General features: G+C 70.7%; 94 protein-coding genes, 1 pseudogene and 1 riboswitch (2 of these 96 running past the window's edge). Of the genes and pseudogenes, 49 read left to right on the forward strand and 46 right to left on the reverse strand.

Annotated features, from left to right (window positions below; translation table 11 throughout):
* A protein-coding gene (locus ACTWLT_RS11530; RefSeq protein ID WP_445318345.1) for an SRPBCC family protein crosses the window boundary here: on the reverse strand, positions 1-328 show its 5' end (the start). The gene continues 653 nt to the left of window position 1, outside the view; only the first 328 of its 981 coding nucleotides appear in the window; the start codon lies at positions 326-328; its stop codon lies off the left edge, out of view.
* A gap of 260 nt (positions 329-588) precedes the next feature.
* On the opposite strand from ACTWLT_RS11530, the gene ACTWLT_RS11535 reads away from it, so the two are divergent.
* Positions 589-1,569: an ATP-binding cassette domain-containing protein gene (locus tag ACTWLT_RS11535; RefSeq protein ID WP_445318346.1), complete on the forward strand. Its 981-nt coding sequence runs from the start codon at positions 589-591 to the stop codon at positions 1,567-1,569.
* Entirely contained in the window at positions 1,566-2,393 is an 828-nt protein-coding gene (locus tag ACTWLT_RS11540; protein ID WP_445318347.1) for an ABC transporter permease, read from the forward strand. Before ACTWLT_RS11535 ends, ACTWLT_RS11540 begins: the two co-directional genes overlap by 4 nt.
* Before the next feature lie 2 nt (positions 2,394-2,395).
* Here the strand turns inward: ACTWLT_RS11540 and ACTWLT_RS11545 are convergent, their stop codons facing one another.
* Positions 2,396-5,575, reverse strand: coding sequence for an ATP-binding protein (locus ACTWLT_RS11545; RefSeq protein WP_445318348.1), 3,180 nt, complete (start codon positions 5,573-5,575; stop codon positions 2,396-2,398).
* Between the two features lie 195 nt (positions 5,576-5,770).
* Here ACTWLT_RS11545 and ACTWLT_RS11550 point away from each other — a divergent pair, with 195 nt between their 5' ends.
* Entirely contained in the window at positions 5,771-6,829 is a 1,059-nt protein-coding gene (locus tag ACTWLT_RS11550; protein ID WP_445318349.1) for a zinc-dependent alcohol dehydrogenase family protein, read from the forward strand.
* A gap of 28 nt (positions 6,830-6,857) precedes the next feature.
* Here ACTWLT_RS11550 and ACTWLT_RS11555 read toward each other — a convergent pair whose 3' ends face one another.
* On the reverse strand, positions 6,858-8,522 hold the full coding sequence (locus tag ACTWLT_RS11555; RefSeq protein ID WP_445318350.1) for a glycoside hydrolase family 10-like protein: 1,665 nt from the start codon (positions 8,520-8,522) through the stop codon (positions 6,858-6,860).
* A 130-nt stretch (positions 8,523-8,652) separates the two neighbouring features.
* A complete protein-coding gene (locus ACTWLT_RS11560) occupies positions 8,653-9,732 on the reverse strand; it encodes a glycoside hydrolase family 19 protein (RefSeq protein ID WP_445318351.1) in 1,080 nt (359 codons plus the stop codon).
* Positions 9,733-9,966: 234 nt separating this feature from the next.
* Between ACTWLT_RS11560 and ACTWLT_RS11565 the strand changes: the two genes are divergently transcribed.
* The 11 genes from ACTWLT_RS11565 (at position 9,967) to ACTWLT_RS11615 (ending at position 22,032) form a co-directional block, all read left to right on the forward strand.
* Positions 9,967-10,905, forward strand: a complete 939-nt coding sequence (locus ACTWLT_RS11565) for an SMP-30/gluconolactonase/LRE family protein (RefSeq protein WP_445318352.1) — start codon at positions 9,967-9,969, stop codon at positions 10,903-10,905.
* 359 nt (positions 10,906-11,264) lie between these two features.
* A complete protein-coding gene (locus tag ACTWLT_RS11570; RefSeq protein ID WP_445318353.1) occupies positions 11,265-12,707 on the forward strand; it encodes a cytochrome P450 in 1,443 nt (480 codons plus the stop codon).
* Between the two features lie 257 nt (positions 12,708-12,964).
* Entirely contained in the window at positions 12,965-13,444 is a 480-nt protein-coding gene (locus ACTWLT_RS11575; RefSeq protein WP_445318354.1) for a helix-turn-helix transcriptional regulator, read from the forward strand.
* A gap of 253 nt (positions 13,445-13,697) precedes the next feature.
* Positions 13,698-16,088 (forward strand): sensor histidine kinase, encoded by a 2,391-nt coding sequence (locus ACTWLT_RS11580; protein WP_445318355.1) that lies wholly within the window; start codon positions 13,698-13,700, stop codon positions 16,086-16,088.
* Positions 16,089-16,105: 17 nt separating this feature from the next.
* The gene (locus ACTWLT_RS11585; RefSeq protein WP_252417582.1) at positions 16,106-16,510 is read left to right on the forward strand and encodes a roadblock/LC7 domain-containing protein; all 405 of its coding nucleotides are present in this window, start codon (positions 16,106-16,108) and stop codon (positions 16,508-16,510) included.
* Between the two features lie 49 nt (positions 16,511-16,559).
* Positions 16,560-17,753 carry an ABC transporter substrate-binding protein gene (locus ACTWLT_RS11590; protein ID WP_252417583.1) on the forward strand — a complete coding sequence of 398 codons (1,194 nt, stop codon included), beginning with the start codon at positions 16,560-16,562 and terminating at the stop codon, positions 17,751-17,753.
* The gene (locus tag ACTWLT_RS11595) at positions 17,750-18,646 is read left to right on the forward strand and encodes a branched-chain amino acid ABC transporter permease (RefSeq protein WP_445318356.1); all 897 of its coding nucleotides are present in this window, start codon (positions 17,750-17,752) and stop codon (positions 18,644-18,646) included. Before ACTWLT_RS11590 ends, ACTWLT_RS11595 begins: the two co-directional genes overlap by 4 nt.
* Positions 18,643-19,671: a branched-chain amino acid ABC transporter permease gene (locus tag ACTWLT_RS11600; RefSeq protein WP_445318357.1), complete on the forward strand. Its 1,029-nt coding sequence runs from the start codon at positions 18,643-18,645 to the stop codon at positions 19,669-19,671. Before ACTWLT_RS11595 ends, ACTWLT_RS11600 begins: the two co-directional genes overlap by 4 nt.
* Positions 19,668-20,411 (forward strand): ABC transporter ATP-binding protein, encoded by a 744-nt coding sequence (locus tag ACTWLT_RS11605; protein WP_445318358.1) that lies wholly within the window; start codon positions 19,668-19,670, stop codon positions 20,409-20,411. Before ACTWLT_RS11600 ends, ACTWLT_RS11605 begins: the two co-directional genes overlap by 4 nt.
* Positions 20,411-21,184, forward strand: coding sequence for an ABC transporter ATP-binding protein (locus tag ACTWLT_RS11610; RefSeq protein WP_445318359.1), 774 nt, complete (start codon positions 20,411-20,413; stop codon positions 21,182-21,184). The genes ACTWLT_RS11605 and ACTWLT_RS11610 overlap by 1 nt, the downstream gene beginning before the upstream one ends.
* 32 nt (positions 21,185-21,216) lie before the next feature.
* Positions 21,217-22,032 (forward strand): class I SAM-dependent methyltransferase, encoded by an 816-nt coding sequence (locus ACTWLT_RS11615; RefSeq protein WP_445318360.1) that lies wholly within the window; start codon positions 21,217-21,219, stop codon positions 22,030-22,032.
* A 64-nt stretch (positions 22,033-22,096) separates the two neighbouring features.
* Here the strand turns inward: ACTWLT_RS11615 and ACTWLT_RS11620 are convergent, their stop codons facing one another.
* Positions 22,097-24,472 carry an acylase gene (locus ACTWLT_RS11620; protein WP_445318361.1) on the reverse strand — a complete coding sequence of 792 codons (2,376 nt, stop codon included), beginning with the start codon at positions 24,470-24,472 and terminating at the stop codon, positions 22,097-22,099.
* Between the two features lie 197 nt (positions 24,473-24,669).
* Between ACTWLT_RS11620 and ACTWLT_RS11625 the strand changes: the two genes are divergently transcribed.
* Complete coding sequence (locus ACTWLT_RS11625; RefSeq protein WP_445318362.1) at positions 24,670-25,197, forward strand: MarR family winged helix-turn-helix transcriptional regulator; 528 nt, start codon at positions 24,670-24,672, stop codon at positions 25,195-25,197.
* A 64-nt stretch (positions 25,198-25,261) separates the two neighbouring features.
* Here ACTWLT_RS11625 and ACTWLT_RS11630 read toward each other — a convergent pair whose 3' ends face one another.
* The gene (locus ACTWLT_RS11630) at positions 25,262-27,565 is read right to left on the reverse strand and encodes an LLM class flavin-dependent oxidoreductase (protein ID WP_445318363.1); all 2,304 of its coding nucleotides are present in this window, start codon (positions 27,563-27,565) and stop codon (positions 25,262-25,264) included.
* Between the two features lie 170 nt (positions 27,566-27,735).
* Between ACTWLT_RS11630 and ACTWLT_RS11635 the strand changes: the two genes are divergently transcribed.
* The 3 genes from ACTWLT_RS11635 to ACTWLT_RS11645 all read left to right on the forward strand — a co-directional run bounded on the left by ACTWLT_RS11635 (position 27,736) and on the right by ACTWLT_RS11645 (position 30,699).
* Complete coding sequence (locus tag ACTWLT_RS11635) at positions 27,736-28,662, forward strand: acetamidase/formamidase family protein (protein ID WP_445318364.1); 927 nt, start codon at positions 27,736-27,738, stop codon at positions 28,660-28,662.
* Positions 28,663-28,921: 259 nt separating this feature from the next.
* Positions 28,922-29,254 (forward strand): putative quinol monooxygenase, encoded by a 333-nt coding sequence (locus tag ACTWLT_RS11640; RefSeq protein WP_445318365.1) that lies wholly within the window; start codon positions 28,922-28,924, stop codon positions 29,252-29,254.
* A 263-nt stretch (positions 29,255-29,517) separates the two neighbouring features.
* Positions 29,518-30,699, forward strand: a complete 1,182-nt coding sequence (locus ACTWLT_RS11645; RefSeq protein ID WP_445318366.1) for a DUF418 domain-containing protein — start codon at positions 29,518-29,520, stop codon at positions 30,697-30,699.
* Between the two features lie 276 nt (positions 30,700-30,975).
* On the opposite strand, the gene pdxY is transcribed toward ACTWLT_RS11645, so the two are convergent.
* Positions 30,976-31,827 carry a pyridoxal kinase PdxY gene (gene pdxY / locus ACTWLT_RS11650; protein WP_445318367.1) on the reverse strand — a complete coding sequence of 284 codons (852 nt, stop codon included), beginning with the start codon at positions 31,825-31,827 and terminating at the stop codon, positions 30,976-30,978.
* Positions 31,828-31,990: 163 nt separating this feature from the next.
* On the opposite strand from pdxY, the gene ACTWLT_RS11655 reads away from it, so the two are divergent.
* The gene (locus ACTWLT_RS11655; protein ID WP_445318368.1) at positions 31,991-32,602 is read left to right on the forward strand and encodes a dihydrofolate reductase family protein; all 612 of its coding nucleotides are present in this window, start codon (positions 31,991-31,993) and stop codon (positions 32,600-32,602) included.
* A 48-nt stretch (positions 32,603-32,650) separates the two neighbouring features.
* On the opposite strand, the gene ACTWLT_RS11660 is transcribed toward ACTWLT_RS11655, so the two are convergent.
* The 4 genes from ACTWLT_RS11660 to ACTWLT_RS11675 all read right to left on the reverse strand — a co-directional run bounded on the left by ACTWLT_RS11660 (position 32,651) and on the right by ACTWLT_RS11675 (position 37,469).
* Positions 32,651-32,953, reverse strand: a complete 303-nt coding sequence (locus ACTWLT_RS11660) for a GNAT family N-acetyltransferase (protein ID WP_252417601.1) — start codon at positions 32,951-32,953, stop codon at positions 32,651-32,653.
* 90 nt (positions 32,954-33,043) lie between these two features.
* Positions 33,044-34,039, reverse strand: a complete 996-nt coding sequence (locus tag ACTWLT_RS11665; protein ID WP_445318440.1) for a ribonucleotide-diphosphate reductase subunit beta — start codon at positions 34,037-34,039, stop codon at positions 33,044-33,046.
* Between the two features lie 35 nt (positions 34,040-34,074).
* Entirely contained in the window at positions 34,075-36,393 is a 2,319-nt protein-coding gene (locus ACTWLT_RS11670) for a ribonucleoside-diphosphate reductase subunit alpha (RefSeq protein WP_445318441.1), read from the reverse strand.
* 200 nt (positions 36,394-36,593) lie between these two features.
* Positions 36,594-36,809: riboswitch (cobalamin riboswitch) on the reverse strand.
* Between the two features lie 192 nt (positions 36,810-37,001).
* The gene (locus ACTWLT_RS11675) at positions 37,002-37,469 is read right to left on the reverse strand and encodes a hypothetical protein (protein WP_445318369.1); all 468 of its coding nucleotides are present in this window, start codon (positions 37,467-37,469) and stop codon (positions 37,002-37,004) included.
* Between the two features lie 223 nt (positions 37,470-37,692).
* Here ACTWLT_RS11675 and ACTWLT_RS11680 point away from each other — a divergent pair, with 223 nt between their 5' ends.
* Positions 37,693-39,222, forward strand: coding sequence for an MFS transporter (locus ACTWLT_RS11680; RefSeq protein WP_445318370.1), 1,530 nt, complete (start codon positions 37,693-37,695; stop codon positions 39,220-39,222).
* 54 nt (positions 39,223-39,276) lie between these two features.
* Here the strand turns inward: ACTWLT_RS11680 and ACTWLT_RS11685 are convergent, their stop codons facing one another.
* Positions 39,277-40,689: an aminotransferase-like domain-containing protein gene (locus ACTWLT_RS11685; protein WP_445318371.1), complete on the reverse strand. Its 1,413-nt coding sequence runs from the start codon at positions 40,687-40,689 to the stop codon at positions 39,277-39,279.
* Here ACTWLT_RS11685 and ACTWLT_RS11690 point away from each other — a divergent pair.
* Positions 40,688-41,608: a DMT family transporter gene (locus ACTWLT_RS11690; protein ID WP_445318372.1), complete on the forward strand. Its 921-nt coding sequence runs from the start codon at positions 40,688-40,690 to the stop codon at positions 41,606-41,608. The two genes, ACTWLT_RS11685 and ACTWLT_RS11690, sit on opposite strands and share 2 nt — an antisense overlap.
* Positions 41,609-41,620: 12 nt before the next feature.
* Here the strand turns inward: ACTWLT_RS11690 and ACTWLT_RS11695 are convergent, their stop codons facing one another.
* Both ACTWLT_RS11695 and ACTWLT_RS11700 read right to left on the reverse strand, forming a co-directional pair.
* Positions 41,621-42,346, reverse strand: a complete 726-nt coding sequence (locus tag ACTWLT_RS11695) for an isocitrate lyase/PEP mutase family protein (protein ID WP_445318373.1) — start codon at positions 42,344-42,346, stop codon at positions 41,621-41,623.
* A gap of 57 nt (positions 42,347-42,403) precedes the next feature.
* The gene (locus ACTWLT_RS11700) at positions 42,404-43,168 is read right to left on the reverse strand and encodes a FadR/GntR family transcriptional regulator (RefSeq protein WP_445318374.1); all 765 of its coding nucleotides are present in this window, start codon (positions 43,166-43,168) and stop codon (positions 42,404-42,406) included.
* Between the two features lie 184 nt (positions 43,169-43,352).
* Here ACTWLT_RS11700 and ACTWLT_RS11705 point away from each other — a divergent pair, with 184 nt between their 5' ends.
* The 6 genes from ACTWLT_RS11705 to ACTWLT_RS11730 all read left to right on the forward strand — a co-directional run bounded on the left by ACTWLT_RS11705 (position 43,353) and on the right by ACTWLT_RS11730 (position 49,420).
* Positions 43,353-44,591 (forward strand): ABC transporter substrate-binding protein, encoded by a 1,239-nt coding sequence (locus ACTWLT_RS11705; RefSeq protein ID WP_252417608.1) that lies wholly within the window; start codon positions 43,353-43,355, stop codon positions 44,589-44,591.
* Positions 44,592-44,663: 72 nt separating this feature from the next.
* A complete protein-coding gene (locus ACTWLT_RS11710; RefSeq protein WP_445318375.1) occupies positions 44,664-45,611 on the forward strand; it encodes a carbohydrate ABC transporter permease in 948 nt (315 codons plus the stop codon).
* Positions 45,608-46,423: a carbohydrate ABC transporter permease gene (locus ACTWLT_RS11715; protein WP_445318376.1), complete on the forward strand. Its 816-nt coding sequence runs from the start codon at positions 45,608-45,610 to the stop codon at positions 46,421-46,423. The genes ACTWLT_RS11710 and ACTWLT_RS11715 overlap by 4 nt, the downstream gene beginning before the upstream one ends.
* Before the next feature lie 6 nt (positions 46,424-46,429).
* Complete coding sequence (dgoD, locus tag ACTWLT_RS11720) at positions 46,430-47,578, forward strand: galactonate dehydratase (RefSeq protein ID WP_445318377.1); 1,149 nt, start codon at positions 46,430-46,432, stop codon at positions 47,576-47,578.
* Between the two features lie 53 nt (positions 47,579-47,631).
* Positions 47,632-48,861, forward strand: a complete 1,230-nt coding sequence (gene manD / locus ACTWLT_RS11725) for a D-mannonate dehydratase ManD (protein WP_445318378.1) — start codon at positions 47,632-47,634, stop codon at positions 48,859-48,861.
* Positions 48,851-49,420 (forward strand): gluconokinase, encoded by a 570-nt coding sequence (locus ACTWLT_RS11730; RefSeq protein WP_445318379.1) that lies wholly within the window; start codon positions 48,851-48,853, stop codon positions 49,418-49,420. The genes manD and ACTWLT_RS11730 overlap by 11 nt, the downstream gene beginning before the upstream one ends.
* Before the next feature lie 5 nt (positions 49,421-49,425).
* On the opposite strand, the gene ACTWLT_RS11735 is transcribed toward ACTWLT_RS11730, so the two are convergent.
* Complete coding sequence (locus ACTWLT_RS11735; protein ID WP_074311439.1) at positions 49,426-49,548, reverse strand: ribosomal protein bL36; 123 nt, start codon at positions 49,546-49,548, stop codon at positions 49,426-49,428.
* A 225-nt stretch (positions 49,549-49,773) separates the two neighbouring features.
* On the opposite strand from ACTWLT_RS11735, the gene ACTWLT_RS11740 reads away from it, so the two are divergent.
* Positions 49,774-50,709 (forward strand): SDR family NAD(P)-dependent oxidoreductase, encoded by a 936-nt coding sequence (locus ACTWLT_RS11740; RefSeq protein ID WP_445318380.1) that lies wholly within the window; start codon positions 49,774-49,776, stop codon positions 50,707-50,709.
* Positions 50,710-50,774: 65 nt separating this feature from the next.
* Here ACTWLT_RS11740 and ACTWLT_RS11745 read toward each other — a convergent pair whose 3' ends face one another.
* Positions 50,775-53,645 (reverse strand): glycosyl hydrolase, encoded by a 2,871-nt coding sequence (locus ACTWLT_RS11745; protein WP_445318381.1) that lies wholly within the window; start codon positions 53,643-53,645, stop codon positions 50,775-50,777.
* A 287-nt stretch (positions 53,646-53,932) separates the two neighbouring features.
* Here ACTWLT_RS11745 and ACTWLT_RS11750 point away from each other — a divergent pair, with 287 nt between their 5' ends.
* The 3 genes from ACTWLT_RS11750 (at position 53,933) to fxsT (ending at position 59,915) form a co-directional block, all read left to right on the forward strand.
* Entirely contained in the window at positions 53,933-54,367 is a 435-nt protein-coding gene (locus ACTWLT_RS11750) for a hypothetical protein (protein WP_445318382.1), read from the forward strand.
* Between the two features lie 57 nt (positions 54,368-54,424).
* Positions 54,425-55,912 carry a VMAP-C domain-containing protein gene (locus ACTWLT_RS11755; protein ID WP_445318383.1) on the forward strand — a complete coding sequence of 496 codons (1,488 nt, stop codon included), beginning with the start codon at positions 54,425-54,427 and terminating at the stop codon, positions 55,910-55,912.
* 73 nt (positions 55,913-55,985) lie between these two features.
* On the forward strand, positions 55,986-59,915 hold the full coding sequence (gene fxsT / locus ACTWLT_RS11760) for an FxSxx-COOH system tetratricopeptide repeat protein (protein ID WP_445318384.1): 3,930 nt from the start codon (positions 55,986-55,988) through the stop codon (positions 59,913-59,915).
* Between the two features lie 24 nt (positions 59,916-59,939).
* Here fxsT and ACTWLT_RS11765 read toward each other — a convergent pair whose 3' ends face one another.
* The 3 genes from ACTWLT_RS11765 to ACTWLT_RS11775 all read right to left on the reverse strand — a co-directional run bounded on the left by ACTWLT_RS11765 (position 59,940) and on the right by ACTWLT_RS11775 (position 63,281).
* A complete protein-coding gene (locus ACTWLT_RS11765; protein ID WP_445318385.1) occupies positions 59,940-61,814 on the reverse strand; it encodes an HEXXH motif domain-containing protein in 1,875 nt (624 codons plus the stop codon).
* Complete coding sequence (locus ACTWLT_RS11770) at positions 61,804-62,022, reverse strand: hypothetical protein (RefSeq protein ID WP_252417620.1); 219 nt, start codon at positions 62,020-62,022, stop codon at positions 61,804-61,806. The genes ACTWLT_RS11765 and ACTWLT_RS11770 overlap by 11 nt, the downstream gene beginning before the upstream one ends.
* A 143-nt stretch (positions 62,023-62,165) precedes the next feature.
* Positions 62,166-63,281: an effector-associated domain 2-containing protein gene (locus ACTWLT_RS11775; protein WP_445318386.1), complete on the reverse strand. Its 1,116-nt coding sequence runs from the start codon at positions 63,279-63,281 to the stop codon at positions 62,166-62,168.
* A 160-nt stretch (positions 63,282-63,441) separates the two neighbouring features.
* On the opposite strand from ACTWLT_RS11775, the gene ACTWLT_RS11780 reads away from it, so the two are divergent.
* Positions 63,442-64,860, forward strand: a complete 1,419-nt coding sequence (locus tag ACTWLT_RS11780; protein WP_445318387.1) for a WGR domain-containing protein — start codon at positions 63,442-63,444, stop codon at positions 64,858-64,860.
* A 13-nt stretch (positions 64,861-64,873) separates the two neighbouring features.
* Here the strand turns inward: ACTWLT_RS11780 and ACTWLT_RS11785 are convergent, their stop codons facing one another.
* From ACTWLT_RS11785 to ACTWLT_RS11800, 4 genes are all read right to left on the reverse strand, one after another.
* Positions 64,874-66,304, reverse strand: coding sequence for an FAD-dependent oxidoreductase (locus tag ACTWLT_RS11785; protein WP_445318388.1), 1,431 nt, complete (start codon positions 66,302-66,304; stop codon positions 64,874-64,876).
* A 131-nt stretch (positions 66,305-66,435) separates the two neighbouring features.
* The gene (locus ACTWLT_RS11790; protein ID WP_445318389.1) at positions 66,436-67,230 is read right to left on the reverse strand and encodes a S1 family peptidase; all 795 of its coding nucleotides are present in this window, start codon (positions 67,228-67,230) and stop codon (positions 66,436-66,438) included.
* Positions 67,231-67,420: 190 nt separating this feature from the next.
* Entirely contained in the window at positions 67,421-68,161 is a 741-nt protein-coding gene (locus ACTWLT_RS11795) for an N-acetyltransferase (protein ID WP_445318390.1), read from the reverse strand.
* 85 nt (positions 68,162-68,246) lie between these two features.
* Positions 68,247-69,263, reverse strand: coding sequence for a LacI family DNA-binding transcriptional regulator (locus ACTWLT_RS11800; protein ID WP_445318391.1), 1,017 nt, complete (start codon positions 69,261-69,263; stop codon positions 68,247-68,249).
* A 247-nt stretch (positions 69,264-69,510) separates the two neighbouring features.
* On the opposite strand from ACTWLT_RS11800, the gene ACTWLT_RS11805 reads away from it, so the two are divergent.
* On the forward strand, positions 69,511-71,865 hold the full coding sequence (locus ACTWLT_RS11805) for an AbfB domain-containing protein (RefSeq protein ID WP_445318392.1): 2,355 nt from the start codon (positions 69,511-69,513) through the stop codon (positions 71,863-71,865).
* Between the two features lie 113 nt (positions 71,866-71,978).
* On the opposite strand, the gene rpsD is transcribed toward ACTWLT_RS11805, so the two are convergent.
* Positions 71,979-72,587 carry a 30S ribosomal protein S4 gene (gene rpsD / locus ACTWLT_RS11810; protein WP_252417628.1) on the reverse strand — a complete coding sequence of 203 codons (609 nt, stop codon included), beginning with the start codon at positions 72,585-72,587 and terminating at the stop codon, positions 71,979-71,981.
* A 113-nt stretch (positions 72,588-72,700) separates the two neighbouring features.
* Here rpsD and ACTWLT_RS11815 point away from each other — a divergent pair, with 113 nt between their 5' ends.
* From ACTWLT_RS11815 to ACTWLT_RS11825, 3 genes are all read left to right on the forward strand, one after another.
* Positions 72,701-73,366 carry a DUF2470 domain-containing protein gene (locus ACTWLT_RS11815; protein ID WP_445318442.1) on the forward strand — a complete coding sequence of 222 codons (666 nt, stop codon included), beginning with the start codon at positions 72,701-72,703 and terminating at the stop codon, positions 73,364-73,366.
* A gap of 189 nt (positions 73,367-73,555) precedes the next feature.
* Positions 73,556-75,016 (forward strand): SDR family NAD(P)-dependent oxidoreductase, encoded by a 1,461-nt coding sequence (locus ACTWLT_RS11820; RefSeq protein ID WP_445318393.1) that lies wholly within the window; start codon positions 73,556-73,558, stop codon positions 75,014-75,016.
* Between the two features lie 108 nt (positions 75,017-75,124).
* Positions 75,125-75,601: a heme-degrading domain-containing protein gene (locus ACTWLT_RS11825; RefSeq protein ID WP_445318394.1), complete on the forward strand. Its 477-nt coding sequence runs from the start codon at positions 75,125-75,127 to the stop codon at positions 75,599-75,601.
* Between the two features lie 51 nt (positions 75,602-75,652).
* On the opposite strand, the gene ACTWLT_RS11830 is transcribed toward ACTWLT_RS11825, so the two are convergent.
* Positions 75,653-77,029, reverse strand: a complete 1,377-nt coding sequence (locus ACTWLT_RS11830; protein WP_445318395.1) for an FAD-dependent oxidoreductase — start codon at positions 77,027-77,029, stop codon at positions 75,653-75,655.
* A 257-nt stretch (positions 77,030-77,286) separates the two neighbouring features.
* On the opposite strand from ACTWLT_RS11830, the gene ACTWLT_RS11835 reads away from it, so the two are divergent.
* Complete coding sequence (locus tag ACTWLT_RS11835; protein WP_445318396.1) at positions 77,287-78,615, forward strand: alpha/beta hydrolase; 1,329 nt, start codon at positions 77,287-77,289, stop codon at positions 78,613-78,615.
* Between the two features lie 69 nt (positions 78,616-78,684).
* On the opposite strand, the gene ACTWLT_RS11840 is transcribed toward ACTWLT_RS11835, so the two are convergent.
* The gene (locus ACTWLT_RS11840) at positions 78,685-79,161 is read right to left on the reverse strand and encodes an SRPBCC family protein (protein WP_445318397.1); all 477 of its coding nucleotides are present in this window, start codon (positions 79,159-79,161) and stop codon (positions 78,685-78,687) included.
* Between the two features lie 84 nt (positions 79,162-79,245).
* Complete coding sequence (locus tag ACTWLT_RS11845; RefSeq protein ID WP_445318398.1) at positions 79,246-79,626, reverse strand: MerR family transcriptional regulator; 381 nt, start codon at positions 79,624-79,626, stop codon at positions 79,246-79,248.
* Positions 79,627-79,736: 110 nt separating this feature from the next.
* Between ACTWLT_RS11845 and ACTWLT_RS11850 the strand changes: the two genes are divergently transcribed.
* Together ACTWLT_RS11850 and ACTWLT_RS11855 are read left to right on the forward strand one after the other, a co-directional pair.
* Complete coding sequence (locus ACTWLT_RS11850; RefSeq protein WP_252417637.1) at positions 79,737-80,441, forward strand: SDR family oxidoreductase; 705 nt, start codon at positions 79,737-79,739, stop codon at positions 80,439-80,441.
* Positions 80,442-80,649: 208 nt separating this feature from the next.
* Positions 80,650-81,075: a hypothetical protein gene (locus ACTWLT_RS11855; protein ID WP_445318399.1), complete on the forward strand. Its 426-nt coding sequence runs from the start codon at positions 80,650-80,652 to the stop codon at positions 81,073-81,075.
* Between the two features lie 80 nt (positions 81,076-81,155).
* On the opposite strand, the gene ACTWLT_RS11860 is transcribed toward ACTWLT_RS11855, so the two are convergent.
* From ACTWLT_RS11860 to ACTWLT_RS11890, 7 genes are all read right to left on the reverse strand, one after another.
* Positions 81,156-82,136: a hypothetical protein gene (locus tag ACTWLT_RS11860; RefSeq protein WP_445318400.1), complete on the reverse strand. Its 981-nt coding sequence runs from the start codon at positions 82,134-82,136 to the stop codon at positions 81,156-81,158.
* 32 nt (positions 82,137-82,168) lie between these two features.
* Entirely contained in the window at positions 82,169-83,695 is a 1,527-nt protein-coding gene (locus ACTWLT_RS11865) for an OmpL47-type beta-barrel domain-containing protein (protein WP_445318401.1), read from the reverse strand.
* Between the two features lie 8 nt (positions 83,696-83,703).
* Positions 83,704-87,639 (reverse strand): ThuA domain-containing protein, encoded by a 3,936-nt coding sequence (locus ACTWLT_RS11870; protein ID WP_445318402.1) that lies wholly within the window; start codon positions 87,637-87,639, stop codon positions 83,704-83,706.
* A gap of 24 nt (positions 87,640-87,663) precedes the next feature.
* Positions 87,664-88,668, reverse strand: a complete 1,005-nt coding sequence (locus ACTWLT_RS11875) for a multicopper oxidase domain-containing protein (protein ID WP_252417643.1) — start codon at positions 88,666-88,668, stop codon at positions 87,664-87,666.
* Positions 88,669-89,072: 404 nt separating this feature from the next.
* Positions 89,073-89,912: an amino acid ABC transporter ATP-binding protein gene (locus ACTWLT_RS11880; protein WP_445318403.1), complete on the reverse strand. Its 840-nt coding sequence runs from the start codon at positions 89,910-89,912 to the stop codon at positions 89,073-89,075.
* A gap of 5 nt (positions 89,913-89,917) precedes the next feature.
* Complete coding sequence (locus tag ACTWLT_RS11885) at positions 89,918-90,712, reverse strand: amino acid ABC transporter permease (protein ID WP_445318404.1); 795 nt, start codon at positions 90,710-90,712, stop codon at positions 89,918-89,920.
* 79 nt (positions 90,713-90,791) lie between these two features.
* On the reverse strand, positions 90,792-91,610 hold the full coding sequence (locus tag ACTWLT_RS11890; protein WP_445318405.1) for a basic amino acid ABC transporter substrate-binding protein: 819 nt from the start codon (positions 91,608-91,610) through the stop codon (positions 90,792-90,794).
* A 403-nt stretch (positions 91,611-92,013) separates the two neighbouring features.
* Between ACTWLT_RS11890 and ACTWLT_RS11895 the strand changes: the two are divergent.
* Positions 92,014-92,415: pseudogene (locus tag ACTWLT_RS11895) on the forward strand (helix-turn-helix domain-containing protein); the annotation flags it as partial.
* 316 nt (positions 92,416-92,731) lie between these two features.
* Positions 92,732-92,932, forward strand: coding sequence for a hypothetical protein (locus ACTWLT_RS11900; RefSeq protein WP_445318406.1), 201 nt, complete (start codon positions 92,732-92,734; stop codon positions 92,930-92,932).
* A 62-nt stretch (positions 92,933-92,994) separates the two neighbouring features.
* Here the strand turns inward: ACTWLT_RS11900 and ACTWLT_RS11905 are convergent, their stop codons facing one another.
* From ACTWLT_RS11905 to ACTWLT_RS11915, 3 genes are all read right to left on the reverse strand, one after another.
* Positions 92,995-94,200 carry a MalY/PatB family protein gene (locus tag ACTWLT_RS11905; RefSeq protein ID WP_445318407.1) on the reverse strand — a complete coding sequence of 402 codons (1,206 nt, stop codon included), beginning with the start codon at positions 94,198-94,200 and terminating at the stop codon, positions 92,995-92,997.
* Between the two features lie 148 nt (positions 94,201-94,348).
* Positions 94,349-95,065 carry an alpha/beta fold hydrolase gene (locus ACTWLT_RS11910; protein ID WP_445318408.1) on the reverse strand — a complete coding sequence of 239 codons (717 nt, stop codon included), beginning with the start codon at positions 95,063-95,065 and terminating at the stop codon, positions 94,349-94,351.
* A 156-nt stretch (positions 95,066-95,221) separates the two neighbouring features.
* Entirely contained in the window at positions 95,222-95,641 is a 420-nt protein-coding gene (locus ACTWLT_RS11915; RefSeq protein WP_445318409.1) for a DNA polymerase ligase N-terminal domain-containing protein, read from the reverse strand.
* Between ACTWLT_RS11915 and ACTWLT_RS11920 the strand changes: the two genes are divergently transcribed.
* Entirely contained in the window at positions 95,628-96,125 is a 498-nt protein-coding gene (locus ACTWLT_RS11920) for a DUF1877 family protein (RefSeq protein WP_445318410.1), read from the forward strand. The two genes, ACTWLT_RS11915 and ACTWLT_RS11920, sit on opposite strands and share 14 nt — an antisense overlap.
* Position 96,126: 1 nt before the next feature.
* On the opposite strand, the gene ACTWLT_RS11925 is transcribed toward ACTWLT_RS11920, so the two are convergent.
* From ACTWLT_RS11925 to ACTWLT_RS11935, 3 genes are all read right to left on the reverse strand, one after another.
* Complete coding sequence (locus tag ACTWLT_RS11925; protein ID WP_445318411.1) at positions 96,127-97,143, reverse strand: acetamidase/formamidase family protein; 1,017 nt, start codon at positions 97,141-97,143, stop codon at positions 96,127-96,129.
* Entirely contained in the window at positions 97,140-98,579 is a 1,440-nt protein-coding gene (locus ACTWLT_RS11930) for an APC family permease (protein ID WP_445318412.1), read from the reverse strand. Before ACTWLT_RS11930 ends, ACTWLT_RS11925 begins: the two co-directional genes overlap by 4 nt.
* A gap of 165 nt (positions 98,580-98,744) precedes the next feature.
* A complete protein-coding gene (locus ACTWLT_RS11935) occupies positions 98,745-99,179 on the reverse strand; it encodes a glutaredoxin domain-containing protein (RefSeq protein WP_252417655.1) in 435 nt (144 codons plus the stop codon).
* 169 nt (positions 99,180-99,348) lie between these two features.
* Here ACTWLT_RS11935 and ACTWLT_RS11940 point away from each other — a divergent pair, with 169 nt between their 5' ends.
* Both ACTWLT_RS11940 and ACTWLT_RS11945 read left to right on the forward strand, forming a co-directional pair.
* Entirely contained in the window at positions 99,349-101,196 is a 1,848-nt protein-coding gene (locus tag ACTWLT_RS11940) for a glycoside hydrolase family 15 protein (RefSeq protein WP_445318413.1), read from the forward strand.
* Positions 101,197-101,410: 214 nt separating this feature from the next.
* Positions 101,411-102,640 (forward strand): trypsin-like serine peptidase, encoded by a 1,230-nt coding sequence (locus ACTWLT_RS11945; RefSeq protein WP_445318414.1) that lies wholly within the window; start codon positions 101,411-101,413, stop codon positions 102,638-102,640.
* Positions 102,641-102,810: 170 nt separating this feature from the next.
* Here ACTWLT_RS11945 and ACTWLT_RS11950 read toward each other — a convergent pair whose 3' ends face one another.
* Positions 102,811-103,287 carry a hypothetical protein gene (locus ACTWLT_RS11950; protein ID WP_445318415.1) on the reverse strand — a complete coding sequence of 159 codons (477 nt, stop codon included), beginning with the start codon at positions 103,285-103,287 and terminating at the stop codon, positions 102,811-102,813.
* 632 nt (positions 103,288-103,919) lie between these two features.
* Between ACTWLT_RS11950 and ACTWLT_RS11955 the strand changes: the two genes are divergently transcribed.
* From ACTWLT_RS11955 to ACTWLT_RS11965, 3 genes are all read left to right on the forward strand, one after another.
* On the forward strand, positions 103,920-104,129 hold the full coding sequence (locus ACTWLT_RS11955; RefSeq protein WP_445318416.1) for a hypothetical protein: 210 nt from the start codon (positions 103,920-103,922) through the stop codon (positions 104,127-104,129).
* A gap of 87 nt (positions 104,130-104,216) precedes the next feature.
* Positions 104,217-104,858 carry a GNAT family N-acetyltransferase gene (locus ACTWLT_RS11960; protein ID WP_445318417.1) on the forward strand — a complete coding sequence of 214 codons (642 nt, stop codon included), beginning with the start codon at positions 104,217-104,219 and terminating at the stop codon, positions 104,856-104,858.
* A gap of 92 nt (positions 104,859-104,950) precedes the next feature.
* Positions 104,951-106,141 carry an amidohydrolase family protein gene (locus tag ACTWLT_RS11965; protein WP_445318418.1) on the forward strand — a complete coding sequence of 397 codons (1,191 nt, stop codon included), beginning with the start codon at positions 104,951-104,953 and terminating at the stop codon, positions 106,139-106,141.
* 98 nt (positions 106,142-106,239) lie between these two features.
* Here the strand turns inward: ACTWLT_RS11965 and ACTWLT_RS11970 are convergent, their stop codons facing one another.
* Positions 106,240-107,034, reverse strand: a complete 795-nt coding sequence (locus ACTWLT_RS11970; protein ID WP_445318419.1) for an MBL fold metallo-hydrolase — start codon at positions 107,032-107,034, stop codon at positions 106,240-106,242.
* 290 nt (positions 107,035-107,324) lie between these two features.
* On the opposite strand from ACTWLT_RS11970, the gene ACTWLT_RS11975 reads away from it, so the two are divergent.
* Complete coding sequence (locus tag ACTWLT_RS11975) at positions 107,325-108,347, forward strand: hypothetical protein (RefSeq protein ID WP_445318420.1); 1,023 nt, start codon at positions 107,325-107,327, stop codon at positions 108,345-108,347.
* On the opposite strand, the gene ACTWLT_RS11980 is transcribed toward ACTWLT_RS11975, so the two are convergent.
* Positions 108,325-109,023 carry an alpha/beta hydrolase gene (locus ACTWLT_RS11980; RefSeq protein WP_445318421.1) on the reverse strand — a complete coding sequence of 233 codons (699 nt, stop codon included), beginning with the start codon at positions 109,021-109,023 and terminating at the stop codon, positions 108,325-108,327. The two genes, ACTWLT_RS11975 and ACTWLT_RS11980, sit on opposite strands and share 23 nt — an antisense overlap.
* Positions 109,024-109,441: 418 nt before the next feature.
* Here ACTWLT_RS11980 and ACTWLT_RS11985 point away from each other — a divergent pair, with 418 nt between their 5' ends.
* Positions 109,442-109,951 carry a DM13 domain-containing protein gene (locus ACTWLT_RS11985; RefSeq protein WP_445318422.1) on the forward strand — a complete coding sequence of 170 codons (510 nt, stop codon included), beginning with the start codon at positions 109,442-109,444 and terminating at the stop codon, positions 109,949-109,951.
* 40 nt (positions 109,952-109,991) lie between these two features.
* Here the strand turns inward: ACTWLT_RS11985 and ACTWLT_RS11990 are convergent, their stop codons facing one another.
* From ACTWLT_RS11990 to ACTWLT_RS12000, 3 genes are all read right to left on the reverse strand, one after another.
* Entirely contained in the window at positions 109,992-110,432 is a 441-nt protein-coding gene (locus tag ACTWLT_RS11990) for a hypothetical protein (protein WP_445318423.1), read from the reverse strand.
* A gap of 119 nt (positions 110,433-110,551) precedes the next feature.
* Positions 110,552-113,080 (reverse strand): PKD domain-containing protein, encoded by a 2,529-nt coding sequence (locus ACTWLT_RS11995; protein ID WP_445318424.1) that lies wholly within the window; start codon positions 113,078-113,080, stop codon positions 110,552-110,554.
* Positions 113,081-113,321: 241 nt separating this feature from the next.
* On the reverse strand, positions 113,322-115,343 hold the 3' portion of the coding sequence (locus ACTWLT_RS12000) for an AfsR/SARP family transcriptional regulator (protein WP_445318425.1). 732 nt of this gene lie beyond the right edge of the window; only the last 2,022 of its 2,754 coding nucleotides appear in the window; the start codon falls outside the window, past its right edge; the stop codon is at positions 113,322-113,324.

Genomic DNA, 115,343 nt, shown 5'->3' on the forward strand with positions numbered 1-115,343 from the left:
TCATCGCCTGACCGGCGGCGGCGAGGTCGAGCACGTCGCCCGCGACCCTGGTCCACGCTCCCCAGCCCGCCCGCCGGGGAATCAGCAGCGCGGCGGCGTGGCCCAGCTCCCGTACCCCGGCCACCGCGAGGACCTGCCGCGCGGTGGGCGAGTCGTCGACCCCGCAGAGCCGGCTGACCTGCTCCCGGCGGGCGAGGGTGGCCACTCCCAGCCCGAGGCTGACCCAGCCCAGGAACCGGGCGAGTCCCTCCGATCCACGGTCCCGACCGGCCCGCTCGATGCCCAGGCTGTCCGTCACCGAGCGGACGCCCATCGTGGTTCTTGCCATGATCACCCCTTCTGCCGTGACGGTCGCGCCGTGTCCGGGGGCCGTCGCCTGACGTCGAGCCGCTGAGGGGGTACCGGCCCGCACCTCACCAGCAGATCAGCCGGACGCCGTCCCCGCCGGCCGACTGGGAAGATGACCCCCGGGCGATCGACACTCCGCCGCGGCGGTCTCCACCGCCCGCCGGCGTGTCGTGCCCGTGTCGGTGCCGGTGTCGGTGGCGTGTCAGGGCGGTGTCAGGCGGCCCGCGCACGCTGTACGGCATGACAGCTGACCTGGTGATCGAGGCCGAGGGCCTCGTGAAGAACTTCGGGAAGACGAGGGCGCTTCAGGGCGTGGACCTCGCCGTGCCCCGGGGGACGGTGCTCGGGGTGCTCGGCCCCAACGGCGCCGGCAAGACCACCGCCGTACGCATCCTCTCCACGCTCCTGAGCCCGGACGCCGGCACGGCCCGGATCGGCGGCTTCGACGTCGTCCGCGACGCCGAGCGGGTCCGGCGGAGCATCGGCCTCACCGGCCAGTACGCCTCGGTCGACGAGGATCTGACCGGGCGGCAGAACCTGGAGCTGTTCGGCACCCTGCTGGAGCTGGGGCGCACCGGCTCCCGACGGCGGGCCGCCGAGCTGCTCGACTGGTTCGACCTGACCGCCGCCGCCGACCGGCAGGCCAAGACCTACTCCGGCGGTATGCGGCGGCGGCTGGACCTGGCCGCCAGCCTCGTGGGCTCACCGGACGTGATCTTCCTGGACGAGCCGACGACCGGGCTCGACCCGGCCAAGCGCGAGGACATGTGGGACGTCGTCCGGTCGCTGGTCACGAACGGCTCGACGGTCCTGCTCACGACCCAGTACCTGGAGGAGGCCGACGCGCTGGCGGACGCGATCACGGTGATCGACCACGGCCGGGTCATCGCGTACGACACGCCGGAGGGCCTCAAGCGGGTGGTCGGGGGCCAGACGCTGGAGGTCCGGCCGTCCGACCCGGCGCACCTGTCCCGGATCGCGGCGATCCTGTCCGAGGTCGGCTCCGGCGCGCAGGCCGACGAGATCCGCAAGGGCGTGCTCGCGGTGCCGGTCAGTGACGACGCGGCCCTGACCGAGAGCGTCGCGCGGTTCGCCGCCGCCGGCATCTCGGTCACCGAACTCTCCCTGCACCTGCCGAGCCTCGACGAGGTGTTCTTCACCCTCACCGGGCGTACGGCATCCGACGACGACACCACCAGCCTCACGGAGGTCGCGGCATGAGCACCCTGGTCGGCACCCCACCCCGGACGAGCCCCGTGCTCTCCACGGCCGTCCCCAATCCGCGACCGTTCCGGCTGGTCCGGCACTCGCTGGCGCTGGCCAGGCGCAGCCTCATCAAGACCTGGCGTACGCCCGAGGCGCTCATCGACGTCACGCTGCAGCCGGTGCTGTTCCTCATCATCTTCGTGTACATCTTCGGTGGCGCCGTCGCCGGTTCCACCCATGACTACCTGCAGTTCCTGCTGCCCGGAATCCTGGCGCAGACCATCGCCAGCGGCGCCATCGCCATCGGTGTCAACCTCAACACCGACATCGCCAAGGGGATCTTCGACCGGTTCCGGTCGCTGCCCGTCCCCCGCTCGGCGCCACTGGTCGGCGCGGTCCTGGGCGACGTCGTCCGGTACGTGATCGTCACGGTCTCGACCCTCGCGATCGGCTACCTGCTCGGTTTCCGGATCGAGTCCGACCCGCTCCGGGCGATCGCCGGCTGCCTGCTCGCGGTGCTGTTCGCGCTCTGCCTGAGCTGGCTGCCGGTCTTCGTCTCGATGAAGGTGCGGACCCCGGGTGCCGTGCAGGGCCTGATGTTCGCGCTGATCATGCCGCTGAGCTTCGCGTCGAACGTGTTCGTCAGCGCCGACACCCTGCCGGGCTGGATGCAGGCGTTCGTGGACGTCAACCCGATGACCCACCTGGTGGCAGCGGTACGCGGGCTGTTCCTCGGCACACCGGTCGGCTCGCACGTGTGGTGGACGCTCGCCTGGTGTGCCGGCTTCGTGGTGGTGTTCATGCCGCTGGCGCTGCGCGCGTACCGCCGGAAGATCTGACCCTAGGCGAGCAGGTCGTCCATCAGCTCGCGGATCCGGGCGACGGTGGCGGCGACCGGCCGCTCGCGCCACACGGCCAGCAACGGCTCACGCTGCTCCTCCTCCCCGAGGGCGGCGTCGAGCCGTTCGCCGGCCCCGGGCGGGAAGAGGGCCCCGACGCTGGTGCCGATCCGCGTCCCGAGCACGGCCAGTTCCCGAGCGGTCGCCGCGTCGTCCCGGTGCGCCGCGAACTCGGCACCGCCCAGTGCCCATGTCCCGATCACCGGCAGGTCCTTCGACGACAGCGCGTCGTCCCGGGCGAGCATCAGCAACGCGGCGGCGCGGGCCTCGGCGTCGGCGACCGAGGTCGGCCGCCTCTGCTCCATCCGCAGGTAGAGGACCGCCACCGCGACCCGGAGCAGGACGCGCGGTTGCGGCGGCGGCCCGACCCAGCCGGCCAGGGTCCGGATCACCCCGTCGGCGTGGGCGAGCGCCTCGTCGTACCGCTCGCGCTGCCAGGCGAGGTGGGCCAGCCCGAGGCGCGCCTGCCCGGTGTCCACCTCCTCGGCCTGGCCGGGTGCCGCCGTCTCGCGCAGCCGCCGCTCCGCTTCCGGGTCGCCGGCCAGGGCGAGTTGCACGTCCAGCAGCACCCGGATCGACCGGGCGTCCTGCGTCGCACCGACCAGGTCCATGTGGTGGACGCTGCGCGCCAGCCACTCGGCCGAGCGGGAGTCCCCACGCAGGCTGAAGAACTGCCCGGCGCCGCCGGCGGCCATCGCCATGCCCCAGTGGTCACCGGCCACCTCGAAGCGCCGGTACGCCTGCTCGGCGTCGGTGATCGACGCCTCCGTCATGCCGCCGTTCTCGCGGATGGCGGCGCGGGCGAAGAGGCCGAGCCCCTGCACGTACGGGTCCGGGTGCGCGATCATCTCGCCGGCGGCCTTCGTGCTCTCCTCCGGGTCGGACGCGTCGAAGCTGGGCAACGCCGTCGCGAGCGCGGTCAGCCGGGACGACACCTCGTCGGGCCGTTCGGCGAGAACCGTTCGGAGTGCCCGCCGGGCGAGGGCGGCGAGCCGCAGTTCGCCGCCGATGCCGGCGTTGACCCCGATCACGAGGCAGGTCCAGGCGAGCCGGTTGGCGTCGGGCAGTGGCCGCCCGGCCGCCCGGCCCCGCAGGATCGCCGAGCGTCGCCGCCTCTCCGGCTCCTCGGCGTGCAACAGGCCGCGCGCCCACCCGACGACCTCGAGGTGCAGGCCGCGCACCGTCCAGACGTGGAGCAGCGCGGTGGCGACGTCGATCGCGGCCGGCTCGTCGTCGTGCCCGAGCGCCCAGCGCAGGCCGGCGACCAGGTTGTCCTGCTCGGCGACGCAGCGGTCGAACGCCTCGACCTGTCCGGGGCCGACGAACCGGGCGGCGAGCGCGGCGGCCTGCTCCCGGGCCCAACCGACCAGGCCGGCCATGGCCGGATCACGGCCACCGGCGGCGTCGAGGCGGGCTTCGCCGTACTCGCGGACGGTTTCGAGCATCCGGTAGCGGGGCGGGCCGTCCCCTTCCACGAGGGTCAGCAGGGACTGTTCGACGAGCGTGGCGAGGCCACGTCGTACGTCCGGGGTCGGCGCGACAGCGGCGGCGAGGTCCGCGCCGAACGGACCGGGGATGACCGCGATCCGCTGGAGCAGCTCACGGTCGTCGGGCGCGAGGAGTTCCCGGCTCCAGTCGACCATCGCCCACAGGCTGGCGTGCCGCTCCGGCAGGCCCCGCAGGGCGTCGTCGAGCAGCGCGAACCGGTCGGTCAGCCCGGCGAGCACGTCGTCGATCGGCATGTGCCGCAGCCGCGCGGCGGCGAGTTCGAGAGCCAGCGGCAGGTTGTCGAGCCGATGGCACAGGGCGAGCGCCCGTGTGGTGTCCCAGGTCGGCACCGCGCCGCCGGCCTTCGCGCGGGCCTCGACGAGCCCGAGGGCGTCGGCGTCCGGCAGGACGGTGAGCCGGTGGACCAGTTCGCCGGCCAGGCCGAGCGGGGCCCGGCTCGTCGCGAGGACCGCGACCTCCGGCGGGGCCACCGCGATCAGGTCCGCGACGACGGTGGCCACCGCGTCGAGTACGTGCTCGCAGTTGTCCAGCACGATCAGCCCGTCGAGGTCGGGTGCCACGGCGCGTAACCGTTCCTCGGGGCTGAGCACCCGCCGTTCGAGGCCGAGGTTGCCACCGGTCGCCGACGTGTCCGCCCCACCGAGTGCGGTGAGCACGGTGGGCAGCACCTCGTCGGGCGAGCGCAGACCGGCGAGTTCGATCACCCGTACCGCCTGCCCGGCTGCCGCCGCGCGCCGCGCCACCTCGGCGGCGAGTCGGGTCTTGCCCGCGCCGCCGGTCGCCACGACGGTCACCAGGGGAGCCGCGGTGAGCGCCTCGTCCACACTCTCGATGTCCCGCTCCCGACCGACGAGGGCGGTCATCGGCCGGCGCCACGCGGCGGGCAGGGCGGTCCGCGCCGGCTGCCGGGGCGGACACACCACGGCCGGGGTCGTGAGTTCGCCGCGCAGCAGCGCCAGGTGAACCTGTGTGATCACCGGCGACGGGTCGGTGCCGTACCGGTCGGCCAGTTCGGCGCGCAGCCGCTCGACCACCTCGAGCGCCTCCGCGTCCCGGCCCTGGGCGGCGAGGACCCGGACGAGCAGGGCGGCCGACGGCTCGTCCGGCGGCGTACGCGCGACGAGCCGACGCAGGTCAGTCTCGTCGTAGGACCCCGCACCGGCGAGAGCCGCCTGCGCGCGCAGCGCGGCGACGTCCGCGAACAGCCGCGCGTCCTCGGCGGCGGCCAGCTCCGGGACCTCGGGGAACAGGGCACGGGCCTGGTCGGCTGAGCTGCGGGCGACAGGGGCGTCACCGGCCGCGAGGGCGGCGCGCGCCCGCTCGACGAGCGCCCGCGCTTCGACCGCGTCGACGGTGACCGCCTCGGCGGGCAGGCGGTATCCCGCCGGCACGGCGACCACGGGCAGCCCCAGACGGCGTACCCGGGACACGAGCGCCTGGACGGCACCGGTCGCGTCGTCCGGCGGCGCGCCGTCCCACACGGCGTCCACGAGCAGCCTGGTGGAGACCGCCCGTCCGCGCGCGTCGACGAGCGCGCGGAGCACCGCCGCGAGTCGCTCACCCCGAACCGGCCGGCCGTCGACGGCGAGCGGGCCGAGGATCGTGATCTGCACGGACCCAGCATCCCCCACCCGCACACGGGGTCGCCGGGCACCCGCTCGTGGTCGTCACAGCGGTGGAGGCCGTGACCACCGGCGTGGTGGTCACGCCCTCCACCGTGTGGGCGAGGTGTCAGCGGCGCGAACCCCGCTCCTCGTGGTGGTGCAGGTGGGGCAGGCAGGTGCAGTCTGGTCGCCCCGCGTGTGAGGATGCAGCCCGTGCGTGCCGTGATCTTTGACGAGTTCGGTGTCCGACCCGAGGTCCGCGACGTACCGGACCCGGTGCCGCCGCCCGGTGGTGCTGTCATCCGTGTCGAGGCGACCGGGCTGTGCCGCAGCGACTGGCACGGCTGGCAGGGGCACGACCCGGACGTCCGCCCGCCGCACGTCCCCGGGCACGAGTTCGCCGGAGTCGTCGCGGAGGTCGGCGCCGGCGTACGCGGCTGGCGGCGCGGCGACCGGGTCACCGCGCCCTTCGTCTGCGCCTGTGGGCAGTGCCCCGCCTGCCTCGCAGGCGACCAGCAGGTCTGCGAACGCCAGACACAGCCGGGCTTCACCCACTGGGGGTCGTTCGCCGAGTACGTGTCGGTGCACGACGCCGACGTCAACCTGGTCCGGCTCCCCGACGAGCTGGGCCACCCGGCCGCGGCAGCCCTCGGCTGTCGATTCGCCACGGCGTTCCGCGCCGTGGTGAGCCAGGGCCGGGTCGCCGCTGGTGAGTGGGTGGCGGTGCACGGCTGCGGCGGCGTGGGACTCTCCGCGGTGATGATCGCTGCGGCCTGCGGCGCGCAGGTCGTGGCGGTCGACATCGCCCCCGCCGCGCTCGACCTGGCCCGGAGCTTCGGGGCCACGGTCTGCCTGGACGGCAGCACCCTCACCGACCCGGGCGCGGTCGCCGCCGCCGTTCGGGAGGCGACCGGCGGCGGAGCGCACCTGTCACTCGACGCACTGGGCAGTCACGCCACCTGCATCGCCTCGGTGGGGTGCCTGCGCCGGCGGGGCCGGCACGTCCAGGTCGGCCTTCTTCCCGCCGTCCAGGGCCGCCCTGCTCTGCCGATGGACCTCGTCATCGCGTACGAGCTGGAGCTGCGGGGCAGCCACGGGATGGCCGCGCATGCCTACCCGGAGCTTCTACGGCTGGTCACCGCGGGCGTGCTGCGCCCCGCCGAGCTGATCACCCGCACCATCGACCTCGACGAGGTGCCCCACGCGCTGGCCACGATGGACCGCCCCGGTCACGGCGGGATGTGCCTCATCCACCCTCGGTGAGAGGACGTACCCCCACAACGGGGACCGTCTACGGGGATGCGGACGTGGCCGCACTGAGTCGGCCCTCGTTCCCGCTGCGATCCAGTGCCGACACGCAGTAGGAGAGCGGTCCGTCGGCCGGCGCGGTGCGGTCGACCCAACTCCCACCTCGGGCGGTGCCGACGAGCCGGGCGGTGTCGCCGTCCACCCGGTAGACGGCGAAACTCGTGGCCCCCTCGCCACGCCAGGACAGCGTCACCCCGCCGTCGTCCGTCCGGCGCGGTTCGGTGACCACCGGCGCGGCCGGAGGTGCCGCTGGTAACTGCGCCATCGTGGGTGGCAGCGCCGGGGTGGCGTAGTGGGCGGCGCTGTACCGGCTGACCGCGCCGAGTTTGTCGGCCCGTACCTGCCGGGCGCTGAAGTGCACGCTCCCGCTCACCCCGTACCGGCGGTTGAGGGCGAGTTGGCGGTCCAGCTCGGCCGGGTCGCGCCACGCGCCGCGCTCGCCCACCCGGTAGTCGGCCTGCCCGATGTAGAGCTGCACCCGGGTGCCCTTCACCATGGCCGCCCACCACGGCAGGAGCTTGGCGTAGTCGGCCCTGTCGAACCCGATGTGCCAGTAGAGCTGCGGCACGACGTAGTCCAGCCACTGCTTCCGTACCCACAGGCGGGTGTCGGCGTAGATGTCGTCGTAGCTCTGCAGGCCCCCGGTGGCGGAGCCGGTCGGGTCGGTGCGCGCGTTGCGCCAGATGCCGAACGGGCTGATCCCGAACTTCACCCAGGGCTTGATCGCCTTGATCCGCTCGCTCATCTCGCGGACCAGCGTGTTCACGTTGTCCCGCCGCCAGGCGTGCTTGTCGGCGAACCCCCGGCCGTACCGGGCGAACGCCGCGCCGTCGGGAAAGTCCTGTCCGGCCTCCGGGTACGGGTAGAAGAAGTCGTCGAAGTGCACCCCGTCGACGTCGTACCGCTGGACGGCCTCCAGCATCGAGTCCTCGACGAAGGCGCGCGCCTCGGGGATGCCCGGGTTGAAGTAGAGGCGGCTGCCGGGTCGGTCGGCGCTGGGATAGGTGACCACCCAGTCGCGGTGCCGCCGCAGCGGGTGTGTCGGCGCGAGCTGGTCCAGCTTGGGGCCGGGACCGCCGACGGTGGCCGGCTGTCCGCCCCGGTAGGGGTTGAACCAGGCGTGGAACTCCAGGTTGCGGGCGTGCGCCTCGGCGACCATGAACTCCATCGGGTCCCAGCCCGGGTCGCGGCCGTCGCGCCGTCCGGTCAGCCACTCCGACCAGGGCGCGTAGGTGGACGGCCAGAGCGCGTCCCCGCTCGGTCGTACGTGCACGAAGACCGCGTTGTGGTTGTGTCGCACGGCCAGGTCCAGCCATCCGCGGAATTCCGCCCGTACCGTCTCGGCCGGCAGCCCCTTCCGACTCGGCCAGTCGATGTTGTTCACCGTCGTGATCCACATGCCGCGCAGCTCGCGGGCAGCCTGGGCCGGCCGGCCCGCACAGGTGGGGGTGCCGCCCGCCGGGCCGACCTCGGATGTCGCGCCGGCGGCGGCGTCGCTGCGCTGCGGTGCGCCGTCCTCGCCAGTGGTCCGGTCCCGCAGCGACCAGGCCCCGACCGCGACCACCATGGCGACCGCGACCACCACCGCCCCCAGCACCTGGGTACGACGTCGGTGAGCGGGGGCAGCGGGTGAATCGGCGGCGGGCATCGGCCCAGTCTGCCCAGTGTTGCCGGCCGGACGAAACCATTTGGGCCGTTACTTAACGGTCAGCTAAGCCGGCAACCGCCGCGTGCCGGGCCTCGACACCCGGTGCGGGGTGTCGAGGCCGGGCGGCGGGTCAGCAGTAGAGGTTGGCTCCGGCGGGCACGCCGAGGATGCCGACGAACTGCTGGTACTTGGTGACGCGGCTCTGCACCTGGGCGGGGTTGCCGCCGTTGCACTCGATCGAGCCGTTGATGCTGCGGATGGTCTGGCCGAACCCGGCGCCGGTGACCATCGCGTTGTGGGCGGTCATGGTGCCCGGCCCGTTCTGGGTCATCCAGTACCAGATGGCGGTCTTCCAGGCCACCGCGGCGTCGGTCTGCACCAGCCAGGGGTTGGTCAGCAGGGGCAACCCGAGGGCGTTACCGGCGGCGTTGTAGTTGAAGTTCCAGCTGAGCTGGATCGGCCCGCGCCCGTAGTAGGCGGCCTGCCCGGCGGGGCAGCCGTAGGGCTGGCCGGGGTCGCAGTAGTGCGGGTAGTTCGCGGTGTTCTGCTCCACGATGTGGACGAGTCCGCCGGTCTCGTGGCTCACGTTCGCCAGGAAGGCCGCGGCCTCCTGGCGCTGGACGGTGGCACTGCCCGTCCTGGTGAACGCCGAGTAGGCGCTCAGGGCGGTGACCAGCCCGGAGTACGTGTAGAAGGAGTTGCGGCCCGGGAACATCTGGTTGAACTGGGCCTCGCTCACCACGAAGCCGCCGGGGTTGGTGGGCGGCGGGCTGGTGGGCGGTTGGCCGCCGCAGCTGTACGGCTCCCAGTACCAGGTGCTGATGATGGGGTCGTACCCGGGATTGTCGTGCTCGGCGATGTAGTACAGGCCGTTGGTGTATCGCACGATGGCCCCGGTGGAGTACCACGTGCCGGCGACCCAGTTCGGGTGGGTGCAGCTTCCCGACGGCGGCGGGGTGGTGGTGCCTCCGCAGGCACCGAGGTCCTGCCAGACGCCGGTGGTGCCGGGGGGCGCCTCGCTCTGGGTCCACCACTGCGCCTGATAGTTGCGGCCGTTGTGGGAGACCTGCGCGCCTCCGGTGTAGACGGCCGAGGACTGCCACGGTGCCGCACAGGCCGCAGCCGAGGCGGCGGTCGACGGGATGACGGCCATCAGTCCGCTGGCGACAGCCAGTGCCGCGAGCGCGACCAGGGCGCGCAGTCTCGTCATGTGATCACTCCTTTCCGGGATACGACAGGCCGAGGGCTCGACGTCGCATAGACAGCAGTGACTGTAACACCTTCTGTTCAGAACCTTTACTATTAGCCGCGAGATGGAGGTGGCACCCCAAGCCTCGCGGCCGGGCGGGCCGCCGGCCGCCGCCGTACAGTGGGGAAGGTCCTGGCCCCAGAGATCGTGGCAGGCGCTTTCGCTCGTGCCGCCTGCCCGCCCGAAAGGAGCACAGTGAACCGACCCCTCAGGACCGCACTCGGTGTCGCCCTGACCGCCTCTCTCCTGACCTCCGTCGCCGTCGCGCCCGCGCAGGCGCACGCCGGGAGCCGGCCGCCCACCGTCCTCGCCCTGCCGGACGGGTTCCAGCCGGAGGGCATCGCCACCGCCGGCCGGTACGCGTACTTCGGCTCCCGCGCCAACGGCGCCATCTACCGCGTCGACCTGGTCACCGGCGCGGGCAGGACGATCGGCGCGCCCACCGGCACCCCGTCCCTCGGCCTCAAGGTCGACCCGCGCGGCCGGCTGTTCGTCTCCGGCGGCACGGCCGGCGACGCTCGCGTGCTCGACACCCGCACCGGCGAGGTGCTGGCGCGCTACCAGTTCACCACCGCCCCGACGTTCGTCAACGACGTCGTCCTCACCCGCGACGCCGCCTACTTCACCGACTCCAACCGGCCGGTGCTCTACCGGGTGCCGCTCGGCCACGGAGGCGCACTGCCGCCCGCCGACGGCTTCACCACCATCCCGCTGACCGGTGCGTACCAGCAGGTCGGCACCGGTGTGAATCTCAACGGCATTGTCACCACGCCGGACGGCAGGTCCCTCATCGTCGTCCAGTCCGCCACCGGCACGCTGTTCCGGGTCGACCCGGCGACCGGCGCGACCACCACCGTGTACGTCCCCGGCCACACCTTCACCAACGGCGACGGCCTGCTGCTGCTCGGCCGCACCCTCTACGTCGTGCAGAACCGCCTCAACCTGGTCGCGGTGGTCACGCTGAACCGGGCCGGCACCGCCGGAACGCTCACCGGCACCATCACGGACGCGAACTTCGACGTGCCCACGACGGTGGCCAAGGCGCTGGGCCGGCTCTACCTGCCCAACGCCCGCTTCACGACTCCGGCGACCCCGACCACGCCGTACACGGCCGTCGCGGTCCGCACCCGCTGATCAAACCGAGGGGGTACGCGCACCGCGCGCACCCCCTCGGCCGGCCAGCGACAGGTTCGACCCCGCTCACCACCGCCGACGCGCAGAGCCACCGAACGCGGCACCGGCGAAGGGGCGACGCGGGTCGAGAATGTTTCCTTTCGACCCGACAGCCCGTACGGCGCACGGCAGCAAATAGAACCGCGTCGGCGGCTGCTTTCGTCGTCGCCGCCACGCGCGCACCACATCGTGACCGGTGTGGCGCTCAGTGCCGTCCGGCCTGCTTCCGCTAGCCTGAAACCAGCAAGGACCGAGCCGCAACTTGCAGGTAGCTCAGGTTGTCGCGTCCGTTGCACCACGCAATAATCGGCATTGATTAATTGACGGACACCAATCTTGACTTGTCAGGTAAGTCGGCGCACCGTGAAGAGCCAGAGGCAGATGCGCGCCATTGTCAGCCCCAACAGGTTGGTGTGTCCAATGCGGGCGCTGCCGGTTTTTTGCGGTGTTTCAGGAGGCCCTCCATGCGGTTGAGTCCATTCACCGGGGCATATCTCACCGATCCGGCCAGTGTGTGGCGGCGCATTCTCGACGATCCCGACGGGGTGCACTACGCCGAGGACCTCGGGCTGTGGTTGATCAGTCGGCACGGGCATGTGCGGCGCGCCCTCGCCGACCCCGCGACGTTCGGCAACGCGCTCACGCTGGCCCCGGTCTACGAGGTCTGCCCGGAGGCGATGAAGGTCGTCATGCAGATCGACGCGCCACCCACCACGGCCGCCGCGGACCCGCCGGTGCACCCACGCACACGCCGGGCCCTGCGGGCCACCTTCGCCAACACGCCCGACCGCGCAGAGGCCGACTACGGCCCCATCGTCCGTCGCAGGGTCGACCAACTGGTGTCCCGGCTGGTCGGCCAGCACGGCGAACAGGTGGACCTCCTCCCGGAGCTCGCCACCGAACTTCCCCTGCTGGTCGTCCTGGACATTCTCGGGGTGCCCGACGCCGACATCGACCGGATCCGCAGGTGGGCGGACGGTCAGATCGCCCTCGTCTGGGGGCAGCCGGATCCGGCCGAGCAGGTGCGCCTGGCGCAGGGCCTGCTGGAGTTCTGGCACTACTGCCAGGAGCTGGTCCAGCAGCGGATCGACCGCGGTGGCCACGGCGACGACTTCATCAGCCGGGCACTGGCGTACCGCGACGACGACGACGCCGTGCTGACCGTGTCGGAAGTGGCGAGCATGGCCTTCAACCTCCTGGTCGCCGGCCACGAGACCACGGCCGGGCTGCTCGCCCACGCCCTCGACCAGGCGCTCTCCGAGCCGCAGCGGTGGCGCACGCTCGCCGCCGACCCCGGGTCCGTCCACGCGTTCGTGGCCGAGACCCTCCGGTTCGCACCCGCGATCGACGGCTGGCTCCGCGTGACCACCCGCGACGTCACGCTGGGAACGGTCACCATACCGGCGGGGGCGCGTTGCCTGCTGTTGATCGGAGCGGCGAACCGTGACCCCGCGGTCTTCGCCCACCCGGATCGGTTCGACCCGCACCGTGGCGACGTGGCGGATCACCTGTCCTTCGGCCACGGGCCACATTTCTGTATCGGCGCGGCATTGGCACGACTCGAGGCCGGGATCGCCCTCACCCGGCTCGCGGCGGCCATTCCCGGCCTCCGGCTAACACCGGGGCAACATCGTTCATACAAGCCGAATGTTGCGTTCCGCGCACACCACACGCTGCCCGCGATAATCGATATCATGGCACCGGCCGACGATCAGATGACACCGGAAGCGGCGGGCGCCGAGGTGCACGCCGCCCGACAGTGACCGCGAGCCGTCCACACGGCGGCCGTGGCTGGCCTGCGCTCGGATCGCGCGTGGGGCTGCCCTGCCCAACGCTCCACGCCCAGCCCACCGCGGGCACCGGAGGCCGCCCGCCGCGCATTGCTCGTCAATCCATGTCGGTCAACGTCTTCACACCCATCGGATCCTGGGTTAAGAATTGCCTCTATGAATTTTCAGCCCATCGGTCGGCCTCGAGTTAATGCCTGCCGCTGATTCGCTGGCGCCACGAAGGTGAGCACATGGAGCACACGCCCCCGTCGAACGTCGCTGACTCCGCGGCCAGCCAGCGGTTCCGGTGGGAACTGCGCAGCTGCCGTATCCGGCGGGGCCTGACCCAGCGGGCCCTGGCGGATCTGGTGCGGTTCAGCCGGGAGACGGTCGCCGCCGTGGAGTCGGGTCGTCGCTTCGGGAGTCACGAGTTCGCGGTGCGCTGCGACGACGTGCTCGACACCGGCGGCCGGCTGGCGGCACTGTGGCCGCAGGTCGCGGCCGAGCAGTTGGCGGCGGACGGCCGCCGCGGCCCCCGCTCTCCCGAGCCCGTGCCGCTGGGTCCGCAGGTGCCGCGCCAGCGTGGTCGGCGTGACGCTCGCGACCCCGGTGCCATGGTGGACGCCATCGACGAGTTGCGGGAGCTGATCGGCCAGGTGCTCAACGGCCCGCCCGACTCCGACGACAACGGCCGGCGCCCGACGGCCGAACCCCTCGACGACCAGCGCTGACGTCGCCGACCCGGATCATCCCCGTCGCGCCACCGGCTGCTGACTCTGGGTACAGATGCTGGTACGGGCAGTTTGTACCACGGCCAGGTCTGGTCTCTGGGCTCGGGTTCCGGCGGAATGGGACTTGCATTCGGCAACGTGCAAATAGACCGTCGTCGACGAGTCGTGGGAGTCAATCTTGGCGTCGAGCACGAAGTCCCACGCGGCCCGACCCTACCCGACCCGGCGACGCGGTTGGAAGATTGCCGGCCGGATGCGCCTCATCGTCGCTGCCCCGCTGGTCGCCGTCATCGGGTTCGCCGGTCTCGCGCTGACCGAGAGCGCGCGCCAGACGACCCGCGCCAGCGACCTGGAGGTCCTGGCACGCCTCGGCGCCGAGGCCGGTGACCTGGCCTACCGGCTGCAACGCGAGCGCATCGCCGCCGCCGACCTGCTCACCTACGCCGCCCCGGAGCAGCAGGACGCCTTCGGCGCGGAGATGGCCGCCACCGACGACGCGGTCGCCCGCTACCGCCGGCAGCGCGACCGGGTGCCCGCCGACGCCGACACCAGCCGCCCACTCCTGCGCCGCATCGACACGGCGCTGAACGACCTCGCCCCGCTGCGCACCCAGGTGCGTACGGCGGCTCACGCATCGGTGTCCGCGATGACCTTCAGCTACCGCATCGCGATCGCCGACCTGATCAACTTCCGGGAGAACGTCTCGCACGGCGTGGTCAACGCCCAGCTCGCCGACGGGATCCGCGCCTCGGCGGCGCTGTCGAAGACGGCCGAGGCGATCGGCCAGCAGCAGGTGGCCGTGCTCCGCGCTGTCGCGGCCGGCGAGCTGACCCCCGCCATGCAGCAGGACATCACCGCCGCGCGCACCAGCTACACCGAGACGAGCCTGTCGTTCCTGGCCCTGGCCCCCGCCGAGTGGAGCCTCTGGTGGGAGCAGGTCGGCACCGGCAAGGAGGCACTCACGCTGCAACGGATGCAGGACGAGGTCTCCCGGGCACAGCCGGGGACCCGACTGCAGCTGGAGACCACGGCGTGGGTGTCCACGACGCAGCAGCGGTCCGCCCGCCTGGCCGACCTGCGGGGGCGGGTCGACGCCGCGGTGCTCGACGACGTCCGGGCCGCGCACGCCGACCAGCGCCGCCGAGCCGTGGCCGAGGCGATCGGCGTCCTCCTGGCGCTGCTGTTGACCGCGCTGGTGACCTGGGCCGTCGCCCGGCAGATCACCCGTCGACTGCGTCGGCTGCGCGACGCGGCCAACGCCGTCGCCTTCGAGCAGCTCCCCGCCGTGGTGGCCCGACTCCAGCACCCGGACAGCTCGGCCGTCGACCCGCAGGAGCTGGCCCGCCAGCAGTCCACCACCGCCCTCGAACCGTCCAGCGACGACGAGATCGGCGAGCTGGGCCAGGCGTTCAGCGCCGTGCACCAGGCCGCCGTGCGCACGGCCGCCGAGCAGGCCGTCATGCGCGCCAACACCGCCGACATCTTCATCCACCTGAGCCGCCGCGAGCAGCGACTGGTCGACGCCGTCCTGGCCCAGGTCGACCGGGTCGAACGGGACGAGACCGACCCCGACCGACTCCACCAGCTGTACACGCTGGACAACCTGGCGACCCGGATGGGGCGGATCAACGCCAGCCTGCTGGTGCTCGGCGGGGTCGGCGTCGGCCGGGTACGCCAGCACGACGTACCGCTGCAGCAGGTGCTCCAGGCGGCGCTGTCCCAGATCGAGCACTACGCGCGGATCCGGCTCGGCATGATCGACGGGGACGTCGCCGTCGCGGCCAAGGCCGTCGACGAGGTCGTGCACCTGCTCGCCGAACTCATGGACAACGCGACCGCGTACTCGCCGCCGGGAAGCGAGACCTGGGTGACCGGGCGCAGCCTCGGCGACCGGGTCATCGTCCAGATCAGCGACGAGGGCGTCGGACTGCCCCCGCAGCGGCTGCAGCAGCTCAACGACCTGCTGGCCCGTCCACCGGCCATCGACGTCGCCGCCGTACGGGCGATGGGGCTGGTCGTCGTGGGCCAGCTCGCGGCCCGACTCGGCGCCAGCGTCCAACTGCGACGCGGTCCCCGGCGCGGCACCCTCGCCGAGGCGACGCTGCCCGCGGCGATAATCCGGTCCCTGCCACCGGAGGAGTACCTGCTCGCCCCCGGCCGGCTGTCGCGGCGGGCAGCCCGGACACCCGGCCCCCCGCCGCCGTACCGGTCGCACCCCGAGCCCACGGCCGGGCGGCCGCCGGCCGAGCGGACCCTGCCGGCGGCGCCGGTGTTCCGGCCGGCACCCACGCCCGCGGACCGGGGTGAGGCCCCCACCGAGGAGCTGCTCATCTTCGAAGAGGTCAACCACTGGTTCCACACCGACGTCGTCGACGGTCACGACGGCCGCGAGTGGTCGAGCCCGGCCGACGACGCCTGGCGTACCGCCGCCCAGGCGCACGCTCCCGACGTCGCCGCTACCACCAACTCCGGTCTGCCCAAACGACAGCCCCAGCGGCACCTCGTGCCCGGCGGCGTCACCGTGCCCCAGCAGCAGCAACGGTCCGAATACCGCGACCCGGCCCAGGTGGCCACCGCCATGGCCGCCTACGCGCGCGGCGTGGCGTCCCGCCGACGGACCCCGATCAACCTCGGCAAGAAATGATCCGACAGGGAGAGCACGTGAGCGACCAACAGGACCTCGGCTGGCTGCTGGACAGCTTCGCCGAGCGCGCGACCGAGGTCAGCCATGCGATCGCCATCTCCGCCGACGGCCTGATGGTGGCCACCACCCGCGATCTGCCGCCGGACCGGGCCGACCAGCTCGCCGCGACGGGCAGCGGCCTGGTCAGCCTGCTGCGGGGCGCGGCAGCCTTCTTCGACGCCGGCGCGGTGATCTCCAACGTCACCCAGCTCGAAGGCGGGTTCATGTTCTCGATGGCCTTCAACGACGGCGCCTCGCTGTTGGTGCTCGCCGCACCGGAGTGCGACGTCGGCAAGGTCTCCTACGAGATGACCGAGCTGGCCAACCGGATCGGGGACGCGCTCACCCCCGCGGCCCGAGCGGCGCTCGCCCGCAGTCGCTGACATCCCGGCACCCCCTCGCCGGAGATCCATCCCTTCCCCTGGAGAAGACATGTCGTTCACCACCCCTCGGCGCAGCCGTGCCCTCACCGCAACACTGCTCGCGCTCGTGCTGTCCACCGGCACGGCCTGCGCCGGCGACGAGTCCGGCCCGAGCGCGAGCGGTTCGATCAAGATCGGCCTGCTGGCGTCGCTGTCCGGCACGTACCAGGCCGTCGGCAAGGACATCCGCGACGGCTTCGAGCTCTATCTGGCCACCCACGACGGGAAGCTCGGCGGCCGACAGGTCGACCTCGTCGTCGCCGACGAGGGCAACGGCGCCCAGACGGCGGTGCCGGCCGCGACGAAGCTGCTCAAGCAGGACCGCGTGGTCGCGCTCACCGGCATCGTCGGTGGTGGCTCCGTCGCCGGGGTCTACCCGCTGCTCAACGAGACGAAGGTGCCGCTCGTCGGCTCCAACGGCCGGCCGGAGCTCAAGGACGTCTCCCGCGTCTGGCACACCTCGTACCTCTCCGACGAGCCCGGGGCGGCGATCGCCCAGCACGTGCGGGACAACGTGAAGGGCTCGGTGTACGCGATCGGCCCGGACTACCAGGGCGGCTGGGACGAGTTGCGCGGCTTCACCGACGCGTTCGCCAAGATCGACGGGAAGCTCGCGAACCCCGACGGCAAGACCACCTTCACCCCGTTCCCGGCCACCACCAACTTCACCCCGTACTTCGCCAGGATCAAGGCCTCGGGCGCCCAGGCGGTCTACACGTTCTACGCCGGCAGCGCCGCCGTCGACTTCGTCAAGCAGTACGCCCAGTCCGAGATCAAGGACATCCCGCTGTACGCGGCCGGGTTCCTCACCGAGGGCGGCGTGCTCAACGCACAGGGCGAGGCCGCCAGGGACATCTTCTCGGTGCTCAACTACTCCCCCGACCTCGACAACGCCGAGAACCGTGCCTTCGTCGCGGCGTGGAAGGCCAAGCACGACGGCTCCCCGACGACGTACGCGCTGGCCTCCTACGACGCCGCGGCGGTGCTGGACCGGGCCATCGCGGCCGCCGGGAGTGACCCCACCCCGGAGGCCATCAACACGGCCATCGGTCAGCTCGGGCAGATCGCCAGTCCGCGCGGCACCTGGCAGTTCTCCACCACCACGCACTCCCCCGTGCAGAAGTGGTACCTGCGACAGGTCCGCCAGGACGGTCGCGCGCTGTCCAACACCGTCGTGGGTGACCTCGCGACCATCGGCCGGTGATCGCGGTGGCGGCCGGCGCGAACCGGATCGACCCGTACATCATCCCGGCGCTGGACGGAGTCGCCTACGGGCTGCTCGTCTTCGTCGCCGCGGCGGGCCTGGTCTTCTGCTTCGGCGTCGCCAACATCCTCAACCTGGCGCACGGCACGCTCTACGCGATCGGCGGGTACACCGCCGCCGCCCTGCTCGACGGCGGCTGGGTGAGCCTGGCACTGGCGCTGGCGGTCGGTGTGCTCGCCGCGGCCGCGGCGGGTGTGCTGCTCGCCGGCCTGCTCACCCCGGTCGCCACGGGCAACCACCTCACCCAGGCGCTGCTGACCTTCGGGGTGGCGCTGGCCGGCGGCAGCCTGCTCGTCGCCGGTTTCGGACCCGACGACCCCCAGGTGCGGGTGCCAGCCGCCCTGGACGGGTCGGTCGTCGTGGCCGGCCACCGCTACGCCGCCTACCGACTGGTCTTCATCGTGGTGGCCGCCGTGATCGCCGCCGCGCTCTACCTGACGGTACGGCGTACCCGGGCGGGAATGCTGGTCCGGGCCGCCGTCGACGACCCGGAGATGGTCGCCTGCATGGGTGTGAGTCCCGCGCGGATCCGGGCCGGCGTGCTCGCCGCCGCCGGCGCGTTGGCCGGCGCGGCGGGGGTCCTGGGCGCGCCGATCATCGGCCCCGGCGCGGACACCGCCGACACGGTGCTGTTGCTGTCGCTGGTGGTCGTCGTGCTCGGTGGCCTCGGCTCCATGGCGGGCACTCTGCTCGCCGCGCTCGCGATCGGGGAGATCCAGACCCTGGGCGTGGCACTGCTGCCGTCGGCCGCACCGTTCCTGCTGTTCGCCGCCATGGCAGCCGTCCTCGCCGTGCGGGCGCGCGGCCTGGCCACCTCGTGGAGGGCGACATGATGGACGAGGTGATCCGCCGGGTACGGCGTAGCGTCGCCGCACTCGTCCTGGCGGGCCTTGTCGTGGCGCCCTGGGTGGTCGACGACTACACCGCCGCGATCCTGGCCCGGACGCTGGCGCTGGCCCTGGTCGGGGTGAGCGTGGCACTGCTCACCGGCGTCGCCGGCATGCCCACGCTCGGCCAGACCGCACCGTACGCGGCCGGGGCGTACGCGTGCGCCGTGGTCGGCAGCCAGATCTCCGACGTCGGCGTCGTGCAGCTCGTCGTCGCCGCGGGGGCCGGGGCGATGCTGGCGGCGCTGACCGTGCCGCTCGTCGTCCCCGCCCGGGGCGTGATCGTCCTGATGATCACCCTGGCCATCTGCGAACTGGTCGTGACCGTCCTCGGGCGGTGGCGGTCGGTGACCGGAGGCACGGACGGGTTGGCCGGCATAGCCGCGGTCCGCCCGTTCTGGGGTCTGCCGGCCCTGGCCTCCGACCAGGCGCGTTACCTGTACACCCTGGTGGTCGTGGCCACACTGGTCGGCGCGGTGCTGCTGCTGTTGCGTACCAGGGTGGGGCTGGTGCTGCGTGCCGGCCGCGACGACGAGACACGGCTGCGGGCCAGCGGACACCTGGTGCCGCTGTACCTGTCGGGCGCCCACATCCTCGCCGGGGCGATAGCCGGCGCCGCCGGCTCACTGCTGGTCGTCGCCCAGCAGTACATCTCCCCCGCCGATTTCGGCTTCGACACCTCCGCCCTGCTGCTGCTCGGTGTCGTCATCGGCGGCACCGCCTCGGTCGGCGGCGCCCTGGTGGGCGCCGCGCTCGTCATCGCCGTCCGCGACTGGCTGTTCGGGGTGCTGCCCGGCCATGCCCCGCTGGTGCTGGGCGTGCTGTTCGTGGCGACGGTCTACCTGCTGCCCAGTGGCGTCAAACGCGTCCGGGGCCCGCGCGACAGGTCGCACCCACAGACGGTCCCGCCGAGCCGCGCGGACGCCACCCCGGCCCGTGACCACGCGACGGTACCGGAGCTACGCGCATGACCTGCCTGCTCCAAGCCCAGGACGTCAGCGTCCGCTACGGCTCGCTCGCGGCGCTGACCGGCGTCGACCTGTGCATCCACGACGGCCAGCGGCACGCGCTCATCGGTCCCAACGGGGCCGGCAAGACGACCCTGCTCAACGTGATCGGCGGGTCGACGAAACCGCACCGCGGCTCGGTGCGCTTCGCCGGGCGCAACGTCGGCCGGCTCGGCCCCGCGGCGCGGGCACGCCGGGGCATCAACCGGATCCACCAACGACCGGCGGTCTTTCCGACGCTCACCGCGACGGAGAACGTCGTGGTCGCCGCACTGCCCCGGGCCATCCGGCGTCGCAGGTGGTGGCCCGGCGGAACGCGCCGAACCGCGCAACACCGCGCGGGTTCCCTGCTGGAGCAGATGGGCCTGGCCGATGTCGCGGCGGTGCCCGCCGGTCACCTCGCACACGGGCAACGACGCCAGTTGGAGATCGCGATGGCCCTTGCCGGTCGCCCCCGCCTGCTGCTGCTCGACGAACCGGCAGCCGGGCTGTCCGCCACCGAGGTCGGCCGGCTGGTCGACCTGCTCCGGGCGCTGCCCCGGGCGGTCGCCGTGTTGCTGGTCGAACATCGACTCGACCTGGTGTACGCCCTCTCCGACACGGTCACCGTGCTGCGCGACGGCCGGACGTTGGCCGCCGGGACGCCGGACGAGATCCGTACCTCGCCGCTGGTGCGGCAGGCCTACGCCGACGGGGTGTCGTGATGTTGTCCGTGGAGCGGCTGTGCGCCGGCTACTCCGGTGGCATCGTGCTGCACGAGGTGAGCCTGCGGGTGCAGCCGGGCAGCGTCCAGGCCGTGGTGGGTCGCAACGGGGCGGGCAAGAGCACACTCGTGCACACCATCGCCGGGCTGGTGCGGGCCTCCAGTGGTCGCATCGAGATCGGCGGTGTGCACGTGGCCGGCCGACAACCCCACCGCATCGCCCAGTCCGGGGTCGGTCTCGTCCCGCAGGGCCGGCGGGTCTTCTCCCGGTTGACCGTGGCCGAGCACCTCGTCCTGGCGGCCGCGCCGTGGCGGGCCGCGACACCGGGCGGCGAGGGGTGGACCGTGGCCCGGATCCTCGAGCTGCTGCCCAGGCTGGCAGTGCGGCTGCGTCACCGCGGCTGCGAACTCTCCGGCGGCGAGCAGCAGATGCTGGCGATAGCCCGTGCGCTCCTCGGCCAACCACGGGTTCTGCTGCTCGACGAACCGTGCGAGGGCCTCTCCCCCGACCTGGCGGCGCGGGTCCGTGAGCTCATCGGTGGCCTGGCCGCCGACGGGTTGACCGTGCTGCTCGTCGAGCAGCAGCTCCAACACGCGATCGAGATCGCCGACCGGGTGGCGGTGCTGGAGTACGGCCGGGTCGTCTACGACCGGCCGACGTCCGAGGCCCGCGCCGATCCGGCCCCGCTGGTGGCGATGTTGAGCGTCGCCGCCACCGCCCCGACACCCCCCACCACCGGACCCACCCCTCGGCTCTGGGCCGACACCCCGTAGGTCATCCGACCCTCTGAGAGAGGTAGACACCGATGACGACCGCTACCAGCGATGGCGCGTACACCTTCGACAACGGCGCACCGGACGCCGTCCCCCAGATGCAGGCGCTGGAGTCCTTCCTCGACCCGATCACGATGCGCCGCCTGGCCCGCCCGGTCCTGCGCCTGGGGGCGAGCTGCTGGGAGGTCGGGGCCGGTGGTGGCTCGATGGCCCGGCGGATCGCCCGCGCCGTCGGCGACGACGGTCACGTGCTGGCCACCGACATCGACCCCACGCACCTCACCGCGGAGGGCAACCTGCGCGTACGCCAGCACGACGTCCGCACCGAAGCCCCTCCCGGCGACGCGTTCGACCTCATCCACGCCCGGCTGGTGCTGCTGCACCTGCCCGACCGGCGGCGGGTTCTCCGCACGCTCGCCGGCGCGTTGGCTCCCGGCGGGTGGCTGGTGGTCGAGGAGTTCGACTGCACGGCGCCGCTGCGGGTGTTGACGGCGCCGACCGACGACGCCGCAAAACTCTTCGCGCAGGTGATGGACACCATGATGGGTGTCCTGCAGGAGCACGGCGCCGACCTGGGATGGGCGCAGGACGTGCACACCGAGATGGCCCTGAACGGTCTGACCGACGTCGACACCATCACCCACTCGCAGAGCTGGGTCGGCGGTTCGACCGGCACGTCGCTCTACGAGACGAACTCCCGCCAGTTGGAGCCGGACCTGCTCGCGGCGGGTCTGTCCGCCAACCAGCTCAACGCCTTCCGGAGGCTGGTCCGCGACCCCGGGTTCGCCGTCATGTCGTACCACTTCGTCTCGACGCGGGGCCGTCTGCCGGGCCACGAGGGCAGGTAGACGCGTCGGTAGCGCAGAGCGGCCGGGCTCCCAGCGGGGAGTCCGGCCGTCCGCGTACCCGGGATCAGTGGTGGCGGCCCTCCCCCACGCGGTAGGTGCGCAGGTTCGGGTCCGCCTTGATCTGCGCCTCGGTGTACTTGATCGTGTCCCAGCCCTTCCCGGAGTAGAGCGCCGTCTGGTCGGCGTACCAGGGGGAGTTCGGGTTGGTCGACTGCGAGTAGGTGAGGATCTGCCGCCCGGACGGTCCGTGCGGGCCCAGCTCGACGGCCATCACGAAGGACGAGCCGTGCACCACCTTCGGGTAACCGACGCCGGGCACCCGGTTGTTGACGATCATGTTGAAGACGCCGGCCTCGGCGCGTCCGCCGTGGATCGGAATGCGCCGGTCGCCGCGCGGCTCGGTCTGGACGGTGCCGAGCCGGGCGTCGAGCGGGATGCCGGCGAGACGTTGCACGGCGTCGGCGAGCGCCGTGCGCACCGCCGGGTTGGCGGTGTCCAGCCGGCGCGGTGTGCGCACCGGGTCGCTGACGGCGAAGGCGTCGGCGAAGCGCAGCCCGTTGGCCAGGACGAACTCGGTGAACAGGTGGGCGCCGCGACTGTCCAGGTCGACGTGCAGGTCCCAGCGCGCCAGTGTGGTGCAGGCGGCGCGCAGGTCGACGGTCGCGCCGTTCGAGGCGGTGGCGGTGGGCTGGGCGGTGCAGAGCCCGACGAGGTCGTCGCGGACCAGCTCACCGCCATACACCCGGTTGCCGAAGACGGTCCGCCACAGCCGGTCGGCGGTGAACCCCCGGCCGGGCAGCCCGTCGGTGCCGGCGAGGCGCTGCTGCACCTGGTCGAGGCCGAGACGGGTCCGCAGGCTGCGCGCGGTGCGTTCGTCGCCGATGATGCGCGGATAGCCCTCCAGGGGCGCCGTCGGGTTGGCCAGCCAGTAACTGTCGTTGGAGTTGGTGACGTAGTCGGTGCGGAAGCTGACCGGCAGGTTCGCCGGGCCGAGGATGCCGGGCACGGCGGCGTCCGGGTCGGCGCCGAGCGCGCAGGCCGATCGGGAGCCGTCCAGGACTGCCTGACCGCTGCTGGCGTAGAGCGGCTGGAACGGCGCCGGAATGCAGGCGGCGGCGAGGGCAGCGGTCACCCGGGGCACCACCGAGTGGTCGGCGTAGAGCGCCTCCCCGCGGGCGTCGGCGGCGATCACGTTGACCCAGGGCAGGAACTGGTAGCGGTCGAGCACCCGCTTCAGGTCGCGGACCGTCTCGGCGCGGCCCATCTGCAGCCAGCCGTCGAAGGCCCGGTTGTTGGTGGCGTTGACGTCGGTGACGGCGTACGCGGCGCTGCTGTTCCAGTCGAACGTGCCGGGCACCACCACGACCGGCCCGAAGTGGGTGTCGTGGAAGGTCCGACTGACCGGTACGGTGCCACCGTTCGGGCCGGGCACCTGCACGGTGACCGTGCGGGTGGTCATCTTTCGGGGCTGACCGTCCAGGTAGTACGAGGTGGGCTCGCCGGGGACCAGCGCGAGGCGGTGCCAGACGAACCGGCGTGCCGTGGAGACGGTGTGACTCCAGGCGAGGGTGCGGTTGTGGCCGATCTCGATGATCGGATCACCGATCAGGGCGGCGCCCTCGACGTCGTAGCGGCCGGGCACCTTGAGGTGCATCCGGTAGAAGCGTTCCGCGCCGTCCCACGGGAAGTGCGGGTTGGCCAGCACCATGCCGCCCCGGTTGGCGGTCGCCGCCTCGCCGAGGCCGTACGCGTTGCTGCCCACCCCGGCGGGGGCACCGTCGGAGGAGGCGAGCACGGCGGCCGCGCCGGGTGCGTCCTGGGCGGCCGCCGGGCCGGTGGCGGTGGGCGGGGCGGCGGCGACGATCCCGTCGAGCAGCGCCCGGGAACCGGCCCGGATCATGCTGGCCCAGGTGGTGCGCCAGATGTCCATCTCGGTCAGGGGGCGCACCCACGGCCTGGCCCGGCATGCCGGGTCGGTGAGCTTCGCGGCGCCGGTGTGGCGCAGGTAGGAGTTGTAGCCAGCGACGAAGCCACGGATCTGGTCGCGGACGTCGTTGGACGGTGCGTGGACGCCGTCGCGGCGGCCGTCGAGCAGGCGCTCCACCGTCCGGTCGTCGATGGCCTTGCGGAAGAAGAGGTCACTGCGCACGTTCGCGTCGGTCGGGCCGGTCGCGCCGAAGTAGCGGGAGCGCTCGGCGTTGACCGTCACCACCTTCTCGGCGATGACGCAGAGGTTGTCCTCGGCCTGCACGTGGCCGACACCGAAGCCGAGGTTGGCGAAGCTCGTGGCGGTGATGTGGGGCACGCCGTAGGACGCGCGGCGGATCTCGGCCGAGTAGCCGCGGTCTCGCTGGTGGGCGCCGGCCGGCGGCGCGCTCAGCACCGCTGCCACCAGGCCCAGCGCGGTCACCGCCGCGCCGAGGCGTGTTGCTGCTTTCATCGCGTCCTCCCCCCGTCACGTCCCCCGGACGCCGTTGCCAGAGGGACATTCACGTTGGTCGGCATTCTCGTCGCTGCCACGCCGTCCCGTACACCCCTGGACGGCGATCACCCGGCCCGACGTGGGCCTGCGGTCGACGGATACGTCGATCGACAACCGATAAGTTGATCAACATACTGCCTGCTACGGTGGGTTTCATGTCCACCACCGACCCCTGCGAGCTGCCGGCCGACCGCGAGCGGGGTTCCAACTTCGGCTGGTCGCTCGGCATGGTGCTGCGCCGCTGGCACGAGTACGTCGAGGAGGCCCTCAAGGACCTGCCCCACGGCAGCCGCGGCTACCACATCCTGGCCGTGGTCGTCCACGAGGAGGTGCCGACCCAGGCGGCCTTGGCGTCCCGCCTGGTGATCGACCGCAGCGTCCTGACCTACGTGATCGACGACCTGGAGAACGCCGGCCTCATCGAGCGGCAGTTGGATCCGCGCGACCGGCGTGCGCGCCGCATCGTCGCCACCGAGCGTGGTCGGGAGACGCTGGCCGACGCCGAGAAGCGGGTCGCGCACGCCGAGGACCATGTGCTGGCCGGTCTGCCCGAGAAGCAGCGTGCTACCTTCCGCGACTTCGCCGAACGCGCCGCCGAGGCCATCCACACCGCCGCGCCCGGCACCGACCCCTGCGCCGCCGTGACGGACGTCCTTCGCCCGGAGGACCAGCCCGCGCGTTGACGCGCGCCTGACCAGGCTCGGGGCGACCACTGGGCCGCCTCGAACCCGGGGCGGCCCAGTCGTCTCAGGCGGCGGTGTCGGTCTCCTCTCCGGTCCGCCGGACATCCGCCGGCGGAATGGGGAAGTTGCGGTTGAAGACGTTGTCCGGGTCGTACGTCGCCTTGATGGCGCGCAGCCGGCTGAGGGTGGGCTCCGGAAAGGCGTCCTGGAGCCGTTCCGGACTGGTGTCGGACTCGAAGCTGAGGTACATGCCGTCAAGGTGCTCGTACAGATCGGCCCAGAGCTTGTCGAGCTGGGGCCTGCGATCCGCGACGGTGGCGGCGAGCACCGAGAAGTTCTGATCCCGGTGTGCGTAGGCGGTCGCGTCGCGGGCGACGTCGTTGACCGCTCCCCCGACGGAACGGAACTGCATCACCATCACGTCACCGGAGCGGATCATGGCTGCCATGGCCTCGGCCGCCTGCGGGGTGATGTGGTGCAGCAGGCCGCTGTGGCTGTCGGACAGCCCCTGGCCCCGATGCTGATCGTCAGGTGGCGCGACGATCGCGGGGTACGGCACGAGGTGGGCCTGCTGGCCGAGGATCGGCCCGATCTCCAGGAACGGGGTCAGGGCGGACTGCGCCGCCTCGACGTCGTCTCCCGCGTGGACGAGGGTGACCTGCGCTGTCACCGGGTTGCCCCGGCGGGCGGGGAACAGGGCGAGGAAGCTCGTGATCTCCCGCGGCGCGTCCTCGACGAGCCGACCCCACCGACGGAGCACGTCGGCGGTGTCGGTGGCGTCGACGACGAGTTGGGCGAAGGCGACGTCGCCGACCTCGTACGCCTCGAGTTCGAGGGCGGTGACGACGCCGAAGTTGCCGCCGGCGCCACGGATCGCCCAGAACAGGTCGGGGTGCTGGTGCTCGTCGACGCGGAGCAGGCTGCCGTCCGCGGTGACGATCTCCGCGGCGACGATGTGGTCGATGGTCAGGCCGTACCTGCGTACCAGGTAGCCGATCCCGGCGGTGGTGGCCAGGCCGCCGACGCCCACGTCGCCGTAGTCTCCCGAGCTCATCGCCAGGCCGTACGGGGCGAGCGCCCGGGCGACGTGCCCCCAACGGGCCCCCGGCTCCAGGCGGACCCGGCGGGTGGCCCGGTCGAGCACCTCGACCTTGTTCATGGCGGACATGTCGATGACCACGCCACCGTCGTTCGTGGACCGACCGCTGATGCCGTGCCCGCCACTGCGCACGGACATCGGCACGTTCTGCGTCCGCGCGTAGACGACCGCGTCGACGACCTCGGCGGCGCTCTGCGGGCGGATCACCAGGGCCGGCGACCCGAGCCAGCTGTGGCTGTGGCGCACCTGCTCGTAGTCCGGGTCGCCGGGCTCGACGGACCTGCCGGTGAGCGACGCGGGCAGCGCGTCGTAGTCGATGCCAGGCTGGCGTTTTGCCAGGCTGACGGCGGACCGGACCCGACCGGTCGGTGCGTTCCCCGCGCGCTCTCTGGCGACGGCCTCCCGCAACGCGGGAGCGATCTCCTCACCGAGGGTCTGGATGAGCCGTGGATCGTCGCGGCCGATCAGGAAGGCGCTGAACCCTTCCTCCAGGACGAGTGGGAGGAGCTGGTCGACCCACTGCTCGGCCGGCCCCTGCAGGAAGCCGCGGTTACGCGACGACACGTCGACCGTGAAGACGTTGAGCAGCCGACGGATCTGGCGGGGATCCCTTCCGGCCTCGACGGCCGCCTCGTCGATGAGCCGGTTGGCGGTGACCCGGTCCGGCGACCGGAGGTACTCCAGGGTCGGCAACCAGCCGTTGGCCCGCTGGCCGGTCAGTGCCAGCATGCGTGGCTGGTAGGCGCCGAGCCAGATGTCGATCTCGTGGGCCGGCGCCGGGCCGCGTTGCATGCCGGGGATCGGGTAGTAGGTTCCCTCGCGGCGCAGCGGCCCGGAGGCCGCGTCGTCCCAGACGCCGCGCAGCACGTCGATCGCCTCGCGCAGGGCGTCGACGCCCTGCCCCGCGGTCAACCGACGGCCGCCCATGCCCTCGACGCCGTCCCAGAACGCGCCCGCGCCGAGACCGAGTTCGAACCGGCCGTGCGACAGCCGGTCCAGGCTCGCGGCGGCGCGGGCCAGGACGGCCGGCGGACGCAGCGGCAGGTTCAGGACGTTCGCGGAGACCCTCAGCCGTTCGGTACGAGCCGCGACCCAGCTCAGCAGGGTCCAGGTGTCGAGGAATTCGGCGTTGTACGGGTGGTCCTGGAAGGTGGTGAGGTCCAAGCCGACCGCCTCGGTCAACTCGGCGAGCGTCACGACCCGATCCGGGTCGGCCGCGTTGGGCGTGAGAAACGTCCCGAACAGGAGTTCGTGTCCGTAATCGGGCATTGTGCTGCTACCACCAATCTCGGTCGCCTGGCGTGCATATCCGTTGGTCGACAACTGATTTGCCGGCCAGCGCATTCCCGCGTCGCCGCCGAGATGTGTTGTCTCCAACATCAGTTGCCCGCCAAACCATCTCGGCAGCATGCTGGAGGCGAGGCCAGTAGCCTGCGCAGATGCGACACACCCTCACCCCGGGCGACGAGACCCTGCACGGCCACTTCTCCCCCGACTTCCCCCCGGTGCTCACCATCGACCCCGGCGACACCGTCACCTACCGCACGCTGGACTGCTGGTGGTCGGCCGGCCCCTACACCGCCGGGCCGAACCGGGAACGGCCCCGGGCACCGCAGTACCAGGCCGACCACGGACACGCCCTGATCGGTCCGGTCGCGGTCCGCGGCGCCCGCGCCGACCAAACCCTCGAGGTACGCGTCGACGCGATCGTCCCGGCCACCTGGGGAACCACCGTGGCCGGCGGCTGGCCCAGCGACTTCAACCAGCGGTACGGCGTCGAGTCGGACGGCGTGGTGCACGCCTGGGCACTCGAACCCGTGGCGATGACCGGCCGCAACCAGCACGGCCACACCGTCGCGTTGCGGCCCTTCATGGGGGTGCTCGGCATGCCACCCGCCGAGCCGGGCCGCCACTCGACGGTGCCGCCCCGGCCCCACGGCGGCAACCTGGACTGCAAGGACCTGACCGCCGGGAGCACCCTGCTGCTGCCGATCCCGGTAGACGGAGCACTGTTCTCGGTCGGCGACGGGCACGCCGCGCAGGGAGACGGCGAGGTCGGCGGCACCGCGATCGAGTGCCCGATGGACGAGGTCACGCTGACCTTCGACGTTCGGGACGACTTCCCGCTCACCGGCCCGGTGGCGCGCACCGCGGACGCCTGGCTGACCCTCGGCGTCGGCGCGTCCCTCGACGACGCCACGTTCATGGCCCTGGACTCGATGCTGACCCTGATGCAACGGCTGCACGGCGTGAGCCGCCCGGACGCGGTGGCCCTGGCCAGCGTCGCCGTCGACGTACGGGTGACGCAGATCGTCAACCAGACCGTCGGCGCGCAGGCGGTGCTCCGCGACGACGCCCTGCGCTGAACCGACGCGGCGCCACCGTGACGCTTCCCGTCGCACCGGGACAGCCGCGCCCGTCGGACGCAGGTGCGGCTGTCCCCGATCCCGTGGGCAACGCTCCGGCTACCGGGGTCAGGTGCGGGAGGTCGCCCAGTTGCCGCACTCGACCTGGTTGAACACGCCAACCCGGGTGCAGACGGCTCTGCCGCGCACCGACGCGGGTGCCGGCCGGAACCCACCGCGGCCAGCCGTCCCGTCACCGCGTGGCGGTAGCCTGGTCGCCATGATCTTCATTACCGCGAAGTTCCGCGTCCTGCCCGCGCACGCCGACCGCTGGCCGCAGATCGCCGCCGACTTCACGGAGGCGACCAGGGCCGAGCCGGGCTGCCTGTGGTTCGACTGGTCCCGCAGCCTGGACGACCCCACCGAGTACGTGTTGGTCGAGGCGTTTCGCGACGACGAGGCCGGCGGGGCCCACGTGCAGTCGGCCCATTTCCGTGCGGCCCAGGAGAGCCTGCCGCCGTACCTGGCCGAGACGCCTCGCATCGTGAACGCGACCGTGCCGCAGCAGGACTGGTCTCTGCTCGGCGAGATGGCCGTCCCCGAGGGGCGCTGACCGCCTCCTGACGAGGGCCCGTCACCGGAAGAACGCACGCACCGGGCGGACGAACCACAGCAACCAGATCACCACGATCGTCGCGACGGCGCCCGCGATCAGCAGAAGCCTGATCCACACGTTGTCGATGAGCGCGAAGAAGGGTCCCGGGACGCCCCTACCGCCGCGGGGATCGCCGGCGGTGGTCGGTAGGGGTGGCCCTACTCGCGACCGTCCGGGCTGCGGGATATCGACACACCGGCGAGGTTGAATAGCGTCGAAGAATGCAGTCGTCAACGGGGGAACGGCGAGCCGACCGTCCACAGTCAACGTCAGATTCGCGGATCAACGACATCGACGCGCTGCGAGGCGTGGCCCTGCTCCTCATCCTGCTCGTGAACATCGCCTTCTTCGCCTCGGGATACGCGTTCCATCTGGTGGCCGACCCCGCCCACAACTGGTTCGACCGGATGATCTCCACGCTGGTCGAACTGCTGTTCGCGATGAAGGCGTACCTGCTGTTCTCGTTCCTGTTCGGCTACAGCTTCACCTTGCAGATCGAGTCGGCGGCCCGACGTGGTGTTCCGTTCCTGCCGCGGTTCCTGCGGCGGCTGTCGGGGCTGTTCCTCCTCGGGATCGTCCACGCGGTCCTGCTCTTCCAGGGCGACATCCTCACCACGTACGCGCTGCTCGGGCTCCTCCTGCTCGCCGCGCGACGGATGAGCCCCCGCACGGCCCTGACGGCGGCGGCCTGCGTCGTCGGCGCCGTCGCCTTCCTCATCGGAGTGGCCGCGGTGCTCGGCGCGACCCTCGTGCCGGACTCCGCCGCCGCGGTCGAGGCCGGCGCTCGCTCCACGGCGGCACTCCAGGGCGATCTCGGCGACGTCGTGGTCGAGCACCTGCGGTCGCTGCCCGCCGCGCTCGGCGGGCTCGCCGTCCAGGGACCGCTGGCGTTCTCCGCGTTCCTCGTCGGACTCGCGGCCGGAAAGCAACGGATGCTCGCCGAGGTCCCCGCCCACCTGCCGCTGCTGCGCAGGATCGAGGCGGTCGGCTATCCGGTCGGACTGGCCGGTGCGACGCTCTTCGCCGTCGGCGGCGGCACCAGCAACCTGACCGGCCTGATGGTCAGCGTCATCACCGCCCCGTTCCTCGCCGCCGCCTACGCCGCCACGATGCTCCGCCTCTTTCACCGGCGACGCCGGGTTGCCGACGTCCTGGCGCCGGTGGGACGGATGGCGCTGACCAACTACCTGGGCCAGTCCCTGGCCTGCGTCGTCATCTTCACCGGCGTCGGGTTCGGCCTCGCCGGGCACACAGCACCCGCACAGGTCCTGCTGGTCGCGCTGGCGCTCTTCGCCGTGCAGCTCGCCGCCAGCGCGTGGTGGTTGCGCCGATTCCGGTACGGCCCCGCGGAATGGGTCCTCCGGGGCTGGACCAACCGGGAACGACCCGCGATGAGACGGTGACCACGGCATCCAGAACACCCGCGACGCGGTTCCGCAGATCGTCGCGAACCTCGCCAGCCGCAATCTCTGCCCGGGCATGATCTCGCCGTCCCCACCACCTGGAACGGCAGCGCCAACTGGGACAGCAGCGGCAGAGTCCTGACCATGCGCTCCAACGGCAGCGGCAACACCTTCGGCTTCACCACGATGCTCAACGGCAACAGCGCCGCCCGGCCACAGATCCGCTCCTGCACCGCCGGCTGACCCAGGGTCGCCACCCGCACGCTGGGAGGTGTGTCAGCGTAGGCGGCGGGCGGTGAAGCTGGCTGGCGGTTCGGCGATCGCATCCTGGGCCGCGATCAGCTGGATCTCCCGGGTGCCCGCCGCGAGGGTCGCCTCCAGGACGGCGAAGACGGAGGCGATGGTGCGTTCCAGCGCCGTCGCGGGCGAGCCCGTCGTCCGCAGATGCGCCAGGTACAGCGCCGCGGTGACGTCCCCTCCGCCGTTCGGGTTGATCGGTAGCAGCGGTGTGGTGACCGCCCAGGCGCCCTCGTCCGAGACGGCCACCACCTCCAGCGAGCCCGCCGGCACGTCGCCGTGGAGCACGCTGGTGACCAGGACGTGCCGGGGCCCCGTCTCGCGCACCACGTCGACCGCCTCCAACACCTCCGTCAGGGAGTTCGTCGTACGGCCGGCGAGGAAGTCCAGCTCGAAGTGGTTCGGGGTGATGATGTCCGCCCGTGGGACGACGATGTCCCGCATGAACTCCGGGATGCCCGCCCGGACGAACATCCCCCGGCCGGTGTCGCCCATCACCGGGTCGCAGCAGTACACCGCGTCCGGGTTGGCCGCCTTGACCGTGTCCACCGCGTCGAGGATCACCGCGCCCATGGCCGGGTCACCCTGGTAGCCCGACAGCACCGCGTCGGCACTGCCGAGGACCCCGCGGTCCGCGATGCCCGCGATCACCTCGGCCACGTCGGTCGGTGCGAGCAGCGGCCCGCGCCACGCGCCGTACCCGGTGTGGTTGGAGAAGTGGACCGTCAGGACCGGCCAGACCTCGTGGCCGAGCCGCTGCAGGGGGAAGGCGGCCGCCGAGTTGCCGACGTAGCCGTAGGCGACCGACGACTGGATGGACAGGATCTTCACCAACTCATCATGGCGGTACCCGCTGGTGCCGCACGTGCGGCCCACCGTTTCTGTCGGATGACCCACTCCGGCCCCGCCCTCCCCCACCGAGGTGGCGGGAGCTTGTGGCACGGTACGAAGCTGACCTTGAAACCCGAGGTGCACCCGAGCAAGGAGATGGTCGTTGCGCAAGCTCGTCTACTACATCGCCGCCACCCTCGACGGCTTCATCGCCGGCCCGGACGGCGCCGACCCCACCGGCCCCGGCGGCTTCTGGCCGATCCCCGAGGACTACCTGCGCCACCTGGTCGCCGAATACCCGGAGACCCTGCCGGGCCCGGCCAGGCAGGCGCTCGGCGTCACGGCCGAGGGCACCCGGTTCGACACCGTGCTGGAGGGACGTCACTCCTACGAGATCGGGCTGAAGGCCGGCGTCACCGACGCCTATCCCCACCTGCGCCACCTCGTGTTCTCGCGCACGCTGTCCGGAAGCCCGGACGGGGCGGTCCAGGTCCTGTCCGGCGACCCGATCGGCACCGTACGTGACCTGAAGCGGCAGGACGGCAAGGACATCTGGGTGATCGGCGGCGGAGCCCTGGCCGGCGCCCTGTACGCCGAGATCGATCAGCTGATCGTCAAGCTGGCTCCGTTGACCATCGGAGCGGGCATCCCGCTGTTCGGGCGCGACGCCGCCTTCGAGCCCCGTACCTGGCAACTCAGCGACCACACCGTGCTGGACAGCGGGGCGATCTTCCTCACCTACAGCCGCACGTCCGCCGCCCCGGAGTCGGTCTGACCACTCGCCCGGGCAGGCAGGCCATGCCTGCCTGCCCGGGCGGGGGAGCTATTTGACCTTGCGGGTCGACCGGGCCACGATGCCCTCGTACTCCGGGTGCTTGACCAGCCACTCGGCGAGGAACGGGCAGATCGGCACGACGGTCCGGCCCCTGGCCCGCGCGTCGTCCATCACGGCACGAGCCAGGGTCGAGCCGACGCCCCTGCCCTCGAACGCCGGATCAACCTCGGTGTGGGTGTAGACGATGATGTTGCCGGTCAACTGGTAGGTGACCAGCCCGGCGACCACGCCCGCCTCGTCGCGCGCTTCGAACCGCTCCCGCGTCGGCGCGTCTGTCACGGTGAACTGCACCTGACCATCCAATCACGCTGCCGGTCGGCCCCCGTTCCGGTGGGTGCGCCGAAGCCCGGGCCCGCCGTGGTCGCGGACCGGGGCTTCGGGCTAGAAGTCGTCGTCGAAGGCCACGGCGCCGGTGATCCCGACCTGGTACGCCGACACCCGCCGCTCGAAGAAGTTGGACAACTCCTGCACGTCCTGCAACTCCATGAAGGCGAACGGGTTGACCGACCCGTAGTGCGGGACGATGCCGAGCTGGGCCAGGCGCCGGTCGGCGACGTGCTGGAGGTACTCCCGCATGTCGGTCAGGGTCAGTCCCGGCACACCGTGGCCGAGCAGGTCCTCGGCGAACTGGACCTCACACTCGACGGCCTCGGTGAGCATCAGGCGGACCTGGTCGGCGAGGTCGTCGTCGAACAGGTCCGGTTCCTCGCGACGCACGGTGTCCACCACGTCGAAGGCGAAGGCCATGTGCATGGACTCGTCGCGGAACACCCAGTTGGTGCCGGAGGCCAGGCCGTGGAGCAGCCCCCGCGAGCGCAGGAAGTAGACGTAGGCGAACGCGCCGTAGAAGAACAACCCCTCGATGCAGGCGGCGAAGCAGATCAGGTTGAGCAGGAACGTCCGCCGGTCCTCGCGGGACCGCAGTTGCCGCAGGTCGTCCAGGGAGTCGATCCACCGGAAGCAGAACTCGGCCTTACGACGGATCGAGGGGATGTTCTCGATGGCCGCGAAAGCCTCGAAGCGCTCGGCCTCGTCGGGCACGTACGTGTCGAGCAGGTTGAGGTAGAACTGGACGTGCACCGCCTCCTCGAACAGCTGCCGGGACAGGTAGAGGCGGCCCTCGGGGCTGTTGACGTGCTGGTAGAGGTTGAGCACGAGGTTGTTGGCGACGATGGTGTCGCCGGTGGCGAAGAAGGCCACCAGGCGGCCGACCAGGTGCCGCTCGGCCGGCGAGAGCTTGTCGAGGTCGGCGAGGTCGGCGTGCAGGTCGACCTCCTCGACGGTCCAGGTGTTGCGGATGGCGTCACGGAACCGGTCGAAGAAGTGCGGGTACCGCATCGGGCGGAGGGTGAGGTCCATCCCGGGGTCGAGCAGCATGTGCGTGGTCCTCGTGTCGGTGGTGTCGGCGGCGGTCACTGGCAGGCCTCGCACGACTCGGGGTTCTCCAGCGAGCAGGCCAGCGCCTCCGCGTCGGTCGCCGCGGGTGCGGTGAGGGCGACGGTGGCCTGCTGGATGCGGGTGGCGGGGCGGGAGCGCAGGTAGTAGGTGGTCTTCAGCCCGGCCTTCCAGGCGTACAGGTACATCGAGGAGAGCTTGCCGATGGTCGGCGAGGCCAGGAACAGGTTCAGCGACTGCGACTGGTCGATGAACGGTGCGCGGGCGGCGCCCAGGTCGATCAGCGCCCGCTGCGGCAGCTCCCACGCGGTACGGAACAGCTCCCGGACGGCGCTCGGCAGCTCCGCGATGTCCTGCACCGACCCCTCGGCGCGCCTGATCGCCGACCTGATCTGTTCGGTCCACAGGCCACGGGCCTTCAGCTCGCGTACCAGAGCGGTGTTGACCTGGAGGAACTCACCCGACAGGGTCTCGCGCTTGAACAGGTTCGACACCTGCGGCTCCACGCACTCGTAACAGCCGGCGATCGAGGCGATGGTGGCGGTCGGGGCGACCGCCACCAGCAGCGAGTTCCGCAGCCCGTCCGTCTCGACCCGCTTCCGCAGTGCGTCCCACCGCGCGGTCTGCGTGCCCTCGACACCCCACAGGTCGGGCTGCAGCTGGCCCCGCGCGGCCCGGGTCTGCGGGTACGCCGGATGCGCGCCGAAGCGGCGCGCCAGGTCGGCGGAGGTCTCCAGGGCGGTCAGGTACAGCTCCTCGCTGATCCGGGTGGACAGCTCGCGCGCGGCCGGGGAGTCGAACGGCAGCCGCAGGGCGAAGAACACGTCCTGCAGGCCCATCAGCCCGAGCCCGACCGGCCGCCAGCGGGGGTTGCTCGCCGCCGCCTGCGGGGTCGGGTAGTAGTTGATGTCGATGACCCGGTCGAGGAACGTCACGGCGGTACGGACCGTGGCGCGCAGCCGCTCCCAGTCGACGCCGCCGTCGGTGAGGTGAGCGGCGAGGTTTACCGAGCCGAGGTTGCACACGGCGGTCTCGGTGTCGCTGGACACCTCGATGATCTCGGTGCAGAGGTTGGACAGGTGCACCACGTTGCCCGGCTCGGCGGTCTGGTTGCACAGCCGGTTCGCCGCGTCCTTGAAGGTCATCCACCCGTTGCCGGTCTGGGCCAGGGTGCGCATCATCTTTCCGTACAGCTCCCGTGCCGGGACCTGCCGCACCTGGCGGCCCTGCGCCTCGGCCGCCCGGTACGCGGCGTCGAACCGCTCCCCCCACAGGTCGGGCAGTTCCGGCACCTCGTGCGGGTCGAACAGCGACCACATCTCGTCGGCCTCGACGCGGCGCATGAACTCGTCCGGGATCCAGTTGGCCAGATTCAGGTTGTGGGTGCGCCGGGCGTCCTCGCCGGTGTTGTCCCGCAGTTGCAGGAACTCCTCGACGTCCGGGTGCCACGGCTCCAGGTAGACGCAGGCCGCGCCCTTGCGCCGGCCGCCCTGGTTGACCGCCGCGACGCTCGCGTCCAGCGTGCGCAGCCACGGCACGATCCCGTTGGACTGCCCGTTCGTGCCGCGGATCAGCGAACCCCGGGACCGGACGCGGGAGTAGGCGATGCCGATGCCGCCGGCGAACTTGGACAGGTTGGCGACCTGGGCGTACCGCTGGTAGATCGAGTCCAACTCGTCGCGCGGCGAGTCGACGAGGTAGCAGGAGGACATCTGGGTGTGCCGGGTACCGGAGTTGAACAGCGTCGGCGAGCTGGGCAGGTAGGCCAGGCTGGACATCAGCCGGTAGAAACCGACCGCCTCGTCCGGCGTACGGGACAACCCGCAGGCCACCCGCAGCAGCCAGTACTGCGGGGTCTCCAGCACCAGCCGGCTGCTCGGGTGGCGCAGCAGATACCGGTCGTAGACCGTGCGCAGGCCGAAGTACTCGAACCGCCGGTCGCCGCCCGCGTCCACGGCGTCGTCGAGGGTACGGCCGTGGGTGGCGACGAACGCGGCGGTGTCGTCTCCGATCAGTCCCTCGGCGTGGCCGGTCCGGATCGCCGCGCTGAACGAGGTGATGCCCTGCCGGCGGACCTCCTTGTCGACGTAGCCGGCCAGCAGCCGGGCGGCGAGGCGGGAGTACTGCGGTTCCTCTCCGATCATCTCGGCCGCGGTCTGGATGGACAGCCGGTCCAGTTCGGCCGTCGTCGCGCCGTCGTACAGGCCGCTGATCGTCCGGGTCGCCACCCGCAGCGGGTCGACGTCGGTGAGGTCGTCGGCCCACCGCTCGACCGCCCGGACGATCTTGTTTACGTCCACCTGTTCGGTGGCGCCGTCGCGTTTGCGGACACGCATCGGCGTCCGCCGACCGGACGGGGCCGGGTCGGCGGTGACCGGGACTGCCTGGGTGACCGTCACTACTCACTCCTCGCGAGTTCGGGACCTGATGGCCCTCGGACACGAGGAGGCGGACACCGGCGGACGCCACGCCGACGGGCGTGGGTCAGGTGGCGTCAGCCGTCCCACGCGGCCTCGGACCGCCGCCCACCCGGGTGCGGGTGTGCGGCGCGCTGGCAGGTCTTCGGACTTGCGGGCACGACCGGGCTCGCCGGTCTCCTACTGGCCGTCGCTTCCCAGGCCGCTTCGCGGCCCAGTGCTGATGACGGCGGTCGTTCCCACTCACCGCTGCGGGGCAGTCCCGGATTTCCACCAGGTTCCCTCTTGCCTCGGCCACTGCGATGAGCGGTCGAACCAGCTGCGCTCGACACCATATATGGGGAGGGATTCCATTGTCACACCCCACATGTCGGTCCCGGGCGTGTCGGGCCTCGCACCTGGACGGCCCGCAGCCGGAACGGCGCACGGTGCGCGCTGGAGGGAACTCAGCGCGCACCGTGCGGCAGTGCGGATGCAGTGACCCGCTCCCGTCAGTCAGGCGAACATGGAGCGTCCTGACGTGGACATCAGCCGCACCAACCCGTTTTGTTGTTCCCGGCGTTGGAGTCCGTCGGCGGGTAGTAGATGTTGCCGATGACCCAGATGCACTTTCCGCTGGCGTAGGCGGTCACCGGACCGGCGTAGTACCGGTAGGTGCCGTGGTCCCGGTCGTCCGGCGCCAGGAGCCGGCAGTTGCTGGTGCCCGACGAGCAGACCCACAGCTCGACGGACATGACCTTGCTGACGCCCCAGGTGTTCGGACTCGACACGGTCCGTGCGCAGTTGTATCCGCCGCTGTAGTAGACCTCGACATATCCGTATCTCGTCGAGCCGTTGATGGCCACGTCCCCGTACAGGTCGAAGCCACCGACCTTCGAACCCGAACAGGTACCGGTCGCCGCCCGCGCCGGCGGACCGGCGAGAAACACCGTCCCGGTGGTGAGGAGGACCAGCGCGGCGAGCATCGCCAGGATTCGCGGTCGCGAGGTGGTCAAAGGTGCCTCCGTTCTCTCGGTGCCCCGCCCACGGCGGGCGCTTCCGGACCGGCACAGTCAACATTCACGTGCATCGTCGACCAAGTGATTCGAACCGGTTCGAATCACTGGCGCGCACAGGTTGTCCGTCATCGGTCGGACGGAAGCTGGTTGCGTCTGTTCGACCAGCCCGAGCTCGAGCCCGCCAGCTGGGGCAGCCGCCCGGAGGAAAGCAGGTACCAGGATGCGCAGGTGGCTGCCACTGCTGACGGTCTGTCTGGGTACGTTCATGCTCCTGATCGACGTCACGATCGTGATCGTCGCCCTGCCCGACATGGTCGACGACCTGGGCGCGTCCTTCGGGGCGTTGCAGTGGGTCATCGACGCGTACGCCCTCGCGCTGGGCGCCCTGGTGCTCGGCGCCGGCTCGATCGGCGACCGGGTGGGGCACCGCCGCGTGTACGTCGTGGGGCTCGCGCTCTTCGCGGTCTCGTCGCTGATGTGCGGTCTCGCACCGAACTCGGGCGTGTTGATCGCCGCGCGCGCCATCCAGGGCGTCGGTGCGGCGGCCATGTTCGCGACCACGTTCGCCCTGCTCAACAGCGCCTACGCGGGCCGTGACCGGGGAAGCGCCTACGGCATGTGGGGTGCGGTGTCGGGCGCCTCGGCCGCGGTGGGCCCGATCCTCGGCGGGCTGCTCACCGAGGGCGCGTCGTGGCGCTGGATCTTCCTCGTCAACCTGCCGGTCAGCGCCGTCGCCATCCTGCTGTGTCGAACGGCCCTCACCGAGGCCCGTACGCCCGTCCGGGGCCGGATCGACGTTCCCGGCATGGCGGGTTTCACCGCCGCCGCGGCCTGCGCGACCTACGGACTCATCCGGGCCAACGAGGACGGGTGGTCCAGCCGCGTTGTCTGGTCGCTGCTGGTGGCGGCGGCGCTCCTGCTGGCCGGGTTCGTGGTGATCGAGGCGCGCACCCGACACGCCATGTTCGACCTCACCCTGCTGCGCAACCGCTCGTTCGTCGCGGTGCTGCTCGCCGGTCTGTTGCTCACGTTCGCCGCCTTCACCACGTTCACCTACACCTCGATCTGGTTGCAGTCCGTGTTGGGGATGAGTCCGCTCGCCGCGGGGCTCACCGGTCTGCCGCTGTCCGTCACCGCGTTCGGTGTCTCGGCGGTGCTGGGGCGGGTGCTGCACGGTCGGCGGCCGGACCTGGTCATCGGCGCCGGGCTGCTGTTCGTCGGGCTCGGCAGCCTGCTCACCGCGGCGCTCGTGCACGGTGCGGCCGGGTGGCCGTCGCTGCTGCCGGGGCTCGCCCTCGTCGGCGTCGGCGTCGGTCTCGCGACGCCCATCCTCGGTTCGGTCTCCATGTCCCTGGTACCCGTGGAGCGGGGCGGCATGGCGGCCGGCGCGGTCAACACCACCCGCCAGCTCGGTTTCGCCTTCGGCATCGCCGCGCTGGGCAGCGTCTTCACCGCCCGCGCGGAAAGCATCCTGGCCGGACGGGGCATTCCGGATCCGACGCACGTCGCGCACGCCATCGCCGGCGGGCAGACAACCGGCCTGCTGCGTGCCGCCCCGGCAGCCGGACGGCAGGTGCTGGACAGCGCGGCGCACGCCGCCGGGGTGGCCGGCGTCCAGGCGACCTTCGCCGTGGCCGGAGCCGTCGGCGTCATCGCCGGCCTGCTCGTGGCCGTCCTCATGCGACCCGCCGGCCCACGCACCGCTACTACGGCGGAGCGTCCACCCGTCACCGAAGGCGCGGCACGCTGACGGTGCCGACGCCCTGTCCCCGGAGCGTCGACGAGCCGGTCGACGAGCACCTGGTCAGGCGGGGTGGTTCGTGAGTGCCCGGCCGAGGACGCGCGCTCCGGCGGGGAAGGCCGCGGGATTCGGCCCGGCATAGTTGAGGCGTACGAACGGACCGGTGGGTTCCGCCGGGAACCACTCGTTTCCGGGGGCGATGATGAGCCCGGCCCTCTCGCAGTCGTACGCGAGCTGGTGGACGTCCGTTCCCTCGGGGAGGCGTACCCAGAGGTTCAGCCCTCCTGCCGGCACCATCTCGATGTCCGCCGCCGCTGCGTGCTCGCGCAGGGCCGCGACGAGAAGGTCCCGCCGTGTGCCGAGCTGCTGCCGCAGGCCACGGAGGTGCGTCTGCCACGCGGGTTGGGTCACCACGTCGAGCGCCGCGGCCTGGAGGAGCCCGCTGACGTACATCGACTCGGCTCCGCGGTCGGCCAGGAGCCGTTCGCGTGCCGGCCCGCGCGCGATGACGGCGGCGACGCGGACGGCCGGCGAGACGCTCTTGGTGAGTGAGCGCAGGTAGACGACGTGGCCGCCGTCGTCGTGGGCCGCGACGGGAGTCGGGGTGCCGGTGATGCCGAAGTCGTGGGCCCAGTCGTCCTCCACGAGGAACGCGCCGTGCTCGCGCACGACCGCCAGCACCTGCTCACGCAGCGCCGCCGGCCACTGCGCTCCGGTGGGGTTGGCGTGGTTCGGTTGCGCGTAGAACACCCGCGCGGCCGACTCCCGGAAGGCCCGGGCCACCTCGGCAGGGTCCGGGCCGGTCGGGCCGGTGGGGACCGGCACGACGAGGACGCCGGCCTGCCGTGCGGCCAGGATCGCTCCCCAGTAGGTCGGGGACTCCATCAGCAGGGGCTGCCCGGCCCCCGCCAGGGTGCGGAAGACCGAGCTCAGCCCGCTCTGGCTGCCGGGAAGGACGACGACGTCGCCGGGCGTGGGCGGCGTGATCCCGGCCCGGGTCGTGGCGCCGAGTTCGGCGGCGAACCAGGACTGCAGCTCCGGCAGGCCCGCCGCGGGTGGCCGGGTCAGGGCGGCGTCGGTACGCGCCGCGCGGGTCAGGGCCGAACGGACCAGACGCTCCGGGAGAAGCTCGCGATCCGGGTAGCCGGCGTGCAGGGCGATGACGTCGTTGGGGGCGCTGCGCAACGCCGTGGAGAGCGCGTGGACGCGCGCGGGAGGTGAGCGTAGGGCGGCGGTCTGCCAGCCGTGGTCGGCCGGTCGCACGGTGCGGGCGGCCCGGACGAACGTGCCGACCCCGGGGCGGCTCTCGATGAGCCCCTGGGCGGTGAGGGTGCGGAGCGCCTGCTGCACCGTCACCGGGCTCGCCCGGTACCGGGCGACCAGCTCGCGGGTGGACGGCAGCCGGGCACCCGGCGTGGCGGCGGCCACCCACTCACGCAGGGCGGCGGCGATCCGCGAGCTGCTACTCTCATCCATGAGAGATCAGAGTAGCGCTACTGCGATCGTGGACGCCCCGGTACCGGCTACCAGCCCCTCGGGGCTGTGGTGGGGCCTGCTGGGAGTGACCGCCTTCTCCTTCACCGTCCCGCTGACCCGGGTGGCGGTGGGAGGTCTCTCGCCGCTGTTCATCGGCTCCGCCCGAGCGGTCGTGGCGGCGGCGCTGGCCGTCGTCGCACTGGCCGTCACCCGCCAGCGGCTGCCTCGGGGCGCGCAGTGGCCACGCCTCGCCGTGGTCGGCGGTGGCGTCGTCGTCGGGTTCCCGCTACTGACCTCGTACGCCCTCACGAGCGCACCGGCCAGCCACGGTGCCGTCGTCATCGCCATGCTGCCCGCCGCGACCGCCGTGCTGGCGGTCATCCGCGGGCACGAGCGCCCACCCGTCGGGTTCTGGGTCGCCGCCGGCGTCGGCGCCTTCGCCGCGTTGGCCTTCGCATCCGCCCAGTGGGGTGGCCTGGGTCAGCTGCACTGGGCCGACCTGCTGCTCTTCGGCGCGGTGGCGTCCGCCGCCGTCGGGTACGCCGAGGGCGGCCTGATCGCTCGGGAGCTGGGCGCCTGGCAGACCGTCTCCTGGGCGCTCGTGCTGTGCTCCCCGCTCATGGTGGCCCTGACGGTGGTCTCCGTGGCCGGGCAGACCCCGACGGGGACCCCGGCACAGTGGACGGCCTTCGCCTACCTCGGCGTGGTCAGCATGTTCCTCGGCTTCTTCGCCTGGTATCGCGGGCTGGCGATCGGCCCGATGGCTCAGGTCAGCCAGGTGCAACTCGTCCAACCCGTCATGAGCATCGCCTGGGCCGGTCTGCTCCTGGGTGAGCACATCGGCTGGGCCACGGTGGTCGGCGGCCTCGTCGTCATCCTGTGCGCCGGGGCCGCCGTCCGCGTACGGCTCGGTCGGTGACACTCACCGGACTCAGGGGCGCAGCTTCACCGCGAGGTCGCTGATCGCCTTCGTCGCGTACCGCTGCATCCCCGGGCCGAAGGTGATGCGCGTGGCGCCCAGCCGTGCCAGCCCGGCCACCGACTCCCTGTCCGGTCCGGCAGCCATGTTGACCGGACCCTCGACGCCCTCCCGGAACACCGGGAACACCTCGGCCGGCGCCATGAGCGGGTAGACGCAGTCGGCGCCGGCGGCCACGTACAGGCGGGCGCGTGCCACGGCGTCGGCCGGGTCACCGGTGCCGAACAGGAACGTGTCGACGCGCGCGTTGATGAAGAGAGCGTCGCCCGCCTCGGCCCGCACCTCGGCGAGCCAGTCCGCGTGCCGCTGCGGGTCCTTGAGCGCGGCGTGGCCCTCGGAGTCCTCCAGATTGCAGCCGACGGCACCGGTCTCCAGGAGCCGTGCGACCAACTCTCGGGGAGCGAGGCCGTAGCCGCCCTCGACGTCGGCGGACACCGGAACGGGGACGGCCCGGACGATCCTCGCCACCGCGGCGAACATCTCGTCGGGCGGGGTCGCGCCGTCCTCGTAACCCAGCGAGGCGGCGACTCCGGCGCTCGGGGTGGCGAGCGCCGGGAAGCCGGCGTCGGCGAAGGCCCGGGCGCTGGCCGCGTCCCACGGGCCGGGCAGGACGAGCGGGTCGCCGGCGGGGCGGCCGTGGTGCAGGGCACGGAAGGCGGCGGCGGTCATCGAACTCATCTCCCCAGGGGATGCGGAGGGGTGATGGTATCGGAGAAGGCGCGCGTCCCGGCCCGGTCAGCCCTGACCGGGCTCGCCGGTCTGCTCCCACATCGACTTCATCTCGCCGAACGCCTGCTCCATGATCTGGACCATCGCGGCGCGGGCGCGGTCGCCGTCGCGCCGCTGGATCGCCTGCGCCACGTCGGCGTGCAGCTGGAGGGCCTGCTCGTGCGGGTAGTGCGGCATCAGGTCGTAGTGGTGGCGGCCGGTGAGCACCTCCGCCACCAACTCCTGCAGCTTGACGAACATCTCGTTACCGGAGGCGGCCAGCACCCGCCGGTGGAACTCGATGTCGAGCCGGAGGAAGCGCTCCTCGTCCCCGGCCTTTCCGGCGGCCCACATCTTGGCCGCCAGGCCGACGAGATCGCTCGCCTCGTCGTGGTCGACCCGGTTGGCGGCCAGCCAGGCGGCGTGCGGTTCGACGGCGGTGCGCAACTCGGTGATCGAGCGCATCTGTGCCATCCGCCCGGCTGACGCGAGTCGCCAGCGGATCACCTGCGGGTCGAAGACGTTCCAGTTGTGCGCCGGCCGGATCAGCACCCCGACCCGGCGGCGGGTCTCGATGAACCCCATGGCGGCGAGCACCCGCAGGACCTCGCGGACGACCGAACGCGACACTCCGTACCGGTCGACCAGCTCGTCGATGTTGAGCACCGAGCCGGGCGCCAGGTGGCCGCCACAGATGGCGGTGCCGAGATGGTCGAGAACTTGTGCGTGCAGCCCGGCCTCGGCAGGGGCCTTCTTCTGGACGGCTGCAACCCCCGATGAGGACGGTTCCACACGTTGGAGCATATCAGTTGAAGATCACCTCTTGAATAAATCCGCTTTATCGGCCTAGCATCCGGACGTTAAGCGGATGTAAACGTGAGGTTCCGCCCTACCCCCGGCGGCGACCACGACAGAAGGAGAGATGGGCGTGCGACGTCGATCGATATTGGGAACTTCTCTGGCCGTGGTAGCCGCCATGGGCCTGTCGGCGTGCGGCGGCGACGAGGACAGCGCCGCGTCGACGACCGTACGGGTGACGCTGGCGAACCACGTGTGGACCGAGAACATCAAGCAGGCCCTGCCCGAGTTCGAGAAGCAGACCGGGCTCAAGGTCGAGATCACCCAGCTCGGCGAGGACCAGCTCTCCGACCAGTACAACGTGAAGCTGAACGCGGGCTCCAGCGACCTCGACGTGATGATGTACCGCCCTCTGCAGGAGGGGAAGCTGTTCGCCAAGAACAAGTACCTCGCCGACCTGTCCGACGAGGTGAAGTCCAACAAGGACTGGGACTTCAGCGACTTCCAGGCCGGCCCGGTGGAGGCCACCTCGTACGAGGACAAGGCCGTCGGTGTCCCGATCATCACCGAGCAGGAGGTCCTCTACTACCGCAAGGACCTGCTGTCCAAGGCCGGCCTGACCGCCCCGCCGAAGACCCTCGACGAGCTGAAGACGGCCGCAGCCAAGATCAAGGCTGCCGACCCGAGCATCGCCGGCTTCGTGGCCCGTACCGGCAAGTCGCCGGCGGTCACCCAGTTCTCCAGCTTCCTCTACAGCTTCGGCGGTGACTTCGTCGACAGCAGCGGCAAGGCCACCGTCAACAGCGAGCAGGCCAAGCAGGCGTACGCCTACTACGGCGGGCTCCTCAAGGACCACGGCCCCGCGAACGTCAGCACCGACATGAGCTGGCCCGAGGCGATGGCCATCTTCACCCAGGGCAAGGCGGCCTTCTACACCGAGGCCAACTCGCTCTACAAGAACGCCACCGACCCGGCCAAGTCGAAGGTCTCCGACACCGTCGGCTTCGCGCCCTTCCCGGCCGGCCCCGCCGGATCGAAGCCGTACAACATCCCCTCCTGGGCGCTGGGCATCAACGACAGCTCCGAGAACCAGAGCAACGCCTGGAAGTTCGTCGAGTGGGCGACCAGCAAGGAGCAGACGCTCGCGCAGCAGAAGTCCGGCGTGCCGGGCGCGCGTACCTCGGTCTGGGCCAACCCGGAGGGCACCGCGACGTACCCGAAGGACCTCGTCGAGGCCATCGCGGCCAGCACCAAGGACGGCGTGGGGCACGACCGCCCGCTGGTCAACAAGGTGGCCCAGGCCCGGGAGATCGTCGGCCAGCCGATCGTCGACGCCATCGCCGGCAAGGACCCGGCGGCCGCGGCCGACACCGCCAACGCCGCGTTCCAGAAGTTCCTGGACGACGAGGCCAAGTAGGCCCGACGGCGGGGGTGGCGCGGCCGCGTCGCCGCTCCACCCCCGCCCGGCCCGCCCACCCCGGGAGACCCCATGACAGCAGTGACCACCCCCACCAGACCGTCCCGTGGCACCTCGGAGACGCCGGACACGCCGGCGTGGGCCCGCTGGGCCAACGACCATCGCAAGTGGCTCTTCGCGGCACCGGCCATGGTGTTCGTCGCCGCGCTGATCATCTTCCCGTTGGCGTGGACCGGATATCTCAGCCTCACCGACGCCGAGGGCTCGGTCCGGGCCGAGTCCGAGTTCGTGGGCTTCCAGAACTACGTCGAGGTGCTGTCGGACACCGACCGGTTCTGGCCCGCCGTCGCCCGGACCGCCGCGTTCACCGTCGTGGCACTGCTGTTCGAGGTGGTGCTCGGCATGGCGGTCGCGCTGCTGCTGTGGCGACCGTTCCGGGGTCAGAAGTGGGTCCGGGTCGCCATCCTGATGCCGTTGGTCGCCACCCCGGTCGCGGTCGGCATGATGTGGCGGCTCATCTTCGACCCGAACATCGGCCTGGCGAACCAGGCCCTCGGCTGGATCGGCATCGGACCCCAGCCGTGGCTGGCCGGCCAGCACTCCGCGTTACCCACGACGATCTTCATCGACGTCTGGCAGTGGACCCCGATGGTGGTGCTGATCCTCCTCGCCGGCCTGACCTCACTCTCCGACGAGCCTCAGGAGGCGGCGCGCATCGACGGCGCCAGCGCCTGGCAGCGGTTCCGGCACGTCACCCTGCCGCTGGTGATGCCGACCGTGATCGTCGCGATCCTGCTGCGCGGCATCGACGCGCTGAAGACCTTCGACATCCTCTACGCCACGAAGGGTCGCGGCGGCGGCTCCTTCCACGAGGTCGAGACGCTCAACGTGTACGCCTACGGCCTGAGCTTCGACTACAACGAGTACGGCATCTCATCGACGGTCCTCATCATCTTCTTCCTGATCATCATCGGGTCGATGTGGGCCCTGACGTCCCGCAGGAAGGAGGCGCAGCGATGAGGTCCCGCCCCGCCTACCGGGTGTTCCGCGTCGTGGCGCTCACCATCGTGGTGATCGCGCTGCTCGCACCGCTGCTCTGGATGGTCGCCGCGTCGTTCAAGACGAACGTCGACATCTACGACACGGGCAAGGCTCTCGTCTTCTCGCCCACCCTGGGCAACTACGCCAACGTCCTGGAGCAGGCCAACTACGTCCAGTTCATCGGCAACAGCCTCTGGGTGGCCTTCGCGGCGACCGCGCTCTCCCTCGTCCTCGGCATACCGGCGGCCTACTCGATGAGCCGATTCAACATGAAGAAGTCCGCGCTCGTGGTGCTGATGGCGCGGGTCATCCCCGGCGTCTCCCTGCTGGTGCCCTGGTACTACGTCTTCTCCAACCTGAAGATGGTCGGCGGGTTCACCGTGCTCATCCTCAGCCACATGTTCGTGTCGCTGCCGCTGGTGGTCTACATCATGATGGGCTACTTCGACAGCCTCCCCCTCGAACTCGAGGAGGCGGCGCTCGTGGACGGGCTGACCCACATCGGTGCGTTCCGCAAGATCACGCTGCCGCTGTCGATACCGGGTGTGGCCACCGCCGGGATCCTGTCGTTCATCTTCAGCTGGAACAACTTCATGTTCGCGCTCGTGCTCTCCGGCGCCGACACCAAGACCCTGCCCGTCGCGATCTTCGACTTCGTCGGCTACGCCAGCATCGACTGGGGCGGCCTGATGGCGGCGGCCAGCGTCGTCACCCTGCCGATCATGCTGATCGCCCTGTTCGTGCAGAAGTACGTCGTCTCCGGCCTCACCGCCGGTGCGACGAAGGGCTAGGCCGTCGTGACGACCGTCGCACGCGTCGAGACCTTCCTGGTCGCCCCGCGCTGGCTCTTCGTCCGCGTCGAGACCGAATCCGGGATCGTCGGCTGGGGCGAGGCGACCTGCGAGGGCCGCTCCGAAACCGTCCGGACCGCCGTCGAACAGCTCAGCGAGCTGCTGATCGGCCGGGACGCGCTGCGGATCGAGGACCACTGGCAGACCATGACGAAGGGCTCCTTCTACCGGGGCGGTCCCATCCTGGCCAGCGCCGTGTCCGGCCTGGACCAGGCGCTGTGGGACATCGCCGGCAAGCGGTACGGGGCACCCGTGCACCAACTGCTCGGCGGTCCCGTCCGGGACCGGATCCGCGTCTACGGCTGGGTCGGCGGCGACGAGCCCAACGAGGTCCGCGACCACATCGCCGAGCAGGTGGCGGCCGGGCTGACCGCGGTCAAGATGAACGCTTCCGGGCGGATGAGCCCGATCGCGTCGGTCGCCGAACTGGACGGCGTGGTCCAGCGGGTCGCCGCCGCCCGGGAGGTGCTGGGCGACGAGCGTGACGTCGCCGTCGACTTCCACGGGCGGTTCACCCTGGCCAACGCCCGCCGCGTCGCTCCGCTGCTGGAGCCGTACCGGCCGCTCTTCCTGGAGGAGCCGGTCGTACCGGAGAACTCCCACCTCATCGGCGACTTCGTGCGGTCCACGACCACGCCCGTCTCGACCGGGGAGCGGCTCTACAGCCGGCAGGAGTTCCTGCCCGTCCTCCAGGCCGGCATCGCGGTCGCGCAACCGGACCTGTCGCACGCCGGCGGGATCTCCGAGGTACGCCGGATCGCGGCGCTCGCCGAGGTCTACGACGTGCAGCTCGCCCCGCACTGCCCGCTCGGGCCGCTCGCCCTCGCGGCGTGCCTGCAGATCGGCTTCGCCACGCCCAACTACCTGATCCAGGAACAGAGCATCGGCATCCACTACAACCTGGGCGTCGAGGTGCTGGACTACGTCCTCGACACCACGCCGCTGATCTTCGTCGACGGTCACATCGAGCGGCTCACCGCACCCGGGCTCGGCATCGAGATCGACGAACAGGCGGTGCGGGCGGCGGACAAGCGCGGGCACGCCTGGCGCAGCCCCACCTTCCGGCACCCCGACGGCTCGTACGCGGAGTGGTGACCGGAAGCCACGCCCGACCAACCCGGCCAGCCGGCACCCGAGAAAGGCAGCTCGTGAAGATCGTCGCAGCGGACGTCATCGTCTCCAGCCCTGACCGCAACTTCGTCACCCTGAAGATCACCACGGATGACGGGCTCACCGGCCTGGGCGACGGCACCCTCAACGGGCGGGAGTTGTCGGTCGCCTCGTACCTGCGCGACCACGTCGTCCCGCTGCTGATCGGGCGGGACCCGCACCGCATCGAGGACACCTGGCAGTTCCTGTACCGGTCGGCGTACTGGCGGCGCGGGCCGGTGACCATGGCGGCCATCGCGGCCGTGGACGTCGCACTGTGGGACATCAAGGCCAAGGCCGCCGGCATGCCGCTCTACCAACTGCTCGGTGGCGCGTCGCGGACCGGCATCATGGCCTACGGCCACGCCTCGGGCCGGGACATGCCCGAGCTGTTCGACTCGATCCGCAGCCACCTCGACCTCGGTTTCCGGTCGATCCGGGTCCAGACCTCCGTGCCGGGCATCAACGCCGTCTACGGGGTGGCGGCCCAGCCTAGCGCCGACGGCAAGCGGTACGACTACGAACCGGCGCAGCGCACCCCACTGCCGGCCGAGGAGGACTGGGACACCCGCTCCTACATGCGTCACCTGCCCGGCGTCTTCGAGGCGGTACGCAACGAGTTCGGGCCCGAGCTTCCGCTGCTGCACGACGGCCACCACCGGATGACCCCGATCCAGGCGGCGCGGCTCGGCAAGGATCTCGAACCGTACGACCTGTTCTGGCTGGAGGACTGCACTCCGGCGGAGAACCAGGAGGCGCTGCGGCTGGTACGCCAGCACACCACCACGCCGCTGGCGATCGGCGAGGTCTTCAACACGGTGTGGGACTACCAGACGCTCATCCGGGAGCAGTTGATCGACTATGTGCGGTCCGCCGTCACCCACACGGGGGGCATCACCGCGATGCGACGGCTGCTCGACTTCGCCGCGCAGTACCAGATCAAGTCCGGCATCCACGGCCCGACCGACATCTCACCGGTCGGCATGGCCGCCGCCCTGCACCTCGACCTGGCCATCCACAACTTCGGCATCCAGGAGTACATGCGGCACGGCGTCCTGACCAACGAGGTGTTCCGGCAGTCCTTCACGTTCACCGACGGCTACCTCCATCCGGGCGAGCAGCCGGGGCTGGGCGTCGAGCTCGACGAGGAGGCCGCCGAGCGGTTCCCGTACGTGCCGGCCTACCTCCCGTTCAACCGCCTCAAGGACGGGACCGTCCATGACTGGTGAGCGCCGTGCCGCTCCCCCGTCCACCCGCCGGCACCCGCCCCGGCACGTCGTCGTGATGGGCGTGTCCGGGGCGGGGAAGACAACGGTGGCCAGGGGGATCAGCGACCTGACCAGCCTGACGTTCGCCGAGGCCGACGAGTTCCACTCCGAGGCCAGTGTGGCGAGGATGCGGTCGGGCGTACCCCTCGACGACGACGCCCGCTGGCCCTGGCTCCGCGCCCTCGCCACCTGGATGGCCGACCGGGACGCCGAAGGCGTCTCGACGGTGCTGGCCTGCTCGGCGTTGAAGCGCTCCTACCGGGACGTGCTCCGGCAGGGACCACCGACCGTGGACTTCCTGCACCTGGACGGGACGGCGGAGGTCATCCGGGAGCGGATGTCCCAGCGCGCCGGGCACTACATGCCGGCGAGCCTTCTGGATTCCCAGTTGGCCATCCTGGAACGGTTCGAGCCGGACGAGCCGGGGCTGGTCCTCGACGTCTCGCTGTCCCCGGACGCGCTCGTGTCGGCCGCGGTGGACCGTCTCGGTCTCCTGCGCCGCGATGCGCTCGCCACGTAGCGGTCTCAGCCCTGTCGCGCCTTCTGGCGCCGGTCGCTCTTGTTGATGACGAACGTCCTGCCCCGGCGGCGGACCACGATCGAGTTCATTTTGTTCTTCAACCCACGCAGCGAGTTTCTGACCTTCATTTCGGCCACCCTCTCCTGGTCGTATCCCGATTCGCTCGGGTACCCGAGGGACCACCGCTCATTCCCGAGCGGTCAGGGTGGTCCCAGGAACAGACTGTGGCTACGGCAGGAAGCGTGTGTTGGACGCTTCGCCGGGCCGCCGCGCACGATCGTTGCGGGAGCCGGCCAGTCTCAGACCCGGTTGTCACCGCCGGACGGCAACGACGACATCAAAGGAACCCGACAATGCCATCAGATCGCATCACCACGCCTTTCAACGCCCGATCCACCGCCGAGGACGTCGTGGGCGGTGTCGACCTCACCGGGCGGCGTGCCGTCGTCACCGGTGCCTCATCGGGCATCGGCGTCGAGACGGCCCGGGCGCTCGCGTCCGCGGGTGCCGAGGTCACCCTGGCCGTCAGGGATGTGGAGGCCGGCAAGCGGACCGCGGCGGACATCCAGGGCACCACGGGCCAACTGGTCCGGGTAGCCCCTCTGGACCTCTCCGACCAGAGGTCGGTCGCCGCCCTCGTCGCCGCTTGGGAAGGCCCTCTGCACATCCTGGTCAACAACGCCGGGGTGTCGGCGACCCCGCAGATGCGGACCGCGGAGGGCTGGGAGCTGCAGTTCGCGACCAACCACCTCGGCCACTTCGCGCTCACCACCGGACTGCATCCTGCGCTCGCGGCGGCCGGCAGGGCACGCGTGGTGTCCCTCAGTTCCATCGCACACGTGCAGGCGCCGATCGTCTTCGAGGACATCAACTTCCACGACCGCCCCTACGACCGCCTCCTGGCGTACGGAGAGTCGAAGACGGCCACCGCGCTGTTCGCCGTCGAGGCGAACAGGCGCTGGGCCGGCGACGGCATCACCGTCAACGCGGCCAACCCTGGCGCGGTCACCACCAACCTGGGGCGCCACCTCACCGAAGAGGACTACGCGAACCTTCCGGCGTACGACTTAAAGACCCCGGAGCAGGGGGCCGCCACCTCCGTGCTGCTCGCGGCCTGGCCGCAACTGGAGGGCGTCGGCGGCCGGTACTTCGAGGACTGCAACCAGGCCGGGCGCCACACCCCCGAGACACCGCTGAGCGGAGTCGCCGACCACGCGATCGACCCCGCGGCAGCCGAGCGACTGTGGCAGGTCTCGCTCGACATGCTCGCCGACGCCCAGCGCGCCTGACCGCACCTACGCCGCGACGCCGCCGCCGGCCTCGTCTCGACCGGCGGCGGCGTCGCGGCGGTGGGTCAGGAGTACGGGAGACGCAGCACCGACTGGTTGCCGATGCCCAGGGTGCTCGGGTTGTTGCCGATCGCCGACCAGACCTCGACGCGGACCGTGCCGTTGCTCAGCGCACCCAACGTGCCGGTGGCCGAGGCCAGGCCGGTGTTCTGCGTGTAGTGCTCATAGCCGGGGACCGGGTCGGTGGCGAAGTAGCGCGAGGTCTCCACCCTCTCCCAACTGCCGTTGCCGGTCAGGTCGTAGGAGACCCGCACCTGCACCCCGTTGCCGACTGCCGTACCGGCGTCCAGGAACAGGTCGAACGCGGTCTGTCCGCCGGAGTAGGCGAGGTTCAGGCCGGTCGCCGTGAAGACCTGCGGGTTGGTCGGCGTACCGTCGTGGTTTCCGTTGGCCGCCGCGACCGTGGTCGTGGCCGCGCCGCCGGCGGCGCCCAGCCCTCCCCCGGGCAGCAGGTACCGCGTCGGGGTGCCCGGGTTCGGGGGCGGATCCGTCGGCGGCGGGTCGGTGGGCGGCGGGTCCGTGGGCGGTACACCGCCCGAGGCGTTGCCGCCACTCCAGGTGTACGCACCGGTGGTGGCCGTCCGTCCGGCTGCCACGTTGAGCGTGGTGCCGTTGGAGAAGGTCACCGTGACCGGCGTCGCGGTCGGGTTCGACGCCACGTAGGTGCGGGCCCCGTTGCGTGAGAAGACCGCCGTCAGCGGGTGGTTGGCGGTCACCGTCGTGTCGACGGTGCCCAGCGCCGCGAGGTTGCGGATCCAGTGGAAGGTGTGTGCGCGGCTCTCCCCCTCCTCGGGTGTGTAGCCGGGGTTCGCGCGGAGGTTCGCCAACGCCGCGGGGGCGTCGCCGAGGGCCTGGAACTGCCAGAGGATGTCCTGCCACACCGTCGGCGGCCCGCCGTTGTTGCGGACCAGTTCGGCGTAGTTGGTCCGCACGTACGCCGGGTTGTTGCCCAGGTAGAGGTGGCCACCGGTGATCGGCAGCAGGTTGATGCCCTGGATCATCTCCGGCTCGCCGCTGAACCAGGTGGCGTACGCGCCGCCGTCACCCCAGACCATGCCGACCGTCGAGTGCCCGAAGGCGGCGGGGAAGTTCTGGTCGCTGGAGTCGAACCAGTACTCCTGGATGGCCGCGGCCTGGGTGGTGTAGAGGAAGATGCCGGCATCCCGGACGGCGGTGTCGCCGGTCACCTGACCCCACTGGATCAGGGCGTTGGCGAAGTTCATCCCCTCCGACGAGGACTCCTGGTTGTTGCCGGACCCGAACGAGCCGTGCCCGGACGCCCAGTCGTGCCCGGCGTAGATGTCGAAGTCGCGCAGGTAGGGGAACTGGGTGTCGTCGCGACGGTAGTTGTTGGCGTCCCGGATCAGCAGGTCCACCATGCCGCCGTAGCGGCTCTTGGCGGCCCAGGCCGGGTCGAACTTGGCCAGCGTCGCGGCGGCCGCGATGTAGTAGCCGTAGTGGAAGTGGTGGTCGTTGAGTTCCTGGTCGGAGCCGTACGACGCCGGGTAGCCGATCAGCGTGCCCCAGTTGGCGTTGTAGTAGAAGACCTTCGAGGTCTTGCCGCTGGACGCGGTGAACCAGTCGGTGAGCGTGGCGCGGATCGCGTTCAGCGCGCTGTCCCGCGTCGCGGTGTCGTTGACCAGGTCGGCCACCTCGGCGAGTCGGGCCGCCCGGCCGAGTCCCTTGCCCGTCCAGTACGTGTCTGCGCCGCGCTGGTCCATCGGGTTCGCCCGGGCGGCGGCCAGGTGGCCGTTGAGCGTCGCCAGATCGGCGCCGCTGCCGTCGCCGACGGCCGGCAGTTCCGGCAGGACGCCCTGGAACTTCATGGAGGTGCGGAACTGGTTGACGCCGGTGAGCGCCTTCATCCGGCCACGCGCCGACGGGTACGTCGGGGTGATCGGGGTGGAGCCGGTCAGCGACTTCCACTGGTGCGGGTAGAGGCTCACCACGGTCTGCGTGGCGGTCCCCTCGCGGGCGGTCGTGGTGAACGCGTACGTGGTGGTCAGGCCGCTGGTCGCGGGGTCGTAGGCGTACGAGACCCGGGTGCCGGTGACGTGGGCGTGCGCGTACCGGCCGTAGGTCGCGGCCAGCTCGGCGCGCTCCGTCGTGGTCGCGGTCGGCGGCAGGAGGGCGACGGAGAAGTAGCCCCGACCGGCCAGGGTGGAGGAGATGCGGCCGGCGCCGGCCGTCCAGCTGGCGCCGCCGGGCGCGTACGCGACGTAGTCGTGGCCGTTCACCCGGAAGCCGATGGTGGCGCCGCTGTTGGACCAGACGTCGGCGGTGCCGCTCGTGTTGATCACCGCGTCGCCGCCGGTGGTCTGGAAGTACGCGAAGGGCAGGCCGTGACCGATGGTGGCGCGCATCGTCCGCGCCCCGTCGCTCCAGTGCGGGCTGACCGTCCAGTCGGTCCAGCCGTCGACCTTGACCTGTGGCGCGGCGAGCCCGGCCACACCGACCCGGATGTCCTGGACGTACGGGTAGTGGTACTCCCCGACGCCGGTCGAGGTGCCGCTGATGGCGGGGGTGGAGTTGGCGGAGAAGCCGAGGCCGTCACCGAAGGTGTCGTACGAGATCGGATGGGCGTGCAGGGGCTCGCTGAAGGAGCAGTCGGTGCGCTTCCACAGCAGTGAGGACCACCAGTCGTTGGTGGGTATCGCACCGGCCGGCGCGTTGGCGGTGGCGAACTGCCGGGGGTTGCTCGACATCTGGCCACAGCCGCTGGGAAGCGCACCGACGGGGGTGGTGGTGTAGCTGCCGGCGCCGACGGGGGCGGCCTCCGCCGGGCGGGTGACGGCGATCGTCAGGCCGCTGACGGCCACGGCCAGGGCGGTGGTGGCGGCCAGTGCCCATCGACGGTGTGGGACGGGAGGTTTCATGGTGCCTCCATCGCGCGCCAGAACGCCGGCTGACCGGCCCCGACGCGTTTCGTCGTAATTGAGGAGAAGGTTAGGTGAGAGAGCGCTCTCTCGATCGGCACGGTAATCGAGCACCGAGACCTTCGTCAATGTTTCCAGGGGGTTCCACACTGATGTCGCGATTCGAACAACCGCCCAGCGGAGAGGCGGCCGCCAGGCGAGGCCCACTGTGGACGCCACGGCGATCTGTCAAGTTGGCGACACTTCGGGGATGCCATGGCCGCCGCCGCCACCAATACCATAGGCGCATGTCACCAAAGGTCTCGATTGTCGCCACGGACAGCCACCGCGAGCCCGGCCCCCGACCCGGCGCCGACGTGACCTTCCTGCCGCTCGCCGACGACGACGGCGTTCCGATCTACGACGAGTCCATCCCGGACCTGATTCAGCATCTGCGGACCGCGGGGCTGGCGGCCGACACCTGGCATCCCGCCGCCGAATGCGACTTCGTCTCGTCCCGAGGGCTGGTGACCGACGCCCTGGTCCAGATCGGCGTGGGAATCGGATCGTCCGCCGGCTGGTACGCCCTACAGTCGCTGCTCCGTCGTCGTGGCGGACAGGTCAGGGTGGTCGCGGTCTTCGACGACGGCACCCAGCGGCGGCGTGCCGAGGTGACCGGAGAAGCGGCCGACGTCGTGGAGGCGCTGGAGAAGCTCGACCCCTTCAGCTCGGAGCCGTCCTGATGACGCCGCCCACAGCGTCACCTCGGAGTCGCGCCGGCGAGCGATCAGTTGGGGCTCGTGCGTGAGGCCCCGCGGCGTCATCCGCCGTCCATAGCGGAGGAACGTCGCCGACTCGTCGGGCAGATCGCCACCGTCATGGAGGCGTCGGCTGTGGTCCGCGACCCCAACAGCCGACAGTTGCTGCTTCAGGAGCTGGGGCATGCGCTGGGCGGGGCGCTGGGTTACCGGGAGCTGGTCGTGCTGCGACCCCAGATCGTCGATCTGGTGACGGTGTGCGTGGACCGGCCAGGTGGCCTGCGCTGCCTCGCCGAATGCCTGGAGCTGCTCGAGCCGGGCAGCACACAGACAATCGCGCTCCTGCTCCTGGCCGACGAGTGGCAGGCGGTGGAACTTCTCGCCGACTACGACATCTCCTGGCTGCGCAGCCTGTTGTCCACCCTTGAGGCGACCGCGGAGCTGCGACGGTTCGTCACCGAGGCCCGCGCGACCCCCGCACCGCCGTGGTGCGAGACCGCCTGGCATCTCTTCGCCCACCTCGCGTCGGCGAACTCACACGGCGCGGTGCCACCCTGGCTTTCACTGCTCGACAGGATCGCGCCGGCCGTACCGCAGGCGTCGCTGTCCCGGATGAACCATCTCACCGCGCAGCTCGCCAAGGACTGGGGAATGACCGATCAGGTCGTGGCTTCCGCGCCGAGCCCTCCGTCCCCCACCGGCACCGCCTACCTGGTGATCCAGTTCGAGAAGTACGGCGGCGACGACGACACCTACATCATGTCGCACTGGTATCAGTGGGCGTCCCCGGTGTGGCAACCGATCCGCGGCGAGGACCGACACGTCCCGTACGGGGAGCTCGAGGCGGCCGTCGACCAGGTCGTCAACGAGACCGAGCGCCGCTGGGCGAAGCTCGCCGGGGCGGTGACGATCGAGTTCGTCCTGCCCTGGCAGCTGATCAACGAACCGGTCGACACCTGGCGCAAGGAACTCGACTCACCGATGCCGAGTCCCCTGACCACGGAGTATCCCCTGGTGATCAGGAGCCTCGAGCGCCTCCGCGCCAGTCAGTGGCACCGGGTCTGGCGGAGTCGTTGGCGAGGTCTGGCCGACCGCGTCGGCGAGCGGAAGCTGGTCCACTGCGCGGCGCAGCAGCATGCCGACGTTCAGCTCGAGGCGATTCTCAAACGCGAGACCGCGGTCGTGGCGCTGGTGCTCAGCGAGACCCCGACCTCCGACAGCGTCGGCGAGCGGCAATTGCTCGTCGGGTTGCGGTCCGGCGTCCCGGCGATCGTGTGGCACCGTGGATCTTCATCCACAGTGGATCTATGTAAGACTGTTTCGTCGATGCTTGGCGACCACGCGTCGGGCTCCGAGGTGACCGAACTTCCGAACCGTGCCGCGCAATTGCGGCAGCAGGCGTGGAGTGAGGACCCCAAGGGGCTCGACCAGCACATCGGGCACGGCTTCGTGCTCTTGTTCGACGATCCGGACCGGCAGCCAGTGGGGGCGGTCCACGCCGACGGCGACAGGCGAAAGGTCCCTGCATGAGCGGCAACGGCCACGCGACGACGGGAAGCGCCGGCTGGCGTACGCGCCGGCCGGACGGAAGCACTGCCGGCGGGTGCCGTCGCATGCGGCCACCGTGGCCCGGTTCGGGTCGCTGATGAGCCAGTCGACGCCGTTGACCTCAGCCCCCGGCCGACAGGCCGACGGGCCGCCGCTCGGGCCCACCGGCGACAGCCGGGAACTCGTCGTGGTCGTCGACGACGACCCGGTGATGGAGTTCTGGGCCGACGAGATATCCACCTTCGTGGCGGTGCTGCGCGCCCAGAGCGTCTTCCGTTCGGTCGACGTCAGGCGGATGGGGGTCGGCGACGGCAGGCTCTGGGTGACCGGCGGGCCGGACGGTGACCCCGCCGCACCCGCGGATCTGGTTGACCCGGCCGGACAACGCGTCGTCTTCCTGCTGACCCACGGTGGTTCCGAAGCCTGGCTCGGCGGGCTCGTCCAACCCGTCCTCGCCTCCTGGGCGGCCCGCATGATGGTCGCCGTCGTCAACGTGCTGCCCCAGCAGCACTGGCGCGAACGACGGATGGAGACGACCGAGGTGGCCTGGAGCCCGGGCGGCTCCGGTGCGACGACCACCGGGTGGTCGTGGCGGGTGAGCGGTCTGGACCTGCGCCCGCCGGGCGAGCAGAACGACGCCCTGCTGACGGCGGTACCGGTCATCGAACGCGGCACCGACTGGCTGCACCGGTGGAGCCGGTTGCTGGCGGACCCCGCGCCGGACGACGTGCGGCTGCCCGCGCTGCTCCTGCCGCCGGACGGCTCGACCGCCTCCCGGTTGAGGCACTCGCTCAGCGCCCACGATCTTGTCGCCCGATTCCGGGCCACCGTGTCACCCGCGTCGTTCACGCTGGCGACGCGGCTGGCGGCCGCTCCGCTCAACGCCCGGGTGGTGCGCGCCCTGCTCAAGACGGTGGTCCGGTCGGGGCCGGCGCAGTTGACCGAGGTGCTGACGAGCGACCTGGTGCGCCCCGTCCTGCACGGGGGCGCGACCACGAGTGACACCCGCATCAGGTACGAGTTCGTCCACGGCGTCCGCGAGCGTCTCCTCACGCTCGGGTACCGCGACCGCACCATCGAGGTCCAGCACGTCGTGGAGTACGAACTCGCGCACGACGTCGAGGCCGTGCGCAACCTGACACTTCGCATCAAGGATCCGCGGAACGCGTCGTTCGGGCGCGTCACTCCGGCCGCCGAGCCGTACCTGCGGGTCGAGTTGGCTGTTCACCTCTCACTGGGCGGGCCGAACCTTGGCGCGGCCACGCGGCTCGGCCAGGCACTCGGGTCGCCCATTCCACGGCAGGTACGTCGAGTAGTGCCGCCGTCTTCCGTTACCGCTCACAGGACCATGGAGTCCGGAATGTCTGACAGAGTGAAATCGCCGGGCCCGGGGGTCTCGTTCGGCACCACCACGCCTGACACATTGGCCACCGATTCGGACGTCATCCCCGGCAGGCTGCGGATCCACGACCTGGAGACCGCGCATCGACTCGACGGACAGGCACCGGCGATCGTCGGCAACCTTCCGCTGCGGAACACGAACTTCACGGGCCGGCGCGACCTGCTCGACTCCCTGCACCAGCGCCTGCGCGCCGGCACCACCGCCGTCCTGCCGGAGGCGGTGCACGGCGCCGGCGGGGTCGGCAAGTCCCAGCTCGTCATCGAGTACGTCTATCTCCATCAGCAGGACTTCGACCTCATCTGGTGGATCCCGGCCGAGCGCCCGGCCCAGATCCAGTCCGCGCTGGTGGAGCTGGCGGTGCGCTTGAACCTGCCGGTGCCGTCGACGGCCAACACGGCCGTGCCGGCGGTGCTGGAGGCGCTGCGGATCGGCCGTCCGCACACGAACTGGTTGCTGATCTTCGACAACGCCGAGGACCCGGACGACGTCGAGCGGTTCTTCCCGACGGGCGGCCCGGGGAGCATCGTGGTCACCTCGCGCAATGGTGCGTGGCGGGAGATCGCGAGCAGTCTTCCGGTCGACGTCTTCGACCGGCAGGAGAGCATCGAACTGCTCCGCCGTCGAGGCCCGGACCTGGCCGTCGACGACGCCGACCGCCTCGCCGCGGCCCTGGGCGACCTTCCGTTGGCCATCGAACAGGCGGCGGCCTGGCGCGCCGAGACGAGGATGCCCGCCGACGAGTACCTCGAACTCCTGGATGCCAGCCGCCCGGTGCTCGACGACGGTACGGCGACGCAGGATTACCCCGCACTCGTCGCGGCGGCGTGGAACGTGTCTCTCAACTGGCTACGTGACCAGGACAGCTCGGCACTACGGCTGTTGCAGGTGTGTTCGTACTTCGCGCCCGAACCGATCGGCAAGGTGCTGCTGTCGAAGCCGCGCGCCCTTCGCATCCATCCCGACCTGGATCCCCTCGTCCGCAACCCGATCCGCCTCAACCGGGCGATCCGTACGATCGGTCGACTGTCGCTGGCCAGGATCGACCACCGGACGAACTCGTTCCAGATGCACCGTCTCGTCCAGCGCGTGTTGATCAACCAGATGGACCCGGAAGACCGGGAGGCGATGCGCCACGGCGCCCACCTGCTGCTCGCCGGCAACGACCCCGACCAGCCGGACGACGCCGACCACTGGCCGCGGTACGCCGAGTTGTATCCGCACATCATCGCCTCGGAGGCCGAGCGGTGCTCCAACGAACTCGTGCGGGACATGGTCCTGAACGAGGCGAAGTACCTGTGGCGGTGGGGTGACCACCTCGGCGCCCGTGACCTCTCGCAGCGGGCGTGGACGGCCTGGACCTCCACCGCCGACGGCGCCGACCCGGACAGCCTCCGGATGGCGAGCTGGCTTGGTTTCATGCACTTCGTCGTCGGTGACTACGCCGCCGCGGCAGCACTCAACGCCCGGACGCTGGAGTTGTACCGGCAGACCCGCGGCGACGACCAGGAGGAGACCCTGGACGCCACCGGTGCCGTGGCCGCCGACCACCGGGTCGCCGGTGACTTCACCGGCGCGCTGGATCGCTCGCTCATCGTCTACGAGCGGGCCAAGCAGAACTTCGGCGAGGAGGAGCCGTTCACCCTGCGCGCCGCACACAACCTCGCGGTGAGCATGCGACTGTCCGGCCTCTTCGGGCGAGCTCTCCAACTCGACGAACAGACCTATCAGCGGCTGGTGCAGATCTACGGCACCGACCACCCCGACAGCCTCAGCACCTTCGGCGGCATCAACCTCGACCGCCGTGAACTCGGTGACTACGTCGCGGCGCACGCCAACCAGGAGAACGTCGTCGCGACGGCCCGTCGGATGCTGAAGTACGACGACCACCCGGATCTTCTCCGGCAGAGCCACATGCTGGCGAGCTTCCGGCGCAAGGCCGGTCACCACCACGACGCCCTGGACCTGTCCAGCGACGTGCTCCGCCGCTTCCGTACCCGCTACGGCGACAGCCACCCGGACACCGTGCTCGCCACGCTGACGTTCTCCATCGACCAGCGGCTGACCGGTGACCTCCGTGCCGCGCGGGAGGCAGCGGAGGTCGCGGTGGAGGGTCTGCGCCGGCTGTACGGCGAGCAGCACCCGCACACCGCGGGCGCTCAGGTGGACCTGGCGGTGACACTTCGGCTGCTGGGCGAGTGCGAGCAGGCCCGGGAGCTCGACCAGACGGCGCTGCAACGGCTGACCAACCGGCTCGGCGAGTCGCATGCCCTGGTGATGGCTTCCCGGATCAACCTGGCGAGCGATCACTACGAGCTCGGCGACTACGAGGAGGCTCACGCCCTCGACCTGGCCACCCTCGCGACCTGCCGTCAGGTCCTCGGCAGCAGCCACCCCACCACGCTCGTGTGTGCTCTCAACCTCGCCATGGACCTTCGGGGCCTGGGACGGGAGGCGGAGGCGGGCATGCTGTTCGACAAGGGCCTCGAGCAACTGCGGCAGACCCTCGGCGTACGGCACCCGGCCGTCGCGGCGATCGGTGCCGGCGTACGGGCCAACTGCGACATCGACCCGCTTCCGTTGTAGCGGCACCACGTCCGACCCGGCGGGTCACACAGTCAGCCAGCCCGCCGGGTCGAACGTGTCGAGTTCCTGGTCCGGTACGCCGCGGCCGACCCAGTCGGCCAGCTCGATGGGGTCCAGCGCCACCGTTGCGTGGCCCCGCGACCGGAGCCTGTGGACGACGGCCAGGACGAGCTCCGGACGGCCCAGCAGGGCGCGCGTGGCCGGGTCGGCGGGACGGTCGATCTGGGTGAGGCCGAGGCCCACCCAGCCGTGCACGCTCGACGGGTCCTGCCTCAGTTCACCGAGGTAGCCGGCACGCGCCCGCTCCAGGTCACCGGCCACCAGTGCGAGGTCGGCCGGGGTGGCGCCCGCGACCCTGGCGCCCACCGTCTCGGGCGAGGCGCACAGTCGACCGAACTCGTCCGGGTCGACCAGCAGGTATCTGCGCAGCACAGCCCTCGCGTCGAGCAGACCCTCCGGAGGCGCCGCCAGCACCTTCCGGCCGTCGATGGCGAGGACAGCCTCCGCTGCCGGGTCGCGGCGCTGCCAGGCCACCGCCAGCGCATCCCGGTCGGCCGGGTCGAGGCGCACGTTGTGGCCCCGCCACATCGCGCGGTGATCGAGGGCGACGGCGTGCGCCGCATCGAGCGCGGTGACAGGCACCTCGTCTTCCTGACAAGTCTCCAGTTCCGCGTGCAGCGTCTCGACGAACCGCTGGCCGTGCGTGGTCAGACGGCCGGACGCCGCCATGAGCCGCAGTACGCCGAGGGTCTGCCGCCGCCACAGCGCGAACTCGAAGTCCGCGGCGGCCCGGTCGGTGGGCGACGCGTGGTGTCGGTGAACCCGCCAGAACCGGGTGATGCCGGCGAACGCGTACGCACCCTGAAGAACGCCGGCAAGTGGCCTGGGGTCGTCGCGCCACGGGGCGTAGTAGCGGATCGGGCCGCCGCCCTCGGAGAGGGCGAGCAGGTGCGACAACGCGCCGAGCTTGTGGTGCTGCGACTCGTGCACCAGGGTCACGGCCAACTGTGCCGCGTCGTCCGGCTCGGAGAGCAGGACGCCGCCGAAGGCCTCGGCTCCGGACGCGGACAGTTGGCGGAATCGATCCCGGCGTGGCAGCGGTGCCACGGTCCGCAGGATCCCGGCGATCGCCAGGGCCGTGCCGCGCTGCTCGCTGACCAGCAGCTCCCAGGCCTGCGCGAGACACGCACGCCAGCGGGCGATCTCGGGTGCCGACAGCGGCTCGGGCGACGAGGGGCCCCGCAGGTCCCGGTACACGTCACGATCGAGCAGTTCGACCCGGAGGCCGACGCCGTCCGCAGCGGCCTCGACGATGATCGGCTCATGCCAGTCCGGATCACCGGCCACGCACCGGACGGTCCGTCCGCCGGTCACCAGGTCGACCTGTCCGTCCCGGGCCCGCACGCGGACGACCGGGACGGCCGACGCGATCGAGGCGGAGCCCACGGTGGGTAGCACCGCCGCGCCGTCGCGCACCGGGATGTCGAGGTCGAAGGAGAGGCCCGCGCGGACAGCGCTCGCCGCGGCCAACGCGTGCAGGTATCCGACGTCCAGCCACAACGGCACGAGAAGGTCGGCGTCGTCTCGCAGCCGACGCAGGGTGTGCGCGGCCCAGATGCCGACCTGTGGCCGGGCCAGGACGTCTTCGGTGACGTCCGGAGCGGCACCGTGCGCCTGGACCAGAAGCTGCCAGGCGTCAGCGACGGGCGCGAGCGGACCGGCGGCATCGGGCCGGGTGGCGCAGCTGTCCAGGAGGACCCGCAGCACGATCAGCCGCCAACTGCGCTCGGACCGCCAGAGCGCCTCGACGGTCCGTTCGGCTCCCCCACCGGACGCCAGGGCGTGAAAGTGCTCGGGTTCGAGGTACGTCGGCCCTAACGGCACGGGATCAGACGCCATGTTCCTCCGAATCCGGCCCGGTGGGCCGCCTCCGGCTCGGGGAGGAGCCGTTGTAGCCGCTGATGCTGCCCCCCGTATCGGCAATGATCGCGCGCACCCGCGAGATCGCCGCAGTCATGCCGGTGAGGTCAACGGATCGCAGGGACGCGACGTCGACCGTTGACAGATCGAGCAACTCAGACTCGATATCAGCGAGGCCTTCCTCCATGTACGGCAACCCTTCCGACGATGACAGTCGATAAGACCATCATCTCTCATGTTTGCAGCGCAACGAAAGCGTCACATGGAGCAACGGGTACGACAACCCGGATTCCGTGCCAGTCTGCGGTGCGCGGTGCCGGCGGCGCGCGATCACGTGTACGGCACCAGCCGGGCGGCCCCGGTCTCGACGCCGGCCATCGCCGCATCGTCGGTGGCGAAGAAGCGGACCGCCTCGACGAGTTCGGACAGTGCGCCCGGATACCGCAGACAGGTCCGTACGACGCTGATGGTGTCGAGCCGTGCCCCGTTGTGCCGCCGGATCGCCGCGTACACCTGGCCCCGCAGGAGGGACAGGATCTCCTCACGCTCGGCGGGCCGCCGGAACTCCGGTATCTCCAGCAACGCGTCCACGAGAGGGGCCATCACGGTGGGTGACGGTGACGCGGGAGCTGCCCGCACCGGCGGCCCCGCCTCGGGCTTTCCGAGAACGAGACCTTCGTCGCCCAGCCCGTTGCGATACCAGAGGTACGTCGGCGTCTGCCCGGTGAGACCACTCGCCCGCAACTCGGCGAACCGCTCTCGTAGCGTGGCCACCAACCGCCCCGGGTCCCCGAGCCAGTCCGTGTCGCCGGACTCGACCAGTCGCAGGATCTCCCGGCTGAACAGGCCGGTACGGCGGACCCGCAGGTTGGCAGCGGCCTGACCGAGACCAGCGGCGAACACCACGTCCTGCGTCCGGCCCTCGACGGGGACTCCGCTGGGGAAGGTCTCGTTGCCGGTCGAGCGCCCCGCCTCTGGACGCTCGCGCACCTGGCAGGCATCGACGATCCACAGCTGTCGGTTGAACGCCGGGACGAGGTCGGAGGCGAACGTCACGAGCATGGAATCGAGGTCGAGGGCGCCGGAATCGGTGGCGGTGGCGTCGGAGTAGTAGAGCCGCCGATGACGACCGGTGTCGACGTAGCCGTGACCACCCCAGATCACGTAGAGGGTGGATCCGCGTCGGGTGGGCAGCTCGCGCAGCAGCACGTCCCGTACGGTCCCGCGGTCGGCGGGCCGCACGACCACACCCGGAGGGACGACGTCCGGACCGGGGTCGGGCGCCAGCAGCACGGTCACCTGCTCCGGTGGCACCCCCCGCGCCACGAACCTGGTGGCGAACCGGACGGCGTCGTCGACCGGCCCGACCAGGCTCCACTCGCTCCCGGCCTCGTAACGGTCGATGCCGACGATGACGACGTGGGCATCGCGGGGATCGTGCGGCATCCGGTCACCATCCCCTCCCAGAGGTGCGCTGGCAAGCCACCAGGGAGCGGCACAGGCGGCGCGAGCGGCAGCCGATCTTGTCGGAGGCGACGGTTAGCGTGTGGGCACTGTCGCCGCGCCGGCCACGTCGGGCCGGTCGCTGACCCCCTCGGAGGCCCCCATGTCCCAGGAGACGACCTACCTCGAACTGTCCGAAGTGGACGGTGCACACAAGTTCTACGAGGTCGTTGTCGAGGACGCCACGCTGACCGTGCGCTACGGCCGGATCGGCGACCAGGGGCAGATTAAGGCGAGCGCCTACCCGGACAACGCCCGCGCCCGTGCCGCCGCCGCGAAGAAGATCGGGGAGAAGGTCCGCAAGGGGTACGCCCCGGCCGTCCCCGGCGTTCGACAGAAGCGCACCGTCTCCCGCCGCCAGATCGTCAGCACCCGCTCCACCGCCCACACCGCCCCGGTGCTGTGGCGCTACGACTCCGGTGCCCCCGCCTTCGGCATCTTCGTCGACGGGCAGCACTGCATGGTGGGCAACGAGCACGGGGTCATCACCACCCTCGACCACGACGCCCAGGTGCGCAGCCAGGTCCGCCTCCCCGACGGTGTGAAGTGCATCGTCGCCGACGACGCCTGGATCTACGCCGGCTGCGACGACGGCAACGTCTACGACCTCTCCGGCAAGGTGCCCCGGGTGGCGTACGCGATCGCGCCGGAGATCGACATCTACTGGCTGGACATTCACGACGGCGTTCTGGGCGTCTCGGACGCCGACGGTGGGATCGCCGCCATCGACCACGAGGACGAGTTCCTCTGGCGCCGCCCGGGGCGGGGGCGCTCCGCCTGGATGGTGCGCTGCGACACCGACGCGCTCTACCACGGCCATTCGCAGGGCGTGACCGGCTACGACTGGCGGACCGGTCGCGAACTCTGGCACACCAGGACCGGCTCGGTGCTCTTCGGATGGCAGGAGCCGGGCAGCGTGTTCGCCGGCACGGGCACCCGCGAGGTGGTGCGGCTGGCAAAGGACGGTCGGGTCGAGCGCAGCTACCGGTGCGACGCCCCGGTCTTCTCGTGCGCCACGGCCGAGGGCGGCCGGTACGTCTTCGCCGGTGACAGCCAGTCCTCGATCTACTGCTTCGACGCGGCGGGCACCCGGCTGTGGAAGCTCGGCACCGGCTGCGGGTCGGCGTACTCCATGCAGTACCGCGACGGTCGGCTCTACGTCGTCACCACCGGCGGCCACCTGGCGTGCATCGACGCCAGCGAGCCGGCGATCCGGGCGGCCCAGGTCGGGGACGTGCCGGAGGTGCTGGACGTCAAGGCGCCCCGCCAGGCACCCCGGACCGTGGAGCCGACGCTGGTCGAGGTGACCAGCGACGCCGGCGCGGGCGTGGTGGTGCAGTGCCTGGACGACCGGGGGCGGCTGCGGGTCCAGGTGCTCTCCGACGGCTATCGACGGGACTGGTCCGTGCAGTTCCCCAAGGGCATCCGCGAGCCGGGCGCCCGCTACCTGGTGACGGAGGTCCGCGAGTCCGGCCGCGGTGGGTTCTACCGGGCGTACGGCGACATCCGCCGGCTGCGCTGAGGGCCCTTCGCAGCTATGGGCTGTCGGTGGAGGCGGTGGCGGAGCGCCTCCGGAGCAGGCCCAGCCGGAGGGCCCGGAGCAGGGTGCCGGGGTGGCTCAGCGTCGCCGGATGGTCGAGCATGGTGGTGACCCGGCTCAGCCGGGCGTTGAGCACCGGATCCGTCAGCGAGGCCCGGAAGATCAGGTCACCGAACCATTTCGTGACCTTGTAGCCGGGCGGGTACGGGCCGTCGACGTGGGGGAGTTCGATGTCGGCGGCGGTGGAGATCTGCCAGGCGGCGTCGACGATGACTGCGACCTGGTCGAAGTAGGCCCGCGCCGGCTCGTCCAGCTTCGGGTCCGACCGGAGGTACGCGGACAGGCAGGAGGCGTGCAGCGTCGCGGAGGTCATGCCCTGGCCGTACACCGGGTTGAAGGAGGCGACCGCGTCCCCGGCGGCGACCAAACCGGCGGGCATCCGGTCGAGCCGGTGGAAGTCCCGGCGTCGACTGTCGGCCTGGTGGTACGTGACCACCCCGCCGATCATCTGCCCGTGCTCGGCGATGTCGCCGAACATCGGCGGATAGTGCTCGCGGCAGCGGGCGGTGAAGTCGGCGACGTCGCGGCTGGGCCGGTCCTCGTCGTAGCCGGCCACCAACATGATCCAGCGGTCCCCCTCGACGGAGTTGATCCCACCGATCCGCGCGGTACGGCCCTTGCCGGCCATGGTGTGGTAGACCACCACCCAGGCGTCGCTGACCTTCTCGTCCTGCTTGTAGAGCGCGGTCGCGTAGTTCAGCTTGATCGGCATCCGCTGCATGGGTGGGCGCGGCCACCCGTTGTCCGCCAGCCAGTCGCTCAGCCGGCTCGACCGCCCCATCGCGTCGACCACCAGGTCGGCCGGTTCGGCGACCGGCTCCGTGCCGCCGTCGGGCACGTACCGGGCGCCGGTCACCCGGCCGTCGGTGAGGACCAGGCCGTCGGCCCGGCCGTACACCATCCGGATGGTGTCGACGGCGAGGGTCCGCCGCCGGACCAGCGCCTCCAGGAACGGTCGCGTGGTGATCAGCGCCGGTCCGCTGCCGGAGGGCGCCGGTGGCAGCCCCAGCACCCCGTTCACGAAGATCTTGGCGGCGCCCTCGTCCTTCGGCGGAGGCGGGGCGCCGAGCGCGAGCGCCTCGTCGACGATGCCGGGAAACCAGCGCTCCAACTGGACCTGACCGGCCGGCAGCAACGCGTGCACCTGGCTGCCCTGCGGCACACCGGGCCGCGGTTCGCCATCCGCCTCGGACGGGTCCCGCTCGATGATCAGCACCTCTTCGGCGTGGTCGCTGAGCACCCGGGCCGCCATCAACCCGGCGATGCTGCCACCGAGCACGACCGCACGCCGCATGACCACTGTGGTCTCGGCCGGCCTGTCGGCTGTCGCTATCTCCGCGAAGATCCGGGACGGGGAGGGTGGCATGCGGTCGCTCCTCGGGGTGGTCGGGAAACCTCACCCACGACCGTAGCCACCAGAACCACCGCAGTCATTGGCCAGAACGCACACGGGCGGCCCGGGCCGTCGCCGGCCGGGCCGCCCGCTCGGTCGTACGGTCAGCCGCCGAGGCTGGCGGCGGCCGAGGCGATCGTCGAGGCGAAGTAGCTGACCTGGGTGTAGACACCCGGGTAGTTGGGTCGGGCGCAGCCGTTGCCCCAGCTGACGATGCCGACCTGGATCCAGGCGTTGTTGGCGTCGCGGCGGAACATCGGGCCACCCGAGTCGCCCTGGCAGGTGTCCACACCGCCGCTGGCGTAGCCGGCGCAGATCTCCTGGGCGGGGATGATCTCGCCGCCGTAGTAGGAGTTGCAGGTGGAGTCGCTGACGAACGGGACGGTCGCCTTCAGCAGGTACCGCTGCTGCGCGCCGCCCTCGCGGGCGGCACCCCAGCCCGCGACGGTGAAGGTGCCACTGTCGTAGGCGGTCGTGTTGGCGATCTTCAGGGTGCTCAGCCCGGTGACGGGGGTGGCCAGCCGGATCAGGGCCCAGTCCCGGCCGCTGCCGTTGTAGCCGGGAGCCCGGTAGACGTAGTTCGACCGGACGGTGATGCGGCTCGACGACTGGAGGTCGACCGTCCCGAGCGTCGCGGTGATGCTGGTGTTGGTGCCGGTGGCACCGACGCAGTGCGCCGCGGTGAGCACCAGCCGGGCGCTGTACAGGGCCCCGCCGCACCCCATCGAGAGCCGCACCATGAACGGGAACTCGCCCTGGGCGGCGCGGGTGCCACCGACGACGTTCGGCGTCATGGGGTCGTCGGCCGCGGCGGCCGGAGCCGCGAGAGCCAGGCTGCCCGCGGTCACCGCGACCAGGGCGGCGGCCAACAGGCCAGTGAGGGTACGCCAGCGAACCATGCATTCCTCCGCATCAGGAAGGCACGCCTCGTGAGCGCACCTGATTCGAGATTGCGGCCATCATATTGAGATCAATGGATTGCGGAGGACATCCTCTCTGGGTCCTACTTCCGGCGCTATGGATTCGGTAACGGTCCGGCGATCCGCCGGGCGTCTGCCGACAACCTGCGACCGGACAGAGAGGAGCGCATCAGAGGTGGTGGCGAACCCACACGTTCGGTTCGACGTAGACGCCGTGGTCATGCTCGACGTCGCACCAGACCGGGACGAGCGCACCCGGCACGTGCACCGGGCCGGTGCGGTCGAACGGCAGACCGGTCCAGCTTCGCCACTCCCGCAGCGTGCCCGGGATGGTCATCGACCGTGGGGCCACCGACTCGATCTCCCCGCCGGCGCGTACGTGCGTACGCAGCCACGGGTCGACCGGCAGGCCGTCGTCGCGGACACGGAAGGCGTACCGGTCCATCGGCTCGTCGGGAACCTCGTGCTTGGCGCTGGGGCGTACCGGCGCGACCAGCGTGCCGTAGCCGAGCCTGCGGGTGTTGTCGCGCATCGCGTCGAGCATCCTGGCGGACAAGCCCAGACCGCGGGCCTCGGGACGGATGCAGATCTCCAACGCGGAGACGGTGTTCGTCGGCGTACCGGCGAGGCGGTTGATCGTCGCCCGCTGCACGATCCGGTCCCATCCCCCGGGCGGCAGCCGTTCCTCCGTCCAGGACAGCGGCACGCTGTAGGCCCGCGCCACCGCGCGGTCCGGCTCACCGCGGTCGACGGCGAGGAGCACGAACTCCGGGTACAGCGTGTCGGCGAGCGCGTAGTACAGCGATGCCATCGGATCACAGGTCATGAACTCCGGCCAGGCGCCGTCGAAGTCGTCGAGCAGCGGCGCCAGTTCGGGTCGCTGCGCGACCGTCACAAACTCAAGATCCATCTGCCGGACGATAGCGGATCGCTCCGGCGGTGGCACCCGGGTTTTCTCCCCGTTTCCCTCCGCGACCTGGGGAACCCCCTGGTCGTCAGGTGCCCGCCGTGCCGGTGCTCTCCCGGCGGACGAGGCGGAACGGCGTCTGCACGGTCAGCGGTGCCGCGACCTCGGCGCCCTCGATCCGGGCGACGAGGCGGCGCACGGCGAGACGACCGATCTCCTCCTTGTCCGGGGCGATCGTGGTGAGGGTCGGCGTGCTGAAGCGTCCCTCCTCGATGTCGTCGATGCCAATCACCGCCACGTCCTCCGGCACCCGACAACCGGCCTCCGCCAACGCCCGGAGCGCGCCGATGCCGATCAGGTCGTTGTAGCCGAACACCGCGTCCGGGGGTTCGCCGAGAGCGAGCAGGTCGCGCATCGCTCTCCTGCCGTCGAGCCGACCGAACTCGTCGGTCCGGGCCACCAACTGCGGGCGGAACGGCAGGCCGGCCGCGGCCAGGGCCTCCCGGTAGCCGCGCATGCGCAGGTGCGCCGACTGCCTGTCGGCTCCGGGCGCCGCTCCGATGAACGCGATCCGGCGGCGTCCGATCGCCACCAGGTGCTGGATCGCCGCGTGACTCGCGGCGACGTTGTCGATGGCGATGTGGTCGTGCGGCACGTCGTAGACACCCTCACCGATCAGTACGAGCGGGGTGTCGGCGCTGCGGGCCAGCACCTCGTCCCGGCCAATCCGCACCGGACTGAAGATCAGGCCGTCGATGGTGTGCCGATGGGAGCCGTCGAGGAGCAGCAACTCCGCCTCGCGGTCCGCGGCGGTGTTCTCCATGACCAGCGTGTAGCCGAGCCCGGCGGCCTCCCGGATGGCGATCTCGGCCAGTTCGGCGAAGTAGGGGTTGTTCAGCTCCGGGATGGCCAGGGCGATCAGGCCGGTACGGCCCCGGCGCAGGTGCCGGGCGCCCAGGTTGGGGCTGTACCCGAGTTCGTCGATCGCCTGCTGCACCCGCTGCCGCGTCCGCTCGCCCACCGGCCGGTAGCCGTTCACGACGTTGGAGACCGTGGCCAGCGAGACGCCGGCCCGCTCGGCGATGTCCTTCAGGCTGACGCCCATCCACCGACCCTTCCGGGTGCCCCGGTGCAGACATTGATGAACAAGGATTGACGGGACGTCCGTCGTACCTCTATAACGTTATACGGGTGGTGATGGATGTCAATGTTACGGCCATTGCTCATCGATGGAAGCCCACCGACATCCATCGATGACGTCCGTCCCCTCGTCGAGTGACCGCCCGATGCCCACCGCCAACGCGCTCCGGGCCAGCTGCACCGCCCGCGGCGACTCGACCCACGGAGACGGCATGACACGTCACGGCCCCATCCGCCCCGCCCTGCCGCTGCTGCTCATCCTCGCGCTGGTCGCCGGCGTCCTCGCCGCGCCGGCCCCGCCGGCACACGCCGCACCGCCCAAGACGCCGCCACTGACCACGCCGTGGACCAGTCAGGCGTTGGCCGGCACGCCGCTGCCGGAGTACCCGCGACCGCAGATGACCCGGTCGGACTGGCTCAACCTCAACGGCGAGTGGCAGCTACGCCAGTCCGCCACCGACGACGCCCCGCAGTTCAACACCAACCTGCCCGAACGGGTCAACGTGCCGTTCCCGGTCGAGAGCGCACTGTCCGGCATCCAGCGGGCCGCCAACGACAACCGCAACTACCTCTTCTACCGGCGTACCGTCACCGTCCCGGCGAACTGGTCGGGTCGCCGGACACTGCTGCACTTCGGCGCGGTCGACTGGCAGAGCACCGTCTGGGTCAACGGCGTCCGCGTCGGTGCGCACACCGGCGGCTACGACGCCTTCAGCTTCGACGTGACCCCGCAGCTCACCGCCGGAACGAACGAGATCGTCGTCAAGGTCTGGGACCCCACCGACACCCGACAGAACGGCAGCCTGCCGGTCATCGGCAAGCAGACCAAGACACCTGGCGGGATCTTCTACACCCCCAGCTCGGGCATCTGGCAGACGGTGTGGATGGAGCCGGTGCCCACCGCCTCCATCAGCAGCGTGGACGTCTATCCGAACCTGGCCAACAACACCCTTCGGCTCCGGGTCTTCACCCGGGGCACCGTCACCGGCCACAGCGTGCTCGCAGAGGCGCTCAACGGAAGCACCGTCGTCGGCTCCGCCACCGGCGGCTTCACCGACTTCAGCGTGCCGGTGCCCAACGCCCGCCGCTGGTCACCCGACGACCCGTTCCTCTACAACCTCCGGATCACCCTGCGCAACGCGGGCGGCGTCGCCGTCGACCGGACCACGCACTACTTCGGCATGCGCGAGATCACCACCGGCCTGGTGAACGGGGTGCTGCGCCCCAAGCTCAACGGCCAGTTCGTGTTCCAGGTCGGCACCCTCGACCAGGGCTACTGGCCGGACGGGCTCTACACCGCGCCGACCGACGCCGCCCTCGCCTTCGACCTGCAGAAGCACAAGGACCTCGGCTTCAACATGGTGCGTAAGCACATCAAGGTCGAACCGCAGCGCTGGTTCTACCACGCCGACCGGCTCGGCCTGCTGGTCTGGCAGGACATCCCGTCGATGACCGCGCAGGACATCAACCCCACGGACGCCCAGCAGGCGCAGTTCGAGACGGAGGCACGCGAGATCGTCGACGAGCACCGCAGCTCCCCCGCCGTCGTCGCCTACACCCCGTACAACGAGGGTTGGGGTGAGCGGGCCCTGGCCGACACCCGCCGGGTCGCGCAGAACATCAAGAACCAGGACCCGACCCGTCTGGTCAACCCGCACAGCGGTCACAACTGCTGCCAGTCCCTCGGCGACCCGGGCAACGGTGACATCGACGACTGGCACGTCTACCTCGGGCCGGACTCCCCCGCGCCGTCGAGCAGCCGGATCGCGGTGCTCGGCGAGTTCGGCGGCCTGGGCCTGCACACGCCGGGCCACGAGTACAGCCCGAGCGGGCAGTTCTTCGCCTACGAGTGGCAGACCACCTCGACCGGGCTCACCGACCGGTACGTGGGCCTGGTGCAGGGCACCCAGAACCTGATGCTCGGCAAGGGGCTCAGCGCCTCGATCTACACGGAGATCACCGACCTGGAGGGCGAGCTGAACGGCTTCCTCACCTACGACCGGCAGGTGGTCAAGATGGACCAGGCGCGGGTCCGTGCCGCCAACACCGCCGTCATCAACGCCTCGAAGACCATCGGCAGCTCCGCACCCGTCGCCCTGCCGCTCAACACCCGCCGGTCGTTGCAGGTGACCACCCCCGGTCACACCAACCGGTACCTGCGCCACCAGGACAGCCTGGCCTACACGGAGGTGGTCGACGCCGCCAGCTCCGGCGTGCTCAAGGCCGACGCCACGTACACCATCCGTCCCGGCCTGGCCGACGCCGCCTGCTACTCGTTCGAGTCGGTCAACTTTCCCGGCCAGTACCTGCGCCACCAGAACTCCCGGGTCCGCAACTCGCCGAACGACGGTTCCGCGCTCACCCGCGCCGACGCCACCTGGTGCGCCCGGGTCGGACTGACCGGCACGGGCGTGTCGCTGGAGTCGTACAACTTCCGGGGCAGGTACCTGCGGCACTACAACTCGGAGGTCTGGCTCAGCAACGGCGCCGGCGGCGACGCGTACAACACGCCGACGTTGTGGGCCGCGGACAGCACCTGGAACATCGCGGCCCCCTGGGCACCCTGACCGGTCAGGAGGTCGAGGCGACGTCGCCGTAACGACAGGACGCCGCGGGGAGTTCCGGCCGGACCGGAACTCCCCGCGATGGCGACCCCGACTCGTCGGCCCGGTCCGACCGTTCAGCGCGAGTAGTACTCGACGACGAGCTGTTCGTCGCAGACGACCGGAACCTCCGCCCGCAGCGGAACCCGGACCAGGCGGGCGGTCAGGTCCGACAGGTTGACGTCGAGATACGGCGCGGGACGCTCCGGGACGTGCGCTCCGGCCGCCGCCACGACGAACGGAGCCTTGCCCCGGCTACGGTCCGCCACGGCGATGACGTCGCCGGGACGAAGCCGTGCCGACGGCCGGTCCAGCCGACGGCCGTTCACCGTGACGTGCTGGTGGGTGACGACCTGGCGGGCCTGGTAGATCGTGCGAGCGAAGCCCGACCGCAGCACCAGCGCGTCGAGCCGGGTCTCCAGGTCGACGATCAGCTCCTCACCGGTCTTGCCCGGCCGGCGTGCGGCCCGGTCGAACGCGCTACGCAGCTGGCCCTCGTGCAGGTCGTACTGCGCCTTCAGGCGCTGCTTCTCCAGCAGCCGGACCTTGTAGTCACTGGTGGTCCGGCGGGCACGGCCGTGCTGACCCGGCGGGAACGGACGGCGCTCGAAGTACCGCACACACTTCGGGGTCAGGGCGATGCCCAACGCGCGGGAGCGCTTGACCTTGGGGCGGGTCTGATTCATCCTTCACCTCTCAACTAAGGTAAGCCTAACCTTATTAGGAGGTGTTCGGGTTGAGCAACCAGCTGACCGACACGACGGACGCGACAGACAGCCCGGCGAGCCGGCTCCGGTCGATGCTCGTCGCCGCCCAGTCCCTGGGCCTGCGCACGCCCGGCTACCGGGCGGACATCGCCGGCCGCCACTCCGTGACCGGCGACGGACGGGTACGGGTCGACCTGCCGGCGGGCAGCCACATGGCGCGGGACATCGCGCACCAGCGGGAGACGGTCGCGATGATCGAAGTGACCGACCTGGCCCCCACCCCGGTACGCGACCGGGTCCGGGCACGCGGCACGCTCACCGGCTGGCTGAGCCCGGCCTCCATCGACCGGAACGCCGGGGACGGCCAACTGGTAACCGTCCTCGACCTCGCCACCGCCGAGCTGAGCACCACCGGGGGCACCACCACGATCGACCCGATCGACTTCAGCACCGCCCGGCCCGACCCGCTCGCCGCCACCGAAGCCGAGCTGTTGTGTCACCTCGACCACCACCACCCGCACACGGTCGAACGGCTGTGCCGACTGGTGGACCCCCACCGGCTGCACGGTGTCCGCATGGTCCGTCCGCTGCGGCTGGACCGTCACGGCCTCGTACTCCGACTCGAACTGGTGAACAGCGACCGGGACATCCGACTGAGGTTCCCGGCCCCGGTGCGCCACCCGGACCAACTCGGCGCGCAGATCGAGGCACTGCTCAGGCAGGCCCGCCGCTGCCGACCTCCGCGCGCCCACTGGTGATCGGAAACCGGCGCGGACCAGCCCTGAGGTGAGGCAGAGCGGGCCCGGTCGCCTCGTGTCGTCGTCCAGCGCCGCAGTCTGAGCAGCGCACGCGAGATGCGTCGAGCGCCGTACGGTGCGTACAGTTCCTGGTCGGACGTGAGGTGAGCCGGCCGGATCCGGCGCAGGAACGGGACGAGACAGAGACGCATGACGGTGGACAACATTCCCGAAAACGGTCAGAACGGCATTGACCGGAGCCGTCTGGAGACCTGCCTCAGCGTCTTCGAGGCGTTGGAGGCCCTGCCTCCGGACCATCCGGACGTCGTCCGGGTGCAGCGGGCCACCGCGAAGCTCTACAAGGTGATCAAGCAGCGGCGACGCGAGGAGCGGCGGGACGCCATCGCCTCGGCCGACCGCGCCGTGACGGCGGCCACCGCCACCGGTGCCCCCGGACGCATCGACGACGAGACCCAGGGCATCCCGCTCGCCTCTCCCACCGCGGGTGCCACGGCCGGCGTTCTGCACAATCCGCGCGGCTGCTACGTCTGCAAGCAGCGCTACCGCGAGGTGGACGCCTTCTACCACCAGCTCTGCCCGTCCTGCGCGGCGCTGAACCGGCAGCGCCGGGACGCGCGCACCGACCTGACCGGGCGGCGCGCACTGCTCACCGGCGGCCGGGCGAAGATCGGCATGTACATCGCGCTGCGGCTGCTGCGCGACGGGGCGCACACCACCGTGACCACACGGTTCCCGCACGACGCGGTCCGCCGGTTCGCCGCGATGCCCGACAGCGCGGACTGGCTGCACCGTCTGCGGATCGTCGGGATCGACCTGCGCGACCCCGCCCAGGTGATCGCCCTCGCCGACTCGGTCAGCAGCCTGGGGCCACTCGACATCCTGATCAACAACGCGGCGCAGACCGTCCGGCGCTCGCCCGGGGCGTACTCGCAGCTCGTCGCCGCGGAGGCCGCGGCCCTGCCGGACGGCCCGTTGCCGGAGCTGATCACGTTCGCCAAGCCGGGAGGCCAGGGCACACCGGCGGGCAGCCTGACCGCCGGCCCGCAGTCGACCGCGCTCACCCCGCACGCGCTCACCGCGCTGGCATTGACCAGCGGCTCCGCGTCGCCGGAACGGATCGCGGCGGCCACCGCCATCGACGCCGGCGGGCTGGTGCCCGACCTCGACTCGGTCAACAGCTGGGTCCAGCGGGTTCACGAGGTGGACCCGGTGGAGCTGCTCGAAGTGCAGCTGTGCAACGTCACCGCGCCGTTCGTGCTGGTCAGCCGGCTACGACCGGCGATGGCCGCCGCGAAGGCCCGCCGCAAGTACGTGGTGAACGTGTCAGCGATGGAGGGCCAGTTCGGGCGCGGCTACAAGGGGCCGGGGCACCCGCACACCAACATGGCCAAGGCCGCGCTGAACATGCTGACCCGGACCAGCGCCCAGGAGATGCTGACCGACGGCATCCTCATGACCAGCGTCGACACCGGCTGGATCACCGACGAGCGGCCCCACCCGACGAAGATGCGGCTGGCCGACGAGGGCTTCCACGCCCCGCTGGACCTCGTCGACGGCGCCGCCCGGGTGTACGACCCGATCGTCCGCGGCGAACAGGGCGAGGACCTCTACGGCTGTTTCCTGAAGGACTACGCGCCCTGCGCCTGGTGATCGGCGTTCCCGCCCGCCACGGCGCACGCAGTGGCTCTTGTGACAATCACCGCGTACGCCCCACCCGCACGCGGGGCCGTCCGCCAACTCGACGAGGAGAAGGTACGCATGCCAACTGACCAGGACTCATGGCCGACGCTGGACGAGCTGGAGCGCGAGGAGATCGAGCTGGAGCTGCCGGGCCTGTCGGAGACGGACGCGTACGGGTTGGGGATGCTGGCCGTCACCGCCGCGAGCGAGCAGCGGCTTCCCGTCTCGGTGGGTGTGTGGCGCGGCGGACGTCAGCTGTTCCACTGCGGCCTGCCCGGTTCGACGCTGGACAACGACGGGTGGCTGCGGCGCAAGGGACGCGTGGTGATGCGGTTCGAGCACTCGTCGCTGTACATGGCCCGGCTGTGCCACGACAAGCAGGTGACCCTGACGGAGAGGTACGGTCTGCCGGCCTCGCGGTACGCGGCCGCCGGGGGCGCGGTGCCGCTGCGCGTCCGCGGCACCGGCGTGGTGGGTTGGGTCGGTGTCTCCGGTCTGCCGCAACTCGACGACCACCGCTTCGTCGTCGACGTCCTTCGCAAGCTCCCGCGTTAGCCTCGCTACCGTCGCCCTGTCCGGCCGGGCTGTCGTCGCGCGACAGCCCGGTCAGCGCGCTCGCCGGTTGGCGCGCAGGGCGCCCAGGATCACGCCGGGTGTGGCCAGCGAACGCGGGTGCTCCCTCAGGGAGACGACCTCGTTGAACCGCCGCGCGATCGTCACGTCCGTGACCGTGGCCGCGACGATCTGGCGACTGGCCCAGCTGGAGAGCCGGTAGCCGCGCGGGTAGGGCCCGTCCACGTGGGGCAGTGCGAGGTCGGCTGAGGTCGACAACGACCAGGCGGCGTCCACCACGACCTTCTGCAGGTCGAGGTACTGGCGCGCCGGCACGCTCAGGTCCGGGCTCGACCCCAGGTACATCGCCAGGCACGCGGCGTGCAGGGCCGCCGCGGTGATTCCCTGCCCGTACACCGGGTTGAACGACGCGACGGCGTCACCGACGCTGACGAGCCGGGCCGGGAACCGCTTCAACGCGTGGAAGTCCCGCCGCCGACTGTCGGCGTGGCGGTAGGTCTGGACGTCGCCGAGCATCTCGTTTCCGGCGACCTCGCCGAACTCCGGCGGGAACTGATCGCGCAGGCGACGCACGAAGTCCTCGGCGGTGCGCCCCGGGCGGTTGTCCCCGTAACCGGCCATCATGGCCATCCACTGGTCGCCCTCGATCGCGAAGAATGCCGCGCCGGCCACGTCCGACGACATCTTCGGACTGTGCAGGGCCAGGACGACCGTCGAGGCGGGGTTCGCCTCGTTGCGACGGAACAGGGCGGTGGCGTAGTTCAGGTGCACGGTCATCCGCCGCGTGGCGGGTCGGTCCCAACCGGACTGCTCCAGCCACTCCGACAGCCTGCTCGAACGCCCCATGGCGTCCACCACGAGGTCGCCCCTCTCGACGCCGGTCACCCCGTCGACGTCGCAGCGGACCCCGGTGACCTCGTCGCCGTCGAACACCAGACCCGTGGCGCGGGCGGTGACCACCTTGACGTTGGGCAGTCGAAGGACCTGGTCACGGATCAGGCCCTCCAGGAGGGGTCGGCTGCCCGCCAGACTGTCGGCGTCGTCGGGCACGACGACCTTCAGGCGGCCGTCGAGGTAGTTCCGCCTGGCCGCGGGCGGGGCCTCGACCGCCCCCCGGGCCAGCGCCTGCTCCCGGAAGCCGGGAAACAGGTGCTCGAGTTGGAGGAAGCCGCCGGGCAGCAGCGCGTGCAGTTGCGTCCCCTGTGGCACGCCGGGCCGCCCGCCGGTCGTCTGCAGGTCGTCCCGCTCGATGATGACGACGCTCTCCGCGTAGGCGGACAGGGCCCGCGCGGCCAGCATGCCGGCGACACTGCCGCCGACCACCACGGCCTTGCCGAGGATCGGGAGCGCCTGGTCGGGAGGCCGCACAGCGTTCAGCGCGGCGAAGACCCGAGCCGGGGAGAGGGACATCGTGCTCTCCAAGGGGTACGAGGTGAGGCGCCCTCTGCCGTGCCTGCCAGCGACTGGTGCGCGGACAAGCCCCGGTGGACGGCCGTTCGGGATGACGCCCGACGATCGTTGCACAGGTGCCGCACCATGCCCAGGCCGGCCGGGCGCCGGCGGTAATCCCATCGCGGTCGCCGCTCGGGTATGGACCGCCGAGCATCCCCCTGAGACGATACCTGCGCTCCCAGTGCAGATACTTTCTCGACCGAGGTGGAGGACCGATGCACACGTCCCGCCGGAGACTGCTCTCCCTGACGGCCGGGCTCGCGCTCGCCGCCGGCCTGTCCGTCACCGCCGTTCCGCAGGCCGCCGGGGCCGCAACCGGCGCGTCGTACCGCCCGGTGATCTTCGTGCACGGCAGTGCCGGATCGGCGTCGCAGTTCCAGTCCCAGGCCAAGCGACTGGCCAGCAACGGCTACCCCACCGACATCATCGAGGCGCACGAGTACGACTCGCCGAACGTCGCCACGATCCTCCCGCGGGTGTACGCGGAGATGGACGCGCGGATCTCACGGCTGCTGGCGGCGACCGGCGCGGACAAGGTGGACCTGCTCGCGCACTCGCTGGGCACCTTCGTCATGCAGGGCTACCTCGCCAGCTCACCGGCGCGCGCCGTGCGCGTCGCGCACTACGTCAACCTGGACGGGCGCACCGCGGCGTCACCACCGGGTGGCGTACCCACGCTCGCGATCTGGGGCGAGGGCGACCCGGCCCGGGCAGTCGCGGGCGCGACCAACGTGTACCTCCCCGACCAGTCCCACACGCAGACCGTGTCGTCGCCGGAGTCGTTCCGCGAGATCTTCCAGTTCTTCCAGGGCCGCCCTCCCCGGACGACGCGGATCGTTCCGCAACTCTTCGGCACCGCTCGGGTCTCCGGCCGAGCCGTGCTCTTCCCGAGCAACGTCGGCGTCACCGACGCGACGCTGGAGGTCTACCCGGTCAACTCCCTGACCGGCGGGCGGCTGTCGAGCCGGCCCGCGCATCGGGTGCCCCTGAGCGGCGACGGCTCGTTCGGCCCATTCCCGGTGCTCGCCACCGCCCGGTACGAGTTCGCGATCGTGCGCGCCGGCGCGGCCACGCACCACTTCTACTTCCAGCCGTTCCTGCGGTCCGACTCCTTCGTACGCCTGGCGACCAGCCGGCCGGGCGAGGGGCTCGGTGCGCTGGTCGACACCAGCGACCGGCACACGGCGCTGACGATCCAACGGCAGAAGGAGTGGTGGGGCGACCAGGGCGATGCCGGCGACAACCTGTGGATCAACGGCAGGGACGTCCTGAACCCGGCGAACACCCCCCGCGTCAAGCGGACGATCGCACTCTTCGCCTTCGACGACGGCAGCGACGGTGTCACCGACCTGACGGCCCCGCTGCCGGAGTTCTTCAGCCAGACCTTCATCACCGGCATGGACGTGTTCATCCCGGCCACGCCGGCACACCTCGGCCTGGTACGGATCGCGGTCGGTCAACGCGGTGGCGGGCTCGACGTGGTCAACGTGCCGAACTGGAAGTCCAGCGAGCATCGCGTGACGGTGAACGTCGACGACTTCTGATCGCCACGGCGACAGCCGCAGCGGATTCGCCGTCGACGGCCGGGCAGGATCGCCGGGGTAAGAAAAGCGTCACACCTCGGCGGGAGGTGACAACGCCATCTTCTGCCAGTTGCGGAACACGAAGCGGTGTACCGATTTCAGCCCGACCCACAGCGCCGGCTCCAACACGACGCGGCCGAAGCCCCCAACCGTGACCGTCGTCGTCCGGGTCACCCTCGTGCCGGTGCCCACCGGTTCCAGCTCGAACAGATCCGCGAGCTGGTCGACGAAACGGTGGAAGTAGAGGTCCGTCGACTCCATGTGGAAGGCCAGCCGGCTGGGCGGCTCCCAGAGGGTGATCCTCTGCCGCACCACACCCTGCTCCGAGACGCACTGCCGCGCGGCGCCCACCTCGCCGGGGCCGTCGGGCAGCCGGCACGTCGTTGGCCGGGGGGTGCCCAGGTAGAAGACCGGACACCGGGGCTGGAGCTCGAGGCGCGAGTCGCAGAGCGCGGGCCACAACACGTCCGGTGAGTGGGGCATCGTCCAGCGCGTCCGCACCATCATGCGACCACGATAGGCCCGGCGTCGCCGGCGGCGCGGCCCCCGATCGGCCGGCAGGGCTTCTCACCGGCGGGCAGATGCCGCCGGCTACACGGGTGCGATGGTGCCCGATCTGGTGCAACCGCTGGCCGGGCTCTCGCTGAGGGCGATGACGGCGTCGAGCCGGTCCCTGGCCTGGGTGAGTTGGGCTATCTGCCGGTCGATGCGTTCGCGCTCGGCGGTCAGCATGGCGCGGGACTCCGGGGTGTTGACCTTCGCGTCGACGCAGGGCAGGAGGTCCAGGATGGTCCTGCTGGACAGGCCGGCGGCGTACAGCATCTGGATCAGGTGGACCCGCTCGACCGCGCCCTCGTCGTAGTGGCGCTGGCCGCCGCTGCTGCGGGCGGGGATCAGGAGTGCCTGCTCCTCGTAGTAGCGCAGGGCGCGCACGGACACGCCGGTCCGGGTGGCGAGTTCACCGATTCGCACGGCCGCTCCCTCTGCTGGGTGACGTCGGGCACAGGGCTTGCCCCTCACGTCAACGTCAGGTTCTAGCGTAGCCCGCGTACCGAACCACCGAAACCGCCCTGGAGGCAGTCATGCAGATCTCCGGTTCGATCGCGCTGGTCACCGGCGCCAACCGTGGCATCGGCCGGCACTTCGCCCGACAACTGCTGGAGCGCGGCGCGACCACGGTGTACGCCACGGCCCGCCACCCGGAGCGCATCGACCTCCCCGGCGTCGAGAAGCTCCGGCTGGACATCACCGACCCGCGGTCGGTCGCGGAGGCGGCGGCCGCCGCTTCCGACGTCACCCTGTTGATCAACAACGCCGGGATCTCCACCGGGACCAACCTCGTGACCGGCGACCTGGACAAGATCCGGTTGGAGATGGACACGCACTTCTACGGAACGCTCGGCATGGTGCGGGCGTTCGCGCCGGTGCTGGCCGCCAACGGCGGCGGCGGGATCCTCAACGTCCTGTCCGCGATGTCATGGTTCTCCTACGACGGAGCCAACGCCTACGGCACGGCGAAGGCGGCCGAGTGGAGCCTGACCAACGGTGTCCGGATCGAACTGGCCGGCCAGGGCACCCTCGTCACCGGGCTGCACCTGGGCAGCGCCGACACCGACATGATGGCCGACTACGACGGCGACAAGATCGACCCCGCCGAGGTTGTCCGCGCCGCACTCGACGGAATCGAGGCGGGCAAGCTCGAGGTCGTCGCCGACGAGTGGAGCGCCCACGTCAAGGCGTCTCTGGCCGCGGACCCGGGCGCCTTCTATGGCAGCGCCGTCAGCTGACGGCGCGGCTCGCCAGCGCAGCGGCGGCCCCCATGCCCTACCCCGATCGTGACCATCGAGGGATCGCAGTGTGATGCCACCTTGGCAGGCTGCATCCATGCGTAGACAAGCTGTCGGCTGCGTTCTGATCTCGCTACTCGGACTCCTGGCAGCCTGCACCCCGCCTGACGAACCAATTGTCGCCCTGGCTGTACATGATGGCCAGCCGATGGGCGTTCTCGTCACGTGCGACGACACGTTCTCCCAACTGAGCGTGTACAGGAACGACAACCGCAACGACGCGAGTGAACGACCGCTGATCACGTGGGGCGTCAGCGGCATGCCGACGAGCGAGGTCGTGGAGGTCCCCCTGTTCGGTCAGCCGCCGAATGGTTGGGAGATCAAGGAGATTCGCGACCTCACGGCGGCGGAGTCAGGCCTGGCCGTGGATGTCGAACCGCTCACCGGGCTCGAGCCCGAGGTGGGGTACAGCCTTGGCGGATCAAGCCGTCATCACGCAATATCTGTCGATTTCACTGTCTCGGACCTCACCCGCATCGGCGAGGATCAGGTGCTGGCGCCGAGCGGCCACGACAGGACGAAGCTCGTGTCGCGGGAGGCCTTCTTGCGCAAGGCCCGGAACAACTGCACGTAGGTGACGCCTGACTCATGTGCCGCCCGTCGGCCGGGCCGGACGTCTCGTGACGTCCGGCCCGGTCGACGGGTGCTGATCAGTTACAGCCGGGCGGCGCCGGCTGCGGTGGCCTCCTGCACGGCCGAGGTACGACGGGTCTCCGCCCGCTCGTCCCCGGCGCCCTCCCGCTCCGGAGCCGCCGCGACCTGAGCCGACCGGTTGGTGCTGGCCGCCGCCTGGTCACCGATCACGCCGCCACGGATCCGGTTGTTCGCGGCCACCTGGGCGGCCGGGTTGTTGGACGTCACGGTCAGCTTGCCGTCGATGATGTTGTCGTCGACCGTGACACCCCCCGTGGTGCTGGTGATGCTGACGTCCCGGCCCCAGTAGCCGCCGGAGGCGCAACTGTCGAGGGTGCCGTTGGGGCCGAGCTGCACGGCGCCGAGGTTGCCGGCGAAGGTGGCCTGGCCCCGGACCGCGCTGCCACACACGACACTGCCGGTGGCGCTGTTCAGCACCGACAGGGTGCCGTCGACGAACGAGTCGTGGACGTCGGTGTAGTAGGTGCCGGTGGTGTTGAGGTTGCGCTCGACCTGGGTGCCGCGGTCGAGCCGGACCTCACCGGCGCCGGCGGTGACGGTTCCCACGATTGTGGACTCCTCCACGAACAGGAAGCTGTCGATCGTCGAGGTGCCCTTCGGCCGCACCGTCACGTTGCCGGTCCGGGCGCCGTTCAGGAAGGCGCCGTACCCGCCGGCGGCCAGCACCACCTGGCCACCGACCGTCGTGTTGGTGGCGTCCAGGTAGCCGTCCGTGGCGACGCGTACCTCGCCGCTGATGGTGCCGCCGTTGACCACCAGGTTGCCGCCGGCGGCGACGCTGACGTTGCCGGTGATGGTGGTGCCGGTGAGCGCGCAGGACTCGCCGGCCGGCACGTACAGGTCGTTGGGCACGGTCACGGCACCGCCGGTGCCGATGCAGTAGGTGACCAGGTCAGCGTGTGCGCTGGGTGCCACCGCCAGCACCGAGGAGGCGACGACGGCGGTCACGGTCGCCAGCTTGGCGAAGGTACGTCTGGGCATCGCTGTACTCCCTGTCGATGAGATTCGGTGACTCATGCGCCGACGTCCGATCGGGCCGCGGCCCGGACGATGGCGCCCTGCTGCCGCTGGTTCAGCGTTCCGCCGGTCACGAGCGCGGTGGTGACGGTCTCGACGTGCCGGACGAATTCGGCGTGCCCCGGATAGTCGGCGTTCTCGGCGATCAGATCGTTGATGGTGCAGCCGTTGCCGGTGTCGACGTTGGCCACCCCGGTGTCGTCACCGTCGATGATCACCGTTCCCCGGGTGTCCGACCCGGGGCAGGCGTCGGTGCCGTCAGCGACCACGGTGAACGTCGCCGACTGCTCGGTGGCGGTGTTCCCGGCGGTGTCGGTTGCCCGGTACCGCACGGTGTGGGCGCCGACGGCGCGGACGGAGACCGGGGCGGTGTACGTCGTCCAGGCGCCGGTGTCGAGCGCGTACTCGATCTTCGCCACACCGGAGCCGTCGTCGGTCGCCGTGACGGTCACGGTCGCGGCCCCGACGTATCCGCCGGCTGCGTCCCGCTCACCGGTGACCGTGGCGGACACCGCGGGCGGGGTGGTGTCCTCGACGGGCGGGGGCACGACGGTGAAGTGGGCCATCTGCTCGGCCGACGTGTTTCCCGCGACGTCGGTCGCCCGGTAGTGCAGCATGTGCATGCCGACGTCGTCGACCACGATCGGCTGGGTGTACGGGGTGAAGGCGCCCCCGTCCAGCGAGTACTCGACCGTGGCGACGCCGGACTCCGCGTCGGTGGCGGCCAGCGTGGCGGTGGCCGTACCGATGTAGTTGCCGTCGCCGTCCTGGTCGCCGGCCAGGGCGGCCGTCACCACCGGCGGGGTGGTGTCCTCCTGGCTCGGCTCGACGACCCGGAACGACACCGAGCCGACCGCACTGACGTTGCCGGCCTCGTCGGTGGCGCGGAACTGCACCGAGTGGTCACCGATCGCGGTCACCTGCACCGGCTGCGTGTAGGGCTGGAAGCTGGTGTCGTCGACCTGGTACTCGACGGTGTCCACACCCGACCCGGCGTCGGTGGCCGTGACGGTCACCGTGGCCGCGCCGATGTAGTTGCCGTCCCCGTCGCGGTCGCCCGTGACGGCGCCCGTCACCGTCGGCGGGGTCGTGTCGGTGCCTCCCCCGCCGTCGGTGACGACCAGTTCACCGACCATCTGGCTGTGGCCCGGGATGGAGCAGAAGTAGCGGTACCTGCCCGGGGTCAGGGTCACGGTCGCCTGGTGCCGGCCGTTGTTCACGTCGAACGGGTTGGCCAGGATGTTCAGCGTGACGTCGTGGTTGTAGCCGTCGGTGGTGGTGTCGAAGGTCAGCGTGTGCGGCATCCCGGTGGTGTTACCGGTCGCCGAGCTGTTCTCCCAGATGATCGTGGTTTCGCCGGCCACCGCCTGGGCGGGTGCGGACTTGTAGCGGGTGATGCTGTCGTCGGCGGTCCAGGTCAACACCTGCGCCTGGGCGCTCGGAGCGGCGGAGGCGGGCGTCGCGGCCAGGGGAAGGACGGTGAGCAGGAGCGCCGACAGCGCGGCCATTAATCGTCGGGTCATCGTTTCTCCTAGAGTTCCCGCGCACGGATGTTGCGGAACTCGATCAGGTCGTTGTCGCCGTGGTTCTGCAGCCCGATGAAGCCGCGGAGGAACTGCCGCAGATCGGTCGGCGGGTCGCCCGCGCGGGACGACTGCTTGCCCGGCGTGTTGTCGAACTCGTTGATCACCACGCCGTTGCGGATCATCGTGTAGTGCTGCCCGACGACGCGGATCTCGTAGTCGTTCCACTGCTCCTTCGGAGTGACACCGGCCTGGGCGAGTGGCACGGAGTCGAAGTTGTAGACCGAGCCCGTCTTCTGCGGCTCGCCGGTCTCACCGTCGTAGATCTGGATCTCGTGCCCGCAGAAGATCGCCACCCACGCCGGTGAGGTCCGGGCCGATCCGACCGTGCCGCAGCTGCCCGGCGGGCGTTGCTCCAGCGGGATCCGTGGGTCCGGGAACCGGGTGAAGACTCCACTGTTGGCCCGTCCGGTCCCTGGCGCGATGTCGCGGAACTGCAACTTCAGCGAGAAGTCGCCGAACTCCTTGGTGTGCCAGAGCATGCCCAGGCCACCGCTGGACCGCAGTGAGCCGTCCGGCTGGATGCCGAACGATCCCGATGGTGCCTGCTGCCAGCCGAGCAGCGACTCAGCGGTGCCGTCGAAGAGCGGCTCGTACCCGGTGCGGCCGTCCCGGCCGATGTCGGACGCGGCAGCCAGGCGGGTCAGCGTGCCGGCTTCGCGGGCGGAGAGCAGGCCGTCGCGCTGGAGCGTGTCGGTCACCGCCGTCACGTGCCGGACGAAGCTGTTGTGGTCGCCCCACGTGCTCTCGTCGTCGATCAGGTCGTTGATGGTGCAGCCCTGCCCGACCGTACGGCTGGGCACCTTCGTGTCGGTGTCGCCGAGCCACACGGTGTCCCGGCTGTCGGGCACCGCACAGCCCACCGTGACCGTGGTCTGCACCGTCGCCGTCTCACCGTCGGCGTACGTGACGGTCAGCTTCGCCGTGAAGGTGCCGACCCGGGCGTACGTGTGCCGAGGGTTCGCCTCGGTCGACGTGGCGCCGTCGCCGAACTCCCACCGGTAGCTGACGCCACCGGAGCGAGAGCCGTTGAAGGCGATGGTCAGCGGCTTGTTCTGCACGGCGACCGAGGTCGCGGCCGGCGCCGGGGTGGGCGCGCCACCGGTGTAGGTGATGCGGATCAGCTTCTGGTTGGGGTGCAGGCTGAAGAACCCGCCTCCGTAGTCCAGCAGGTAGAGCGCACCGTCCGGGCCGAACTTGGCGTCCATCCAGCTCTGCAGCCGGGTGTCGCCGTTGCCGCCGGGGATGATGGCCCGCAGCGACTCGGCGTACACCGGCGGCGCGGCGGTGGGCACGCCGGCCGGGTCGACGGTGACCGCGACGCGGTTGTTCGCGTTCGACTGGTCGCCGATGAACCACTTCTCGTCCCAGTACTCCGGCCAGGCCACGCCGCTGTTGGTGTCGACGAGGTCGCGGTGGTAGGTCGGGCCGGACATGATGGCCTGGCCGCCGCCGCGCAGGTAGGGCTGGGTGTAGGTGGCGTCGGCCGCGACGTAGGTCGGCAGGCCACTGCCGTCGGCCCGCTTCGGGAACACCGGTCCGCCGCCGTCCGGGGAGTACCAGATCATGTTGTCCCGGGCCGCCGGGATGTCCACCAGACCGGTGTTACGCGGCGACTCGTTCTTCAGGTTGTCGCAGTCGTACCAGCCGGTCAGCACGGTCGCGTCGGTGGTGCTGCGGTCCCGGTACGGCTGCCGGTTGCCCATGCAGTACGGCCAGCCCTGGTTACCCGCCGAGGTGATGATGGTCGCGGTCTCGTACTTCGCCGGGCCCAGCGTCGGGCTCGGCGACGCGGCGTCCGGGCCGACCCAGCCCGCGGTCAGCCACTGGTGCTCCGGGTCGACCTGCAGGCGGGCGATGTTGCGCACGCCCATCACGTAGATCTCCGGCCGGGTCTTCTCCGTGCCCGGCGGGAACAGGTTGCCCTCCGGGATGGTGTACGTGCCGTCCGCCTCCGGGTGGATCCGGATGATCTTACCGGCCAGGTCGTTGGTGTTGCCCGAGGTGCGGCGGGCGTCCTGGAACGAGATCCCCTGGTACTCCTGGGTCCAGTTGTTGCCGGAGTAGCCCTGCGATCCCTCGGACGAGTTGTTGTCGCCGGAGCCCACGTAGAGGTTGCCCTTGGCGTCGAACGCCATGCCGCCGCCGGCGTGGCAGCAGCTGTGGATCTGCACCGGGAACTGCAGCAGATCCTTACGGGTGGCCTGGTCGATCGTCTGGGTCGCACGGTCGTAGGTGAACCGGGAGACGGTTCGCTGCCCGACCCGCTTCACCCGGTCGATCGAGTCGTGCGGCATCCAGTAGACGTAGAGCCAGCCGTTCTCGGCGAACTTGGGGTCGGGCACGATGCCGAGCAGGCCCTCCTCGTTCTTCACCAGCTCCGAGCCGCTGCCCCGGTTACCCATCACCTCCAGGGTGGTGAGCAGCTTGGCCTGCTTGGTGCGCGGGTCCCACGAGTGGATGGTGCCGCAGCCCAGGCCGACGTCGGGGTTGTTCCAGTCCGCGATCGGGCCGCTCGGGCAGGCCGCCTTGCCGACGTAGAACACCGTGTTGTCCGGCGCGATGGTGAGCCCGTGCGGCTCGCCGATCTGGTCCAGCTGCCCGGCCTGGTTGGCCGCGGTGAGCCGCTCCACCTTGTAGTTCGCGGCGATCGTCGCCTGGCAGTCACCGCGCTGAAGGCCGGTCGTCCACTTGAGCGCCCCGGCCAGGTGCGTGCGGAACGCCTCCTCGCCGTAGCTGCCCTCGGTGTGGCCCATGCCGGTGTAGAACGACCGGCCGCCGTCGTAGTCCCGGCACCAGGACACCGGGTGGAACGGGCCGTTGGCGCCCGGCCCCGGGTTGTAGTGGCGCTCCTCGACCTGGGCGAGGGTGTGCACGGCACCGATCGGGTTCGGGTCCCAGTTCTCCCAGCGGTCCGAGCGGGTGAGCGTCAGCGGCAGCGACGCCGTGGCCGGGTGCTTCCGGTCGAGGATGTTGACGACCGCCCGGTTCACCGCGGGCGGCTCCGGCGCGGTGGTGCTGCCGGTGAACAGGCGCAGGTCGGCGAGCTGGGTCAGCGGCTCGCCGCTGTTCGCGGTGATGTTCAGGCGGAAGTGTTTGAACTCCTGCGGCGTGGCGATGTCGAACCGCCGGGTCTGGAAGCGCTCCGGGAAGGTCTGGCCGGTGCGCCGGTCCACGTCGGACCAGTTCTGGCCGTCCGTGGAGCCCTGCAGGGTCCAGTCCTTCGGGTCACGGCCGGAGGAGTCGTTGGCCGACGTCAGCGCGTAGCCGGTGATGCGCTTGGGTGCGCTCAGCTCGTAGGCCACCCAGGCCGTCGGCGTGCGGACGAGCCACTTGGTGCCGGAGTCGCCGTCGGTCAGCTTCTCCTTGGTCTCGTTCGGCGCGTTCTCACCGCTGGCGGTCACCCGGGCGACCGGCTCGGCCACCGGGATGGCGCCGGCCGGGCGGGTGCCGATCAGGCCGGTGAACCAGGCCGATTCGACCTGCGCGCGGGCGGCGTCGGCGATGCCGACGAAGCCGCCGCCGGCCTTCATGTAGCTCTGCAGCGCCGCTTCCTGGTCACGGTTGAGCGCGGCGCCCGTCGCGGAGAGGAAGACCACGCTGCGGTACGGCGCGAGCCCGGCGGCCGTGAAAACGGCGGGGTTCGTGGTAGCCGTGACATCGATGTCATGAACCGCGCCAAGATCTTTGATTGCCTCCAGGGCGCGCAAGACAGGGTCCTGCTGCTCGGCCACCGGCCCGTGGAAGACGAGGACGGCTGCCCTGGCCTCCTGAGCCGCTTGCGGTGCGGCTACCGCCTCCGGTGCCGCTGCCGCCGCCGTTGCCGGCATCAACAAAGCGATGGCCGCTACCGCTGCTAGTGCTCGTCGTACTGTTCCTGTCATCCCCGTCCCCACTCTCGGTTTCGGTCAGCTGCCATGCGTGTGTGTGTGGCCCTGGAACCGGTGGATGGCCTCTTCGGCGCCCGGCGGCATGCTGCCGTCGGCGTTGCGCACCAGGAAGATTCCGGCCATGCCGCCATCGGAGTGCGACTGCACGTGGCAGTGGTACATCCACGCGCCGGGCCCGACGCCCTCTCCGGCGAGCACCTGGAAGCCGAACGAGCTGCCCGGATTGAGGTCCTTGTTGTCAATCACGAGGCTCGGGTCGGCCGTGCTCTCGAGCATCCCCGTGCGGTTGTCCGCCCAGCGGTGCGCGTGCAGGTGGAAGGTGTGGAAGGTGCCGCCGTGCCCGATGGCGATCCACTCCACCCGCTGGCCCAGGTTCGCCTCGAACATCGGGGTGTTCGGGGCCATCCGGTTGTTGATCATCATGTCGTTGAACACGACGGTGAACTGCTTCTCCGGCAGGATGTCGCCGCGGCGCCGGACGATCAGCGCCCCGTACAGTCCCTTCGCGACACCGCCGGTGCCGTGGTCGGTGCCCATCGCGTGGTCGTGGTAGTGCCAGTAGCCGGCACTGCCCGGCATGAACCGCCGGCCGGACGCGAGGAACATCTCCCGCGAGCGCCACACGTAGGTGCGGGTCTCACCGGGATTGTTGAACGACGCGTTGAGCGGGCTGCCGTCCGAGTCGGTGCTGTAGTCCACCCCGTGCGGATGGATGGACAGCCGCTGGTCGGTGGTGTTGACCAGGGTGATCTCGAGGGTGTCCCCCTCGTACATCTCCAGCAACGGCCCCGGCACCGTGGCCTGGCCGGGTGCCAGACCGTACCCGAACAGCCCGCCGGGCAACTGCTCGGCGTAGATGGTGACCTTCTTCGTGACGCCGGCGGCCGCGCGTGCCGGGCTGCCTCCGAACGCGGCGCCGATCGCGGGGGCGGACGCCCCCAGGGCTCCGGCGGCGAGGGCTCCGGTGGCGATCAGCGATCTGCGGGACAGGGGACGGTGGGAGCCGACGGGTTGGTCGTCCATGGGACTCCGTTCACCGGGCGAAGCCGTGACGCGGGCACGGTACAGCGACCGCCGAGCATGAGGGGCGGCAGCACGACCGTGTGGACCTTGTCGCGGACTTTGCTCGGAAGACTCAGAACTTTCGATGGATAACAGCAACTTATGTAATCCATCGACGAAAGTACAGTCCTGATTGCAAGAAGTTTACCGGGACATCACGACGGCTCTCGATCGATCATGAGCCTGCCACACATCGATGCCCAGGTCAGCCCGGCCGACCTGCCACCTCCGGCCCAGTGATGCCGGAGCCCGTTCAGGGTGAGGTTTGCATATCGACGGTTGCGCCCGCTGACGACCGCGGACCTCGTCAGGGGCGCGCGGGGTTGGCCCGCCGGGGCACCCGGCGGACAGACGTACGTCGGCTGTCAGAGGTTGTGGCGCTCGTCGGTCGGTAGGCGCGGCGACTCCGGAGGCTCCGGAGACTGGTCGGGCAGACCGAGCTGCGCGACGTGGGTCGGGTCGAGCACCCGGGACAGGAACGAACGGGTCCGTTCGTGCCGCGGCGCCCCCAGCACCTCCTGCGGTGGCCCCTGCTCGACGACCACGCCGCCGTCCATGAACACCACCCGGTCGGCGACGTCGCGGGCGAACGCCATCTCGTGGGTGACCACCATCATCGTCATGCCGTCCTCGGCCAGCTTGCGCATGACGGTGAGCACGTCGCCGACCAGTTCCGGGTCGAGCGCCGAGGTCGGCTCGTCGAAGAGCATCAGCTTGGGCTCCATCGACAGCGAGCGGGCGATCGCCGCCCGCTGCTGCTGACCCCCGGAGAGCTGCGCCGGGAACGCGTCGGCCTTGTCGGTCAGGCCCACGCGCTCCAGGTTGGCCCGCGCGATCCGCTCGGCCTCGGCACGGCCCCGCCGCAACACGCGACGCTGGGCGATGGTGAGGTTGTTCAGGACGGTCAGATGCGGGAACAGGTTGAACGACTGGAAGACCATGCCGATGCCGCGGCGCACCGCGTCGATCTCGACATCCGGGTCGGTCATCTCGACGCCGTTCACCCAGATCCTGCCGGCCGTCGGCTCCTCCAGCAGGTCGACGCACCGCAGCAGCGTCGACTTGCCCGACCCGGACGGCCCGATGACGCACACCACCTCGCCCTGGGCGACCTCGAAGTCGATGCCCTTGAGCACCTCGAGCGGCCCGAAGGACTTGTGCAGGTCGCGGATCTCGACGGCGGGGCGGGACGGAGTCGTCGTCATGCGGGTCACCGAGCCTTGGCGTATCGGAGTTCGAGGCGTCGTACCACCTGGGACAGGGGCAGGGTGATGATCAGGTACGCGAGGCCGGCCACCAGCAGCGGGGTGGCGTTCACCCGGTCGTTGAGCATGTCCCGACCGAACTTGGTGACCTCGATGGTCTGCGCCGTCACGCCCAGCACGTACGCCAGCGACGAATCCTTGGTGAGCAGGATGAGTTCGTTCGTCAGCGGCGGGATCACGATCCGGAACGCCTGCGGGATGACGATCGTGCGCATGGCCGTGAAGTGCGACATGCCGAGGGTGCGCGCCGCCTCCATCTGCCCCTTCGGCACGGCCTGGATGCCGGCCCGGATGGTCTCGGCCATGTACGCGGCGGCGGTCAACCCGAGACCGATCGCGATCGAACCGAAGACGCCGCCCGGGATCTCCCGCTCGGGGAAGGCGATGGGAATGCCGTACCCGACAAGGAAGAGCACCAGCAGCGCCGGCAGACCCCGGAACAGCTCGATGTAGGCCGTGGCCACCCAGCGGTACGGAGCCACCCGGGACAGCCGCATCAGCGCGAGGATGGTGCCGAACACGAGGCCGAAGGCGAACGCGCCCAGCGTGTAGAGCACCGTGTTGCGCAGCGCGACGGTGATGATCGTCGGGAACATCGACTCGATGATGTCGACGCGGAAGAAGGCGTCCTTCAACCTGCCCCAGTCCGCGGCGAGGAGCACCACGGCGATGATGGCGATGAAGGCCAGGTACTGGAGCCAGAGGGACAGCCGCTCTCGCTGGCGGCGCCGCAGCTTCACTGTCGTCGCTCCTTGCCTTCCCGGGAGTTACCTACGAGGAGGGCGCGCGAGCCGCGCGCCCTCCTGCCATGAGCTTCGATCACGCGCTGGGCCGCTTGCCGATCCACTTCTCGTAGATCGCGTCGTACGAGCCATCCTGCTTGGCCTTGGCCAGCACCTCGTTGATCTTCTTGAGCAGCTCCGGGTTGCCGTCCTTCTTCACCGAGAACCCGTACTGCTCGCCGGTGTCGAACTCGGCAGCCACCTCGAACCCGCCCGGGTTCTTCTTGAGGTACTCGGTCCAGACCGGCAGGTCGTTGATGCCCGCCTCGACCTGGCCGTTGGAGACGGCCTGCTGCAGGGCGGCGAGATCCTCGAACTCGACGAGCTGCAGGCCCTTCTCCTTCTCGAACTTCCGGGCGTAGTCACGCCCGGTCGTGGCCGCCTGGACACCGAGCTTCTTGCCCCGGAGGTCGTCGAGGGCCTTGTACGGCTTGCCGGTCTTGACCAACATCGCCTGGGTCGCGTCGAAGTACGGGTCGGAGAAGTTCATCACCTTCTGCCGTTCCTCGGTGATCGTCATGCCGGCAGCGGCCGCGTCGCACTTGCCGGTGTTCAGATCCTGACCCGACTTGATGCCCTCGAACGGGGTGTCGACGATCGTCTGCTCGACGCCCAGCTCCTTGGCGACCAGGTCCATCAGCTCGACGTCGAACCCGGTGACCTTGCCGCTGGCGTCCTTGGACTGGAACGGCGGGTAGGGCAGGTGGGTGCAGACGGTCAGCTTGCCCGCCTGGACCAGCTTGACCCCGCTCGCCTGGACCTCGCTGTCATCCTTCTTGGCACATCCCGCACTCGCCGCCAGGGCGGCGATCGCCACGACGAGGCCGGCCTTGCGGACTGCGCTACGGAACCTCACGGCTGTGTCCCTCCGGTTCGGCTCCCCCTGCGACGGGCAGCCAGGTTGGTGCGAAGACGGTGTGACAGGCGACGGTACCTGAATCCACCGGCCGCACCCAGATCACGTCGCCTCATCTGGCCCGAGCGCCACGATCACGGCCAGCAAACCCGACATCCGGCCAGCAACCAGACAGCCAGCGGCGGCGACGGGACCACCCCTGTCCGGCCAGGCGGTTGAGTAACCGACGGGTCTCGAACGAGTAGGGATCCTCGCCGGCCAACCGAGCGCGACGCCGAAAGCTGGGAGACGATCACGTCGGCACCACCTCCACGCCGTCGGAACATCGGGATGGGTGATCAGATCTGACCATCGAGCGCCGCAGGCCGAGGCACCACCAGACCGAGGGAAGACACGTCTGAGGATGGACACCAGTCCCCCAACGCCCCAGCAGGCTTTCGCGCAGTTCGTCCGCCAGGCGGTCACCGACGCCCGCAAGGAGCGCGGTTGGAGCGTCGGCGACATCGCGCGACACACCGGCGTCAGCCGCTCGACGCTGTTCCGCTGGCTCGCCGGCGACTGGCAGCACTACCCCGAGCTGGCCAAGGTACGCAGCCTGTGCACCACCCTGGGGCTCCCCATCGCAGCCGCGATCCGCCCGCTGGCGATGCCGAACGCCACCGCCGTACCGCCCGCCCCCCGGGCACTGACGGAGGTCGACGCCGACCTGGGCGCCATCCGCCAACGGTTGCTCGACGACACGGTCTCGCCGGCGGACAAGCACCACATCCGAGGTCTCCTGCGCCACCTCGCCCGACGGGACGTCCCGGTCGGGTCGACCGTGTCGTCGACGCCGCCGGGCACCGCCAGCGCCGGTGACGCCCCTCCTTCCGTTCCACGGGCGAGAGGATCGCGTCGGTAACCCGCGAGCGTTGCCACCGTGCGGTCCTGCCGCCTTCCGCTCGGCGGAACGGACCGGCTGGGACCCCGGCCCGGAGCGCCTGCCGCCGCCGAGCACGATCGTGTCAATCCGGCCGATTGCTCCCTCGCCACCGCTCCGGTTCCAGACGATAAAGACCACGAGTGACCACGAGAACGAGGAGGCGATCGGCATGAGGCGTCGGCCGAACAGGAGACGGCAGATGTGGCAGGCGGCGGCGTTGGTGGTGACCGCGGCGGCGTTCGCGGGGGCGGTCATCAGGGCCAAGCGGCGTACGGCCGGCGACCACGCTGACAGCGGAAGCCTCGGCTTGCAGGAAGGCGCCTTCGGTGCGGGGACCACGTTCGCGTCGCCCGCGGGCGAGGGTGCCGGGGCCAACCGGTCGGTGACAGCCGCCCGCTGAGGCCGTCGACACCCGCAGCCGGTCAGTGACAGCGGTGGGCACCGCCGACACGACGGCCGTGGTCACTTCGGCAACAGGGGCTTTGCCGACCCGGCGACGGCGGTGGCCATTCGGCGTACCGCCTCGGTGATCAACTCCGGTGCGGTGGCCAGGTTCAGCCGGACGTGGCCGTCGCCGCCGGCGCCGAAGGCCGAGCCGGAGTTGAGCGCCACCCGACCGCGGTCGAGGAACACGGTGGCGGGGTCGTCGCCGAGGTCCAGGGCGCGGCAGTCGAGCCAGGCGAGATACGTGGCCTGACCGGGACGGTAACGGACGGCTGGCAGGTGCTCGGCGAGCAGCGCGGCGAGGAGCCGACGGTTGTCGTCCAGGCCGGTCAACACGGCGTCGAGCCACTCGCCGCCGTCCCGGAAGGCGGCGGTGTGGGCGATCACGCCGAGGTGGCTGGTGCTGACGCTGGCCTCGAACGGAACGCGGGCGAGGTCCCCGGCCGCGGCCGGGCCGGCGATGAGGAGCGCACCGCGCAGGCCGGCCAGGTTCCACCCCTTCGAGGCGGACATCAGCGACAGGCCGTTCTCCGCGCCGGGCACCGAGAGGTACGGCACGAACCGCGCTCCGCCGGCCACCACCGGAGCGTGGATCTCGTCGGCGACCACACGGACCCCGTGCCGCTCGGCCAGGCTGGCGACGGCGGCCAATTCGTCGGCGGTGTGTATGACGCCGGTCGGGTTGTGCGGGCTGCACAGCAGGTACGCCGCCGGCCGCCCACCGGCCCGAGCCCGCCGGAACGCGTCCTCCAGTGTGCCGAGGTCGATCCGCAGGTCCTCGCCGAGTGGCGCCTCCAGGATCCGGCGGCCGGCGTGCGCCACGAACCCGTAGAACGGCGGGTAGACCGGGCAGCTGACGACCACCGCGTCCCCCGGCTCGGTGACCAGCCGCAGCGCCTCGACGACGCCGTGCATCACATCCGGCACCAACGCGGTGCGCTCCACGGCCAGCCCGTCCCAACCCCACCGCCGCCGGGCGAACTCCGCCAGCGCCTGCGGATACGCCGTACCGGCGGTGTAGCCGGTGTCGCCGCGCGCGACGGCGTCGGTGATCGCCCGCGCGACCGGCTCGGCCAACGGCACGTCCATCTCCGCCACCCAGAGCGGCAGTACGTCCTCGGGGTACTCCCGCCACTTGAGGCTCGTCCGTTGGCGAAGCTGGTCGATCGTGAGCTGGCGAAGGGGATTCACCGTGTTTCGGGCACCACTGAGCACACCACTCATGGTTGAAGCCTATTCCGGCCGAGGGCGGGAGACCGCTGCCGCCTTCTGGCGATGCGCTCTGGCACGACGCCCGCACCATGCCGTGCGCTGATCCCCCCACACATCCGCGGAGCGGCACTACCATCCACTCGCCTCGATCGCCGGAACGTCAGGCGCTCACGCCCCGGACCGCCTCGATGATCGTCTCAGCGACCTCGCTCGGCCGGAACACCGCCATCGCGTGCGAGCCGCCAGCGACCTCGCGCTGGCCCCGCGGGTCGGCCCGCTCGGCCATGAACCGGTGCGCGGCGACCGGGATGTTGTTGTCGGCGTCCCCGAACACGAACCAGCTGGGCAGCAATCGCCAGGCGGGGTCGCCGGAGAGTCCGTCATTCAGGGCTTGTTCGGTGATCGGACGCTGGGTCCGGGCCATGAGCGCGGCCAGGTCGGCCTGCACGTCCGCGGCGAACTGCGCGTGGTAGGCGTCCTGGCCGATCGCCACCTCGTTGCCACCGGTCGACACCGGGTACTGCACCAGTGTGTCGGCGAGCGTACTGCCGGGGAACTTCGCCGACAGCGACAGCGCCGACTCACCGGTGTCCGGGCAGAGGGCGTTGACGTACACGAGGGCCTGCACCAACGATTCGTCAGCCGCGGCCTGCGTGATCACCATGCCGCCGTACGAGTGACCGACGAGGATGACCGGGCCGCCGATGCCGCGCATCACGTCCCGCACGTAGGCGGCGTCGCCTGCGACGCTCCGCAGCGGGTTGGCGGCGGCCACCACGTCGTACGCGGCGCCCAGCCGCTCGATCACACCGTTCCAGCTCGCCGACTCGGCGAACGCGCCGTGCACGAGGACGATGGTGGGCTGCGAATCGGACATGACACGCACTCCCTTGCTCCGTGACACTGTTCAGGCGCCGGCCGCGCCGGCACGCGTGAATACCCGTTACCCGAGGGTGAAACGTCCGATCCACTGGCCGCCGGGGCGACGGTGGCCCCAGTGGCGTGACCGGGGACGGGCGGACCTCGGGAACTTCTATCTGCGCTCGTCCGGAGGCTGCTCTTTCGTCAGGTGGAGCAGCCACCCCTCGCCGGTGCGGATGAGCGCGTACCGCCGGCGGCCGGTGCGGCCGTGCAACGTGAACAGCATCCGGCGGTCGGTGCGGTCGTGCTCCTCCCACGTGCCGATGTCGGCGATCGACTTGTCGGCGTCCTCGTAGGTGAGGTGATCGAGGTGATGGTCGGGCACGGCGATCGCGAGCCGGTTGTCGCTGGGACTGTCCGGCAGGCCGCGAGGCACCGCCCACGAGCGCAGCACACCGTCCTCCTCGAGCCGCAGGTCAAAATGCGGACGTGGTTTGCGGTGGTGGTGCAGGACGAAGGCGGGCGGCACTCTTACCATTGTCGACGCCACAGACGGCGACGGGGCAAGGAGTAGCACGGTGAGCTTCCACATGCACCTGCGGGCCACCGCCACCAACCAGGTCCCAGAGGATTTCCCGTCGCTGCTTGCCTTCATGTCTGCCGCCTGGAGTGCGCACCAGGAGGAGTACGCGGCTGGCATCGCCGATTCCATTGACAAGGACTTCGGCCACGTCCACGAGCTCTACACCATGGCCGTGGACGACGGCGACGGCACGAACGCAGCCAACAACCTGCCGATCTTCGGCGGGCGTCACCTACACAGCCCGGCTGAAGACGAACCACCGATCGTCATCCTCGAACCGGCTGACGTTCGGAGGACCGCCGACTTCCTCCGGACCCTTTCCTTCGACGACCGCTGGCGCATCGCAGAAAGGAGCCTCTCCGCGCCGTACACCGGATGGGAGGACGAGAACGCGGCCAGCAACATCTACCTCGGTCATCACAACGCCCTGCGTGCCTTCTACCAGCGGGCGGCGCGAGCGGGAGACGCCGTGGTCAAAGCCTTCTGGTACTAGATCAGCGGTGGGTCAGAAAACGGCGGGCCGTCTCACGCAGCCGGCCGTGCACCCCGTCGTACCCGCCGACGCCGCCCAGATAGCGCTTGTCCACCTTCGCCACCATCGTGTAGTTCGGGTCGCACACGTTGCCGACCGGAGCCTCACCGGCCTGGCTGACCAGCTGGTACGCGTCGAGCTGGTCCAGCCCCACCAGCTCGGCGGTCCAGGTGACCAGGTCGTGCTGGCTGATCCGGTAGGCGTCCTCCAGCGGACGGGCCGAGCCGGTGGACATCAGTGCGTCGTCCGACTCCAGCCGCGGCCACGGTGTGCCGACCCCCTTGACGACGTCCACCACGACCGTGGTGTTCATGGCCGCCTCGATGCCGGTGCCGCACACCTCGCCATGGCCCTGCCGGCAGTGCCCGTCACCGAGTGCGAAGAGCGCTCCCGACACGTTCACGCCGAAGTACGCGGTGACTCCGGCCCGCAGCTCCGGGGTGTCCATGTTGCCGCCGTGCGCGTCCGGGGTGATCGTCATCCGCGCCTCGAAAGCACCGGGTGCGACCCCCGCGGTGCCGTGCATCGGATCCAGGGGCAGCGCCACGGTGTAGTCGCCCCGGCGTGCCCGGTACGTCGCCGTGCCCGCGGCGACGTCGACGTCGTACCGCCAGACCACCTCGTCGAGTGGGGGTTGCAGGGTCGCCGTGGTGTGGGTGCCGGTGAGCGCGCCGAAGTGCGGGAAGGTGGTGGACACGGCCCAGTCCCGGGCCGGCTCGATGGAGATGAAGTGCACGGCGAGGGTGTCCCCGGGCTCGGCTCCCTCGACGTGGATCGGCCCGGTCACCGGGTTGAGGTACGGGAACTGGCAGACCTGCGACGGCAGGTCGTCGGTGCTCCGGACGCGGCCGCCGAAGCAGTCCTCGGTGTACAGCTCGAGGATCGTGCCCGGTCGCACCCGCAGCACCGCCTCGCGCCCGCCGAAGGTGTAGGAGAGTTCGTCCGGCTCCGGCCGGTACTTCACCACGTCCGTGTTCACTGCGGCTCCTTCACTGGCTGGTCGGTGCTGTCGTGGGCGACGTCGACGAGCGCGGGCAGTTCGGGACGCCGGCCCGTCAGGTAGAAGGCCAGCAGGACCAGCAGCCCGACGCCCAGCCAGACGAAGCCGAGCACCTGGGCGGCGACCTTGGCGTTGATCACGACGTAGAGCAGGATCAGGAACCCGATCACCGGCACCACCAGGTGTCGCAACCAGTCCCGGCTGCCGTTGCGCACGACGTAGTGGGTCACGACGGAGACGTGCAGCGCGAGGAACGCCGTCATGGCACCGAAGTTGACCAGTGTGGACAGCAGCGAGATGCCGTCGTCCCGGCTGGCCATGTAGAGGCCGAGCGCCAGGGAGATCGCGGCGACCAGCAGGGTGGCGTGGGCCGGCACCTTGTGTTTCGGGTTGATCCGGGCGAGGAAGCGCGGCATCTGCCGGTCGCGGGCCATCGCGTACAGCAGTCGGGAGGTCGCGGCCTGCGCGACCAGGGAGTTGGCGAAGCCCCAGGCGATCGCGGTGGCCAGGGCGGTCAGCCCGGCCAGCCAGCCCCCGCCGGCCGCCCGGGCCGCGTCGTAGAACGCGGTTCCCTCGGGGTCGCCGTTGTCGAGCAGGCCGGGCGCGTCCGGCACCAGCAGGGCCGCGACCCACGTCTGCACGACGAACAGGGCACCGGCCAGCAGCAGCGCCGCGACCATCGCCCGGCCGATCTGCCGGGCCTCCTCGCGGCTCTCCTCGGCCAGCATGGAGATCCCGTCGAAGCCGAGGAAGGAGAGCACCGCGATCGACACCGCGCCGAAGACCAGCGGCCAGGAGAAGGTGTCCGCGTCGAACAGTGGCCGGAGCGAGAAGCCCGCACCCTTGCCCTGCGCCAGCGCGACCACGCCGACGACCAGGAAGATCACGAGGATGACCAGCTCGGCGGCGAGCATCACCCGGTTGACCCGGGCGGTCATCCGGATGCCGAAGTAGTTGACGACGGTGTTGAGCACGACGAAGGCCGCCAGCCACGCCCACACCGGCACGCCGGGCACGAGGGAGTGCATGGCCACGCTGGCCACCAGGTAGAGCAGACCGGGCACGAGGACGTAGTCGAGCAGGATCACCCAGCCGGCGAGGAAGCCGACGGGCGGTGCGATGCCCCGACCGGCGTAGCTGTAGACGGAGCCGGCCATGGGGAACGCGCGGACCATCTGCGCGTACGACAGGGCGGTGAACATCATCGCCACCATGCCGATGATGTAGGCCAGCGCGACCATGCCGCCGGAGCCGGCGTACACGCTGCCGAAGATGCCGAAGGGGGCGATCGGCACCATGAAGATCAGTCCGTAGATGAGCAGATCGGTGAAGCTGAGGGTCCGGGTCAGTTCCTGCCGGTAGCCGAACCGTTCGACCTGGGCGACTGTCTCGGATGGGTCGGGAGGTTGAGTCACGGCACGCCTCCTTGATCTGGTGAGGCCGCACGTTAGTCCAGACATCGACGATCAGCTAGGTCTGCGTGCCTGGATTGAGAACATCGCGAATTCGCGACCCAGGAAAAGTCGAGGTCCGGGTACAGGCGGCGCCGTCCTTCGATGCTCGCCGGGCGCCGTGCGTGCTCAGGACGAGCGGAGCTGCTCGCGAAGCCAGGCCCGGTCGGGGTTCACGACAGCCTGACCGCCGAGCACGACGGTGGGCACGGTCTCGTTGCCACCGGCCACCGCCCGGACGGCGGCAGCACCCGCCGGGTCGTGCCAGATGTCCACCCAGTGCGCCCGCCGGGCGAGCCGGCCAAGGGAGAACCGGAGCTGGAGGCAGTAACGACAGCCGGGGCGCCAGTACACGATCGGCCGGCCGTCGGCCGCGCTGGCCCGCTGCGCCTCGGCGGCGTCCACCGAGCGGGGGAAGGCCCACGGCGACAGCAGCAGTGCCAGCGCCAAGAAGATCAGCAACTCGACGCTGCCGACGACGGGCAGACCGGCGGCCAGTTGCGCCACGAAGACCAGCACGCCGCACGCCGCCATCAGGATCGTCAGGGTCCACCGCCGCAGCACGCGGGGACCTTACCGGGCGCGGGCGGTCTCCCGCATCATCGGCCCGCACCCTCCGGGCTGGCCGGGCGCGCCAGGGCGCGCGAGTGGGTGGCGCACCACGAATCGACCAAAACTTGACAATTCCTCCCTTAGGTTACTGCGCAGGAGGCTGTCGAGACCGGGAGGCGACGTGGAGAGCTATCCGGCGATCGAGGATCACGGGCTCATCGGTGACCTGCAGACCGCCGCGCTGGTGACGTGCGACGGAACGATCGACTGGTTCTGCGCGCCGCGCTTCGACTCGCCGAGCATCTTCGCCGCCCTGCTGGACCGCGAGCGGGGTGGCTACTTCCGCATCGCCCCGCACGACGTCCGGTACGTCACCAAGCAGCTCTACCTGCCTGGCACCCCGATCCTGATCACCCGGTTCATCAGCGCGGACGGCGTCGCCGAGGTGATGGACTTCATGCCGGTCACCGGCGAACGGGCCACTGACTCGCACCGCCTGGTCCGCATGGTCAACATGGTCCGGGGCAGCATGCGGTTCCGGGTCGAGTGCCGGCCCCGGTTCAACTACGCGCGGGATGAGCACCAGCTGGAGCGCCACCGCAACGGGTACGTCTTCCGCAGCCGGTCAGCGGCGCTGACCTTCAACCCGGTCGACCCGGTGCGGCAGCTCATGTCGCAGGGAGGCGACGTCCGCCTGGAGGACGGCGACCTGGTCGCGTACGGCACCCTGAACGAGGGCGACACCGGCGGTGTGGTCCTGGAGACGGTTGGCACGGAGCCACGGGTCATCCCGCCGGGAGAGGTCCAGGGGATGTTCGAGTGGACCCGGGACTACTGGCGACGCTGGGTCGAGCGTTCCCGATACACCGGGCGGTGGCGGGAGATGGTCGAGCGCTCGGCCATCACGCTGAAGCTCATGACGTACGCGCCGACCGGCGCGATGATCGCCGCGCCCACCGCCGCGCTGCCCGAGCTGGTCGGCGGCACCCGCAACTGGGACTACCGCTACACCTGGGTACGCGACACGTCGTTCTCGGTGCACGCGCTGCTCGGCCTCGGCTTCACCGAGGAGGTCAGCCGATACATGGACTGGCTGGACGAGCGGATCCGCGAGGCCGGTGACCACCAGGACCCGCTGAAGATCATGTATCGGGTGGACGGCTCCTCCGACCTGCACGAGGAGATTCTCGACCACCTGGAGGGCTACCGGGGCTCCCGACCGGTGCGGATCGGCAACGGCGCCGCCGACCAGCTCCAACTCGACATCCACGGCGAGGCCCTGTACGCCATGCACCTCGCCGACGAACAGGGCATCCGCGTCTCGCACCAGGTGTGGAAGAGCACGGTCCGACTCGTGGACTGGCTCTGCCACCACTGGGACCAGCCCGACGCCGGCATCTGGGAGAGCCGCCACCACCCCCGCAACTACACCTTCGGCCGGGTGATGTCCTGGGTCGCGCTGGACCGGGCCATCCGCCTCGCCACCCGCACGGGCCGCCCAGGCGACCTCACCTGCTGGTCGGAGCAGCGCAACAGGATCTACAACCAGGTCATGGCCCGCGGATACCACCACGCACGCGGCAGCTTCGTGCAGGCGTACGACGAGAACGTGCTGGACGCGGCCCTGCTCGCCATGCCGGCGGTCGGCTTCGTGACGCCGAGCGACCCCCTCTGGCAGTCGACCCTGAAGGCGATCGAGCGCGAACTGGTCTCCGACAGCCTGGTCCACCGGTACGACCCGGTCCACTCCCCCGACGGCCTTCCCGGGCACGAGGGCACCTTCAACATGTGCACGTTCTGGTACGTCGAGGCGCTGGCCCGCTCCGGTCGGTTGGACGACGCCCGGCTCACCTTCGAGAAGATGTTCACCTTCAGCAACCACCTCGGCCTGTACGCCGAGGAGATCGCCTCGACCGGGGAGCAGATCGGCAACTACCCGCAGGCGTTCAGTCACCTCTCCCTGATCAACTCGGCACTGGCACTGAACGACCTGCTCGACGCCGAGGCCGACGCCCGGCGCCGCCGGTAGAGCGGCCTCAGTCCCGAGACGGTTGCGACCTGGATCGGACCGGGTCGCGAGCAGGCAGCTCATTTGCCACACATCGGGGCGCATCCCATGGAAGTGAGGCGCGGGAAGCGACGCGGCAGGTAGCCATTACATCGATGAGCTTGCATGTAATGAGCGGTCTCCGGTATGAAGGCTGAAGCACGTCTCGGTGCTGGTTCCTGGGGAGGAGCGACAGATGAAACATGCCCTGCGCCGCCTACGAACGGGGGCGGTCGCGCTCGCTGCCTGCACACTCGGGCTGAGCCTGCTGTCGGTACCCGCCGCCGAGGCGTACTCGGCTCGGCCTCTCGCCCCGCAATCCGAGCGGGCACCGGAATCGAACCAATTCTCGGCCGAGGGTGTGACCACGGTCGGTGAACTCCGCACCGTCGACAGCTCGCTGTCCTACGCCAGTGACGGCAGGACTCAGATCATTCAGCACCCCGGCGCCACCTACGTCAAGGTCCACTTCAGCTCGCTGCGTCTGGGCCAGGGCGACTACGTCACGGTGTCGAGCCGCGACGGCAAGGAGAGCTACCGGTACGACCGCCACCTGAACCGGGCGACCGGTTCGGACTACACCACCGACGGACAGCCGGGCTTCTGGGCCATGTCGGTGGAGGGTGACACCGCCGTGGTGACGCTGCACAGCAGCCGCCCCTCACGTGGCAGCGCGGCCACCATCGACCGGTTCTGGCGCGGATACGACCGCACGGAGGTCACCCAGCACAACTTCTCCATCCAGTCCGTGTGCAGCACCGACGCCAGACGGGACGTGGTCTGCTACCAGAACAGCCACCCCACCGAGTACGCCCGCGGCAGGGCGGTGGCGCGCCTGCTGATCAGCGGCGGTGGACTGTGCACCACCTGGCGGGTCGGCGACACCAACCGGATGCTGACGAACAAGCACTGCTTCTCCACGCAGTCCGCCGTCAGCGGCAGCGAGATGCAGTTCAACTACCAGTGCGCCACCTGCGGCGGCGGGAACCCCGGCGCCGGCACCAAGGTCAGCGGCGCGACCCTCTACAAGGTGAGCAGCGGCGGCTCCGGCGAGCTGGACTACGCCCTGTTCTCGGTCAACAACTTCGCCTCCATCCAGGGATTCGGCACGCTGTACCTGGCGACCACCGCCACCAGCAACGGCACCCGGATGTACGTGCCCGGGCACGGCGACGGCAGCCCGAAGCGCCTGTCGATCTACGAGGACACCCAGAACGGCGCGACCTGCACCGTCCGGAACGCCAACTACAACACCTGGAACATCAGCTACAGCTGTGACACGTCCGGCGGCAACTCGGGTTCGCCGGTGCTGAACGCCAGCCACCGTGTGATCGCCCTGCACCACCTGGGCGGCTGCCCGTCCAACCAGGGCGCGAAGGCGCACCTGATCTACAACGAGATCGCCAGCCTGATCGACAACGGCTGAGGCGACAACCGAACCGATGGGCCGCCGAGGCGCGATGTGCGCCTCGGCGGCCGATCGGCGTCCTCGCCGCTCGGCCTCGACAACCTCGGCCATCGAGACGGACGCCGGTCAGCGTCCACTCTCGGTGTCGGGCGTGGCGCCCGGGCCCGCAGCCGTCACTCTGGTCGCCTTCACCGCAGGGCACGCCTGCGATGGTCAAGGCCGACGGCCATCAACAGCGGGCCCCAGGCCAGCAGTGGAACGTAGTACCGCAAGGTGTCCCAGCCCGGCCGCTCGTGCACGACCGCGTCCTGCATCGCGGCCGGGCTCCAACCCCGATCGACGAAGTGGAACGCCTGGTTCAGGAGGAAGTAGGCGCAGATGGCCACGAGCAGTAGGCCGCCACTGATCGCCAGCCGTGTCACGGCGCGAGGCGGAATTGGTCTGCCGCCGAGCCAGCGGGGAAGACGCTGGCCCCACTGGTGAACGAGCCCGAGTGTCAGGATGGCGAGGGCCATGGACAGGACGGACAGGGTGGTCAGATACCAGCCGACAGTGCTGCCCGTAGCTCCGGTCAAACGCCAGATGGCTGACGGTAGAACACAGAGCGGCACGGCGTAGGCAGCGGCAACCGCCCAGCGGGACGGGCGGGCATGGGTGAGGCTCATGGCTCCCTCCCTCCATTCGTCGAATGCCCATCACCTTTCCCGGAGCGCCCGCGACCGACCTCCCCCGGGAGAGCCACCTGATTCCCTCGCTCAGGGGGACCGTGGGGGCCGACTCACCGCGGTCAAGCCGGCCAGTCCGCCGCCTCAAGAGCGGGGGTGGCTCTTGATACCTCGACCAGGAGCTTGGACCCGCTGACCGTGGTGCTCGAGCAGGCCGAGGACCGCCAAGGACGGCCAATCCCCCGGCAGAGGCAGCGCACTCCCCTGCGGCGGGGAGGAGAGACCATCCATCGCCAGCGATCATCGGTCCATGGTGGTCTTCGTGGTTGACGGGTTCCGGCGTCGATGGGTCTGGGAGGGTGGGGACCAGCGGCCGCCGCGGTGTGGGTCGCCACGTACGCGGTTGTCCATGGCTGGTGGGCCGTCCGGGGCGCTCCACGGATCGCCGCAACGGCGGGCAGGTGACGCCTGCCAGAGCTGCGGTCGCGTTCAGGGCCGTTCGGCCGAGCGGCGAGACGATCCCTCGCCGTCCTGGGCGTACGTCGCCGGGTACCTGGCGGTCGTCGCATGCGTGGCACGTTTCATCGCCGAGATCGTGCACGGTTTCGTGTCGAGCAAGGCACCGGAGATTCGTGGGTGCCGGCCTCACCACGTACTTCGGCGTCGGCGGCATGACCGCCTGGGCCACCGGCAACAACGTGAGCGGGGCGACGTGGTTCCTGGCCGTCGTGCTGCCGGCCTACACCCTGTGGGGCCTGGGCCTGTTGGTCGCCGCCACCTCGTACCTCAGCCTGACCCGACCCGAGCGCGCGCGAGCTTCGGCACCGCCGCCCACACACTGACGCTGACTGGCCGCACACGTGGACGTTCACCCGCTGCAAGGAGCTCCCGCCTCCAGCACCCGGCGAGTCCCAAGAGGAGAGACAACCATGGGCAGCACGTTGGCCGACATCCTGGACGCGGCAGCACACGGGCGCTTCCCGCCGCCGGACGGCGGGACCACCGTCGTACCGCAGCCAAGCCACCGCGATGCCGGAGTGATCGCATTCACCGCGCACTCGGTGGTGTTCACCGACGAAGACCCCCAGTGGGTACGTCGCACCCTGGCCGCTCTCGACTGCGACGGCCTGGCCGCCGCGATGAATCCACGCTTCTTGGCTGCGCTGCTCGACCGCACGCGGCGGTCCACGGACACCATCGACCTCCTGACAGTCGCGAGCCCTCTTCCGGGTGCACCCCCTCTGAAGCTGAACGAGGTTGTGAACGCCGGTCATCCCCGCGAAGCCAGGGCACGTAAGCGCCGTGATGACGTCCGCGTCTGGGCGGCCGACGGCGGAGTGGTCGTTCTCGGCCGAGGCGTAGCAGGTCGCTGGGAGACGGCGATCGAGGTCGACGAGGGATGTCGCCGCCGGGGCCTGGGGCGGGCACTGGCGACAGCAGTCCGGCATCTCGTCCCCGCCGGACAGCCGGTCTGGGCACAACAGGCCGCCGGCAACGCGCGCAGTGTGCGCGCCTTCCAGGCGGCCGGGTTTCGACCGGTGGGAGCCGAAGCCCTGCTCCTCGATACGTAGGCATTTCATTGGCAGCCTGACGGAGCCCCGTGTGCGGGAGCACCGTCAGCTGAGAGTCTGGCCGAAACGGCTCAACGTGACGGGGAGGGTCGATGACGAGACGTGCTGTCCGGGCGGCGCGGATGTTCGACGGCGAGCGGCTGGTGGGCGGCGGGGTGCTGCTCCTGCTGGACGACGGGCGCATCGTCGAGGTGCGCCGGGGTCGGGCCGAGGTGCCGGAGGGCTGGCCGGTGCGCGAGGACCCGGACGGCACCGTGCTGCCCGGCTTGATCGATGCGCACGTGCACCTGTGTGCCGACGCTGGGCCCGACGCTCTCGGCCGACTCGCCGAGCGTCCCGAGCCGGATCTCGACGCGGTCATCGAGGCGTCACTGCGCTCGCACCTGGCGGCCGGCGTCACGGCGGTTCGCGATCTGGGCGACCGGCGCGGCGCCGTGCTCCGGTGGCGGGACCGGGAGGTGGGCGACGATCTGCCAACGGTGGTGGCGTCGGGCGCGCCGGTCACCAGCGTCGGCGGGCACTGCTGGTCGATGGGGGGTGAGGCGAGCGGCGTCGACGGGATCCGCGAGGCCGTGCGGCTGCGGGCGGAGGCCGGCGCTGACCTGGTGAAGGTCATGGCCAGCGGTGGGGTGTTCACCCCCGGCACCGACACCACCCGGCCTCAGTTCACCGACCAAGAGCTGACCGCCGCGCTGACCCGGGCGCACGACCTGGGCCTGCCGGTGACCGCGCACGCGCACGCGCTCAGCGCGGTGGAGCAGGCGCTGCGCGTCGGTGTCGACGGCATCGAACACTGCACGTGCGTGAGCGCGATGGGCGCCCGCGTCCCCGACGAGCTCGCGGACCGCCTGGCCACGTCCGGCGTGGCGGTCTGTGCGACGCTCGGCACCGACCCTGCCGTGGTCACGCCACCGGAGGTGGTGGCGATGGCGGCGCGGCTGGGGCTCAGCGAGGCGACGCTGCGCGACGGCGTCACCACCCTGCACCGGGCCGGGGTCCGCCTGGTGGCCGGCTCGGACGCGGGCCTCGGCCCGGCGAAGCCGCACGGGATCCTGCCAGAGACGCTCATCGAGTACGTCGCGTGCGGCGTCCCCGCCACCGCGGCCCTCGCCGCCGCCACCTCGGTCGGCGCCGAGGTGTGTGGCCTCGCGCGGAGCAAGGGGCGGGTCCGCTCCGGATTCGACGCCGACCTGCTGGTCGTGAACGGCGACCCGACGAGCGACATCACCGTACTGCGCCGCCCGCTCGCCGTGTACCGCGCCGGCGACCCGGTGACCAGATGATTGATTCCGAGGATCTGTCAGAAGCAGCTGACAGACACAGACCGAGGTCGGAGACAGGCACGGGACAGCCATGGTGGTGCGCCTGATGCCGCCTACGGCTACCGCCCACCCTGGGCTTTCCCGCGCAGGTAGGTCTCGGCCAACTGGCGAAGGCGTGTCCTGTCGAAGCTGTGCCCATGGCCGGGATGGACGACGGACACGTCGAGGTCGGCGAGGAACTCCAGGCTTCGCCGATAGGCGGCCACGTCGGAGTTCGGCAGGTTGTCGATCAAGGCACCGTCGTAGATGACATCGCCGGAATACAAGGTCCCGGTGCGCTCCTCCAGCACGGCGACGCTTCCCGGTGTGTGGCCGGGAAGGTGCAGCACAGTCAGCACTCGCCCACCCAGGTCGATTCGGTCGCCGTCGTCGAGCAGGCGGTTCAGGGTCATCGGTTCGACCCGGTAGGTACCCGGGTCATAGCCGGGAGCGGGCAAGGCGCCGATCATGAGCTCCGGGACTGGTTCTCCCGCCGCGTCGATCCCGAGTTTGTCGTAGAGCTCCGCGCCGTACAGGCTCGCCGGTATCCCCGCTGCCAGGAGCTCCGCCTCGGCGGGATGGGCTGCCCGGTCACCGAACTCGGGCGCCCCACCGACATGATCCAGGTGCGCGTGGGTGAGCAGGACCATCGGATCCCGCTCGAACAGGACCGGAATCGCCTCCCGCAACGCGACGACACCGAGCCCGGCATCGACCACGACGCCACGATCGTTGCCGCGCAACCACCAGAAGTTCGCCGACACCAGCTCGTTGACGTGCGGTTCCGAGATCCGGATGACGCCACCACCCATGTCGGCCCGCGCATACCAGTCGACCATGTCCACACCCACCCACTCGACAATGTCCTCGCGCACACCGGACCGCCCCTCCAACCCCATACAACTGGGCCGTTCCAGGTCTGCACTCCCCCGGTGGAGGGAGCGCGTCCCCCCTCTACCGGGAGGACAGCCCCGACCGTCGCCACAGAGCATTAGATGGTCAAGCGATGACGGCGAGGCGACGGCCAGGGCGCATGCAGGCCCCGGAACGCCGCGCGGCCACGAATCCGGCACGTCGTCAGGACGATCCACAGGGGGTTGGCATGTCAGGTCTTTCGGCTCGTTCCCCCCGACAAACTGCCGCTCCTCAAGTCCGGCCGTGGGCGGTGGCCTGCGTCGTGTTCGTCGTCGCCGAGCTGACGGTGCGGGCGTACTGGATCGCGGGTGGCCGGTGGGGGTACACCGCCTGCGACCGCACCAATCTTGTCGACCCGACGGGCGGATGCGGCGCGAACCAGGTCGGGACACTGCCGTTCTCGGCGGGGTGGGGAGCGGTGGGAGTCGGTGCCGCCCTCGCGGTGCTGGTCGTGTACGCGGTCCGGTTCCCCGGCCGCTACCCGGCCGCCGGCAGTTGGGCGGCGGCCGCGCTGCTCCTGGTCCTCGCGTTCCCGCTGCATCTGCTCTTCGAGATCCCTGCGGCGTTGGCGGGACGCCCCTCGGACTGGCGCGACCTCGGCGCACGGCTCGCGCTGGCGACCGGCGGTCTCCTGTTCGCCGGGCTCGCCAACGCCTGCGCTCCGCAGCGCGGAGCGCAGGCGGCCGGATACCAGCCGGTGCCGCGGTGGACCCGCCGCTGGGCGTACGTGGCGGTCGCTCTGCCGGTGGTCGGCTGGGCCGTGCCGCACGGGCTGTGGGTGCTCGGCGTTCCGTTCGGGATTTCCCAGCGGGAACTGGATGACATCCACCGGAGCCTCTCGACCTGGACCGGCGTGGCGATCACCCTCGTCCCGCCGCTCGCCGGCCTGCTCGTTCTCGGGTTGATACAGCGCTGGGGTCAGCAGTTCCCACGCTGGGTGCCGGGACTGCGGGGGCGCCCGGTCCCCCGGCTCCTGGCGGTGACCCCCGCCGGGGTGGTGGCGCTCACGCTGGTGACCTACAGCGTCTTGAGCGCCGCGGTGCTCGTGAGGCAGGTACTCACCGGGGACACGCACTGGTCGGATGTGCGGGAGGGATGGGCGGTGAGCGCCACCCTGCTGGTGTTCCTCGGCTGGGGAGTGGCACTGGGCGTCACCACCACCGGCTACGCCATCACCACCCGGCCTCGTCAGGAGCGAGCCACGAACACCGAGGTCTCGCTCGGAGACGCGTGCCGGCCGGGTGCCGCACCTAGCGGGCAGCGGTGTCGATGAGGTCTGCGACCGGGCCGGGTTGAGAGACTGCCACGGCGTGGGACGCGTCGATCTCGACCGTCGTGGACCCGGCCCTCTTGGCCATGAAGCGCTGCAGGTCCGGCGGAACCCCCATGTCCTGGGTGGTGATCAGGGTCCAGGACGGGATCGTCTTCCAGGCGGCCTTGGTCACACTCTCCGTCTGGGCGGCTTCGGTGGGCGGCCGCTGCGTCACCGCCATCAGCTCAGCGGTTTCGAGGTCGACGTCGGCGGCGAACACCGCCGGGAACTTGTCCTGATAGATGTACTGCTCCGTGGCCGTGCCACCCTCGTCGAGGGGGAAAGGCACCATCTTGATGGACGTGAGGAGCGCGCTTCCCGGGAACTTGGTGGTCAACTGGGCCACGCTTTCGCCGACGTCCGGGCTCACGCTGGCGACGTACACCAGAGCCTTCACGTTGGAGGCACCATCCGCAGCCTCGGTCATTACTGATCCGCCGTACGAATGAGCGGCCATCACGACCGGGCCGGAGACGGTGTCCACAACAGATCGAACGTAAGCGGCGTCCTTCTGCACACCGCGCAGTGGGTTCGCGATGGCAATGACCGGGTAACCCCGCCGCTTGAGGTGAGCGATCACCCCATTCCAACTCGACGAGTCGGCGAATGCCCCGTGGACGAGCACGATGGTCGGCATCCCTGCCTCCTGGGCAGACATGTCAGAAGCGGCGTTCATCTCGGCATTCCTTTCGAGAGGCCCCGCTATCCGCTGGACGTGATAGCGCAAACCGGACGACGAGGATGTTTCGACAGGGCGTTCGTTGGCGGCCGCGTACGGGCCCGCACTCCCGGCCGTGGGAGCGGTGCAGCATCCAGTATTCAGAGCGGATGAGAATTCTGTCAGCGAGATCTGGAAAGCCGGCTGTACCAGGTCCGGCCGTACCACAGGGCAGGCCAAGAGCCGGAAGTGCCGATCGGAGCGGAGGCGCACGTCGTAAGGGTTCCGAAAGGGTTCGCGGCCAGTTCGACGGCTGCGGTGGTCGTACGCTGCGGGGGTGAGAAAAAGGATCTTCCGGTCACGGTTGGTACGGGCCGGTCTCGCCTCCGCTGTCGTCATGGCGATTGTGGCTGCCTACTGGTTCCAGCCGTGGAAGCTGTTTACCGACACATACGTCGACGACGCACTTCCCCCCACAGGGACGACACCAGCCACCACCACTCCGGCGTCCGCGACCCCGCCCCACGCGGCCTCGGCCGCCACACCAGCGGGGAACGAGATCCTGGCCGCCGGCGAGTTCGTCACTCACGAGCACAAGACGACCGGCAGTGCCGAGATCGTCCGGCTCGCCGACGGGCGCCACCAGCTCGTCATTCGAGACCTGGACACGTCGAACGGTCCGGACCTGCGGGTGTGGCTGACCGACCAGCCGGTGACCCGAGGCACGGCCGGCTGGCGCGTGTTCGATGACGGCGAATGGGTCGAGCTGGCAAGGCTCAAGGGCAATCGGGGCGACCAGGTGTACGAGCTGGCGGCATCGGTTGACCCGCGAGACTTTCGCAGCGTCTCCATCTGGTGCAAGCGATTCGCGGTCTCCTTCGGGGCCGCCGAACTCACGACCACCTGACCACGCCGCCCGATTTCAGACGCCAGAATCCAGGTGCCGTTCAGCTGGACGGCTCGGCCGGCCAGAACTGGAACAGGAACGACTCCACGCCGCGTAGTTCCTCGATGCCCGATCGTGGCGTCAGGGCAGCGATTCGGGACCGCCCGGCGCTGTACGCCCGCACCTCGTACCGGCCTGCTGGCCCGATCCGGAGAACATGCGTGTCGGTTGGCTGAACCTGCAGGTAGCCGCTGTCCAGCCGGACGCGTCCCGCCTGGCTGCTCTCCCACCCGTCGAGCGGGGGCGGCGGCCCGTCCCAGATCTCCAGAGTGACACTGGCGAAATGGTCGGTGGCACCGGCGCTGAACGCGATGACGCAGTTCGGGGAGACCGACAACCATTCCTGGCCGGACGCCTCGTAGTCGCCCTCGTCGTCCAGCAGCACGATCATGCGCCGAAAGACGAGCACCTCGGTCTCCAGGCGAGTCAGCCGTCGGGGCATCGGGTGTCCTCTCTGGCGGTGACCGTGCCCGCCCCACAGAGGAGGCGGGCACGGTCGTCAGCGCGTCACTGAATCGATGGGCTGCCCGGGACGATTCCGTCACGGGCACCCAACCGACACTACTGGTGCACCTGGAGTGATCCTCCCGCCAGCGGTTGAGGGTCGCTCACGTCCAGGTCGTACCCCGCAGTGCCACGATTGTCGTAGAGCACCGTGTTCTGCGGATACTCTCCGGCCGACAACGGCCACACGACGAGCCGGGAGGCATCGGGGTCATCGAAGCCGTACGCGACGAAGCCGTATCCGGGTACGCCGTCGACGGTGCCGGTGCCCTTCACCGCGACCTTGTCGTCGAGGGTGACGACGAGCCATTCCAGCGCGGTCGAATCGAGGTCGAACGAGGTTCCCTGCAGCGATGCCGACACCTTGCCGCCGCCCGGTACGGGACCGGTCTCACCGGGCAGGTACTTCGGGTTGAACGTGAAGGTCAACTTGCCCGCCACGTTTGGGGCGCCGGTGAGAGCACCGGCCGGCGAATCGAGGAAGCCACCCTGAGTACTGAAACCGCCCTCCGGGTCGTAGACGATCACCATGACGCTGGCCGCGTCGGCGACGCCGTCGTCGTCGTCGGCGACACCGGTGCTGATCGTGTACATCCCCGGCGTGGTGTAGGTGTGCTCGCGTACGCACTGCCGTCCCCGTGAGGTGAACGTCTGCGAGGTGCCGTCGTCCCAGTTGGCCGAGCACACGTGGGTGTCGTTGAGGCCAGGGTCGGTGAAGTTGGCGGTCAGCTTGACCGACTGCCCGACCCGGAACACCTGCCACGGCGTGGGCGTGACGATGCCGGCGGACGACGTGGCCGTGGGGGCCACCGTCATCGTGGCCGGCTGCGGTCCCGCGACCGCAGGTGCCACGTTGTGCACCGTGACCGTCGCGCTGTCGCTGACCGAACCGTTGACGCCGTCGTTGGCCGACAGCGTCACCGTGTAGGTGCCGTCATCGGTACAGGTGATGCCGGTGGTGGTGCTGCCCTCGGCGGTGAAGGAGCAGGCGGCGCCCGGGTCGGTGCCCGGCCCCGGCGCGTACGTCCACCCCGTCGTCGGAGTGGTCTCCGCGTCGGACGCGCTGCCGCTGAGGGTGATTACCGAACCCTCGTCGCCGCTGACGTCCTGCCCCGCGTCGACTGTCGGGGGTTGGTCGGGATCGCCACCCTCGTCCGGGTCCTCCTCGCAGGCTGCCGGGTCTCCGGTGTCGGGTGCGTCGGTGATGTGCACGAAGAACTCGTCCTCCGCCGCGGTGGGGACGCCCGGCTGCCACACCAGGATCCGGTCGTCGCGGTAGTACCGCTGCAACTCCCTCCCGGCGCAGCCGTTGACCGCCGCCGTCACACCGAGGACGGAGAAGTTCCAGTCTCCAACGCCGGCGCCCTCCCGAGTGGAGGCGAAGGGGAACTCGTCGCACTGCTGCGCAGGCGGCTTGTACAGGTGCGCCGGCAGACCCAGCGCGAAGTACGGCGTGCCCTGTTGGCAGGCCTGGTCCTTCTGGTAGCTGTTCCGCGAGTAGTAGGTGACGCCGTCGGGGTGGCTCGGCACCTTCTCGGTGATCCGGTGCAGACCGGGCGCGTCGCGGTTGTCGACGAACTTGCCCGGGACCTGTTTGCCATCCTTCAGGGGCCACGACGTACAGCCGGGATCCAGTGCGCACTGGATGTGCCGGGCCACCTCACCGTGCTTGGCGCTGATGGCCGAATACTGCAGATGAGGGATGACGTCGTCGAAGACGCACGCCTTGGACCGACTGAGGGCGAAACCGACCGACGCGGAGTCGCACCGCACGGTGTGCGACTGGGCAATCTTCTTCGCAGGCACGCCCGGCAACACGCTGGAGAAGACCCTGGACTTGAAGTGCCACAGGTGTCGCTTCACCTTGTCGAGACCGTCGCCGGCATTCGCGGAGGCCACCGTCCACGAGTGCCAACTCCCATCCCTGTCCCACTCGTCCATCGTCTTGCCCGCCGTCGCACCCCCCGCGGAGCATCCGTCGAGGAAGTTGTCGCAGTCGACCCACAGGTGCATGATCGCGCTGCGCAGCGACGCCTCGTCCCACGGGAAGAATGCCTGATAGTCCGCCGACCCGGGTTCGGTGCGCAGGAAGACCCGCACGTCGCGGTTGCCGTCGTCCCGCCCGTACGCCGCGGCCCGGAAGATGATGCTGACCGTCCCCACCACGTCGTCGTCCTCGTCGCGCACCTCGCCGCCGATGCGACCACGCTGGCACCAGGCGAAGCGGTTGTAGACGCGGCCGTACTCACCACGCCCGTTGTCGCTGTCCCAGCAGGGGTCGAGGTAGCTCTCGTCAGGGACGGCCGGCGGGCGCCGCGCCCCGCTCGGGGCCAGTGCCGTGCCCTGCCCGGCACCGGAGAACGACTTGTCGCCCTGGCGCTCTGCCACGTCGCGAGCGTCCTCCGCGGTGGGCTCGCGCTCCTCCGCCGGCGCGAGCGACGTCCGCGCGGCCTGCGGCACTGCGTCGCCGTCGGCCTCGATCGGCGCGTAGAAGGGCTGGATCGTGAACGTTTCGCCGGCCGCCGACGGCTCCGTCGCGGAGGGGTCGGCCGCCGCGGTGGCCGGCGTGGCGACGAGCGCGGTCACCCCGAGAGTTGCCGTGAGAGCCGCAGCCAGCAAGCGGCGTCTGAAATTCTGGTATATCAGCAATTTCCACCCTCCGATTCGGTCCGCGCTGGCGCTATTGCACTCGCGCGGCAATCCCATGTGGAGGGGAGAGTAGCGCGGCCCTTAACGAGCTTTTGCCCCGCGCTGACGTTGCCGTCTATTTACCGCCGTTTATGGGTGAACTTCTCGGAGCATCTGATTGCGGCCGCTCACAGTGTCTTCAATGGTTGTCCGAAACCAGACGTTCGAGGCGACGGCGGGCCTCCTCGGCCGCTGGGTCACCCACGTCCTCGTAGATCCGCACGGCCTGGCGCCAGGCGGCAGTCGCAGCGGTCCGGTCGCCCATTCCTTCCCGGGTGTCCCCGAGCCGGATCAGGGTCTCGGCCTCGTGATAGCGGTCGACGGAGTCGCGGAAGAGTTGGATCGCCTGCTCGTAGCAGTCGGCCGCGCGGTCGCGTTCACCGAGGCGGTCGTAGGCGAAGCCGAGACTGTCCAGCGTCGCGGCCTGGCCGTTGCGGTCGCCGCTCTGCCGTTGGTGGACGAGCGCTTCGCTGCAGCTCTCGATGGCCTGCGCGTAGTCGCCGGTGGTGGCCAGCAGCCAACCGATCGCGTTGAGCGTCCGGGCTTCCCCCGAGCGGTTACTGGCCAACCGGTAGAGCCGCAGCGCCTCGCGGCCGTGTGCGAGCGCCTCGTCGAGCCGCCCGTCCAGGTAGCAGAGTTCGCAGTAGTTGTGCAGCGTCTGCGCCTGACCGGTCGCATCGCCGAGGCGTTCGTGTAGCTCGAGTGCGCGCTTCAGCCGGTACTCGGCGGCGTCGTGATCGCCGAGTCGGGTCAGTGCGCGAGAGAGCAGCCTGTTGGCGGCGGCCTGACCGGCGAGGTCGTCAACTTTCTCCGCGGCGGCCAGCGCGACCCGTTGGGTGGTGAGCTGGTCCTGCCACAGGCCGCGCGGTGCCAGGAAGGTATTCAGCGCCCAGGCGATCTGCCAGGCGTACGCTTCGAAGCCGTTCTCGGCGGCCTGCCGGACCACCCGGACCAGCACCCGGTGCTCCGCCGTGAACCACCCGAGGGCGCCGTCGTGATCGGTCACCGGCCGCCTGGCGGGCACGGGCAGCGGCGGCACCGGCTCGATCGGGGGCCACTGCGGCTGGAGCAGCAGGGCGGCCGGGTAGGCGGCGTGCAGGTAGTGGTCGTACAGGCGATGTCGGGCTGCCACGCGTTCGTCGACGCGCTCCGAGGACTCGGCGAGTTCGGCCGCGTAGGCGCGCAGAAGATCGTGGAAGGCGTACCGGCCGGGGGTGTGCTCGGCCAGCAGATGCAGCCGGGTCAGCTCTCGCAGTCGCGGCGTGACGGCCGCGGTCGACGTGCCGGCGAGCGCCGCAGCCGCGGCGGCGGTCAGGTCAGGGCCCGGATGCAGCCCCAGCAGGGTGAACAGCCGGGCTGCGTCCTGCCCCAGAGCCAGGTACGACCAGGAGAAGACGCGCCGGACGTCGCCGTCGGCCAACGCGTCCAGCCTCGCCTCGGCCGAGTGCAGTTCGGCGGCGATGGCGCCGAGCGAAAACGCGGGATTGGTGGCGACGCGCGCCGCCACTATCGACAGCGCCAACGGGAGTCTGCCCGCGGCTTCGACGATGTCGGCCACCGCAGCGCGCTCGGAGGCGAGCCGGCTGGCGCCGAGCCGGCTGGCGAGCAGGCTCATCGACTCCTCGGCCGTGAGCACGTCCAACGTCATCGGCTCGGCGCACTCGGCGGCGATCAGGCTGCCGAGCCGGTCGCGGCTGGTGACCACGACCATGCAGCCGCCGGCACCGGGCAGCAGGGCGCGAACCTGGGCGGAGTCGCGAGCGTTGTCGAGCACCACGAGCATCCGGCGGGAGGCCAGCAGGCTGCGGTAGAGCCCCGTCCGGGCCTCGATGTCGGAGGGTATCCGAGCGTGGGGCACGCCGAGCGCTTCGAGGAAGCCGGACAGGGCGTCGGGCGGGGACACCGCGCCGGCTTCGTCGTACCCGCGAAGGTTCACATACAGCTGGCCGTCGGGAAAGCGCTCGGCCACCCGGTGCGCCCAGTGCAGCGCCAGGGCGGTCTTGCCGACTCCGGCCATCCCGGACACCGCAGAGATGACCACCGTCGTCGGCCCCTGGCCCCCGCGCTCCAGGAGCGCGTCGAGGCTGGCCAGCTCGGCGCCGCGGCCGACGAACTCCGGCACGGCACGTGGTAGCTGTTCGGGGCGCTGGATGAGGGGCTC

Source organism: Micromonospora yongxingensis, from assembly GCF_052601155.1.

Bases quoted from the DNA above. Each gene is read 5' to 3' on its own strand.
- ACTWLT_RS11765 (WP_445318385.1), bottom strand. From the start codon at position 61,814: ATGGCGTCTGATCCCGTGCCGTTAGGGCCGACGTACCTCGAACCCGAG.
- ACTWLT_RS11645 (WP_445318366.1), top strand. From the start codon at position 29,518: ATGCAGTCGTCAACGGGGGAACGGCGAGCCGACCGTCCACAGTCAACG.
- ACTWLT_RS11590 (WP_252417583.1), top strand. From the start codon at position 16,560: ATGTCGTTCACCACCCCTCGGCGCAGCCGTGCCCTCACCGCAACACTG.
- ACTWLT_RS11775 (WP_445318386.1), bottom strand. From the start codon at position 63,281: ATGCCGCACGATCCCCGCGATGCCCACGTCGTCATCGTCGGCATCGAC.
- ACTWLT_RS11640 (WP_445318365.1), top strand. From the start codon at position 28,922: ATGATCTTCATTACCGCGAAGTTCCGCGTCCTGCCCGCGCACGCCGAC.
- ACTWLT_RS11865 (WP_445318401.1), bottom strand. From the start codon at position 83,695: ATGACCCGACGATTAATGGCCGCGCTGTCGGCGCTCCTGCTCACCGTC.
- ACTWLT_RS11805 (WP_445318392.1), top strand. From the start codon at position 69,511: ATGACACGTCACGGCCCCATCCGCCCCGCCCTGCCGCTGCTGCTCATC.
- ACTWLT_RS11740 (WP_445318380.1), top strand. From the start codon at position 49,774: ATGCCATCAGATCGCATCACCACGCCTTTCAACGCCCGATCCACCGCC.
- ACTWLT_RS11735 (WP_074311439.1), bottom strand. From the start codon at position 49,548: ATGAAGGTCAGAAACTCGCTGCGTGGGTTGAAGAACAAAATGAACTCG.
- ACTWLT_RS11945 (WP_445318414.1), top strand. From the start codon at position 101,411: ATGAAACATGCCCTGCGCCGCCTACGAACGGGGGCGGTCGCGCTCGCT.
- ACTWLT_RS11630 (WP_445318363.1), bottom strand. From the start codon at position 27,565: ATGCCCGATTACGGACACGAACTCCTGTTCGGGACGTTTCTCACGCCC.
- ACTWLT_RS11780 (WP_445318387.1), top strand. From the start codon at position 63,442: ATGTCCCAGGAGACGACCTACCTCGAACTGTCCGAAGTGGACGGTGCA.
- ACTWLT_RS11605 (WP_445318358.1), top strand. From the start codon at position 19,668: ATGACCTGCCTGCTCCAAGCCCAGGACGTCAGCGTCCGCTACGGCTCG.
- ACTWLT_RS11730 (WP_445318379.1), top strand. From the start codon at position 48,851: ATGACTGGTGAGCGCCGTGCCGCTCCCCCGTCCACCCGCCGGCACCCG.
- ACTWLT_RS11965 (WP_445318418.1), top strand. From the start codon at position 104,951: ATGACGAGACGTGCTGTCCGGGCGGCGCGGATGTTCGACGGCGAGCGG.
- ACTWLT_RS11710 (WP_445318375.1), top strand. From the start codon at position 44,664: ATGACAGCAGTGACCACCCCCACCAGACCGTCCCGTGGCACCTCGGAG.
- ACTWLT_RS11840 (WP_445318397.1), bottom strand. From the start codon at position 79,161: ATGATGGTGCGGACGCGCTGGACGATGCCCCACTCACCGGACGTGTTG.
- ACTWLT_RS11550 (WP_445318349.1), top strand. From the start codon at position 5,771: ATGCAGCCCGTGCGTGCCGTGATCTTTGACGAGTTCGGTGTCCGACCC.
- ACTWLT_RS11980 (WP_445318421.1), bottom strand. From the start codon at position 109,023: ATGCCGACCATCGTGCTCGTCCACGGGGCATTCGCCGACTCGTCGAGT.
- ACTWLT_RS11600 (WP_445318357.1), top strand. From the start codon at position 18,643: ATGATGGACGAGGTGATCCGCCGGGTACGGCGTAGCGTCGCCGCACTC.
- ACTWLT_RS11875 (WP_252417643.1), bottom strand. From the start codon at position 88,668: ATGGACGACCAACCCGTCGGCTCCCACCGTCCCCTGTCCCGCAGATCG.
- ACTWLT_RS11665 (WP_445318440.1), bottom strand. From the start codon at position 34,039: ATGCTGCTCGACCCCGGGATGGACCTCACCCTCCGCCCGATGCGGTAC.
- ACTWLT_RS11830 (WP_445318395.1), bottom strand. From the start codon at position 77,029: ATGTCCCTCTCCCCGGCTCGGGTCTTCGCCGCGCTGAACGCTGTGCGG.
- ACTWLT_RS11580 (WP_445318355.1), top strand. From the start codon at position 13,698: ATGCGCCTCATCGTCGCTGCCCCGCTGGTCGCCGTCATCGGGTTCGCC.
- ACTWLT_RS11795 (WP_445318390.1), bottom strand. From the start codon at position 68,161: ATGGATCTTGAGTTTGTGACGGTCGCGCAGCGACCCGAACTGGCGCCG.
- ACTWLT_RS11860 (WP_445318400.1), bottom strand. From the start codon at position 82,136: ATGCCCAGACGTACCTTCGCCAAGCTGGCGACCGTGACCGCCGTCGTC.
- ACTWLT_RS11745 (WP_445318381.1), bottom strand. From the start codon at position 53,645: ATGAAACCTCCCGTCCCACACCGTCGATGGGCACTGGCCGCCACCACC.
- ACTWLT_RS11915 (WP_445318409.1), bottom strand. From the start codon at position 95,641: ATGTGGAAGCTCACCGTGCTACTCCTTGCCCCGTCGCCGTCTGTGGCG.
- ACTWLT_RS11615 (WP_445318360.1), top strand. From the start codon at position 21,217: ATGACGACCGCTACCAGCGATGGCGCGTACACCTTCGACAACGGCGCA.
- ACTWLT_RS11990 (WP_445318423.1), bottom strand. From the start codon at position 110,432: ATGCCCCGACGGCTGACTCGCCTGGAGACCGAGGTGCTCGTCTTTCGG.
- ACTWLT_RS11715 (WP_445318376.1), top strand. From the start codon at position 45,608: ATGAGGTCCCGCCCCGCCTACCGGGTGTTCCGCGTCGTGGCGCTCACC.
- ACTWLT_RS11950 (WP_445318415.1), bottom strand. From the start codon at position 103,287: ATGAGCCTCACCCATGCCCGCCCGTCCCGCTGGGCGGTTGCCGCTGCC.
- ACTWLT_RS11870 (WP_445318402.1), bottom strand. From the start codon at position 87,639: ATGACAGGAACAGTACGACGAGCACTAGCAGCGGTAGCGGCCATCGCT.
- ACTWLT_RS11900 (WP_445318406.1), top strand. From the start codon at position 92,732: ATGTGGCAGGCGGCGGCGTTGGTGGTGACCGCGGCGGCGTTCGCGGGG.
- ACTWLT_RS11535 (WP_445318346.1), top strand. From the start codon at position 589: ATGACAGCTGACCTGGTGATCGAGGCCGAGGGCCTCGTGAAGAACTTC.
- ACTWLT_RS11960 (WP_445318417.1), top strand. From the start codon at position 104,217: ATGGGCAGCACGTTGGCCGACATCCTGGACGCGGCAGCACACGGGCGC.
- ACTWLT_RS11670 (WP_445318441.1), bottom strand. From the start codon at position 36,393: ATGCGTGTCCGCAAACGCGACGGCGCCACCGAACAGGTGGACGTAAAC.
- ACTWLT_RS11800 (WP_445318391.1), bottom strand. From the start codon at position 69,263: ATGGGCGTCAGCCTGAAGGACATCGCCGAGCGGGCCGGCGTCTCGCTG.
- ACTWLT_RS11635 (WP_445318364.1), top strand. From the start codon at position 27,736: ATGCGACACACCCTCACCCCGGGCGACGAGACCCTGCACGGCCACTTC.
- ACTWLT_RS11785 (WP_445318388.1), bottom strand. From the start codon at position 66,304: ATGCCACCCTCCCCGTCCCGGATCTTCGCGGAGATAGCGACAGCCGAC.
- ACTWLT_RS11905 (WP_445318407.1), bottom strand. From the start codon at position 94,200: ATGAGTGGTGTGCTCAGTGGTGCCCGAAACACGGTGAATCCCCTTCGC.
- ACTWLT_RS11850 (WP_252417637.1), top strand. From the start codon at position 79,737: ATGCAGATCTCCGGTTCGATCGCGCTGGTCACCGGCGCCAACCGTGGC.
- ACTWLT_RS11790 (WP_445318389.1), bottom strand. From the start codon at position 67,230: ATGGTTCGCTGGCGTACCCTCACTGGCCTGTTGGCCGCCGCCCTGGTC.
- ACTWLT_RS11575 (WP_445318354.1), top strand. From the start codon at position 12,965: ATGGAGCACACGCCCCCGTCGAACGTCGCTGACTCCGCGGCCAGCCAG.
- ACTWLT_RS11685 (WP_445318371.1), bottom strand. From the start codon at position 40,689: ATGGATGAGAGTAGCAGCTCGCGGATCGCCGCCGCCCTGCGTGAGTGG.
- ACTWLT_RS11750 (WP_445318382.1), top strand. From the start codon at position 53,933: ATGTCACCAAAGGTCTCGATTGTCGCCACGGACAGCCACCGCGAGCCC.
- ACTWLT_RS11985 (WP_445318422.1), top strand. From the start codon at position 109,442: ATGGCGATTGTGGCTGCCTACTGGTTCCAGCCGTGGAAGCTGTTTACC.
- ACTWLT_RS11825 (WP_445318394.1), top strand. From the start codon at position 75,125: ATGCCAACTGACCAGGACTCATGGCCGACGCTGGACGAGCTGGAGCGC.
- ACTWLT_RS11625 (WP_445318362.1), top strand. From the start codon at position 24,670: ATGTCCACCACCGACCCCTGCGAGCTGCCGGCCGACCGCGAGCGGGGT.
- ACTWLT_RS11620 (WP_445318361.1), bottom strand. From the start codon at position 24,472: ATGAAAGCAGCAACACGCCTCGGCGCGGCGGTGACCGCGCTGGGCCTG.
- ACTWLT_RS11540 (WP_445318347.1), top strand. From the start codon at position 1,566: ATGAGCACCCTGGTCGGCACCCCACCCCGGACGAGCCCCGTGCTCTCC.
- ACTWLT_RS11880 (WP_445318403.1), bottom strand. From the start codon at position 89,912: ATGACGACGACTCCGTCCCGCCCCGCCGTCGAGATCCGCGACCTGCAC.
- ACTWLT_RS11560 (WP_445318351.1), bottom strand. From the start codon at position 9,732: ATGACGAGACTGCGCGCCCTGGTCGCGCTCGCGGCACTGGCTGTCGCC.
- ACTWLT_RS11855 (WP_445318399.1), top strand. From the start codon at position 80,650: ATGGGCGTTCTCGTCACGTGCGACGACACGTTCTCCCAACTGAGCGTG.
- ACTWLT_RS11610 (WP_445318359.1), top strand. From the start codon at position 20,411: ATGTTGTCCGTGGAGCGGCTGTGCGCCGGCTACTCCGGTGGCATCGTG.
- ACTWLT_RS11910 (WP_445318408.1), bottom strand. From the start codon at position 95,065: ATGTCCGATTCGCAGCCCACCATCGTCCTCGTGCACGGCGCGTTCGCC.
- ACTWLT_RS11820 (WP_445318393.1), top strand. From the start codon at position 73,556: ATGACGGTGGACAACATTCCCGAAAACGGTCAGAACGGCATTGACCGG.
- ACTWLT_RS11835 (WP_445318396.1), top strand. From the start codon at position 77,287: ATGCACACGTCCCGCCGGAGACTGCTCTCCCTGACGGCCGGGCTCGCG.
- rpsD (WP_252417628.1), bottom strand. From the start codon at position 72,587: ATGAATCAGACCCGCCCCAAGGTCAAGCGCTCCCGCGCGTTGGGCATC.
- ACTWLT_RS11555 (WP_445318350.1), bottom strand. From the start codon at position 8,522: ATGCCCGCCGCCGATTCACCCGCTGCCCCCGCTCACCGACGTCGTACC.
- ACTWLT_RS11770 (WP_252417620.1), bottom strand. From the start codon at position 62,022: ATGGAGGAAGGCCTCGCTGATATCGAGTCTGAGTTGCTCGATCTGTCA.
- ACTWLT_RS11680 (WP_445318370.1), top strand. From the start codon at position 37,693: ATGCGCAGGTGGCTGCCACTGCTGACGGTCTGTCTGGGTACGTTCATG.
- ACTWLT_RS11690 (WP_445318372.1), top strand. From the start codon at position 40,688: ATGAGAGATCAGAGTAGCGCTACTGCGATCGTGGACGCCCCGGTACCG.
- ACTWLT_RS11695 (WP_445318373.1), bottom strand. From the start codon at position 42,346: ATGAGTTCGATGACCGCCGCCGCCTTCCGTGCCCTGCACCACGGCCGC.
- ACTWLT_RS11815 (WP_445318442.1), top strand. From the start codon at position 72,701: ATGCTCGTCGCCGCCCAGTCCCTGGGCCTGCGCACGCCCGGCTACCGG.
- ACTWLT_RS11705 (WP_252417608.1), top strand. From the start codon at position 43,353: ATGGGCCTGTCGGCGTGCGGCGGCGACGAGGACAGCGCCGCGTCGACG.